This is a genomic window from Micromonospora halotolerans, from assembly GCF_032108445.1.
Lineage (GTDB): Bacteria > Actinomycetota > Actinomycetes > Mycobacteriales > Micromonosporaceae > Micromonospora > Micromonospora halotolerans.
On sequence record NZ_CP134876.1, the window covers coordinates 4,636,786 to 4,750,630 of the forward strand.

Genomic DNA, 113,845 nt, shown 5'->3' on the forward strand with positions numbered 1-113,845 from the left:
TCGACGGATTGCACAGCGCGGCGGCCTCGACCGCGTACTCGTGGCTGAAGTAGGCGCCGACCAGGAGACGGGTGGTGGGGGACAGGTCCCGGGCGGGGTCCGCCCGGTGCCGCACGAGGTCGTAGTGGTGCTGGAAGGTGCTGTCCAGGTCCCGGTGCCGGCCACCGAAGCGGTCGAAGGTGTCCCGCAGCAGCCGGCCGGTCTCCTCGTCGTCGAGGTGCGCCACGCGGTCGATGAGCGCGTGCGCGCGAGTGCGCACCAGGGCGGCGTCCTCTCCGGGGACGAAGAGCTTGACGATGACCCGGCGTGGATCCGGGGCGAGGGTGAGGTCCTGCCGGACGGCCAGGGCCTGGCTCACGACCACCGCCGGGCATGCTGCAGCGTGGAGATGAGCGCGAGGGTCGACTCGGCGCCCTGGTTGAGGTTGGGTCCGTGCGGGGTCAGGCCGTCGTAGCCGCCACCGGTCGCCGGATCCCACATCGGGGTACCCACGTCGTTGTCGCCGAGGAACCACCCGACCGCCTGACGCACCCCGACGTCCCAGACGGGGTCGCCGGTCACCGTGGCGGCCGTCGCGCAGGCGTCGGCGAGGGCGGCGACCTCGATCGGCTGCTGGTCGTGGCGCAGCCGCACCGCGCCACGTCGCCACCCGCCGGCCGGTACGACCGACAGCCGCCCGTCGAGGAGTTGGACGTGGCGCAGCCAGGCGAGCATCCGCAGACCGGTGCCGAGCAGTGGGCCGTCGTCACCCAGCTGACCGGCGGCAATGACGACCTCCGCCAGGGCGCCGTTCGCGTAGGTCAGGCGCTGTTGCGGCCAGGTCCACCGCGGGTTCGGATCGGGGATGCCGACGGCCTCGGCGGCGTCGGCGAGCAGCGCGGCCGCGGCGGCGTGCCCCGGGTGCCGGCGCAGCACCTCGGCGGCGCCGAGCCCGGCGAAGGCCATCGCGTGCGGCGCCGGGGAGCGCCGCGCGGCACCCGCGCCGAAGGCGACCAGCGCCTCCTCCCGGATCCAGGGTGCGGGACTGCGGCCGGCGGCGGTGCCCAGGCCCCACAGTGCCCGGCCCCACCAGTCACCGAGCCCGGGCCGGTCGGCCCAGCGCCGGTCGTGGCCGAGCCTGTTGTGGAAGGCGCCGCGGTCGTCCTGCGCGTGGGTCAGGAAGGCGAGGTAGCGCTCCGCGAGCCGGAGCACCGCCTCGGTCGGCTCCGGTTCCCGGCTCGTGACGACCAGGCCACGAGCGACGTCGTCGGTGCAGTAGCCGTGTTCCCGGCGGGCGATGGCGTGCCGGGCGTGCTCGAACAGGCCCGTGTCGTCGCTCAACCGGGCCAGGTGGGCGAAGCTCGGCAGCGGCGCGTTCCGGCGCGGACCGCTGGTCCGGCTGCCGGCCGTCCTGGTCGAACCGTCGGCGGTCGCGGTCACGCCGAGGCCACGCTGACCGCGGGCGAGCGGGCGGCGAGTAGCCGCCCCGCGAGGGCGTCGTAGCGGGCCGCCACCGCCGGCCAGTTCAGCTGCGCGGCCAGCGGCCGGACGTGGCCGGCCAACCGGGCGGCCAGACCTGGCTCGGTCAGGATCCGCCGGATCGCCGCGGCCAGGGCCGCCGGATCCTGATGAGGTACGACCAGACCGGGGCCGTCGGTGAGCAGTTCGACGGCGTGCGGGAACGGCGTGGCCACGACCGGAACCCCGGCGGCCACCGCCTCGATGAGAACGCCGGAGGTGACCTGTTCGCGGGAGTCGTACGGCAGCACGACCACGTCGGCGGAGCGGATCAGCGCGCTGAGCACCGACTGGTCGTGGTAGACCGCCTGGTAGTCCACGGCGTGCGCGACGCCCAGCTGCGCACCGAGCCGGTGCAGACCCGCCCGGTACGCCTCGCCCTGGTGCTCGATCACCTTCGGATGGGTCCGGCCCGCGACGGTGTAGGTGGGTGTGGGGTCGAGGTCCTGCAACCGGGCCAGCGCCCGCAGCGACCACTCGATGCCCTTGCCCGGGCCGAGCAGCCCCCAGGTGAGCAGGTGGGGGCGGGTGCGCCGCGGGACGGCCCCGCCGGCGTGGACGGCGGCACCGTGCGGGATGACCGTGACCTTCGCCGGGTCCACGGTGTAGCCCACGAGCAGCCGGTCGCGGGCCGTGTCGGTCATCGTGACCACCGCCCCGGCGGCGGCAACGATCTGCTCCAGCAGCGACTTCTGCCGGGCGGAGGGCTGACGGAGCACGGTGTGCAGGACCACGATGCTCGGCACGGCCAGCCGGCGCAGCAACGGCAGCACGTCCTCCCCGTCCCTACCGGGGTAGATGCCGTACTCGTGCTGGACGATGGCCACGTCGAAGGTGTTCAGGGCGGCGGCGGCGTCCCGCCAGCCGGTCGGCGTGCGCGCCGACCAGGTGTGCACGACCCCGGGCAGGGCGCGCTGGCCGTCACTCCCGTCGGTGACCCGCACGACGCCACCCCGGGTGCCGTCGGCGGTCAGGTGAGCGGCCAGCGCGGAGTTGAAGGTGGCCAGTCCGCACCGGGTCGGTGGGTGGGTGCTGAGGAAACCGTAGTGGGGCATGGGTGTGGGACCTTCCGGTTGTCGGCCGCGGGGGATTCGTCGGATGGTCAGCAGGTCCGGCGTTGCGGGCGGTGAATGAGGTCGTCGTAGACGGCCAGGTAGTCGGTGACCATCCGGTCGGCGCCGAAGCGCTGCCGCGCCCGGGCCCGGCAGCCGGCCCGGTCGAGGCCGCTGACCCGGGTCACCGCGTCGGCGGCCTGCTCGACGGTGTGCACGAGAAATCCCGTCACCCCCACGTCGATGACCTCCGGCATGGCCCCCCGGGCGTACGCCACGACCGGCGTGCCACAGGCCATCGCCTCCACCACCGACAGGCCGAACGGCTCGTCGAAGGCGATCGGGTGCAGCAGCGCGGTGCTGGCGCCCAGGATCTCCGCACGTCGGCGGGGACCCACCGCGCCGAGGAAGACGACCTGATCGCCGTCGATGTGCGGGGCCACCTGTTCGGTGAAGTACCGCTCGTCCTGCACGATGCCGCAGATGGTCAGGGGCCGGCCGGCGAGCCGCGCTATCTCGATGGCGGTGTGGGTGCCCTTGTCGGGATGGATCCGGCCGAAGGCGACCAGTCCCGGGCCGGCGTCCCGGGTGAACGGCAGCCCGGTGAGGTCGACGCCGTGGTGCACCGTGGCGGCGTAGTCGAGGCCGGCGGTCCGGTCGGCGTCGGAGATCGACACGTAGGACGAGCGGGCCCTGGTGTAGGCGGGAAGGATTCCCGCACCGGAGAAGCCGTGCACGGTGGTGAGCAGCGGAGCGTCGCAGTGCGCGGCGAAGGCCAGCGGCAGCCAGTCGAGGTGGTTGTGCACCAGGTCGAACTGCGCCGAGCGGGCCATCGCGTGCGAGACGTGCAGCGCCTCCCACACCCGGCCGTCCATGCTCGGATCGTCGGCGTACCCGCGGGGGCACACACCGTCGAGGGAGGCGGAGGTGACCGAGTCCAGCGTGGCGAAGAGTGTCACGTCGACACCGCGTGCGGTCAGCCCCTCCGCGAGCAGGCCGGTCACCTGCTCCCAGGGGCCGTAGTGGTAAGGGGGTGTCCGCCAGGCGACCGGCCCGAGCAGGGCCACCTTCACGGGGATGTGGCGTCGGCGAGGTCGGCCGGATCAAGACGCAGGGTCGCGAGCAGCCCGACGTGCTTGTCGGAGTCCACCCGCTCCGGCAACTCGCGCTCGACCCAGTCGGCCCTGGCCCGCTGGCCACGCTCCTGTAGCGCGGCAACGATCCTGTGCCTGGCGATCCTCATCGTCTGCTCCCTCGTGAAGCCGTTCCGGACGGTCATGGTCACCAGGTAGCGGTTGGAGGTGCTGGCAGATCCTCATCACCGGGACGCCGAGGTGTGCGGCGGGTCTCCGAGTTCTCACTGTGACCGGATGACCGGTCAGTTGAGCATCCCGGCCCTGAGCTGGGCCAGGGAGCGCTTCAGCAGCCGGGAGACGTGCATCTGCGACAACCCGACCCGGCCGGCGATCTCCGCCTGGGTCAGGTCGCCGTGGAAGCGCATGGCCAGGATCTGACGCTCTCGCGCGGAGAGCGCCGCGAGGACCAGCCGGAGCGTCATGTGGTCGTCCACGGCGGCGTACCCCGGATCGACGGCGCCGATGAGCGCGATGCGCTCGACGGCGTTGCTCCCGGGCTGCAGCTCGTTCAGCGACGGCAACCGGTAGACCTCCGAGGCGGCGAGGGCGGCCAGGAGTTCGGCGACGGTCACCTTCAGGTGGCCGGCGAGTTCTCCGTCCGTCGGTAGGCGACCGCGTCGCTGCCCGAACTCGCTCCGGGCGGCGGGCACCCGGTACGTCAGTTCCTGGGCTGCGCGCGGCACCCGGATCGCCCAGGCGGTGTCGCGGAAGTGCCGCCGCATGGCGCCGAGAATGGTCGGAATGGCGTAGCTGGCGAACGGCGTCCCCCGCTCGGTGTCGTATCCGTCGACGGCCCTGATCAGGGCGAGCGCGCCCACCTGTGCCAGGTCCTCGTAGGGCTCTCCGCGACCGGTGTAGCGGCGCGCCAGCCGACCGGCCAGCGGCAGGTTGGCCTCGATGATCCGGGCTCGCAGCCGCGCGCGGTCGGGATCGTCGGCAGTCAGGCTCGCACGACGACGCAGCAGCTGCTCGCTGTGGCCCGTTGCCGCGTGGTGAGGCGGAGGAGAGAGAACTGCCGTCGCTGTCGCGATGGGGGTGACCATTGTTCAACGCCCCTTACGGGCTGGTGGCGGCGAGACTGGCGGCCACCGGGGACCCGGGCGACACGCCCACCGTACGCCTCATCCCGCGGCTCGGCACCTCCGCCGGCAGCACTCCCGGGAACCGCCTGTTCAGCGGGCCGGCCCGGGGCCGTCAGTCGGGCCGCTCGACAGCCGTCCCGGCGCGAACCGTTCGGAACCGTCGACGATCGCCCGGGACAGTTCGGACAGTCGCCGGTTGCGGCTGCGTGCACCCTCGCGCAGCAGCGCGAAGGCCTCACCCACGTCCACCTGGAGGCGCTCGGCGAGGACCCCCTTGGCCTGCTCGATCAGGACTCGGCTGGTGAGCGCGGTCTGCAGCTGTTCGGTGAGGATGTCGCGGCGGTGGATGGCGCGTTGCTGGAGCAGCCCGATGGTGGCCACGTCGGCGAGCGCCTGTCCGATGCGGAGCCTGCCCTCGTCGAGGGCCCCCCGCCGGACGTCGAAGAGGGTCAGCGTGCCGATGACCTCGGAGCGCAGGCGCATGGGCAGGGCGTGCACCGCGGCGAAGCCGACCTCGGCCGCGGCGGCGGTGAACCTCGGCCAGCGGCCGGCGGTCGCCAGGTCGGCGACCGACACCGGCTGACCGGTACGGAAGCAGTCCACGGAGGGACCCTGGTCGGTCTGGAGCTGGAACAGCTCCAGCAGCCGGGTGCGTTCGGAGGAGGCGGCGACCACCCGCAGCGTGTCCCGCTGGTCGGTCAGGAGCAACCCGGCCGCCGACACACCCAGCAGTTCGACACATCGCCCGGCCAGCCCGTGCAGGAACTCGATCACGTCGAAGTCGTCGACGAGAGTGTCGGCCAGTTCCACGAACACGTCCGCCAGTTGACTCTCGCCCATGTGACTCACCCTCGTCGCACCCTAGTCCGCCGGCTCTCCGATGGGTACGAGGGTCCTGGTCCCCGCTGCCGGGCAGGCACACCGCCGGCTACGACCAGTGTGCCGGCCCTCCGGTTCCCAGCGCGTCGGCGAGTTCGGCAGCGAGGAGATCGTCGTAGGCGGCGCCGAGGGTCGGCGTGGGGCCGTCGATCTCGCGGAGCCGGTCCGTGGCCCGGCGAGCGGCGATGGCGGTCACCCAGGCGGTGCCGTCGAGCTGGCGGGAGGCGGGCATCGGCGCGAGCCGCCACACCTCGACGAACACCGCCCGGGTCACCGCCACGGCGAGGGCCGGGCTGCCGACGCTCTCACACACCTGCGCGAAGACGGCGCGGACGAGACGACGGTGGAAACGGCGGAAAGCGGCTCGGTCGCGGTCGGCGATCCGGTGGACGAGATCGTTGACGGACTCGGTGCGCGGCACGACGTAGACGTGTGGGACAGGCATCCGACGCTCCTGGTGGTGTGCCTGCGGTTGGGACACCGCCAGGGACCAGGGCAGTTGCTGCGTCCCTCACCCTACGCCACCGGTCAAACGACGGAACGCTCCGTCTAGGGAACGCAACGACCCAGGAACCCAAGCGCGCCAGGCCGAACAAGCGTACGATCGGGGCATCCCGGAATCGACGACATCCCATTTCTGAGGTGCCAGCCACACCGGCCCCACCCCGAGGGGATGTCATGTCCGGCAATCGCCCCCGAACGGCACCGGCGGACCCGGTCACCACCGCGCCGCCGCGGGCCCACCCTGGCTCCGATGATCCCGACCGCGAGGCGGACCGGGCCCTGATCCTGGGCCTCGACTCCGGCGGGCACCGCGCCTTCACGAACATCGACGATCGGAAGGGAACAGCCATGGCAACCATGGCCGAGCGCATCCGCATGTTCCTCCACAACCCGCAAGGACACCGGCTCACCCGGCAGACGCGTGAGCAGCTCGGCAAGCCCGACAACCAGCAGCGGCTGCGGAAGTTCGCGGAACGACTGCGGCGACGGGGGTGACCCCCGCCGGCTCCCGATCCGGCTGAGCGCGGGCAGTCGACGCGACACCGGTAGACGCCGAGGGCCCCTCCCCGCGATCGCGGGGAGGGGCCCTTTCCGGGGTACGACGTCAGCTGGCGATCATGCGGCGCAGCACGTACTGCAGGATGCCGCCGTGCCGGTAGTAGTCGGCCTCACCGGGGGTGTCGATGCGCACCACGGCGTCGAACTCCACACCGGTGTCGGTGGTGACCTTCACGGTGCGCGGGGTGTCGCCGTCGTTGAGGGCGGTGACGCCGCTGATCGAGAAGGTCTCCGTGCCGGTCAGGCCCAGCGACTCGGCGGTGGTGTCGACCGGGAACTGCAGCGGCAGGACGCCCATGCCGATGAGGTTCGAGCGGTGGATCCGCTCGTACGACTCGGCGATGACGGCCTTGACCCCGAGCAGCATGGTGCCCTTGGCCGCCCAGTCGCGGGACGAGCCGGAGCCGTACTCCTTGCCGGCCAGGATGACCAGCGGGACGCCCGCCTCCTGGTACGCCATCGAGGCGTCGTAGATCGAGGTCTGCTCGCCGGTCAGGTGGTTGACCGTGAAGCCGCCTTCAGGGAGCGCAGCTCCCGTAGCGGAACCGGCGCCCGGCATCCGCAACTGATTACGCAGCCGGATGTTGGCGAAGGTGCCCCGGATCATCACCTCGTGGTTGCCGCGGCGGGAGCCGTACGAGTTGAACTCGTGCCGGGCCACGCCGTGCTCGGCGAGGTACTTGCCGGCCGGCGAGTCCGCCTTGATCGAGCCGGCGGGGGAGATGTGGTCGGTGGTCACCGAGTCGCCCAGCTTGGCGAGCACCCGGGCGCCGGCGATGTCCTGCACCGGCTGCGGGTCGCGCTCCATGCCCTCGAAGTACGGGGGCTTGCGCACGTAGGTCGAGTCGCCGGCCCAGGCGAAGGTGTCGCCCGTCGGGGTGGGCAGCGACTGCCAGCGCTGGTCACCGGCGAACACGTCCGCGTACGCGGAGCTGAAGCCGGTGGCGCCGATCGCCGAGGCGATGACGTCCTGGATCTCGGCGCTGTTCGGCCAGATCTCCCGCAGGAACACCGGGTTGCCCTGGGAGTCCTCGCCGATCGGCTCGTTCGCCAGGTCGATGTCCATGGTGCCGGCGAGCGCGTACGCGACCACCAGCGGCGGGGACGCCAGGTAGTTCATCTTGACGTCCGGGTTGATCCGGCCCTCGAAGTTGCGGTTGCCGGACAGCACCGAGACGACGGCCAGATCGCCCTCGTTCACCGCGGCGGAGACCTCCTCCGGCAGCGGGCCGGAGTTGCCGATGCAGGTGGTGCAGCCGTAGCCGACCAGGTTGAAGCCGAGCTTCTCCAGGTAGGGCGTGAGGCCGGCGCGGTCGTAGTAGTCCATGACGACCTTGGAGCCCGGGGCCAGGGTGGTCTTCACCCACGGCTTGCGGTTCAGGCCCTTCTCCACGGCGTTCCGGGCCAGCAGCGCGGCACCGATCATGACCTGCGGGTTGGAGGTGTTGGTGCAGGAGGTGATCGCGGCGATCACCACGGCGCCATGGTCCAGCTCGTACTCGACGCCGTCGGTCCCGGTCACCCGGACCGGGTTGGTGGCGCGGCCACCGGCACCCACCGCGGCGGTCTCCAGGTCCCGCGGGGCGTCGGCCGGGTCGTTGACCCCGTTGGCCGGGGAGTCGCTGGCCGGGAAGGACTCGGCGCTCGCCTCGTCGGCCGGGCCGTCGGTGCCGAACGGCTTCTCCAGCTGCGGCACGCCCGGCTTGCGACCCGGGTCGCCCCCGGTCTCGTCGGCGGCCACGTAGTCGCTCAGCGCGGAGCGGAACAGCGTCTTGGCGCTGCCCAGCGGCACCCGGTCCTGCGGGCGCTTCGGGCCGGCCAGGGACGGCTCGATGGTGCCGAGGTCCAGCTCCAGGCGCTCCGAGTACTCCGGCTCGCGCTCCGGGTCGTGCCAGAGGCCCTGCTCCTTGGCGTACGCCTCGACGAGCGCGACCTGCTGCGGGTCGCGGCCGGTCAGCTCCAGGTAGCGGACGGTCTCGGCGTCGATCGGGAAGATCGCGACGGTGGAGCCGTACTCCGGGGACATGTTGCCGATGGTGGCCCGGTTGGCCAGCGGCACCGCGCTGACGCCGGGGCCGTAGAACTCGACGAACTTGCCGACGACGCCGTGCTTGCGCAGCATCTCGGTGATGGTGAGCACCAGGTCGGTGGCGGTGGTGCCGGCCGGCATCTCGCCGGAGAGCTTGAAGCCGACGACCCGGGGGATCAGCATGCTGACCGGCTGGCCGAGCATCGCGGCCTCGGCCTCGATGCCGCCGACGCCCCAGCCCAGCACGCCCAGGCCGTTGACCATCGTGGTGTGCGAGTCGGTGCCGACCACGGTGTCCGGGTACGCCTGGCCGTTGCGCTCCATGACCGTGCGGGCCAGGTACTCGATGTTCACCTGGTGCACGATGCCGGTGCCCGGCGGGACGACCTTGAACTCGTTGAACGCGGTCTGCCCCCACCGCAGGAACTGGTAGCGCTCCTTGTTGCGCTCGTACTCCAGCTCCACGTTGCGCTCGAAGGCGTCCTCGCGACCGAACAGGTCGGCGATGACCGAGTGGTCGATGACCAGCTCGGCCGGGGCGAGCGGGTTCACCTTGGTGGCGTCGCCGCCCAGGTCGCGCACGGCCTCACGCATGGTGGCCAGGTCGACGACGCAGGGCACGCCGGTGAAGTCCTGCATCAGCACCCGGGCCGGGGTGAACTGGATCTCCACGCTCGGGTCGGCGGTGGGGTCCCACGCGCCGAGCTGCTGGATGTGGTCGGCGGTGATGTTCGCGCCGTCCTCCGTCCGCAGCAGGTTCTCCAGCAGGATCTTCAAGCTGTAGGGCAGACGGTCGTGGCCCTCCACCTTGTCGATCCTGAAAATCTCGTAGCTCGCGTCTCCGACGCGTAGCTGGGTCTTCGCACCGAAGGTGTCGAGGCTCGCCACGTCGTACTCCTTCACACCAGCGACCGTGAGTAGTCCTGAGCAGTTTGTCGCACCGGCCGGGGCGCCGCCGTGCTTAGGCGACACTTACCTGCGTCGGTCTCAACAAAACCGTACGTCCGTCTTGCTATTCGCGCAACCTCCTGCCAGGGTTCGGGACGAGGAGGTGCCACCATGATCCATCACGTCCTGCTCGCCTGCCCACGCGGCTCCGAGGAAATCTCCCGGTCGTTCTACGCCGGCCTGCTCGGCCTGGTCGAGAAGGCGAAACCGCCGGCCCTCGCCGCCCGCGGCGGTTGCTGGTTCACCGGGTACGGCGTCGAGCTGCACCTGGGCGTCGAGGACGACTTCCGCCCCGCCCGCAAGGCCCACCCGGCACTGCTCCGCCCCGACCTGGACCGGCTCGCCGGCCGCCTCGACGCCGCGGGCCACCCCGTGACCTGGGGCGACGAGGAGATTCCCGGCATGCGGCGGTTCCACACGTACGACCCGCACGGCAACCGGCTGGAGTTCCTGGCACCCGCCGGCTGAGCCCGCGCGGGTAGGGTTCGGGGGTGGTCGACGTCCAGCACTGGCTCTCCGCGCTGCCCCCCGGCGTGCTCTATCTGATCGTCGCCGGGGTGATCGGCGTGGAGAGCATGGGCATCCCGCTTCCCGGCGAGATCGTGCTGGTCAGCTCCGCGCTGCTGGCCGCCGCCGGGGTGGTCGAGCCGGAGTGGGTGGCCACCGCCGCCGCGGTCGGCGCGATCGTGGGGGACTCCATCGGGTACGCCGTGGGCCGCCGCGGCGGGCGGCCGCTGCTCGAACGGCTGGGCCGGCGCTTCCCGAAACACCTCGGCCCGGCGCAACTCGCCCGCGCCGAGCAGAGCTTCGCCCGGCACGGTCTCTGGGCGGTCTTCTTCGGGCGGTTCGTCGCCCTGCTCCGCATCCTCGCCGGCCCGTTGGCCGGGGCGCTGCACGTGCCGTACCGCCGGTTCCTGGTGGCCAACGCGGCCGGCGGCCTGGTCTGGGCCTTCGGCACGACGTACCTGCTCTTCTCCGTGGGCCGCGCGGCCGAGCACTGGCTCAAGGACATCTCCTGGGCCGGCCTGGTCCTCGCCGTGCTGGCCGGCCTGGCCAGCACCTGGTGGCTGCGCCGCCGCGCCCGGCACCTGGAAGAGGTCGAGGCGACCGACGAGGCCGACGAGCCGGTGCACGCGGGCGACCGCTGACCAGACGCGAAAAGGGCCCGACCCCTCGGTGGGGTCGGGCCCTTTCGCGTGTTGGTGGTTGTCAGGAGGCCGAGTAGCCGCGGGTGGCGATCCAGTCGGCGAGGTTGTCGACGGTGATGCGGTAGGAGGCCATGTTCGGGTCGGCGCTGTCGGCGATGGTGACGGTGTGGCCGTTGTCGTGGTAGCCGACGACGCTGATGTAGTGGCCGCCTTCGAAGGAGTGGGTGTTGCCGTCGGTGTCGGTGGTGGTGCCGGCGATGTTGGCGACCACGGCGCGGCCGTCGTCGACGGTGCGCACGATGTCGGCGCGCAGGGTGTCGGTCTGCTTGTCGTCGGCCTTACCGTCGCGGATCTCCACCGACCGGTAGTGCTTGCCGGTCTCCTTGTTCAGCACCGGGGTGATGTCGTTGATGCTGTTGGTGCCGTTCTCGGTGGTGCCCATCTCCTTGGCCATGGCGTCGACGTCGATGTTCTTGCCGAGCACGCTGATGGCGTTACGGGCGGCGGCGGGGCCGCAGTAGTAGAAGTTGGGCTGGGCTTCGTAGCGGACGTTCAGCTCGCGCTCGCCGTGGCCCTTGCGGTCGGTGCTGACCTGGGTGGTCTTCTCGGCCGGGGCGGCGTGGGCGGCGATCGCGGGGCCGGCGATTCCACCGGCGGTGGCGGCGAAGCCGGCAGCGGTCAGGACGGTGTTCCGCAGCATGGTGTTGGTACGCATGATGAGATCAGCGCCTTCCGTTCGGGGGTGAGCGGCACCCACAGGGGGGTGCGGGGGTGCCGCCGCAAAAGGGGGGAAAGTCTGTGCGGTGCCCGGCGATCGGGGGTGACCTGCTCGGGCGGTCCGGGGGTGTAACCATCGGCGGTGGGGAAGCGATTCCCTCGACCTGATCCGATGTCCCGGGGGATGTAACCACCGGCGCCGCGGGATGATTCCCTGGCTGGCCGGCTCGGACCGGTGGTGCGCGGTCCAGGGGATGTAACGACCGGGGCCGAGATGTCATTCCCCGGCTCGACCGGCTCGGACCGGTGGTGCATGGTCCGGGGGATGTAACGACCGGGGCCGAGAGGTCATTCCCGCCGGCTCGACCGGCTCGAACCTGCACGGTCCGGGGGGTGTAACGACCGGCGGGGCCGGGTCATTCCGACCGGCGATCCGCCTCGCCCGAGGGGCGGGCTGCTGCGCGGTCTGCCATGTACAACGACCCCACCCCCGCCATGATTCCGCCGTGGCGGTGGCGCCGACCACCTGACAGCGAGGCCGAAACGCGGACACCCGCCCCATACGACCTGCCCGAAACCCGACATCCACCCCAGCCTGCGCAGCCAGCAACGAACCTCCGGTCTCCCGACATCAGCTCGACAGGGCACCGGCCGAGACAGGCCGACCCTGTCGCCGCGCCGATCCATTCACGTCATCAAGTTCGTAGCCGCCCATACAACCGACCCTTGGCCACCGGAGCGGGCGCAACGGGCGCAACGGGCGCGGCGAACCCGGCGAACCCGGCGAGCCCGGCGAGCCCGGCGAGCCCGGCGAGCCCGGCCACCCGACCCGCCGACGGTCACCCGGGTTGATCAAGAAGTTTGCGTCACGTTCGGGCCGAATCCCGACGCAAACTTCTTGATCAACGCGGGCGGGGGAGGGCGAGGCTGGATGCGGTCGGCGGTGGGTGGGACGCCGTGGAGGTCACCGGTGTGCGGATACCTCCATGGCGTTCCACTCGTGGCGAGGTTGACCCGCGCGGTCGTGACCTGCCGGGTTCCACTGTGGCCGTGCCACCATGTCGGGCATGGAGATCTGGAACAACCCGTCCTGCTCGAAGTGCGCCGCCGCCCGTGCTTCGTTGGACGAGGCGCGGGTGCCCTACCGGCTGCGGGCGTACCTCACCGAGCCGCCGAGTGCGGAAGAGATGACCGAGGTGCTGCGCCGGCTGGATGCCCGGGCCTGGGACATCTGCCGCACCGGCGAGCCGGCCGCGACCGCGCTGGGCATGGCGGACTGGCCGCGTGACGACGCGACGGAGCCGCGCTGGGTTGCCGCCATGGTCGCGCACCCCGAGCTGATCCAGCGCCCGATCCTGCTGCTGGACGACGGAGGCGCGCTGGTCGGTCGTACCCCGGAGGCCCTGGACGAGGCCGTGCGCCGCAGCGACCGGTGAGCCCGCGGTGGGTCAGGAGGCCCGGTCGCCGGCCTTCGCGTGCCGCTCGCGCAGCCGGTCCCGGATCTCCTCCGGGGTGTACGCCCGGCGCCGCCGCTCCGCCCGCGCCACGACCACACCGGTCGCCGCCACGCCGGCGAGGCCGGCCAGGCCGAGCAGCTTCCACCACCGCATCTGTTGCCGCTTCGGCATAGGGTGATCCTCCATGAGCATCAGCCTGGACGAGGCGGTGGAGCTGACCCGCACCGGCGACCTGTGGGTCTTCCGCGGGCGCAGCGTGCCGGACCGCGCCATCCAGCTCACTACCAACAGCCCAGTCAACCACGTCGGCATGGCCGTGGTGCTGGACGACATGCCGCCGCTGATGTGGCACGCCGAGCTGGGCCGCTCGCTGCCGGACATGTGGACCGGCACCCACCAGCGCGGCGTGCAGCTGCACGACCTGCGGGACGCCGTCTGCGTGTGGGCCAACCGGTACGGCCAGCGGGGCTGGCTGCGCCAGCTCGAACCGCCGGCGGACACCGCGATGGAGGAGGCGGTGCTGCGGACCGTGGCCCGCCTCGACGGCACCCCGTTCCCGTCCACCGCGCAGCTCGCCTGGCGCTGGGCCCGCGGCCGAGTGCCGAACCTGCGCCGCGGCCGACCATCCATCGCCGACGGTGGCGGCGTGCCGGTCCGCGACCGGGCGCTGGAGACCGCGTACTGCGCGGAGGTGGTCGCCGTGACCTACGAGGCGATGGGGCTGCTGCCCGCCGGTCGCCGGCCCAACTGGTACGACCCGGGGCGGTTCTGGAGCGGCGACGACCTCGACCTCACCGGCGGCGTCCAGCTCGGTTCCGAGATCGAGGTACGCATTCCACCCCGCTGACCAGGTTTGCCGGGCCCGCCGTCCGGCAAAGAGAGCGGCGTGACGGCTTCCACGGACCTCGACACGCTCGCCGACTTCTTCGACCGGTACGGCGTGGCGCTGACCACCGCCGACGTGCCCGCCATCGCCGGCTGCTACGCGCTGCCGGGGCTGGTGGTCGCCGACACCTACAGCTTCTCGTTCACCTCGCCGGCCGCCGTGGCCCTCAGCTTCGTCGGCGCGGCCCCCGACTACCAGGAGCGGGAACTGGTCGCCGCCCACGCGCTGATCGAGGACGTGCAGCAGGTCTCCGCCCTGCTCACCGAGGTGGCGGTGCGCTGGGAGTTCCTGGACAGCCAGGGCCGGGCGGTGCCCGGCGAGCGCTACCGCTACCTGCTGCGGGCCACCGACGGCGGCCCGGCCATCTGCACCGTCATCCGCACCGCCTGACGGTGGCGGTCCGCGCCGCCCGGCGCCGTGCCCCGGCGGCTCAGCGGACCAGTTCGCGACGGCGGCGGGGCAGCGCGTCGAGGCGGGTGCCGCCTGCCGCCACGTCGGCCACGAAGTCGTCGACGGCCTCCCTCGTGACGCCGGGCATGCAGATGAGGTGGCTGCGGCCGGCGCTGCTGGCCAGCACCCACTTCGCCGTCACGGTCGGGGCGGGGTCGGGAAGACCACGGTGAAGGCGTGCTCGTGCCGCCAGGCCGGCCAGCCCACCTCGTTGAGCCGCTGCACCGCGTACGCGGCCAGCTCGCGGGCCCGCTCGGCGCGCTCCCGCAGGCCGTCGTGGCCCAGGCTGCGGATCGCGTACCAGAGCAGCAGCGCCGGGTGGCCGCTGCGCGAGCCGCTGATGGTGGTGTCCACGGTGCCGGTGTAGTTGGCGGAACGGGCGAGCCGCTGCTGGAGGGTGCGGCGGGTCAGCACCACCCCGCACGGCACCGGCGTGCCGAGGAACTTGTAGCCGGAGATGGAGATGCTGTCGACGGTGGCGTCCAGCCGCAGCGTGGCCCGCCCGTCGGCGAGAGCGATGGGAACCCCGGCCAGCGCCCCGTCGACGTGCAGGTGGTGGCGGACGGGCGTGCGGGCGAGCAGCTCCCGGATCTGCGGCACGTCGTCGGCGGCCTCGGTCATCGTGGTGCCGCAGGTGGCCACGACGACGGCCGGCCGGTCCCGGTGCCGTTCGACCATCCGGGCCAGGTCGTCGTAGTCCATCTCGCCGCGCTCGTCGGCGCGGACCACCACCGAGTCCAGGCCGAGGATGTCGACGCACTTGGGCAGCGAGTAGTGCCGGGATCGAGCGGCGCGAAGCTCACCGACCCGCCGGCCGGGTGGGTGAACGAGGTGAGCACGAAGAGCAGGATCACCGCGACCTCGACGGCCAGCACCGCGCCGAGCAGGCCCACGCTGATCCGTGCCTTCAGCACGCCGACCAGGGCGACCCCGGCCCAGGCGAGCAGGGCCCAGGCCCACCAGGCGCTGCCGAGACTGTCGCTGACCACCGCGCCGAGCAGTCCGTAGAGGCAGATCTGGATGGCGTTGTAACCGAGCAGCACGACGGGCGCGGCGACCACGCCCCAGAACCGGCCGAAGCCGGCGGCCACGGCCGCGTAGCAGACGCCGGCGCTGGAGACGTAGCGGGCCATGGCCAGGTAGCCGACGGAGAAAAAGAGCAGGGCGGCGGCGATCACGAGGAAGCCGAGCGGCGTGCCGGTGATGCCGGTCGAGGCGTACGTGGCGACGATCGCGCCGGCGAGCACGGCCATGGGGGAGGAGGCGGTCGCGCTGAACACCAACAGGGCGCCGGTGCCGAGGGACTTGCGAATGAGCCCGGTTGGCGCGCCGGCAATCTGCATGGAGCCGCTCCGGGTGGGGGAGGTCGGGGATTGTCGGGGCGGGTGCCCGTCGAGCAGCGCTCCATGATGGACAGCGCGGGCGGATCGCGCGACCGTGCCCGATTCTGCGCCGTTGCGGAGTTCCCGTCGCCGAGCCCGGACAGCGCAGCCGACGACGCGCTGCGACGTGTCGCGTGCGGGCCGTGGCGACGGGCCGGCCCGACGGAGCCCGATCCGCCACCCATGATCACCCGTTCCGTGCGTCGCGGGTGCCCGGACGGTTGGAACGCTCCGCGCGCGCTACGCGCCCAGGTGCAGCCTGGCTACGCTGGCGCTTCGGCGACCACGAGAGGGGCATCTGATGAGCGGCGGGCCGGTCCGGCCGTCCGGCGCACCGGCGGCGCCGCGGATGCTCACCTCGGTGCCGTGGATCGTGCTGCTGCTCGGGGTCGGCCTGATCGTCGGCCTGCTGGTGGTCGTCCTGCTCTCCCTCCGCGGGGAGGAACGGGCGCCGGTGCCGGCGCCCGCGCCGCCGATGTACCTGCCGACGCTCGGGGTGGAGCCGACCGCCTCCGCGTCCCCGACCGGCGGGGCGACCGCGGCGCCCACCGTGTCGGTGACGCGCTCGCGGCGTGCGACCGCCTCGCCCACGGCCGGCGTGTCCCGGTCGGCCACGCCGCGGCCCAGCGCCTCGATCCGAGCGGCCACGGCGGGTGCGGTCACCGCCCGCTACGAGGCCACCGCGAGCGACCGGGACGGCTTCGAGGCCCGACTGACCGTGGTCAACGGCTCCGGAGGCGGGCAAGGCTGGGAGGTCGAGCTGTTCTTTACCGGCAACGTGAAGAGCATCCAGGCCTCGTCCACCTCGGGGCTGTCGGTCAGCACCCAGGGCAGCGGTGTGTTCGTGCTGCGCGGCACCGGGCCACTGCCGGCCGGGCAGAGCGCCACGGTGCGACTGCAGTTCGGCCGTACGGGTACCGGTGACCGGCCGGGCCGGTGCACGGTCAACGGCGCGGACTGCGTCATCGGCTGAGGCGCTACGCTCGCCCGACGGGACCGACAGGGGAGGGTCATGCCCGGCACGCGACGCGCACGGCCGTCACCCGGCGCGGCCATCACCTCGTCGCCCTGGATCGTCGTCTCGATCGGCGTGATCGTCATGGTGGTGCTGCTCGTCGTGGCGCTGGGTGCGGTGCGCGGGCGGCGCACGTTCGCCGAACCTCCGCCGCCCGACCCGACGATGTCGCTGCCCCAGGTGCCGGTCACCACGCCCACCGCGCCGGGCGGCACAACCCGCCCGCCCGCCTCCGCCGCCGGGCCGGTGGTGCCCGGGCTGTCGCCGCGGTCCACCGTGCTTCCCGCCCGGCCGACGCCGCGCCCGTCACCCAGCGCGGGCAGCCCCAGCAGCCGGCCGGCGCCACCGCCGCCCGCCCCGTCCCCGGTCACCGGCCGGTACGGCGTGGTGAGCAGCTTCGACGGCGGCTTCATCGGCGAGGTGCGGCTGGTCAACACCGCTGCCACGCCGCATGGCTGGACGGTGCGGCTGGCCTTCCCCCAGGGCCGTCTCGTGACCGCCTGGGTGAGCGGCGCCGAACAGGGCAGCGGACGCTTCAGCGACGGCGTCTTCACCTACCGCAGCGGTGCCGACCTGGCGCCCGGGGCGTCGGTGGCGCTGCAGTTCCACTTCGAGCGGACGGGGACGACCCGGCCGTCGAGCTGCACGGTCGACGGCGCCGCCTGCTCCGGCGTCTGATCCACCACCCTCGGGCCGCCCGCGCGGCGGCGCCTGCTCTGCCGTGTTTCGCAAGACGGCTGCTTTGTTGCGACTTGGTTTGCAAGGTATTGCAGAATGTTTCGACGAGGGCTAGCGTGCGGGCGAATCAGCGACCAGAGAAAGGCCGTCGATGAAACCCCCGCCGATATCCCGCAAGGCCCTGGCCGCTCTGGCCACCTCCCTCGTGCTCACCCTCGTCGGCGTGCCGGTGGCCCTCCACCAGGTGGGTGCCGACGGCAGCCAGCGGCCCACCACCCCGGACGTGCTGGCCGCCGCGGGCGCCGCGCAGTGGAACCGGGAGCCGTCCGCCGAGGCGCTGCTCAAGGCCGGCAACAGCGGCGCGAAGGCCGAGCAGTTCTACTTCGTCCTGCCGGACCGCTTCGCCAACGGCGACAAGCGCAACGACACCGGCGGGCTCACCGGTGACCGGCTCAGCACCGGCCTCGACCCGGCGGACAAGGGCTTCTACCACGGCGGTGACCTCAAGGGGGTCATCGACCGGATGGACTACATCCAGGGCCTCGGCACCACCGCCATCTGGCTCGCCCCGATCTTCAAGAACCGGCCCGTGCAGGGCACCGGCGCGGACGCCTCCGCCGGCTACCACGGCTACTGGATCACCGACTTCACCCAGGTCGACCCGCACTTCGGCACCAACGCCGAGCTGAAGAGGCTCGTCGGCCTCGCCCACCAGCGGGGCATCAAGGTCTACCTGGACATCATCGTCAACCACACCGCGGACGTCATCCGCTACGCCGAGGACAGGTACGGCTACGTCGACAAGAAGACGAGCCCCTACACCGACGCGCAGGGGCGGGCCTTCGAGGACCGCAACTACGCCGACGGCACCCGGGCGTTCCCGCGGGTCGACAGCACCTCGTTCCCGTACACCCCGACCTTCGCCACCCCGGCGGACGCCAAGGCCAAGGTGCCGGCCTGGCTGAACGACCCGACCATGTACCACAACCGGGGTGACTCCACCTTCGCCGGTGAGAACAGCGAGTACGGCGACTTCTTCGGCCTCGACGACCTCTGGACCGAGCGCCCCGAGGTGGTCCGCGGCATGACCGACATCTACGCGCAGTGGATCGGCAGGGCCGGCGTCGACGGCTTCCGCCTCGACACGGTCAAGCACGCCAACCTCGACTTCTGGCCGCAGTTCACCCGCGGCATCGACGCCGCCGCCGCCAAGGCCGGCAAGCCGGACTTCTTCATGTTCGGCGAGGTCTACAGCGCCGACCAGGAGGTCGAGTCGACCTACGTGCGGCAGGGCGGCCTGCCGGCCACCCTCGACTTCTCCTTCCAGGAGGCCGCGCGGGGCTACGCCGCCGCCGACGGCTCGGCCCGGGCGCTGGCGGACGTGTACGCCAAGGACGACCTCTACGCCGCGCGCGACACCGACGCCAACCGGCTGACCACCTTCCTGGGCAACCACGACATGGGCCGGATCGGCTCGTTCGTCGCGGCCGGCGGCGGTGACGACGCCAGCCAGCTCCGCCGCGACCAGCTCGCCCACCAGCTGATGTTCCTCACCCGCGGCCAGCCGGTCGTCTACTCCGGTGACGAGCAGGGCTTCACCGGCCCCGGCGGGGACAAGGACGCCCGGCAGGACATGTTCGCCAGCCGGACGGCGGACTACCTCGACGACGACCTGATCGGCACCACCCGCACCCACGCGAGCGACCAGTACGACACCACCCACCCGCTCTACCGGACCATCGCCGAGCTGGGCCGGCTGCGGCAGGCCCACCCCGCGCTGCGGGACGGCATCCAGGTCACCCGCTACGCGGCGGACGGCCCGGGCGTCTTCGCCTTCTCCCGCGTCCTGCCGAAGGACCGCACCGAGTACGTCGTGGCCGTGAACAACGCCGCGACCGCGCAGACTGTCACCGTGGACACCTGGTCGGCCGGCGCCACCTTCACGGGCGTCTACGGCGGCGCGGCCACGGCGGCGGCCGGCGCCGACGGCAAGCTGGGCGTCACCGTGCCGGCGATGTCGGCCGCGGTGCTCCAGGCCGACCGGGCGATCCCGCACGCCGGAAGCGCCCCGACGATCACCCTCACCGCGCCGGGCGACGCCCCGGTCGCCACCCGGGCCACCGTCACCGCGCAGGTCACCGGCGACCCCCTGGCCACGGTCACCTTCGCGGCCCGCGTGCCCGGTGGCAGGTGGACCCTGCTGGGCAGCGCGCACAAGGCCCCGTACACCGTCCACCACGACCTGACCGGCCTGGCCGGCGGGACGAAGGTCGAGTACAAGGCCGTGGTCCGCGACGGCAAGGGCCGCGTGGCCGCGGCGCGCACCACCGGCGTGGTCGGCACCCCGGCGCAGAGCGCGTCCCGGGACTGGGCGGTCGTGCACTACCAGCGCCCCGCCGGAGGGTACGCCGACTGGGGCCTCTACGCCTGGGGCGACATCGACCCGGCGTACCAGACCGAGTGGCCCACGGGGCAGCCGTTCGCGGGTGAGGACTCCTACGGCCGGTTCGCCTGGGTCAAGCTGAAGCCGGGCGCGAAGTCGGTCGGCTTCCTCGTGGTCGACAAGGACGGGAACAAGGACGTCGCCAACGACCGCACCATCGACGTGACGCAGACCGGCGAGGTCTGGGTCAAGCAGGGCGACCCCGCCCTCTACCCGACCCGGCAGGCCGCCACCGGCGAGCCCGACCCGCCCGTCGACCAGAACACCGCGGTCATCCACTGGCGCAAGGCGGACGGGAACTACGACGGCTGGGGGCTGCACCTCTGGGACGGCGCCGCCAACCCGACCGACTGGGGCAACCCGCTGAAGCCGGAGCGGATCGACGCGTACGGCGCGGTCTTCCGGGTGCCGCTCGCGGCCGGCGCCACCGGGCTGAACTACATCGTGCACTCCGGCGACGTGAAGGACCAGCCCGACGACCAGCGGCTGGACCTCACCACCACCGGCCACGAGATCTGGCTGCTGGCCGGGGTCAAGGGCCGGTTGCTGCCGCCGACCTCGTCGGGCGTCGCGAAGGACCTCGACATCACGAAGCAGAAGGCGCAGTGGATCGACCGGTCCACCGTGGCCTGGCAGACCGGGCCGACCGACGGCAAGCGGTACGCCCTGGTGGCCGCCCCGGCCGGCGGGCTCGCGGTCGCCGACGGCGAGCTGACCGGGACGTACACCACGCTGCCGCTGCGGGCGGCGCGCAACGGGCTGACCGAGGCCCAGCGGCAGGCGTACCCGCAGCTCTGGGCCCACCGGGCGTTCACGCTGTACCGCACCGACCTGGCCAAGGTGCCCGCGGCGCTGCGCGGCCAGCTCGTGGTGACCGAGCGGGACGCCGAGGGCCACCTGCTCGGCGCCACCGGGGTGCAGATCCCCGGCGTGCTCGACGACGTCTACCGGGCCGCGACCGGCGCGAAGCTCGGCCCGACGTTCGCCGGCAAGGTGCCCACCCTGGCCGTGTGGGCGCCGACCGCCCGGAAGGTCGCGCTCCAGCTCTTCGACTCGCCGGCGGCCCAGCCGACGACGGTGTCGATGAGCCGCGACGACACCACCGGCGTCTGGTCGGTGCGCGGCACCAGGGCGTGGAACGGAAAGTACTACCGCTACCAGGTCGAGGCGTGGCAGCCGGCCGCGCAGAAGATGGTCACCGCCGCGGTGACCGACCCGTACTCGCTGGCCCTCGCGCCGGACTCGACGCACAGCCAGATCGTCGATCTGGCCGACCCGGCGCTGGCCCCGGCCGGCTGGGCCGATCTGCGCAAACCGGCGGCCGTGCCGTCGGCCAGGGCGCAGATCCAGGAGGTGTCGGTCCGGGACTTCTCCATCGCCGACGGGAGCGTGCCGGCCGAGCGGCGGGGCACCTACCTCGCCTTCACCGACCCGAGCACGACCGGGATGAAGCACCTGAAGGCGCTCGGCGACGCCGGGGTCAACTACCTGCACCTGCTGCCCGCGTTCGACTTCGCCACCATCCCGGAGAAGCGGGCCGACCAGGCCCAGCCCGGCTGCGACCTGGCCGCGCTGCCACCGGACTCCGACGAGCAGCAGAAGTGCGTCGCCGCGGTGGCCGAGAAGGACGGCTACAACTGGGGGTACGACCCGCTGCACTACACCGTGCCCGAGGGCGGTTACGCCGTCGACCCGGCCGGGGCGAAGCGGACCACCGAGTTCCGGCAGATGGTCGCCGGCATCAACAAGGCCGGCCTGCGGGTCGTGATGGACGTCGTCTACAACCACACCTCGGCCGCCGGCACCGACGCGAAGTCGGTGCTCGACCAGGTGGTGCCGGGCTACTACCAGCGGCTGCTCGACGACGGCACGGTCGCCAACTCGACCTGCTGCGCCAACACCGCCCCGGAGCACGCCATGATGGGCAAGCTCGTGGTGGATTCCCTGGTCACCTGGGCGAAGGCGTACAAGGTGGACGGGTTCCGCTTCGACCTCATGGGCCACCACCCGAAGGCGAACATCCTTGCCGTCCGCGCGGCGCTGGACCGGCTGACCCCGGCCCGCGACGGGGTGGACGGGAAGAAGATCCTGCTCTACGGCGAGGGCTGGAACTTCGGCGAGGTCGCCAATGACGCCCGGTTCGTGCAGGCCACCCAGGCCAACATGGCCGGCACCGGTATCGGCACCTTCAACGACCGGCTCCGCGACGCCGTGCGGGGCGGCGGCCCCTTCGACGGCAACCCCCGGATGCAGGGCTTCGCGTCCGGGCTCTTCACCGACCCGAACGGCGACGACGTCAACGGTACGGCCGCCGAGCAGAAGGCCCGGCTGCTGCACCAGCAGGACCTGATCAAGGTGGGGCTGACCGGCAACCTGCGCGGCTACCGGTTCACCGACTCGTCCGGTCGGCCCGTCACCGGCGCGCAGGTGGACTACAACGGCTCGCCGGCCGGCTACACGGCGGCCCCGGGCGAGGCGGTCACCTACGTCGACGCGCACGACAACGAGATCCTCTACGACGCGCTGGCGTACAAGCTGCCGCAGGGCACCTCGGCGCAGGACCGCGCCCGGATGCAGGTGCTCGCCCTGAGCACCGTGGTGATGGGCCAGGGGACCGGGTTCGTGACGGCCGGCTCGGAGCGGCTGCGCTCCAAGTCGCTGGACCGCAACTCGTTCAACTCCGGTGACTGGTTCAACCAGATCCGCTGGGACTGCGCCCAGGGCAACGGCTTCGGCGCCGGCCTGCCACCCGAGCAGGACAACAAGGACAAGTGGCCGTACGCCAGGCCGCTGCTGGCCGACCCGAAGCTGGTGCCGGACTGCGCCGCGATCGACCTGGCCGACGCCCGGTACGCGGAACTGCTGACCATCCGGCGCTCCTCGCCGGTCTTCGGGCTGACCACCGCCGACCAGGTGCAGAAGCGGGTCGCCTTCCCGCTCTCCGGCGACCGGGAGACCCCGGGCGTGCTCACCATGACCCTGGACGCCCGCGGGCTCGGCGGGAAGTGGAAGTCGGTCACCGTGGTCTTCAACGGCACCCCGGACACGGCCACGCAGACCGTCACCGGCCTGCGCGGGGCGGACGTGACGCTGCACCCGGTGCTGAGGAACTCCGCCGACCCGGTGCTCCGGACGGCTTCGTTCGACCGGGCCGGCGGAACGTTCACCGTGCCGGCCCGTAGCGTGGCGGTCTTCGTCCAGAACTGACACCGACGACGGTCCGGCCCCCTGCCACGAAGTGGCAGGGGGCCGGACCCGTTGCGTCGATCCGTACGCCGACCGTTGCTCAGTTGAAGCAGTCTTCGACGGTGTTGGCGCAGTTGGTGGGGTCGTTGTTGGTGACGGTGGACTTGTCGTCGAGCTTGACCTTGCCCTCGTTGTTGAGGATGCCGCCGGCGACGCGGTGGAGCTTGGCGGTGTCGGTGGCGGTGTTCTTGGTGACGTGGGTCTTGGTCAGGGTGACCTTGCCCTTGTTGTTGAAGATGCCGCCGCCGTTGAGGGCGGTGTTGTTCTTGATTTCGGTGTCGCGCAGGGTGAGGGTGGCGTTGTCGTCCTTCTGGTCGCGGCGTTCGGTGAAGCCGTCTTCGACCTTGACGAGCCATTCGCCGTTGAAGATGCCGCCGCCGAAGCGGTTGGCGGTGTTGTCGACGATGGTGCTGTCGGAGATGGTGGCGGTGGCGTCCTGCTTGTCGTTGGGGTAGCCCCAGTGCTTGCCGCCGGTGTTGACGATGCCGCCGCCGTTGCCGTCGGCGTGGTTCTTGGCGACGAGGACGTGGTCGAGCTTGAGAACGGTGTTCTCGGCGTAGATGCCGCCGCCGTTCTCGCAGGCGGTGTTGCCGGTGATGGCGGTGAAAGTGATGGTGACGAAGCCGCCGGAGCTGAACAGGCCGCCGCCGTTCTTGCCGGCGCGGTTGTCCGACAGGGTGCTGCGGACGGCGTCCTTGCCGTGGTCGGAGCCGATGATTTCGACGGTGCCGGCCTCGTCGTCGTGCTTGAAGTCCTTGTCCTTGTTCTTGTCGTAGCTGTTGCTGTCGTAGCTGTTCTGTTCGGTGCTGTTCTGGCCGTACGGGTCGTGCTTGGTGTTGTCGCCCTTGCCGTTGGCGATGCCGCCGCCGTTGCCGCCGGCGGTGTTGTTGTCGACGTGGGATTCCACGACCTTGAGTACGCCGCGGTTGAAGATGCCTCCGCCGTCCTCCTGGGCGTGGTTGTCGGTGACCTTGCTGTCTTCGAGGTGGACGCGGCCGAAGTTGGCGATGGCGCCGCCGTTCTTCTCGGCGTTGTTGTCGGTCAGCTTGACCTTGAACAGGTTGGCGCTGCCGCCACGCTCGACCAGCAGCGCACCACCGTCACCCTCGCCCTGCTTGTCCTTGTCCTTGTCCTTGTCCTTGTCCTTGTCCCACGACCCCGACCCCTGCGGACCGGAGTCCTGCCCGACCGGCCCCGCCACCGGCGCGCCCTGGGCGACCGGCGCGGCCTGGGCCACCGGTGCGGCCTGGACGGCCGGCGCGGCCGGCGCGGTCAGGGCGGCGGGCGCCATCGGCGCGCCGTTGCCCGGAGCGCCACCCGGAGCGCCGTTGCCCGGAGCGCCACCCGGAGCGCCGTTGCCGGGCGCGGAGGGGACCTGCGGCCCGCCGGGAACCTGGGGTCCGCCGCCGCCGTACTTGAACTCGGTGGCGTTGCCGCCCTTGACCGTGAGGTCCTTCAGGGTCAGGTCACCACCGTCGGCGACCCGGAAGATCCGGAAGGTGTCCTCGGCGTCCCGCTTGATCGTCGAGCCGTTGCCCTTGATCGTGATGTCCTGCTTGATCTCCGGCAGGGCCGCGCCGAACTTGCGGTCCTTCTCGCCCAGCTCGTACGTGCAGTTCTCGGCCAGCTTCAGCGTGCCGCCGTGATCCCGGTTCGCCAGATCGAGCGCCTCGACCAGCTCGTCGTCGTCACACGGCACCTCCCGGACCTTCCCGTGATCCGCCCCGTCCGCGTCCCACTCACCACGGTCGCGGGCGTCCTTGTCCTTGTCCTTGCCGTCCCGGCCGTGCTCGTCGTCCCGGGCCTCCGAGCCCTCGGCGTCGTCACTGGTGAGCTGGGCGGTCGACCACTTCACGTCGGCGAGCCGGTGCGGGCCCGTGACCCCGGTGGTCGCGTAGGCCACGCCCGCGAGGCTGACCGCTCCGGTCAGGCCCACGACGCCGGTGGCGAGCCACAGCCGGCGGCGCCGGAGCGGGGAGGTCGTCTCACGGGAGGCGTCATCGTTATTGCGAAGGTAGTTGGACATCGGAGCTCTTTGCCCTCTCCTTGTACCCGACAAGGTCGCTTCGCCACAGCGAGGCGGCCTCCGCTACAAATCGGTTGTAGCTGCTGAAGACCAACGTATGAGAAGGTTCTTCACCTCGTGCCCATATACGAAAAAAACCCGCAAACGGGGTGGGCCGGGCGGCGGGACCCAGAGGGAACCGCAGGCGCGTGAGGGCATCCGGTCGGCGAAGGGGGTTCGGCGGAGGCGTAAGGCCGCCGGACGCTACTGAGGGCCCGTACGGGACGGGAGCACGACGAACCACCCGGTGGTGACCTCGGGGGCAGGGGAGTCCCTCCCCGCCGTGGCGCGGCGGAAAGGGACTCCCCGGGTTATGTGGTGGTTCAGTTGAAGCAGTCTTCGACGGTGTTGGCGCAGTTGGTGGGGTCGTTGTTGGTGACGGTGGACTTGTCGTCGAGCTTGACCTTGCCCTCGTTGTTGAGGATGCCGCCGGCGACGCGGTGGAGCTTGGCGGTGTCGGTGGCGGTGTTCTTGGTGACGTGGGTCTTGGTCAGGGTGACCTTGCCCTTGTTGTTGAAGATGCCGCCGCCGTTGAGGGCGGTGTTGTTCTTGATTTCGGTGTCGCGCAGGGTGAGGGTGGCGTTGTCGTCCTTCTGGTCGCGGCGTTCGGTGAAGCCGTCTTCGACCTTGACGAGCCATTCGCCGTTGAAGATGCCGCCGCCGAAGCGGTTGGCGGTGTTGTCGACGATCGTGCTGTCGGAGATGGTCGCGGTGGCGTCCGACTCCTTGTTGTCGCGCTCCCGGTTGTCGCGCTCCTTGCTGTCGCCACCGTTGGAGGACCAGTCCTTCTCCTTCTCCTTGTCCTTGCCGCCGGTGTTGACGATGCCGCCGCCGTTGCCGTCGGCGTGGTTCTTGGCGACGAGGACCTTGTCGAGCTTGAGGGCGGTGTTCTCGGCGTAGATGCCGCCGCCGTTCTCGCAGGCGGTGTTGCCGGTGATGGCGGTGAAGGTGATGGTGACGAAGCCGCCGGAGCTGAACAGGCCGCCGCCGTTCTTTCCGGCCTTGTTGTCGGACAGGGTGCTCTGGACGCTGTCCTTGCCCTTGGCGGAGCCGACGATCTCGACGGTGCCGGCTTCGTCGTCGTGCTTGAAGTCCTTGTCCTTGTTCCTGTCGTAGCTGTTGCTGTCGTAGCTGTTCTGGCCGTAGTTGTTCTGGCCGTTGTTGTTCTGGCCGTAGTTGTGCGGGTCGTGGTTGTTCTTGTCGTTCCTGCCGTTGCCGTTGGCGATGCCGCCGCCGTTGCCGCCGGCCGTGTTGTCGTCGATGTGGGATTCCTCGACCTTGAGCACGCCGCGGTTGAAGATGCCGCCGCCGTCCTGGCGGGCGTGGTTGTTCTCGACCTTGCTGTCTTCGAGGTGGACGCGGCCGAAGTTGGCGATGGCGCCGCCGTTCTCCTCGGCGTTGTTGTCGGTGAGCTTGACCTTGACCAGGTGGGCGCTGCCGCCGCGCTCGACCAGCAGCGCACCGCCGTCGCCCTCACCCTTCTTCTCGTCGCGCTTGTCCCCGTCACGCGAGTCCGAGCCCTGCGACCCCGAACCCTGCGACCCCGAACCCTGCGACCCCGAACCCTGCGAGCCGGAGCCCTGCGAACCGGAGCCCACGGCGACCGGCGCGGCCTGGACCGGCGCGGCGCCCATGACGGCGGGTGCCATCGGACCGCCGTTGCCCGGTCCGCCCGGGATCTGCGGTCCGCCGCCGCCGTACTTGAAGGCGGTGGCGTTGCCGCCCTTGACCGTGAGGTCCTTCAGGGTCAGGTCGCCGCCGTCGACGACCCGGAAGATCCGGAACGTGTCCTCGGCGTCCCGCTTGATCGTCGAGCCGTTGCCCTTGATCGTGATGTCCTGCTTGATCTCCGGCAGGGCCGCACCGAACTTGCGGTCCTTCTCGCCCAGCTCGTACGTGCAGTCCTCGGCCAGCTTCAACGTGCCACCGTGATCCCGGTTCGCCAGATCGAGCGCCTCGACCAGCTCGTCGTCATCACACGGCACCTCACGGACCTTCCCGTGGTCCCCGCCGTCCGCGTCCCACTCACCGCGGTCCCGGCCCTCGTCCGACCGGCCCTTGTCCCCGTCCTTGCCGTCCTTGCCGTCCTCGTGGTCGCCCTTGTCGGCGTCCGAGGCGTGCTGCGGCGCGGCCGCGCGGTTCTCGGCCACGCGGTTCGGGGTGCCGGACTTGTCGTTGTCCCGGGCCGCGAGGCCACCGAGTGCGGCCAGCCCGACGACGCCGGTCAGTCCGGCCACGCCGGTGGCGACCAGGAGGGCCCGCCGCCTGTTCGTCGACGGGGTCATCGGGGCCCCGCCGTCGCTGTTCGTTACGTCGTTGGACATCAGAGCCTTCCGCCCTTTCGGTCTACCTAAAGGGGTCGCACCGCCCCAGGTCGAGCGACCAGCTACAAATCGGTTGCAGCCTCTGATTGCCACCGTATGAGAAGGATCCTCGCGACGCGGACGGATCCGAAGAAATCGCGCATTTGACTCACATCCCGCCGGGCGGCGTCAGCCGGGGGCGTAGCGACACCGGGTGGCCGTGGGCAGCGCAAACGACGACGGGCCCGGCACCGGCGTCGTTACCGCGAGAAACCTCGCAGACGCCGGCGGCGGGCCCGCCGGGGGTCGTGCCTGTCGGTCAGCCGGGCAGGCGGGGGCCGGCCTCGCGCTGCTCGGCCAGCCAGGTCTCCACCTCGTCGGAGCGGCGCGGCAGGCCGGCCGAGAGGTTCACCGGGCCGTCGGCGGTGACCAGGATGTCGTCCTCGATGCGTACGCCGATGCCGCGCAGCTCCTCGGGGACCAGCTCGTCCTCGGGCTGGAAGTAGAGCCCCGGCTCGACGGTGAGCACGTAGCCCTCGCCGAGCGGCCCGTCCCGGTAGGTCTCCTTGCGGGCGTTGGCGCAGTCGTGCACGTCGATGCCGAGCATGTGGCTGGTGCCGTGCAGCGTCCAGCGGCGGTAGACCGTCGACGCCGGGTCCATGGCCTCGTCGACGCTGACCGGCAGCAGGCCGAGGTCCTTCAGCGCCTCGGCGAGCACCCGCATGGCGGTGAGGTGCACCTCGCGGAACGCCACGCCCGGCTTGATCACGTCGATGCCGGCCTGCTGGGCGGCGTAGACGGCGTCGTAGACCTGGCGCTGGAGCGGGGTGAACCGGCCGTCGACCGGGAACACCCGGGTGACGTCGGCGGTGTAGAGGTTGCGGTTCTCCACGCCCATGTCCATGAGCAGCAGCTCACCGGGGCGGGTCGCGCCGTGGTTGTGCACCCAGTGCAGGATCGTGGCGTGCTCGCCGGCGCCGACGATCGAGCCGTAGCCCACGTCGTTGCCGTCATGGCGGGCGCGCAGCGCGAAGACGCCCTCGAGGAGCCGCTCGGAGACCGCCCGGTCGGCCGGGAGCGCCCGGGCCACGTCCTCGAAGCCGCGGACGGTGGCGTCGCACGCCTCCTGGAGCTGGGCGATCTCCCACTCGTCCTTGACCAGTTTCAGCTCGGAGATCGCGATGGCGAGCTCGCGGTCGCGGCCCGGCTGCCCCTCGGCCCGCGCCCCGTCGTACGGCCGCACCGCGGCGTCCACCCGGGCGTCGAAGCCGCGCAGCACCCGCGTGCGGCCCGGCGCCAGCTCAGCCAGCGCCGCGTCCAGCTCGGTCAGGTCGGCCGTCGGCAGGCCCAGCTCGGTCGACTTCTCCTTCAGCGTCGGCCGCCGCCCCACCCACAGCTCGCCGTGCCGGCTGCGGAAGAACTCGTCGGTCGCGCGGGACGACCGGGGCCGCATGAACAGGGTGGCCTCGCCGCCCGGCCGGAGCACGAGCACGCTGTCCGGCTCCAGGTCGCCGGTCAGGTACGCGAAGTCGCTGCCCGGCCGGAACCGGTGGTCGGTGTCGTTGGCGCGTACCTTCTCGGTGCCGGTCGGGATGACCAGCGTCTCGCCCGGGAAGGCCTCGGCCAGCGCGGCCCGCCGCTTGGCGTGGTTGGGCACCTCCGGCCGGGGACCGACCGGCAGCTCCGTGTCCCGCCAGCCCTGCCGCATGAAGGACAGGAACGCCTCCGGGAAGTCCGGGTCGTGCGATTCGGTGCCGTCCGCCGGCTTGCCCTGCTGCTGTGCCCGCTCCTCGGCCATGCTCGCCTCCTTGCGCCTCGTCGCTGGTCCAGACCGTACCGCGCGGGCGGGAACGGGGAGTGCCTGCGGTGCCGCGACGGCGGCTTCCGGCGCGTGGAAAGATGGCGACCATGTGCGGACTCCTGGCCTTTTTCAGCGCGCGCGGTGACGCCGCCGCTCACCGCGACCACATCGCCGGAGCACTGGAGTGCCTGCACCACCGCGGCCCGGACGAGACCGGGGTCGAGGTGGTCGGCGACGCCTCCGGCCGGTACGCGGACGGGGTGTTCGCGCACAAGCGGCTGGCGATCATCGACGTGGCGCTCAGCCACGAGCCGCTGCCCTACGCGAACGAGCGCTACCTGCTCACGTTCAACGGCGAGATCTACAACTACATCGAGCTGCGGGACGAGCTGATCCGCGACCACGGCGCGCAGTTCGCCACCAACGGCGACGGCGAGGTGATCGTCGCCGGCTACCACTACTGGGGTGAGCAGGTGCTCACCAGGCTGCGCGGCATGTTCGCCTTCGTGATCTGGGACCGGCAGGAGCGGCGGGCCTTCGGCGCGCGGGACTACTTCGGCATCAAGCCGCTGCACTACCTGGAGACCCAGGACGGGCTCTACCTGGCCTCGGAGAAGAAGGCGCTGCTGCCCTTCGCGCACTCGGCGTACCAGGGCGACGCGGGCATCGACGCCGCCAACCTGAGCCACTACCTGACCCTGCAGTACGTCCCGGAGCCGGGCACGCTGCACAAGGGGATCAGCCGGATCGGGTCGGGGGAGTACCTGACCTGGACGCCGGGTGGCCGGATCGAGGTGCGCCGCTGGTACCGGCCGGTGTTCCGGCCGGCCCCGGTCTCCGACGAGCAGAAGCTCTACCACGAGATCCGGGAGACGCTGCGGGAGAGCGTCCGGATGCACATGCGCTCCGACGTGCCGGTCGGCTCGTTCCTCTCCAGCGGCATCGACTCGACCGCCGTGGTGGCCCTGGCCCGGGAGTTCAACCCGAACATCCTCACCTTCACGGTCGGCTACGACGTGCCGGGCTACTCCGAGATCGACGTGGCGCAGGACTCGGCCCGGCACCTCGACGTGACCACGATCCCGACCAAGATCGGGCCGCAGGACATGATCGACGCGCTGCCGAAGATCGTCTGGCACCTGGACGACCCGGTGGCCGACCCGGCCCTGGTGCCGCTCTACTTCGTGGCGAAGAAGGCCGCCGAGCACGTCACCGTGGTGCTGTCCGGCGAAGGCGCGGACGAGTTCTTCGGCGGCTACACGATCTACCGGGAGCCGCTGTCGCTCAACGCGGTGAACAGCCTGCCGGGCGGGGTGCAGAAGGGCCTGCGGGCGGTCTCCAAGGCCATCCCGCAGGGCGTGAAGGGCAAGAGCTTCCTGGAGCGGGGCACCACCCCGATCGAGGAGCGCTACTACGGCAACGCCCGGATGTTCACCGAGGAGGAGAAGCAGCACCTGCTGCGCCGCTACGACCCCTCGGTCCGCTACACCGACGTCACGGCGCCGATCTACGCCGAGGCCACCGAGCTGGACGACGTCACCAAGATGCAGTACGTCGACCTCTACACCTGGCTGCGCGGCGACATCCTGGTCAAGGCCGACCGGATCTCGATGGCGCACTCGCTGGAGGTCCGGGTGCCCTTCCTCGACCGCGAGGTGTTCAACGTGGCGGCGGGCATCCCGGTCGACCTGAAGCTGCCGCCCCGCTCCGAGGCGACCAAGTACGCGATGCGCCAGGCGCTGCAGGGCGTGGTGCCGCCGGCCATCGTCAACCGCAAGAAGCTGGGCTTCCCGACCCCGACCCGGGTGTGGCTGCGCGGCGAGATGTACGAGTGGGCCCGGCACGTGCTGGCCACCTCCGGCGCGGGCGACCTCATCGACCTGTCGTACGCCATGCGGCTGCTGGAGGAGCACAAGCGGGAGGAGGCGGACCACTCCCGCAAGGTGTGGACCGTGCTGATCTTCTGCATCTGGCACGCCATCTTCGTGGCGAAGACGCTCGACCCGGGCATCCAGCGCAACCAGTCCGCCCTGCTCACCAAGCCGGTGGTCGGCAGCATGGTCCGCTGACGCGGCGGTGCCGGCAGGGCCCCCGGGGACGGATCCCCGGGGGCCCTGCTCAGTTCCGGGTCACCGGCCGGTGCAGGTGACCGTGGGCAGGGTGTTCGTGCCGGAGAAGTTCGCGGTGAAGCCGAACGTGGTGGTGCCCTCCGGTGGGACGCTCCCGTTGTACGCGGCGTTGGTGACCGTCACCGCGGCCCCGCTGCTGCTCACCGTGCCGTTCCAGAGCTGGGTGATGCTCTGGCCGCTGGGCCAGGTCCAGTTCGCGGTCCAGCCGGCGTAGGTCCGGGTGCTGTGGTTCATGATCGTGACCTCGCCCTGGAAGCCGCCCTGCCAGGCGCTGACCACCTTGTACACCGCCATGCAGGTGCCGGACGGCATGGTCGGGGTGGGCGTCGGGCTCGTCGGGGTCGGGCTCGGCGAGGTCGGGGTGGGCGTCGGGCTGGTCGGCCCCGGCGTGGGCGTGGTGGGGTTCGGCGACGGCGTGCCGCCGGAGCCGATCCCGGTCACCTCGCCGTTGCCGCCGTCGAAGGTCACGTCCGAGCAGCCGAAGAAGTTCTCCTGGCTGTCCGAGCGGACCCAGCGGGAGTAGATGATGTGCCGGCCGCTCTTGTTGGCCGGCAGCGAACCGGTGAAGTAGTAGTGCCCGTCGTTGGTGCCCACCGAGCCGCGCTGCGGCGGGTTGGTCACCTGGAGGAACGGCTGCTCCTCCAGGTCGCTCCAGGCCAGCGGCCGGGTCGGGCTCCAGCTGTCCTTCGTGACGTAGAAGTAGAAGGTGCCCGGGTGGTGGGCCCAGTTGCTGTAGCGGAACTCCATGCTCCGCCCGGCCGTCAGGTGGGTGACCGGCCAGTCGGTGCGGGCCAGGTCGTAGCCGCTGAAGTTCGGGTTGCCGCCGCTGCACAGCTTGCCGTCCGGGATGAACCCGACGGTCCGGCCGCCCGCGTCGGAGCGCAGCACGCTGAACCAGTTGTAGAGCGAGTTGGTGCCGCTCTGGGCCACCGCCGCCGAGCAGGCGGGGTTGCTCGGCCTGATCTCCCCGGTCGGGGTGAGGCCGTCCTTCCAGCACAGGTAGGTCCGGGCGCCCGGGGTCATCGCCGCGCCGTGCGCGGCGGCCGGGTCGGAGCCGGTGGCCAGGGCGAACGCGCCCAGGGCCAGGGTGGCGGCCGCGGTGAGCAGCGCGGCCGTACGGGATCGGTGCACGGGATCTCCTGACTCGCGGGACGCGACCCGCACGGCCGGCCCCGCTGCGACGAGCGGATGCGACGATCGCGGTGCCACGCCCGGCGGTCGGAGTGCGGCCGGGGCCGTCGGGGGGACGCGCACCGCCTCGGTCCGTGCCACGGACCGTCAGTGCCCTCGCGTCGGCTCGACCCGGTGGCGCGGCAGCCCCCGCGCCCTCCCGGCACGGCAATCCCATCACGTCCGGTCTGCCCGCGCAATAGCCGTCCGTCGATGCGGGAGTCTCGTCGCGCCGGGACCCCGCCATACGCCAGGATCGGAGGTACACCGACGGAGGGAGCCAGGATGGGGTACGCGGTGGTGCTCGGCGAGGCGCTGGTCGACCTGCTCGACGCCGAGCACGACGGGGAGCCCGTCTTCCGGCAGGCGATCGGCGGGGGGCCGTTGAACGTGGCCGTGGCGGTGGCCCGGCTCGGCGGTGACGTCCAGTTCGTCGGCTCGCTCGGCGACGACCCGCTCGCGGGGCGGATCCGCGCCTTCCTGGGCGCCGCCGGCGTGGGGCTGGACGGGGCGGTCACCGTGCCGGCGCCCACGGCGCTCGCGGTGGCCACCTTCGCCGGCCCGGAACCGGACTTCCGCTTCTACGGCGAACCCCGGTCGTATGCGCTGCTCACCGCCGACGACCTGGACGTCGCCGTGGTCGAGGGCGCGCAGGTGCTCTACTGCGGCTCGATCGTGCTGCTCGACCCGCCGGTGCTGGCCGCCGCCCGCCGGGCCTGGGCGATGGCCGGTGCGCTGCGGGTGTTCGACCCGAACGTGCGCCCGAGCCTGCTCGCCGGCCCGGACGCGCTGGACGACCTGCGCGCCGTGGTCGCCGAGTTCGCGGCGAGCGCCCACCTGGTCAAGCTGAGCGCCGCCGACGCCCGCCACCTCTACCCGCGTGAGCCGGTCGAGGGCGTCGCCGCGTACCTGCGGGAGCTGGGCGCGGGGACCGTGGTGGTCACCCTGGGCGCGGACGGCGCGCTGGTCGCCGCCGCCGACGACGTGGTACGCGTCCCCGCGCCGAAGGTCGACGCGGTGGACGCCACGGGCGCGGGCGACTCGGTGATGGGCGCGCTCGTCGCCGACCTGCTGCACGCCGGTGAGCCGGTGGACCCGACCGGCTGGCGCGACCGGGTGGCCTTCGCCCTCCGGGTGGCCGGCCTGGTCTGCGAGTCGCCCGGCGGGGCCACCGCCATGCCCACCCGGGAGGCGGTGGCCAACCGGTTCCGCTGATCCGCGCGGGTCAGCGCGGGCGGGCGAGGGTGAGCACGGCGGTGAGGGAGAGCGCGGCGGCGGCGGCCAGCACGATCGCCATCGGCGTGGCGCTGCCCTCGCCGCCCAGGCCGACCAGGGGCGCCGCGAGCGCGCCGATCACCGACTGCACGCCGCCCATCAGCGCGGCGGCGGTGCCGGCGTGCCGGGCGTGCGCGTCCAGCGCCAGCGCGGTGCTGTTCGGCATCACCATGCCCAGCGAGCCGACGAAGGCGAACAGCGCCACCGCGACCACGGCGAGGCTCCCGGCGAGCGCCCCGGTGAGCACCCCGGTCGCGGCCACCACGCCGACCACGAGCGTGGTGACCAGCAGCCCGCGCGGGCTGAACCGGTCGAGCAGCCGGGCGTTCGCCTGCCCCATGGCGACCAGGGCGAGCGCGTTGAGGCCGAAGATCAGGCTGAACGCCACGGCGGAGACGCCGAACACGTCCTGGAACACGAACGACGACCCGGAGATGTACGCGAACAGCCCGGCGAAGGCGAAGCCCTGGGTCAGCGCGTACCCGAGGTAGACCCGGTCGGCGACCAGCGACCGCATGGTCCGGGCGGTGGCGGCCAGGCCGCCGGTGCTGCGGCGCTCGGCCGGCAGCGTCTCGGGCAGGCGCAGGGCGACCGCGACGGACAGCAGCAGCCCGATGGCGGCCAGGGTGAGGAAGACCGCCCGCCAGTCGCCCCACCGCAGCACCAGGCTGCCCACGCTCGGCGCGGCCACCGGCGCGACGCCGAATACCAGGGTGAGCCGGGAGAAGTACTTCGCGGCCGCGCGGCCGGAGTAGAGGTCGCGGACCACCGCCCGGGCGACCACCACCCCCATGCCGCCGGCCAGGCCCTGGACGAACCGCGCGGCGGCCAGCAGCGGCGCGTTCGGCGCCAGGGTGCAGACGAGCGCGAGCACGGTGTACGCGACGACGCCGATCAGCACCGGCCGGCGCCGCCCCCACCGGTCGCTGAGCGGGCCGGTGACGAACTGGCCGACCGCGAGGCCGATCAGGCAGGTGGTCAGCGAGAGCTGGATGCCGGCCTGGTCGGCGCCGAGGTCGCGGGTCATCGCCGGGAACGCCGGGAGGTACATGTCCAGCGAGAGCGGGCCGATCGCGGTGAGCGTGCCGAGCAGCACCAGCAGGGTGGCGCCGCCCCGTGCGGGCCGCGGGTCGATGGTCGGGCGCGCGGCGGTCCGCACGGTCTGGCTCACGGAGGTTCCCCCTGAAATGGACGATTCCGGGTAACCTTAGCTCTGTATCCAGAACTATTGCGATGTGAAGAAGGTGACTCCGTGCCGAGCGACGAGGCCGTCGCGCGCTTCGGGGCCGTGCTGGGGGAACTGCACCGGCTGCTCCGCCGCAAGGTCGTCGCCCGGGCCAACCGGGACGCCCTTCCCGAGGCGCAGGTGGAGGTGCTGCACCTGGTCCGGGCCGAGCCGGGGATCAGCGGCAAGGAGGTCGCGCGCCGGCTGGGCACCGCGCCGAACACGGTCAGCACCCTGGTCCGCGACCTCACCGACGCCGGGCTGCTGGCGCGCGACCGCGACCCGGAGGACCGGCGGGTGGTGCGGCTCGCCCTCACCGAGGCCGCCCGCACCCGGATGGCCGACTACGCGGTCCACCGCAGCGCCCTGCTCACCGAGGCCCTGGCCACCCTCGACCCGCCGGCCCGCGACGCGATCCTCGCCGCCGCCCCGCACCTGGACGCCCTGCTGACCGCCCTGCGCGCCCGCCCCTGACCCGCAGAGGAGCGGTCAGGCGGCGCCGTCGAGCTCGGCGTAGCCGCGGCGGGCCGCGATGAGACCGGGGCGGGCGCCGAACGGCGACTCGGCGGCCACCCGCTCGGGCGGGGCGTTGCCGGTGTGGCCGGCCCGGATCAGCCAGGCCTGCCGGGCGAGCTGGGCGTGCTGAGCCCGGACGAACTCCACGTCGACCGGCTCGCCGTGCCCCGGCACCACCAGCGTGGCCGGCGTGGTCAGCCGGAGCAGCCCGGCCACCGCGTCCGGCCACTGCACCGGGTACGACTCCTCGAAGGCCGGCGGCCCGCTCTGCTCCACCAGGTCGCCGGCGACCAGCACGTCCGCGTCCGGAACGTGCACCACCAGGTCGGCGTCGGTGTGCCCGTGCCCGGGATGGTGCAGCACCACCCGCCGGCCGCCCACGTCGAGCTCCGCCTCCGCGTGCACCGGGTGGGTCGGGGCCAGCAGCTCGGTGCGGGCCAGCTCGGCGGCGAGTTCCGGCTGCTCCGCGCGCATCTCCTCGGACGCGGCCCGGCGCAGCTCGTCCGGATGGTCGCGGAGCACCGCGGCGGCCTGGGCGTGCGCGTAGACCGGGCGGGGCGGGTCGGCGGCCAGGGCGGCGTTGCCGAAGCAGTGGTCGAAATGGTGATGGGTGTTGACGATCGTCCACGGGTGCGGGGTGACCGCGCGGGCCGCCTCCGCCAGCTCCCGCGCCTGCCCGGCGGTGGAGAGGGTGTCCACGATCAGCGCCGCGCCGTCGCCCACCACCAGCGTCACGTTGACGTGCAGCAGCGGGTCGCGCAGCACGTGCACGCCGTCGGCGACCTCGACGAACCGGGCGGTCATGACGCCCGCACGGCGCGCTCGACGAAGCGCTGCCGGTCGACCAGGGCCCGCTCGACCCGCCCGGTGGCCACCACCTCGTTGCCGTCGGTCACGATCACCTCGAAGGCCAGCCGCCGGCCGTCGACCTTGACCAGCTCCGCCCGGGCGGCCACCGTCCGCCCGACCGGCGTGGCCGCGCGATGTTCCAGCTCGAGGCGGGTGCCGACCGTCGTCGACCCGGACGGCAGCCGGGTGGCGACCGCCGCCACGGTGGCCGCCTCGGCCAGCGCGAGCACCCGGGGCGTGCCGAGCACCGGCACGTCGCCCGAGCCCACCGCCAGCGCGGTGTCCGTGTCGGTGACGGTCAGCTCGACCCGGGCGGTCAGGCCCGGGGCGAAGGGCGACTCCGGCTGCTCCTGCATGGGCCGAGCCTAGTGCAGCGGCCCCGGGGCCCGGGCGGCGTCCGGACCGCCGCCCCGGCCCCCTCGCCGGAGACCGGACGGGGGCGACCGGCCCCGGTGGCGGGCGGTCGGCGTCGGCGGTCCCGTCGCACGCCGTTAACCTTGTCCGCGATGGCCGTGCTGACTGACCCCCCGCCCCCCGCCCCCGCCGGACCGACCGCGTCCCCCGACGGCGGGCGCCGTCGCGTGGTGGCGATGGCGATCTGGGGAATCGCCTTCGTGGCGGCCTGGCTCGCCATCGGCCTGCCGACCGACCCGGCGTACGCGTTCCTCTGGATCTGGGCGGGCACCATCGCCTGGCACTCGTCCCGCCCGTGGCGCAGCCACCTGCGCTTCGCCCGGGACTGGATCCCGGTGGTGCTGCTGCTGGCCGCGTACAACCTCTCCCGCGGGTTCGCCGACAACGGCGCGACGCCGCACGCCATGGAGCTGATCGTCGCCGACCGGTTCCTGACCGGCTGGGCCACCGGCGGGGAGGTACCCACGATCTGGCTCCAGCAGCACCTCTACCGGCCCGACCAGGTGCACTGGTGGGACGTGGCGGTCAGCTGGATCTACTTCTCGCACTTCGTGGCGACGCTCGCCGCCGCCGCGGTGCTCTGGCTGCGGAACCGCGCCCGCTGGGGCGCGTACATGCGGCGGTGGGGCTTCCTCTGCGCGGCCGGGCTGGCCACCTACTTCCTCTACCCGGCCGCCCCGCCGTGGTGGGCGGCCCAGAACGGGCTGCTCTCCGACGTCGCGCGGATCTCCACCCGGGGCTGGAAGGAGATCGGCATGCACGGCGCGGGCAACCTGCTCAACGCCGGCCAGATCGCCTCCAACCCGGTGGCCGCCATGCCGTCGCTGCACACCGCGTTCGCCCTGTTCGTGGTCCTGTTCTTCCTACGCGCGACCCGGAAGCGCTGGTGGCCGCTCCTGCTGGCGTATCCGCTGGCGATGACCTTCACGCTGATCTACAGCGGCGAGCACTACCTGATCGACGTGCTGGTCGGCTGGGCGTACGTCGGCCTGACCTTCCTGGTGGTCGGGCTGGCCGAGCGCTGGTGGGCGGCCCGCCGGGCCCGCCGCGCCTTGCTCGCCCCGGCCACGCAGGCGGCCCCCACGGCCGACCCGGCCCGGCCGGCGGACGCCGAGCAGACCCGGCTGGCCGACGCCGACCCGGCCCGGCCGGCGGACGCCGATCCGGCCACCGTGCCGGCGGAGCGCTGACCGTCCGCCCGCTCGGAACGGCTCGGCCCGCGCCACGGTGGCGGCGGAGCGCTGACCGTCCGGCTCAGCCCGGCCGGCCCGGGCCGCTCCGCCGGGCGGCGTGCGCCCGCGCGGTCAGCTCCGCCGCCAGCTCCCACGCCTCGGCCAGGTCCCGGTCCAGCGCCGCCGCGCCCGAGCCGCCGGCGGTGTCCGCGTGCACGGTGGCCAGCCGCAGCCGCCGCTGCGCCGGGCCCTGGGTCACCCGCACGCTCTGGATCCGGGCGTACGGCACCAGCGCCAACCGGCGGGTCAGCAGCCCGGACCGGGCCACGAAGACCCGCTCGTCGAGGCCGGCACCGACCCTCGTCCGGCTCAGCGGGCGCAGCCAGCGGGCCCGCCGGGGCGGCAGCGTGGCGGGCAGCGCCGCCAGCCGGACGCCGGGAAGCACCTCCGCGACGACCAGCTCGCCGGTGGGCGCGTCGCCGACCGGCAGCAGCCGGTCCGGGCGGTTGCGGTCGTCCGGCTCGGCACCCGAGTAGCCGGCCACCTCCAGCCGCAGCCGCAGCCAGCCCTTCATCCGCCAGAGCAGCGGCCAGGTCACCCCGACGGTCTGCACCCGGTGCAGCGGCACGGTCTGCACCCGGGTCTCCAGCAGGCCGTTGCGTACCCGCAGCGTGTCGCCGTCCCGGTCGAGCCGGAAGCTCCAGTCGTCGAGCACCCGGCGGACCGGTTGCAGCAGCACGCCGGCCATGGCGGTCAGCGTGCTGGCCACCGCGATGAACGACCAGGACCCCTCGGAGACGAACTGCGCCACCACGAACGCCACGCCGAACGGGAGCAGGAACGCCTGCGGGGTGAGCAGCTGGCTCACCAGCAGGTCGCGGTTGCGGACGTGGTGCAGCAGCCGCCCGGCCGGGGCGGGCGCGGGCGGCGTGCCGGCGGCGGGCGGGGCGGCCTCGGGGGCGCGGCCGGCCACCGCGAGCAGCCGGTGCCGCAACGCGCTCGCCTCGGCCACGCTCAGGTACGCCAGCGGCGCCTCCGTCTTGCCGCCGCCGACCACCTCCAGCCGCAGCTCGGCCAGCCCGGTGAGCTGTGCGAGCAGCGGCCGGACCACCTCCACGGCCTGCAGCCGCTCCAGCGGGATCGCCCGGGTACGCCGCCAGAGCAGCCCCTCGTGGACCCGCAGCTCCCGCCCCACCACGTGGTAGCCGGTGTTCCACCAGCTGATCACCGACAGCACGGTGGCGCCGAGGACGAAGACCGCGACCAGTACGGCGAACCAGCCGAAGCCGACCCGGGACAGCGTCGACCAGGAGAGACCGGCGATCACCACGACCAGCGACTTCGCGCCGTGCAACGCCGGGCTCAGCGGGTGCAGCCGCTGCCGCGGCTCCTCCCCGGTCGGCTGCGGCGCCCCCGGCGGGTTCGTCGCGGGCGGCCCCCACGGGCCGGCCCCGGGCGGCCCGGGATGTCCCGCGCTCGGCCAGGGCGGCGCGGGCGGTCCGTAGCCGGGCGGCGGCGCGGGATGCCCCGCACCCGGCCAGGGCGGCGCAGGTGGACCGTACCCGGGTGGGGGCGCGGGTGGCCCGTACCCGGGTGGGGGCGCGGGTGGCCCGTACCCGGGTGGGGGCGCCGGGTGGGCGTACCCCGTTTGCGGTGGCCAGGGGTGGCCGTTCCGGGGTGCCTCGGCGGCGGCCGGCGGCGGTGCGGCGGCGGGCGGGTGCGGCGGCGGGGCGCCGGGCTCCGGCTCGGCCGGGCCGTCGCTCACAGCCCCTCCGCCCGGTCCTCGCCCAGCGTGGTGAGCCGGTCCCGCAGCCGGGACGCCTCGGCCGGTCGCAGGCCGGGCACCCGGGCGTCGCTCGCCGCCGCGGCGGTGTGCAGCTGCACGGTGGCCAGGTCGAAGGCGCGCTCCAGCGGCCCCGCGCTCACGTCGACGAACTGCATCCGGGAGTACGGCACGATGGACAGCCGCCGCACCAGCAGGCCGTGCCGGACCAGCAGGTCGTCGGCCCGCTCGGCGTAGCCCCAGGCGCGCACCGCGCGGACGATGGTGACCGCCCGCCAGGCGGCCAGCAGCAGCGCCAGGCCCAGGGCGGCACCGAGCAGCCAGTGGCCGGCGACCGCCCAGGCCACGCCGAGCACCACCAGCGCCACGGCCAGGCCGATGCCGAGCCGGATCAGCTCCACCCAGATCAGGTCACGGGAGATCGGCTGCCACCGGACGGTGTCCGGCCAGGGCTCCAGAGGTCCGGTCGGGGCCGGCGGCCGGCCGGCGAGGTCGTCACCGTTCACCGGCTGATCCCGCTGCGCTCGCTCACGATCCGAGCGTAGGCGATCCGGGCACCGGTACGACCTCGCGCAGGAAGCCGCGTGCGTCGAGGAAGTCGCCCAGCGACCCGCGATGTGCGGGGCAGGCCAGCCAGGTCTTGCGCCGCTCGGGCGGGTGCAGGCGGGGATTGTTCCAGCGCAGCTCCCACACGGCGGGCGCGCGACACCCCCGCGCCGAGCAGACGAGCGTGTCGTCGGGGGGAGTGGGAGTGGTCACCGGGGCGAGTCTAGAGGCCGCGCGCCGGGAGCTTTAGCGCCGGGCGGCCACGGGGGGAGCCGCCCGGCGACGGGGTGAATCGTACACACGCCGGACCCCTTGTTGTCCACCCGTGTTCAGGGTTTTCCGTGCCGGGGGACGGCGCGGCGAAAATCGTCCCTCTCCCACCCTCGCCTCTCAGCAAGGCATGACAGTCTTGATACGCACCACGCCCGACGACGACCATGCTGTGGAGGACCGGTGGCCCAGCCGACCACGCCCGACGCCCCGATTCCGACCGAGGCCGCGCCGGACGCGCCGCCCCCGGCGACCACCACCCCGGCGCAGGACGCCACGCTGCTGGAGCGGGCGCTGTTCGAGATCAAGCGGGTGATCGTCGGTCAGGACCGGATGGTCGAGCGGATGTTCGTGGCCCTGCTCGCCCGGGGCCACTGCCTGCTGGAGGGGGTGCCCGGGGTCGCCAAGACGCTGGCCGTGGAGACCCTGGCCAAGGTGGTCGGCGGATCGTTCGCCCGGGTCCAGTTCACTCCCGACCTGGTGCCGGCCGACATCATGGGCACCCGGATCTACCGGCAGTCCAGCGAGAAGTTCGACGTCGAGCTGGGCCCGGTCTTCGTCAACTTCCTGCTCGCCGACGAGATCAACCGCGCTCCGGCCAAGGTGCAGTCGGCGCTGCTGGAGGTGATGAGCGAGCGGCAGGTGTCCATCGGCGGCGAGACCCACCGGGTGCCCGACCCGTTCCTGGTGATGGCCACCCAGAACCCGATCGAGCAGGAGGGCGTCTACCCGCTGCCGGAGGCGCAGCGGGACCGGTTCCTCATGAAGATCGTGGTGGGCTACCCGACCGACGCGGAGGAACGGGAGATCGTCTACCGGATGGGCGTCGCCCCGCCCGAGCCGGCCCGGGTCTTCGACACCCCGGACCTGATCGCGCTCCAGCACAAGGCCGACCAGGTCTTCGTGCACAACGCGCTGGTCGACTACGCGGTCCGGCTGGTCCTGGCCACCCGCGCCCCCGCCGAGCACGGCATGCCCGACGTGGCGCAGCTCATCCAGTACGGCGCGAGCCCGCGCGCCTCGCTCGGCCTGGTCCGGGCCACCCGGGCGCTGGCCCTGCTGCGCGGCCGCGACTACGCCCTGCCGCAGGACGTGCAGGACATCGCCCCGGACATCCTGCGGCACCGGCTCGTGCTCAGCTACGACGCGCTCGCCGACGACGTGCCGGCCGACCACATCGTGCACCGGGTGATGTCGACCATCCCGCTGCCCGCGGTCGCGCCCCGCCAGCAGGCCACGCCGCCCCCACCGGCCGTCCCGCACGGCGGCTGGCCCGGGCAGCGGCCGTGACCCCACCCACCCGGCTGCCGGCCAGCGGCGAGCGTTCCGGCGCCGTCCTCGCCCGGCTGCAGCTCATGGTCACCCGCAAGCTCGACGGGCTGCTCCAGGGCGACTACGCCGGGCTGCTGCCCGGCCCGGGCAGCGAGGCGGGGGAGTCCCGCGAGTACCGCCCCGGCGACGACGTGCGCCGCATGGACTGGCCGGTCACCGCCCGCACCACCATGCCGCACGTCCGGCGTACGGTGGCCGACCGCGAGCTGGAGACCTGGCTGGCGGTCGACCTCTCGGCCAGCCTGGACTTCGGCACCGGGCAGTGGCTCAAGCGGGACGTGGTGGTCGCCGCGGCGGCCGCCCTGGCCCACCTGACCGTCCGGGGCGGCAACCGGATCGGCGCGGTGGTCGGCACGGGCACGCCGGCGCCGGCGGGCCGGTGGCGGGGCGGCTCCCCGCCGGCCGGGCCGGGGACGCTGCGGCGGCTGCCCGCCCGGGCCGGGCGCAAGGAGGCGCAGGGGCTGCTGCGGGCCATCGCCGACACCGAGATCCGGCCCGGTCGCAGTGATCTCGGCGCCCTCGTCGACATGCTCAACCGCCCGCCGCGCCGGCGGGGTGTCGCCGTGGTGATCTCCGACTTCCTCGCGCCGCCGCAGCAGTGGGGCCGGCCGGTCCGTAAGCTGCGGGTCCGGCACGACGTGCTGGCCGTCGAGGTGGTCGACCCGCGCGAGCTGGAACTGCCCGACGTGGGGGTGCTGCCGGTGGTCGACCCGGAGACCGGGGAGCTGCACGAGGTGCAGACCGCCGACCCGCGGCTGCGCAAGCGGTACGCCGAGTCGGCGGCCGCCCAGCGCGCGGCGATCGCCGCCGAGCTGCGCAGTGCCGGCGCGGCCCACCTGCGCCTGCTTACCGACCGAGACTGGCTGCTGGACATGGTGCGTTTCGTGGCCGCGCAGCGGCACGCCCGTACCCGAGGGACGACTCGATGATCCGTTTTCTGCAACCGTGGTGGCTGCTGGCCGTGCTGCCGGTGCTCGCCCTGGCCGCCGCGTACGTCTGGCGGCAGCTGCACCGCCGGCAGTACGCCATGCGGTTCACCAATGTGGACCTGCTGCGCACCCTGGCGCCCAAGGGGCTGGGCTGGCGGCGGCACGCGGCCGCCACCGCGTTCCTGCTCTGCCTGCTGGTGCTCGCCACCGGGCTGGCCCGGCCGGCGATCGACACCAAGGAGCCCCTCGAACGGGCGACCGTGATGCTCGCCATCGACGTGTCACTGTCCATGCAGGCCGACGACGTGGCTCCGAACCGCCTGGAGGCGGCACAGGAGGCGGCCAAGCAGTTCGTCGGCGAGCTGCCGGGGAGCTACAACCTCGGGCTGGTCTCGTTCGCGAAGTCGGCGAACGTGCTGGTGCCGCCCACGAAGGACCGGGGCGCGGTGACCAGCGCGATCGACGGGCTGGTGCTGGCCGAGGCGACCGCCACGGGCGAGGCGGTCTTCACCTGCCTGGAGGCGATCCGCTCGGTGCCGGCGGACGGCGCGGCCGGCATCCCGCCGGCCCGGATCGTGCTGCTGTCCGACGGCTACCGCACCTCGGGCCGCTCGGTGGAGGAGGCGGCCGCCGCGGCACAGGCGGCCAACGTGCCGGTGTCGACCATCGCGTTCGGCACCGACTCCGGGCAGGTGGACATCGGCGGCCAGCTCCAGCGGGTGCCGGTGGACCGGATGGCGCTGTCGCAGCTCGCGGAGACCACGCAGGGCTACTTCTACGAGGCCGCGTCGGTCAGCGAGCTGAAGCAGGTCTACCAGGACATGGGCAGCTCGATCGGTTTCCGGACCGAGCCGCGGGAGATCACCCAGTGGTACGCGGGGGTCGCGCTGCTCCTCGCGCTCTGCGCGGGAGGGCTGAGCCTGCTCTGGTCGTCCCGCCTGATCTGAGGCGGGCGGCCGGTGCCCGGCCGGCGGTGGTCAGTGACCGCCGCCGGCCAGGACGAAGAGGACGGCCACCCAGACGGCGGCGAGGGTGAAGCCCAGCGGGGCGACGTAACGGCTCATGGGACTGCTCCGTGGCGACGGACGGTCCGGCGGGCGGACCGCGGGGGTGGATCAGGGCGTACGCACACGAAGTCGTGACCGGGGTGCTCCGCCGGCCGCGCGCCACGGCCGCCCCGGCGGACGGCCGGGGAGACGGAGTGGTGCGGCGGGGCGGGGGAGCGGGGTCAGCCGCGCCGACTGAGTCGTGGCTCAGCGGGACTGACGGTCGGCCCGGCCACGACTGGGAGGATCGCTATCTCGCACAGCGATCACCTCCTGCGGTCGGCGGGGCTCGACGATGCGGGCGATCCACTGCCCGCAAACGTCGATCATCGTACACCCGGCGCACCGGCGGCACGCACTCGGCCGACCGGTGCACCGGCCTCGCCCGACCGGCCGCCGGACCGCCCGCCGACGTGGCGCGGGTTAGCGCTTACCCCTCGGTAACGCCTAGGCTCGCCAGCGATTGGGAGATCAGCTGAGCAGAGGGGGAACCCGTGGCCCGTACCGTGCTGGTGACCGGCGGAAACCGGGGAATCGGCCTGGCCATCGCGCAGGCCTTCGCCAAGCAGGGCGACCGGGTGGCGGTGACCCACCGCAGCGGCGAGGCCCCGGAGGGGCTGTTCGGCGTGCGGTGTGACGTGACCGACGCCGAGGCGGTGGACGCGGCGTTCGCCGCCGTCGAGGCCGAACTCGGCCCGGTCGAGGTGCTGGTGGCCAACGCCGGCATCACCGACGACACGCTGCTCCTGCGGATGTCCGAGGAACAGTTCACCCGGGTGCTCGACACCAACCTGACCGGCGCGTTCCGGGTCGCCAAGCGGGCCTCGACGAAGATGCTCCGGGCCCGGTGGGGTCGGATGATCTTCATCTCCTCGGTCGTCGGCCTCGCCGGCGGCGCGGGGCAGGTCAACTACGCGGCCAGCAAGGCCGGCCTGGTCGGGGTGGCCCGGTCGATCACCCGCGAGCTGGGCAGCCGCAACATCACGGCGAACGTGGTGGCGCCCGGCTTCATCGACACCGACATGACCGCCGGCCTCCCCGAGGAGCGCAAGGCGGAGATCCGCAAGTCGATCCCGGCGGGCCGGATGGCCAGCCCGGAGGAGGTCGCGGCGGCCGTCACCTGGCTCGCCTCGGACGCCGCCGCGTACATCTCCGGCGCCGTCATCCCGGTCGACGGCGGCCTGGGCATGGGTCACTGAGAAAGTACGGAGGGAACTGCACAATGTCCGGACTCCTGGCCGGTAAGCGGCTGCTGGTCACCGGCGTCATCACCGACGCCTCGATCGCCTTCTCGGTGGCGAAGCTCGCCCAGGAGAACGGCGCGCAGGTCGTGCTCACCGGCTACGGCCGGCTCTCCCTGGTCGAGCGGATCGCCAAGCGGCTGCCCGAACCGGCGCCGGTGATCGAGCTGGACGTCACCAGCACCGAGCACCTGGCCGGCCTGGCCGACAAGGTGCGCGAGCACGTCGACGGCCTCGACGGGGTGGTGCACTCGATCGGCTTCGCCCCGCAGAGCTGCCTCGGCGGCGGCTTCCTCGACGCGCCGTGGGAGGACGTGGCGACCGCCCTCCAGGTCTCCACCTACTCGTACAAGTCCCTGGCCATGGCGGCGCTGCCGCTCATGTCGGCGGGCGGCGCCGTGGTGGGGCTCACCTTCGACGCCACCAAGGCGTGGCCGGTCTACGACTGGATGGGCGTGGCCAAGGCCGGGCTGGAGTCCGCCTCCCGCTACCTGGCCCTGCACCTCGGCAAGCAGGGCATCCGCAGCAACCTGGTCGCCGCCGGTCCGCTGCGCACCATCGCCGCCAAGTCCATCCCCGGCTTCGACCAGTTCGAGGACGCCTGGGCCGAGCGGGCCCCGCTGGGCTGGGACCTCACCGACCAGGAGCCGGCCGCCCGGGCCTGCCTGGCGCTGCTGTCCGACTGGTTCCCGGCCACCACCGGCGAGATCGTCCACGTCGACGGCGGCTACCACGCGATCGGCGCCTGAAGCGCAAGGAGGGGCCCCTTCTTAACGCCTCCGGTAGAGCAGGGGCCCCTTATTAACACCCGCACCCCGGGGTAGCCGCCGGACCGTCCCGGCCGTCGGGGGAGAATGGGGCCATGGCGTACGACGCGTTGGTGCTGGTCTCCTTCGGCGGCCCGGAGCGGCCCGAGGACGTGCTGCCCTTCCTGCAGAACGTGACCCGGGGGCGGGGCGTGCCGCCCGAGCGGCTCGCCGAGGTCGCCGAGCACTACCTGCACTTCGGCGGGGTGTCCCCGATCAACCAGCAGTGCCGCGACCTGCTCGCGGCGATCCGCGAGGACTTCGCCGCCAACGGCGTCGACCTGCCGGTCTACTGGGGAAACCGGAACTGGGACCCGATGCTCGCCGACACGGTGGCGCAGATGCGCGACGACGGCGTCCAGCGGGCCCTGGCCTTCGTCACCAGCGCCTACGGCGGCTACTCGTCCTGCCGGCAGTACCAGGAGGACATCGCCGCCGCCCGGGCCGCGGTCGGCCCGGACGCCCCGCTCATCGAGAAGCTGCGCCAGTTCTGGGACCACCCGGGCTTCGTCGAGCCGCACGCCGACGCGGTGCGGGCCGCGCTCGCGCAGCTCGACCCCGCCCGGCGGGACAGCACCCGGCTCGTGTTCACCGCGCACTCCGTCCCGGTGTCGGCGGCCGCCACCGCCGGCCCGCACGGCGGCCGGTACACCGCCCAGCTCGCCGAGACCGCCCGGCTCGTGCACGCCGCCGCCGCGCCCGACCTGCCGTACGACCTGGTCTGGCAGAGCCGCTCCGGGCCGCCGCAGGTGCCGTGGCTGGAGCCGGACATCAACGACCACCTGGCCGCGCTGGCCGGCGAGGGCGTGACCGGCGTGGTGGTCAGCCCGATCGGGTTCGTCTCCGACCACCTCGAGGTGGTCTGGGACCTGGACACCGAGGCCCTCGACACGGCCAAGCAGCTCGGTCTGGACTTCGTCCGCGCCGGCACGCCGGGCACCGACCCGCGGTTCGTGGCGATGGTCCGCGAGCTGGTGCAGGAACGGAACGCCCCGGACGGCCAGCGCTACTTCCGCCGCCTCGGCGAACTGCCCACCTGGGACACCTGCCCGGCGCTGTGCTGCGTGCCTCCCTCCCGCCGGCCCTGAGCCCGGCCACCTTCGACAACCCGTGGGGACGACACATGCATGACCGCAAGCCGGTGCAGAGCTGGCTCACCGACATGGACGGCGTGCTGGTGCACGAGGGCCAGCCGGTGCCCGGCGCGCCGGAGTTCGTCAAGAAGCTGCGCGCCTCCGGCAAGCCGTTCCTGGTGCTCACCAACAACTCCATCTACACGCCCCGGGACCTGCGGGCCCGGCTGGCCCGGATGGGGCTGGACGTGCCGGAGGAGGCGATCTGGTCGTCCGCGCTGGCCACCGCCCAGTTCCTGGCCGACCAGCGGCCGGGCGGCACCGCGTACGTGATCGGCGAGGCCGGTCTCACCACGGCCCTGCACGCGGTGGGCTACGTGCTCAGCGACTTCGCCCCCGACTACGTGGTGCTGGGGGAGACCCGCACCTACAGCTTCGAGGCGATCACCAAGGCGATCCGGCTGATCAACGACGGGGCCCGGTTCATCTGCACCAACCCGGACGCGACCGGCCCGTCGGTGGAGGGCGCGCTGCCGGCCGCCGGCTCGGTGGCCGCGATGATCTCCAAGGCGACCGGGGTGGAGCCGTACTTCGTGGGCAAGCCGAACCCGATGATGATGCGCTCGGCGTTGAACACCATCGACGCGCACTCCGAGTCGACCGCCATGATCGGTGACCGGATGGACACCGACATCCTCTGCGGCCTGGAGGCCGGGCTGGAGACGATCCTGGTGCTCACCGGGATCAGCAGCCGGGCCGAGGCCGAGCGCTACCCCTACCGGCCGTCCCGCGTCGTCGGCTCGGTGGCCGACCTGATCGACGAGGTCTGAGCCCGGCTCAGGGGCGCAGCGGGGCGTTGCAGGCGGCCACCAGGGCCTGCCGGCAGGCGGTGGTCAACGGCCGCAGCGCCGCGTCCCGCTGCTGCGCCTCGAAGGTGTTCACGGCCCCGCCGGGGGCGCTCTCCCCGGCCAGGGCGAGCACCCGGTCCAGCACGGCCGCCCGCGCGAACAGCCGGCGGGACCGCGGGTCGAAGCCGGGCGGCAGGTCCGTCCCGCCGTCCGGGCGGCGCAGCGCGGCGAGCGCGCCGGCCAGCTCGGGCCGCCACTGCGCCACGTCGAGCCGGGTCAGCGCGGCGGTCGTCTCGGCCAGCGCGGCGGCCAGTTCCGCCTCCGCCTCGGCGGCGCCCGGCGCGGTGAGGGACGCCCTCGGCGCGTCGGCCGGCAGCGGGTGGACCCGCCAGAGCACCGTCTCCCAGGTCATCCCCGAGCCCGAGGTGTGCGTCCGCACCTCCGGGACGAACCCGAGCCCGCTGGCCACCACGGCCTCGCCGGCCAGCAGCGCCGCCCCCGCGAAGTCACCGGGGCCGGGCAGCCCGCGCGGGTCACCCGGGGCGGGCAGCACCAGGCGGATCTCGTCCGGGGAGAGCTTGGCCAGGCTGGGCAGCGCATCCCGCAGGGACACGTCGGTCCAGGTGCCGGGGGCGTCGGCGACCAGGTGCTCCTCGTCGCCGGCGATCTCGTCGGCGACCTCGTCGAAGGGCACCAGGCCGGCGCGCCAGGCGCGTACCCAGGCGACGAACCGGCTCGACCGGCGCGGAGCCAGCGTGGCCGCGCCCGTTGCGGGGGAGGACATGCCGAAAGGGTACGTGCTCGCCGCCGTCGCTGTCTCGGCTGCCGCTCCGGCGGCGTGACCTGCCCCCAAGTACCCCCTTCGCCCCTTTCTGTGCCGCCGGTGGGGCACCTGGTCGGCGCGTCGCCGGGCGACGCGCCGGGCCGGTGGCTAGCGTGATCCACATGGCGGGGCGATACGACGGCGACGTGCTGGCGGGCGACTGGCGGCGGCGGAAGGTGATCCCGGAGGTCGACGCCGAACCGGACCTGGTGGTCGAGGACGCGGACTCCGGCTTCTGCGGCGCGGTGGTCGGGTTCGAGTCCGGCGCGGTGGTGCTGGAGGACCGGCACGGCCGGCGGCGGAACTTCTCGCTGCTGCCCGCCGCGTTCCTGCTCGACGGCCGGCCGGTCACCCTGCGCCGGCCGGCCCGCGCCCCGGTGCCCGCCGCCCGGCGGCGCACCGCCTCGGGCTCGATCGCGGTCGACAACGTCCGGGCGCAGGTCGCCAAGGCCAGCCGGATCTGGGTCGAGGGCGTGCACGACGCGGCGCTGGTCGAGCGGATCTGGGGCGACGACCTGCGGATCGAGGGCGTCGTGGTGGAACCCCTCGACGGCATCGACGAACTCGCCGCCGAGGTGCGCGCCTTCGACCCCGGCCCGGGCCGCCGGCTCGGCGTGCTGGTCGACCACCTGGTGCCCGGCTCGAAGGAGAGCCGGATCGTCGCGCGGGTCACCTCGCCGCACGTGCTGGTCACCGGGCACCCGTACGTCGACGTGTGGCAGGCGGTGAAGCCCCGGGCGCTCGGCATCCCGGCCTGGCCGGTGGTGCCGCCGGGGCGGCCCTGGAAAGAAGGCGTCTGCGCGGCGCTCGGGGTGGCCGAGCCGGCGGACATGTGGCGGCACATCCTGTCCCGGGTGGACAGTTTCGCCGACGTGGAGACGCCGCTGATCAACGCCATGGAGCGGTTGATCGACTTCGTCACCGCGCCTTAGTGGTGGTGGTTCAGGCGACCGTGCCCCGCTCCGGGCGGATGCTCCTATGGTCTGTCAAGTGGTGAGTAGGACGTAGATTTCGCGGGCGATGTAGCGCTTGAGGCATCGGATGGCTTCGGTGGTGCTGAGGCCTTGCTTGATGCGGCGGTCGCGGTAGGCGCGGGTGCGGGGGTCGCGGGCGAGGCGGGTCAGGGCGATGCGGGTCACGGCGATGCGGTAGAGGGCGCAGTTGGCTTGGCGGTCGCCGCCGCGGTTGAGTCGGTGGCGGTGGGTTTTGCCGCTGCTGGCGGGTAGGGGTGCGACGCCGCAGAGCATGGCGAAGGCGGCTTCGGTGCGTAGGCGGTGGGGGTTGTCGCCGGCGGTGACCAGGAGTTGTCCGGCGACTTCGGGTCCGACGCCGTAGGCGGCGGACAGAGCCGGGTTGATTGCTTTGACCAGCGGGTTGATCAGTTGGTCGAGTTCGGTGATGTCGGTGGTCAGTTGCTGGTGGCGGCGGGCGAGGCTGCGCAGCGCGATCTTGGTTGCGGTGTCGGGGTTGCTGGCGTGGGCAGGGTCGGGGCGTAGCGCGGCGCATGTGCGGACCAGCTGTGTGGGGCTGAGGTCACGCAGTTTGCCGCGTAGTGCTTCGCCGGCGGTGAGGGTCAGTGAGTGCAGACGTTGCTGCACGTCGGCGCGGTGCCGGATCGCGCAGGTACGGGCGATCCGGAGTTGGCGCAGGGCTTCCACGCATCCGTCGCGTTGTTTCGGGATGCCGGTGGCGCGTCCGGTCAGAGCAGCGCGGGCGGCGGCTTCGGCATCGACCGGATCACTCTTGCCGTGGTGACGGCGGGTGGTGCGGTCGGGTCGGTCGACCTCGACCACGGTGATGTCCTGCGTGTGCAGGTAGCGGGTGAGACCGGCGCCGTAGGCGCCGGTGCCCTCGACACCGATGACGGTGACGCTGCCGTGTTGCTTCAGCCAGGTCAGCAGTTGCCGGTGCCCTGCTGGTGTGGCTGCGAACTGCGCGGTTCCCAGGAGCCGGCCCGTGTCGTCGAGCGCGGCGGCGGTGTGGGTGTCTTTATGCGTATCGACACCTGCGGTGACCTGGACGGTGGGATGTGTCATGGTGGGCATTGCTGTCCTGTCGTCGACTGGTCAGGGCGGCACGCACCAGCCGGGCAGGATCGGACAAGACAGTGATGGGGCCTCTGGCCAGGCTCCTATGAGGTCACGACACCCGTCCGGTGAGTGCACGAGCAGCTCTCTCCGGCCGGGTCGGCAGATCCGGTTGAAGACTCAAGGTCAGCCAGGCTTAGGGTCAGACCAGGCCGGAGAGAGCTCCTTCCCATGATCCTCACTGTCAGGCTTGATCCCTCCGCCGGGAACCGTCGCCCCCGGCCCGTCGTATGTCAGGTCCGCGGGTCGGTGCCGCCGGTCGGTGGGGTGGGACCTTGGGGGCGCTACGAACTTGATGACGTGAACGGATCGCGGGGTGAGCGGCCGTCCTCGTGGAGCGCCGGGTGAGTCATCCACGTCATCAAGTTCATAGCGGCTGGAACGGCACTGGTGGTCCGGATCTGGTGCCCGGGCGGGGTCGGTCAGGGTTCCTGGTCGGGGGTCCGGGTGAAGACGAACGTGGCGATGTCGAGGGCGACGGCCCGGCCCGCCTCGTCGCGGATCACGGTGAGGATCTCCCCGTCCTGCGAGCCGGAGCGGCCGCGCCAGCGGTCGGGGGCCTCCGGGGTGAAGCGGAGCTGCGGGTTGCCCACCAGGCCGCCCAGCAGGTCACCGGCGGGGTCCACGCGGAACTCGTACTCGTTGCCCATCCACCACCAGCGGCCGGTCAGCTCCAGCAGGTCGGCGGCGGGCGGTGCCCCGGCCGGACGCCACGGGGCGGGCACGGCCGGCTCGGCGTCGAGCACCCGGGTGAGCACCTCCCGGGCCAGGCCGACGATGTGGTGGCCGCGCAGCCCGTACGAGTTGGCGAAGTCGACCACGGCGGTGCGGGTGGGGCGGTGCACGGCCAGGCCGGCGACGTAGCCGGGCATCGAGCCGCCGTGGCCCACGTACACGCGGTCGCCGACCCGGTAGAGTTCCACGCCCAGTCCGTGCCCGCCGGTCCAGGCGTCCAGGTCGCTGATCACCACGGGCGCGCACATCTCGGTGAGCGTCGCCGGGGCGAGCAGGTCTGGGGCCGGGTCGGCCAGGAAGGCGGCCCAGCGGGCCAGGTCCTCGACGGTCGACCAGAGCTGGCCGGCCGGCGCCATCGCCCCGGTGTCGGTGCGAGGCTCCTCCCGCAGGGTGTCGTGCCAGGGGTGCACCACGTAGCCGCGGGCGTACGGCTCGGTCGGGTGGTAGGTGGTGCGGCGCATGCCCAGCGGTTCGAACAGCCGCTCGCGCAGCAGGTCGGCCCAGGGCGTGCCGGTGAGCCGCTCCAGGACCCCGCCGAGCAGCCCGTACGCGAGGTTCGAGTAGTGGTAGACGCGGTGCGGCGGGTGGGCGATCTTCGCCGGGGTGAGCCCGGCGAGCAGGGTTGCCAGGTCGCTGCCCGCGGTCCGCTCCCACCACTGCCCGTCCGGCTCCCGCTGCAGGCCGCTGGCGTGCCCGAGCAGCTGGCGCACGGTGAGCGCGCCGACCGGGGTGCCGGGGAGATGCCGGTCCAGCGGGTCGTCCAGGTCCAACCGGCCGGCGTCGCGCTGCTGCAGCACCAGCACGGCGGTCATGGTCTTGCTGATCGAGCCGATCCGGTACTGGAGGTCGGCGTCGGGGCGGGGCTGCTCGCCGGCGAGCGCGACGTGCGCCAGGTCGCCGTCCCGGACCACGCCGAGGGCGAGCGAGGGGCCGCGCCCCTCTGATTGGGCCCGCGCGACCAGCAGGTCCACCTGTCGGGCGGTCTCGGGCAGCAGGGCCATGTGATCCTCCTCGGCGCTCGTCGGCGCGGTGCCGAGCTTAGGTGATCATGCGGGTCGTTGTTGTGTGCGTCGGCGTGTCACGATCTAAGGGTGGACGCCGTGTTCTGGATCGTGCTGGGTGTGCTGCTGGCGGTCGCCGAGATCTTCACGACGACGCTCTTCCTGATCATGTTCGCGGCCGGGGCCTTCGCCGCCGCGGGGGCCGCCGCACTGGGCGCGCCCGTCGCGCTCCAGGCGCTGGTCTTCGCGGTGGTCTCCGCGCTGTCGGCGGCCCTGGTGCGGCCGGTCATCAAGCGGCACGCCATGCCGGCGCTGCAGAGCGGCGACCAGCCGTTCGGGGTCGAGGCGATCGAGGGGTCCAGCGCGGTGGTGCTGGAGCCGGTCGACGCCGACCGGGGCCTGGTCAAGATCGACGGTGAGCTGTGGACGGCCCGGTCGTACGACGCGACGCGCAGCTACGCGGCGGGCGAGCGGGTGCAGGTGATAAAGGTCCGGGGCGCGACCGCCCTGGTCTGGCAGGACGAGATTTCCACCCCGGGCGGACTGCCCGAAGGGAAAAGGTGAAGATATGGAGTTTGCAGCGATCGTCTTGATCGCCGTCGCCGTGATCGTCGTGGTGACGCTGGTGAAGGCGGTGCGGATCGTGCCGCAGCAGCGCCAGGACGTGGTGGAGCGGCTGGGCAAGTACAAGCGGACCTTGAACCCGGGCCTGAACCTGCTGGTGCCGTACATCGACGCGGTGCGGACCAAGGTCGACATGCGCGAGCAGGTGGTCAGCTTCCCGCCGCAGCCGGTGATCACCTCGGACAACCTCGTCGTCTCGATCGACACGGTGCTCTACTTCAAGGTGGTCGACTCGGTCCGCGCCACCTACGAGATCTCCAACTTCCTCCAGGCCATCGAGCAGCTCACCGTCACCACCCTGCGTAACGTGATCGGCTCGCTCGACCTGGAGCGCGCGCTGACCAGCCGCGAGGAGATCAACCGGCACCTCTCCGGGGTGCTGGACGAGACCACCGGCCGGTGGGGCATCAAGGTGACCCGGGTCGAGATCAAGGCGATCGAGCCGCCGCCGAGCATCCGCGACTCGATGGAGAAGCAGATGCGCGCCGAGCGGGACCGCCGCGCCGCCATCCTCAACGCCGAGGGCCACAAGCAGTCGCAGATCCTCACGGCCGAGGGCGAGAAGCAGGCCGCCGTGCTGCGTGCCGACGGTGACCGGCAGGCCCGGATCCTCCAGGCGGAGGGCCAGGCCAAGGCGATCCGGACGGTCTTCGACGCGATCCACCAGGCCAACCCGAGCCAGAAGGTGCTCGCCTACCAGTACCTCCAGGCCCTGCCGCAGATCGCCAACGGCACCGCCAACAAGGTCTGGATCGTCCCGACCGAGCTGACCAAGGCCCTGGAGGGCATGGGCGGCGCGCTCGGCGGGCTGGCCAACATGGTCGGCGACGTCCCGTCGCCGGAGGCCACCAAGAGCGCCAGCGAGGTGGAGCGCGAGGCCGCCGAGGCCGCGCGCGCCGCCGCCACGGCGGCTCAGGAGATCCACAACGAGGTACGCGTCGCCGAGGCCCAGGCCACCGGCGGCAACGCCCCGCAGGGGCTCCCGGCGCCCGAGCCGGTCTCCCCGCAGAGCCTGCTCAACGACCCGTCGGACCAGCGCGAACGGGGCTGAACCAGGGCCGTCGGCAAATCCGAGAATCGCTCATACGGCGCCCCGGCGCCTGCCACCATCGGTCTGAGGACGGGTGGTGACCAGGACCGGGGCGCCGTTGCGCGTCCCGCGCCGCCCGCACAGTGAGCGAGGTGGCGCATGAAGGATCCGGCGAACCGGCTGTTCTCCAGGACCCCCGTCCCGGGCGCGCACGATCCGGCCGGGCCGCTCGGCAGCCGGCGTACCGGAGGCGGGTTCGGGGTGCTGCCGTTCGTCTCCGAGCCCGGGCCTGCCGCCCCGGCCACGGACGCGAGCTGGGCCTGGTCGATCCGCCGGTTCGCCCGCGCGGCGGTCTGGCTGCTGCCCGCGTACGCGGTCCTCTACGGCCTGGTGGCGATGGCCAGCGACGGCGGGGTGGGCAACGACCCGTACCCGGCGGAGGGCCAGCCGGTCTACCTCGTGGGCTGGGTGGCCGCGGTCTGGCTCGGGCTGCTCGCCCTGCTGGCGCTGGCCGGCCTGCTCGCCGCCACCCGGTGCCGGCGGATCGCCCTCGTCGGGCTGCTGGCCAGCATCGGCGGGATGGTCCTGATGCTGCCCTTCGCCGGGCTGGCCGAGCAGGCGCCGGTCTTCGGCACCACCGCGCGCACCCTGGTCCTGGTGGGCGCCACCTTCTACAGCCTGGGCTGGTTCCTCACCGGCTGGTCGGTCGCCCGCTCCGGGATGTTCTCGTACGGGGACGGCGTCATGCTGATGATCGCCGCCCCGCTGCTGGGCCTGGGCGGCGCGCTGATCGGCTCGCTGCAGACCTTCGGCGCGATCTTCGTGCTGGTCGCCGGGATCGGCATCGGCTACCGATCCGGCCGCCTCGTCCCGGCCACGATCGCCCGCGACACCGTCGCGGCCAGCGTCGCGGCCACCCCCGCCCCACCCCCCAACGGCCCCCTGGCCGCCGGCTGACGGGTCCCACCACCCCGCTCGGTCGATCATGGGGTTGGCGGCACTCCAGGAGATCCACATCGCCGTCAACCTCATGATCGGCGGGTCACGGCGAGCTGGGAGGTTGCCGTGAGGTAACTGACAGTTGCCTGGCGGGGTGGCCGGTTGGTGGCATTCGCGGCAATCCTGGTGTCCATGCCGTCTCCCCGGTCGCCGCTGTCGCGGCTCTTCACGGTGCTCCTCGCCGGCGTGCTCGCCGGGCTCGTCCTCGCGGTCGCCGCACTTCCCGGCGGGCTGCTCGGCGGGCTCGCGGCCCAGGCCGGCCTGGGGGCGTACGCGGAGTTGCCCGACGCGCTGCGCACCCCCGCGCAGCCGCAGCGCTCCTACCTCTACGCCAACGACGGCAAGACCCTGATCACCACGTTCTACGACGTCAACCGCAGCGACGTCCCCCTCGCCGAGATCGCCCCGGTGATGCGGCAGGCGATCATCGCGGCCGAGGACCGCCGCTTCTACTCGCACGGCGGCGCCGACCTGCGCGGCATCGCCCGCGCCCTGGTGGCCAACGTCAAGGGCGGCGGCACCGAGCAGGGCGGCTCGACGCTGACCATGCAGTACGTCCGCAACGTGCTCAAGACCGACCCGACCCGCACCGCCGAGGAGCGGCAGGCCGCCACCGAGCAGACCGTCGGGCGCAAGCTCCAGGAGATCCGGTACGCGAACGCGCTGGAGAAGACGCTCAGCAAGGACGAGATCCTCAACCGCTACCTCAACATCGCGTACTTCGGCTCCGGCGCGTACGGCGTCGCGGCGGCCAGCCAGCGCTACTTCGGCAAGGCCCCGGCCGACCTGACCCTGGGCGAGGCGGCGCTGCTCGCCGGCCTGGTCCAGTCGCCCGACGAGTACAGCCCGATCGACGGCGACAAGGAGCAGGCGCTCGCCCGGCGGGGGTACGTCCTCGACTCGATGGCCGAGACCGGCGCGATCACCGCGCAGCAGGCCGCCGCGGCCGCGGCCGAGCCGCTGACCCTGCACCCGACCGCCCAGTCGAACGGCTGCACCGCGGTCGCCCAGGGCCACGACGACTGGGGCTTCTTCTGCGACTACCTGCGCCAGTGGTGGCTCGCCCAGCCGGCCTTCGGTAACACCGTCAAGGAGCGCGAGCAGGCGCTGCGCCGGGGCGGCTACCAGGTGGTCACCACGCTCGACCCGAAGATCCAGCAGACCGCCCAGAAGCAGGCCACCGCCGTCTACGGCTACGGCAACAAGCGCGCCCTGCCGATCGCCGCGGTCGAGCCGGGCACCGGCCGGGTGCTCGCCATGGCGGTCAACCGGCACTACAGCCTCGCCGACAACCCGGCCGGACAGGCCAACCACCCGAACACCGTCAACCCGCTGATCTCCGGCGGCGCCAGCGTCGACGGCTACCAGGCCGGCTCGACGTTCAAGCTGTTCACCATGCTCGCCGCCCTGGAGGCCGGCAAGCCGCTGGCCACCGGCTTCGACGCCCCGGCCAAGCTGCCCACCCGCTACGCCTCCGACGACGAGGGCAACTGCGCCGGCAGGTGGTGCCCGGCCAACGCCAACCCGGACTGGATGGACGGCTACCGGATGATGTGGGACGGCTTCGGCCGCTCCGTGAACACCTACTTCGTCTGGCTGGCCGAGCAGGTCGGCGAGGACAAGGTGGTGGAGATGGCGCAGCGGCTCGGCATCACCTTCCGGGCCGACTCCGACGCCGCCTTCGCCAAGGAGAACGCGGAGAACTGGGGCGCGTTCACCCTGGGCGTCGCGGCCACCACCCCGCTCGACCTGGCCAACGCGTACGCCACGGTGGCCGCCGAGGGCACCTACTGCACTCCGCTGCCGGTGGTGTCGGTGGCCGCGGCCAACGGCGAGAAGGTCGACGTCGGCCAGCCCTCCTGCCGGAAGGTGCTCGACGCCGACGTGGCCCGCGCGGCCACCGACGCGGCCCGGTGCCCAGTCGGCCAGCAGTCGGCGTACGGGCAGTGCAACGGCGGCACCGCCACCTCCGTGAACGGGATCGTCGACCGCCCGGTGGCCGGCAAGACCGGTAGCTCCGAGCAGAACGCCACCGAGACCTTCGTAGGGTTCACCCCGCAGGTGGCCGTGGCCGGCATCGCGGCCAATCCCGACGACGCCACCGACCTGGTCGGCTCGGCCGTGCAGGCCAAGGTGATCGACGCGGTCGCCCGGGTGATCCGGACGGCGGTGGACGGCAAGCCGGTCAAGGACTTCACGGCGCCGAGCCGCGAGCTGGCCGGCGACCCGCAGCGCCCGCAGCCGCGCCCCACCCCGCGTCCCGAGCAGCGCCGGCAGGACCGCGACAACCTTCCCTCGGACCTCCTCCGCTGGCTCCAGGGCCGCAACCGCGGCTGACCGGCAAGGAAGGGCTTCCTGCCAACGCCGCCGCTCCGGGCGACTTTTCCGAAAAAGTTCTCGGCCGCCGGTCGGATCCGGTCGGTCGGCTCCGACCCACCGGTGAGCGCGCCCGCCCGGGCGCCACCGGAAGCGGAGGACAGCATGCGCAAGCTCGTCTACTGGGTGCACCAGTCGGTCGACGGCTTCATCGAGGGGCCGAACGGGGAGTTCGACTGGGCGGACATGGGGCCGGAGCTGTCGGCGTACTCCATGGAGCTGACCGACCGGGCCGACGCCTTCCTCTACGGCCGCAAGGTGTGGGAGTTGATGTCCTGGTACTGGCCGCGCGCCGAGCAGATCTCCCAGGACCCCCACGACGTGGCGTTCGCTCCCGTCTGGGCCCGCACCCCGAAGATCGTCGTCTCGCGGACCCTGGAGAGCGCCGAGTACGGCGCCCGGGTCATCGGCCGCGACCTGGCCGCCGAGGTCGCCGAGCTGAAGGCGCAGCCGGGCCGGGACCTGCTGCTCACCGGCGGCTCCGGCGCGGCGGCCGCGCTGGGCGAGCTGGGGCTGGTCGACGAGTACCAGGTGGTGGTGCACCCGGTCGTGCTGGGCGGGGGCAGCCCCGTCTTCCCTGGCAAGGAGCGCCTCGGCCTGCGGCTGACCGGCACCCGGGCCTTCGACGGCCGGTCGGTGCTGCTGCGCTACGAGCGGGCGTGACTCCTCACCGTCCCCGGCGGCGGGGACGGTACGTGGCCAGGACCGAGGGCAGGCCGCGCCGGATGATCTCCGTCCGGTCGCTGTCCCCGCGCAGCACCGCGGCGGCCGTCTTGCGGGCCTGCTCGGCGGTGAAGTGCGGGGGCAGCATCAGCTCCGCCGGGTCGACGACCGCGTTCACCACCACCGGCCGGTCGGCGGTGAGCGCCCGCTGCCACAGGTCGGGCACCTGGTCGGGGGAGTCGACCAGCACCCCGTCGAGCCCCAGCACCTCGGCCCACCGGTGGTACGCCACGTCCGGCAGGTCCTGGCTCGCCGGGAACATCGGCGTCCCCTCGCCGGAGCGCTGCTCCCAGCTCACGAAGGACAGGTCGCGGTTGTTGAGCACCAGCACCACGAACCGCGGGTCCGCCCACTCCCGCCAGTACTTCGCCACGGTGATCAGCTCGTTGACCCCGTTCATCTGCATGGCACCGTCGCCGATCAGCGCGATCAGCGGGCGGTCCGGGTGGGCGAACTTCGCGCTGATGGCGTACGGCATCGCGCCGCCCATCGAGAGCAGGGTGCCGGAGAGGCTGGCCAGCATGCCGGGGCGGACCCGGATGTGGCGGGCGTACCAGGCGGTCGCCGTGCCGCAGTCCACCGCCAGCATGGCGTCGTCCGGCAGGGCGTCGTCCAGGGTCGCGAAGAGCAGCTGCGGGTTCACCGGGTCGGCCGCCTGCTCGGCCACCTCCCGCTGGGACTGCCGCCACTTCGCGGTGGCGTCGGCCAGGGTGGCCCGCCAGGCGGTCGGCACCGGCCCGGTGCCCAGCTCCCGCAGCAGCGCCCGCAGGGTCGGTGCGGCGTCCCCGGTCAGGTTCACCTCGGTCGGGTAGCGCAGCCCCATCCGGCTGCCGTCCAGGTCGATCTGCACGGCCCGGGCCGTGCCCTGCGGCGGATAGAACTCCGAGTACGGCATGTTGCTGCCCACGATCAGCAGCCGGTCGCACTCCTGCATGAGCTGCCAGCTCGGGCGGCTGCCCAGCAGGCCGATCGCGCCGGTCACCCAGGGCTCCCGGTGGTCGACTGCGGCGAAGCCGAGCAGGGCCGTGGCCACCCCGGCGCCGAGCCGGTCGGCGACCCGGCGGACCTCGTCCTCCGCGCCGAGGGCGCCCTGCCCGACCAGCATGGCGACCTTCTCGCCGCCGCGCAGCACCTCGGCCGCCCGGCGCACCTCCCCCTCCGGCGGCACGGTCGGCATGCTGCTGGGCACCGCGCTGGTGTGGTAGTAGCCGTGCGCGTGCGGCGGCTCCGGCACCGCCGGCTCGTCCTGCACGTCCGAGGGGAGCACCAGGGCGGTGACCGTACGCCGGGCCAGGGCGGTCCGGCAGGCCCGGTCGACCAGATGCCGCGCCTGCGACGGGTCGTCGAGCTGGGCCAGGAAGGCCGACGCCACGTCCTTGTAGAGGGCGAGCAGGTCGACCTCCTGGTAGTACCCGCCGCCCTCGGCGGGCAGCGCCGTGTGCCCGAGCAGGGCCACCACCGGCTGGTGGTCGAGCTTGGCGTCGTACAGGCCGTTGAGCACGTGGATCGCCCCGGGGCCGCTGGTCACCACCACGCACCCGAGCGGACCGCCGCCGTACTTGACGTGGGCGCTGGCCGCGAAGCCCGCCGTCTCCTCGTGCCGCACCTGGATGAACTCGGCGCGGCCGGCGGCGCGTTGCAGCGCCGAGGTCATGCCGTTGATGCCGTCTCCGGGGTAGCCGTAGTAGCGGTGCACGCCCCACTCGGCCAGCCGGGCCACGATGTAGTCGGCGACCGTGGCGTCCCGGGGCAGCCGGCCGTCGCCGGTGGGGTCCGCGCTCATCGTGGTGATCCCTTCGTCGCTGTCCGCTTTCCCCGGGCTCCGTTCCCCGCCCGGTACGGCGGAAACCCGGGCCGTGCCGGACCGGACGGGCCGACCAGGCAGAATCGTCCGGTGCCCGTCCACGAGATCACCGACCCCGACGACGACCGGATCGCCGACTACCGCGCGCTGACCGACGTGGAGCTGCGCACCCGCTGGGAGCCCCCGCACGGGCTGTTCATCGCCGAGGGGGAGCTGGTGCTGCGGCGGGCGCTGCGGGCCGGCTACCCGGCCCGGTCGTACCTGGTCGACGCCAAGCGGGTGGACCAGCTCGCCGACCTGGACACGGGCGACACCCCCGTCTACGCGGCCACCCAGGAGGTGCTGCAGCGGGCCACCGGCTTCCACGTGCACCGGGGCGTGCTCGCCTCGTTCCGCCGCAAGCCGCTGCCGTCCGCCGCCGAGGTGCTGGCCACCGCCCGCCGGGTGGTGATCCTGGAGGACGTCAACAACCACACCAACCTGGGCGCGATCTTCCGGGCCGTGGCGGCGCTCGGGGTGGACGCCGTGCTGCTCTCGCCGACCTGCGCCGACCCGCTCTACCGGCGCAGCGTCCGGGTCAGCATGGGCGAGGTCTTCGCCATCCCGTACGCGAAGCTGGAGCCCTGGCCGGACGCGCTCGGCCAGGTCCGGGCGGCGGGTTTCACGGTGCTGGCCATGACGCCCGCCCCGGACGCGGTGCCGATCCAGCGGCTGGACGCCGGGCAGCGGGCCCGCGCGGCCCTGCTCATGGGGGCCGAGGGCGCCGGCCTGACCGCGGCCGCCATGGGCGCCAGCGACGTGCGGGTGGTGATCCCCATGCGGCGCGGGGTGGACTCGCTCAACGTGGCCGCCGCCACCGCGGTCGCCTGCTGGGAGCTGGGCCGCGACGACCCGCTGTGAACGCCGGGGCCGCCCGGCACGCTCGGCATCGGCGGTGACGCAGGGTAGCGTGTCGCCCGTGTTCCCTACCGTCCGTGAGGTGCTCGCCCTGGTGCCGGTGCGCCACGGCGCGCCGCGCCTGGTCGCCGGGGACGCGGGCCTGGACCGGCCGGTGCGCTGGGTGCACGTGGCCGAGGTGCCGGACATCGCCACCCTGCTCGGCGGCGGCGAGCTGGTGCTCACCACCGGGATCGGGCTGCCCGCCGACGACGCCGGTCTGCGCGCGTTCATCGGCGACCTGGCCGACGTCGGGGTCTCCGGGCTGGTCGTGGAGCTGGGCCGGCGCTACGTCAGCGCGGTGCCCCGGGTGATGGCGGCCGCCGCCGAGCGGCGCGGGCTGCCCCTGGTCGAGCTGCGCCGGGCCACCCCGTTCGTGCGGATCACCGAGGCGGTGCACGCGCTGATCGTGGACGCCCAGCTCACCGAGCTGCGCGCCACCGAGGAGATCCACCAGCGGTTCACCGAGCTCTCCGTGGAGGGCGCCGAGCCGGCCGAGGTGGTCCGGCAGGCCGCCGAGCTGGCCGGCTGCCCGGTGGTGCTGGAGAACCTGTCCCGGCAGGTGCTCGCGTACGACCCGGCGGGAGAGAGCGCCGAGCTGCTGCTGGACGGCTGGGAGCAGCACTCCCGGGGGATCCGGCCGGCCGGGCGGACCGCGTACGACCCGGACAGCGGGTGGCTGGTGACCACCGTCGGCGCCCGGGGCCAGGACTGGGGACGGCTGCTGCTGCGCTGGCCGGCCGGCGTCGAGCTGACCACCCGCGGGCCGGCCCCGACGCGGGCCGGGGCGCACCGGGAACCGGTGGACACCGCCGGGGCGACCGACCTCACGACAGATTCCACCGGCGGCACCCCCGTTGACGGCGGGCCGGCACCGCACCGGGGTCCCGGGACGGACGTCACCCCGCCCACCCGGATCACCATCCTGATCGAGCGGGCCGCCTCCACCCTGGCCCTGGGCCGGCTGATCCGGCGCGACGCCGAGGGGCTGGAACGGCAGATCCACCGCACCCTGCTCACCGCCCTGATCGACCACTCCCGTCCGGTGGACGAGGTGGCGCTGCGCGCCAAGGCGCTCGGCGTGACCCTGGACCGCCGGCACCTGGTCGGCGTGGTGGTGCGGCACCGGGCCGACGACCCGGCCGAGGGCGGCGGGCCGGGCCCGGACACCGGCCCGGACGCCGGCCAGGCCCGGCTGCGCGACCTCGCCGAGGCGGTCGGCCAGGCGCTGCGCGAGGCCAAGCTCACCGCGCTGACCAGCGCCGTCGACGACCAGGCGGTCGGCGCGCTGCTGGCGCTGCCCGACCCGGCCGCCGAGGAGAAGGCGCTCGCCGCGTTCGCCGCCGCGCTGCGCCGGGTACGCCTCGACGCCGACCCGCCCCGGCCACCGGCGCCCCGCTCCGGCCGCCCCGGCGAACCGGCCGCCCGCGCGGTTCCCGGCGCCGCCGTGCGCGCCACCGACCCGGCGTCCCGCCCGCGCCCGGCCGGCCCGGCGTTGATCGTGGCGGCCGGTTCGGGGGTGGGCAGCCTGCGGGAGGCCCGCCGCTCGCTGGTGGAGGCCCGGCAGCTCGCCGAGGCGGCCCGCCGGGACCGGCGCGACCTGCCCTACTTCCGGCTGCCGCACGTCGGGCTGGCCGGCCTGCTGCACCTGCTCCGGGACGAGCCGCGCCTGCAGACCTTCGTCGAACGCGAACTGGGCGGTCTGCTGGCGTACGACGCCCAGCACCCGAGGGAGCAGCTGCTCGGCACCCTCCGGGCGTACCTGGAACAGGGCCGCAACAAGTCCGCGGCGGCCGCCGCGGCGCACCTGTCCCGGCCGGCCTTCTACGAGCGGCTGGCCCGCATCGGCCGCATCCTCGAGGTCGACCTCGACTCGGTGGAGGCCTGCCTCTCGCTCCACGTGGCCCTGCTGGCCCTCGACGCCGTCCGCACCCCCTGACGGCGCAGGGGTCAGGTCAGGGCCGTGAGGGCCTTGGCGTAGGGGGCCGGGACGTAGGTGGGGCCGCCGGGGGTGAAGACGTCCGAGGTGGCTGCCGTCGACCACGCCGTGGGCGGCACCGCGTCGACCAGGGCGCGGACCACCGGGGCGTCGCGCCACTGCTCCTGCTCGGCGAGCAGGCTCAGCGCGACCACCGACTCCTCCACCTCGCCGACGCACTCGAACGGCTTGTGCCCGTCGACGCCCAGCAGCTCCCGGTAGCCGGGAATCTGCGACTCGTCGGCCAGCAGGTCGCCGCCGAAGATCGCGGTGATCCGTTCCCGGGACATGAACGGGGCCATGGCCAGGAAGACGAACCGGCACTTCGGGCAGTCGCGGCACCAGCGCTCGCTCGGGTCGCGCAGCTTGAACGCGGCGTTGCAGCTGGTCACCACGGCGTCGTAGCGCTCGGTCTCGGCGAAGAGCCGGGCGATGTGCAGCTCGGACAGCGACCGCAGCAGCGAGAAGTACGGCTCGGTGAGCCCAACGTGCTCGGCCAGCGCGACCCGCAGCAGCCCCTCCGCCTCGACGCCCTTGGACCACTGGTGGTTGATCTCGTGGCCGTGCCAGACGAGGTTCGGGTCGGACGCCGAGCGCTCGTTGGACATCACCACCGGCCCGAGCCCGTGCAGCACGGCCGTGGCGACCGCGATGAGCGAGTTGATGGCGGTGACCGGGATGTGTCCGTTCAACGCGCCGGCCGCGTTGAGGTCGAACAGCACCGGGTCGATCCGCCGGCGCGCGGCGAGCGGCACCAGGTCGGACGCCTCGTTGACCGAGACGATGACGTGGTTCGGGTTGACCGAGAAGGGCACCGGGTCGAAGCCTGCCCGGCGCAACGCCTCCAGCGTGACGATGGAGTCCTTGCCACCGCCGACGGCCGACAGCGGCCGGCGGTCCGAGTCGTCGTACACCCGGGGCGGGGCGACCTCACCGGCCGGCACCTCGGGGCGCAGCTCCAGCACGTGCGGCAGCTGGTTGCGGTACGCGTACTCGGCGAGGCCCTTCGTGTAGACGGCGGTGACGAGGTCGGCGGCGGCCGCGCCCAGCGGCGCCGGCAGCACCAGCCGGGGCGGCGCGGCGGTCTTGTAGTAGCTGACCCCGGCGACCACGTGCAGCAGTTCGAGGACCCGGGCGAGGGTGGCCGCCGTCTCGTCGGACGCCGGCTCCGCCGGCAGGGGCAGGGTGACCACCTCGGTGAACCGCTGCTCACCGTCGGGGCCGGTCAGGGCGTAGTCGAACAACACCTCGCCCGTGGCGAAGTCGATCGAGTAGGACGGGAAGGTGAAGGCGTCCATCCGCCGCAGCTGCTCGTTGGGCACACGCCATACTAGGCCCTGGTTCGTCCGGCCGTGTCCGGCTGTGCCGGACCGCACCCGCCCACCCGCCGACCCGATCCCCGAGGAGAGCCCGTGCGCCTGTCTGATCTGCGCGGACGTCATGTCGCCGTCTGGGGCGCCGGCCGTGAGGGCCGGGCCGCGGTGATCGCGATCGCCGCGCACGGCCCGGCCGACCTGGTGGCCGTCGACGACAGCGCGAACTTCCTCACCCTGCCCTGGGAGGGCCCACTCGCCGCGGCCGCGCCGCTGGTCACCGGGGAGGACGGCTTCGCCCGGCTGGCCGCCGCCGACGTCGTGGTCCGCTCGCCGGGGGTGCCGAACACCCACCGGTGGATGGTGGAGCTGCGCCGCCGCGCCGTGCCGGTGACCCAGGGCAGTGCGCTCTGGATGGCCGACCACGCGGACCGGACCGTCGGGGTGACCGGCAGCAAGGGCAAGAGCACCACCTCCAGCCTGATCAGCCACCTGCTCACCGCGATGGACCGGCCGAACGTGTTCGGCGGCAACATCGGGGTGCCGCTGCTCGACCTGCCCGAGGCGGAGCTGTACGTGCTGGAGCTCTCCAGCTACCAGTGCGCCGACCTGACCGACTCGCCCCGGGTGGCGGTGGTGACCGCGCTGTTCCCCGAGCACCTCGACGCGCACGGCGGCGAGCGGGAGTACTACCGGGACAAGCTCAACCTGCTGGCGCACGGCCCGCACACCGTGGTGGTCAACGGCGCCGACCCGCGCCTGGCGCTCGAACTGGGCGACCGGGCGGCGGTCCGGGCCGGCTCGCCGGACGCCACCCACGTGGCCAGCGGCCCGGACGGCGCACCCTGGTTCCACCTGCGGGACACCCCGCTCTTCCCGCGCGCCGTGCTGCCCCTGGTCGGCCGGCACAACGAGGGCAACCTCTGCGTCGCCCTGGCGGTGCTCGACGCGCTCGGCGTCGACGTGGCGGCCCGCAAGGACAGCCTCGCCGTCGCGGTCGCCGGGTTCCAGGGCCTCGCCCACCGGCTCACCGAGATTCCCGACCCGTCCGGGCTCACCTTCGTCGACGACACGCTGGCCACCAGCCCGTACGCGGCCATGCACGCCATCGACGCGTACGAGGGGCGGCCGTTGACCGTCATCGTCGGCGGGACGGACCGGGGGTTGGACTACACCCCGCTGCGCGACCATCTGGCCGAGCGGGACCTCACCGTCATCGGCATCCCGGACAGCGGCCCCCGGATCGTCGAGGTCCTGGCCGGGCTGCCGGCGGTGCGCACCGAGATCGCCGAGGACCTGGTCGCCGCGGTGGGGCTGGCCCGCAAGCTGACCCCGGCGGGCGGGGTGGTGCTGCTGTCGCCGGCCGCGCCAAGCTACGGCCGGTTCCGCAACTTCGAGCACCGCTCGGAGGTGTTCGCGCAGGCGGTCGCCGACACCGTCCGCTGAGTCGGGCCGGCCGGGGCCTGGTCGGCGCCGGTCCACCGGACTAACGTCGTGATCATGGCGGTGACGGTGGACGTGGACCCGGAGCGGCTGGTGGTCCGGCTCAGCGGGGCCGACCGGTTCTGGGCGCTGACGGCGGGGGTCGCGGTGCCCACCGAGGCGGTCACGTCGGTCCGCCCGGTGTCCCGCGCGGAGGCGTACCGGCGGGGCTCCGGCTTCCGGTTGCCGGGCGCCTACTGGCCGGGGCTGATCATGGCGGGCCGCTACGTGTCCCGGTCCACCGGGCGGTCGTTCTGGTGCGTGCACCGCGCCGACGAGGTGCTGCTGGTGGAGCTGGCGGGGCAGACGTACGACCGGCTGGTCCTGGAGGTGGACGAGCCGGCGGAGGTGTCCCGGGCGATCGCCCGGGCCCGCTTCCGCTGACTCAGCCGTACCGGGCCACCAACCAGGTGCTGACCAAGTCCTCCGGGCCCAGCCTCTGCTTCGGCACGGCGTGCTTCTCCCCGACGTACTCGCCGGTGCGGGACACCAGCAGGACCGGCAGCCCCGCCGTCCACGTCAACTGACCACCCGGCCCCGCCGTGTGCCGGTCAGCCGGACGCGAGCGCCGCGTGCAGGGCGCGCATCGACCGGACCGCCGAGCGGACCTCCTGGAGGTAGCGCCCCGCCGTGATGGTGGGCTCCGGCACCGGGACCGGCGCGGCGAGCGCCGGGTCCACCCCGACCGTGTCGATCCCGCAGCCGAACGGCAGGGCGAGGGTGCGCAGCGCGTCGCAGTGCTGGAACGGGACGTAGATCGGTGCGGTCACCATGAGCACCGGGTCGCCGACCCGCAGCCGGACGTGCTCGGCCCAGAACCGCTGGGTGTCGGCGGTGTGCGCCCGGCGGAGGTCCGGCTCGCCGGAGGGGGCCGCCAGCACTCGGACCGGGGGCAGCCCGGCCGGCCGGTAGGTGCGCGAGGACCAGGCCCGGTGCGGGTGGTCCGCGGCCTCGCCGGTCTCCTCGCTCGGCGCGTCCACCCCGAACGCCAGGCGCACCCCGGCGTCCAGCACGTCGACCTCCGTGGCGCAGCCGGGCACCCCGACGTCGGCGAGCAGGCGGGACTCGGCCGGGGAGAGGGCCCGGAAGCTGCCCAGCACCGCCACCTCGCCGGACACCGCGGCGGCCGTCCGGGCCAGGTGTGCGGCGTACGCGGTGCGCCGCAGGCAGGCGTGCGCCAGGCCGCCGAGGACCAGCAGGTGCGCGTACCGGGGCAGGGTGGGCGGGAGGGACCGGACCAGGCCCAGCGCGGTCGCCGCGTCGTGCACGAGCCCGACCGTGACCGGGTCGAATGCCGGCTCCCGGGCGTCGGGGCGTTCCCGCCCGCCCCGGAAGTCCCAGTGCCGGGCGGAGAAGTCGTCCAGCCCGGCCAGCACCGCGCCCACGTCGCCGGCCGGCCAGTCGCCGCCGAAGTGCCCGACCAGGGCCCGCAGCGGGGGCGAGCCCACCCAGGCGCCGATGCCCGCCGCGAGTTCCGCCCGGGTCGTCCCCGCCGCGCCGGCCGGCAGCGCCACCTCCGTCGTCCGCACCCGGCGGATGCTACCGGCGGCGAGCGCGCGCCGACCGACCGTTGTGGATCGTGGCTACCCTGAGCGCACCGAGTGACCGGGGGTGGCCGATGGCGGGTGAGGCGACGCGACGGGCGCGGGGTCGGGCCGGCTCGGCGGAGAACCTGGTGCGGCTGGTCACGCACGCCGACCCGGTGGCCCTGGTGGGCATCACCCTGTCCATCCTGCTCTCCGTGACGCTCGACCTGACCAACGCGGCCACCGGGGTCGAGTCGCTGCTGGCCGGGCTGATGGGCATCACCATCTCGCTGGTGCTCGACTCGCTGGCCCGGGCCGAGCGCCGGTTCCACCTGCGGACGCTGCTGGACGGGCCGCCCTGGCTGGTCGGCGCCACCCCGCAGCTCGCCGGCGCGCTGCGCGAGGCGGCCGAGCGGCACGCCGGGACCCGGGTGGCGGCCGAGGCGCAGCGCCGCTTCGCGGCGTTCCGCCGGGAGGCCGAGCAGCTCGCCGCGGGCCGCATCGTCCGGCCCGGCGACGACGCCGAGGACCTGATCGGCGCCACCCGGGACTGCGTCCGGGAGCTGGTCGCGCTGACCAACGTGATGCCCCGGGTCAGCGGCGAGCTGAGCTGGTGGCGCGGTGACGTGGGCCGGCGCTACCGGGAGGCGAACCTCGCCGCCCTGGCCCGGGGCGTACGGATCACCCGGATCTTCACCTACGCCACCCTGACTCCCGAGCTGTCCGAGCTGGTCGAGACGCACCGGCGGGCCGGCGTGCGGGTGGGGCTGCTGCCGCTCGGCGGGGTCGGCGCGCACCTGCATGTCAACCTCGTGGTCTGGGACGGGTCGAGCTGCTGGGAGGGGAAGATGACCGCGCACGGCGAGATCAGCGAGCACGAGTTCTCCGTCCACCCGGCCGACGTGGAGCGGCTGACCCGGATCTTCCGGCTCTGCGCCGACACCGCCACGTTCCCGGGCTGACCGCCGTGACGTGGACCGCGGTGCTGCTGGTGACCGCCGTGGTCTGGGCGGTCAGCGTGATCCGCTCGGTCCGGGTACGCGCCTTCGTCTACAGCCTGCCGCTGCCGATGACCCTGGCCCTGGTCACCACCGGGCACCGGGTGGACGGGCCGCAGCTGCTCGGCGTGGTCGGCCTCAACCTCTTCTTCGTCACGGTGGCGGTCACCCACGGCCGGCTGCGCTGGCCGATCCTCCCGGCCGACCTGGCCGGCGTCGCGGTCTACGTGGCGCTCAGCGCCGGTGTGCTGGCGGTGCCGGTGCCGTTCGAGGCGGCGCTGGCCGGCACCGTGGCGCTCTGGGTGCTGACCCAGGTGCTGCTGCGCCGCCGGGCCGCCGGGGCGCCGGCCACAGAGCCGGCGGACGTCCGGCGCGACGGTCTCGCCGCGCCGGTCAAGCTGCTGGTGATCTTCGTCGGCGCGCTGTTCACCGGGCTGCTCGGCGGGCTGCTGCGCGGCATGGTGGTCACCTTCCCGTACTCCGGAGTGCTGGTCGCCGTCGAGGCCCGCCGGCAGCTCGCCGAGTTCAGCCGCCACTTCGCCCGCAACAGCCTGGCCCTGGTCGGCTTCCTCACCGCCCACCACTACCTGGAGGACACGTCGCCGGCCCTCGCCCTGGCCGCCGGCTGGGCCGCCTTCGCGCTGGTCGCCGCCGCCCTGCACCTGCCCCGCGCGGGTGCGCTGCTGCGGATCGAGTGGCCGAGGGACCGCCTGACCAGCGGAAAGGCGGGCAACGGCCGGATTTCGCTCCGGAAACCGCAGCGGAATGGTTGACGTGGTGTCAGGTGGACAGCCCCGCTGCGCTACACAGTGACAGTTGTCCCTGCCTCCGCGTGATGAGAGCGTGCGGGGACCAACCGCCGCTGAAGGGTGCGCCGATGACCTCCGACGACCTGCTGGCCCGGCACCGGGCCGTGCTCCCGTCCTGGATGCCGCTCTACTACGCCGAACCGCTCGAGCTGGTCTCCGGCTCCGGCCGCCGGGTGACCGACGCGGCCGGCCGCAGCTACCTGGACTTCTTCGGCGGCGTCCTGACCAACATGATCGGCTACGACATCCCGGAGATCCGGGAGGCGGTCGAACGGCAGCTGCGCACCGGCATCGTGCACAGCTCGACGCTCTACCTGATCCGGCAGCAGGTCGAGCTGGCCGAGAAGGTCGCCCGGCTCTCCGGCATCCCCGACGCCCGGGTCTTCTTCACCAACTCCGGCACCGAGGCCAACGAGGCGGCCCTGCTGGTCGCCACCAACCACCGCCGCTCGCACCAGATCCTCGCCGTGCGCAACAGCTACCACGGCCGGTCGTACGCGGCCATGGGCGCCACCGGCAACCGGGCCTGGTCCGCCAGCGCGCTCAACCCGCTCCAGGTGGCCTGGCTGCACTCCGGCGAGCGGCTGCGCGGCCTGCTGGCCCGGCTCGACGAGGGCGACCGGATCGACGCCGCGGTGGAGGACCTGCGCGAGGTGCTCGAAACCCAGACCGCCGGGGACGTGGCCTGCCTCATCGCCGAGCCGATCCAGGGCGTCGGCGGCTTCGTGCACGGCCCGGACGGGCTCTTCGCGGCCTGGAAGAAGGTGCTCGACGAGCACGGCATCCTGCTCATCTCCGACGAGGTGCAGACCGGCTGGGGCCGCACCGGCGAGCACTTCTGGGGCTACGAGGCGCACGGCGTCACCCCGGACCTGCTCACCTTCGCCAAGGGCATCGGCAACGGATTCGCGCTGGCCGGCGTGGTCGGCCGGGCCGACGTGCTGGAGGCGGTGCCGGCGATCAGCTTCTCCACCTTCGGCGGCAACCCGGTCTCCACGGCGGCCGGCAACGCCGTCCTGGACTACCTGCTCGACCACGACCTCCAGGCCAACGCGGCGCGGGTCGGCGCGATCCTCGGCGACGGCCTGCGCGCCGCCACCGCCGACCTGGACGCCGTCGCCGAGGTCCGCGGCAAGGGCCTCATGCTCGGCGTCGAGTTCGTCCGGCCGGGCACCACCGAGCCGGACCCGGCGCTCACCACCCGGGTCTTCGAGGCCTGTCGGGAGGGCGGCCTGCTCGTCGGCAAGGGCGGCCTGCACGGCAACGTGGTGCGGATGGGACCACCGCTGACCCTCACCGAGGACGAGGCCCGCGAGGGCCTGGCCATCCTGGTCGAGGCCATCCGCTCGTCGGTCGCCGCGGAGGTGACCGCATGACGCTCATCGGGCACTTCGTCGACGGGAAGCGGATCAGCGGGGACTCCGAGCGGCGCGGGGACGTCTTCGACCCGGCCACCGGGCGGCGTACCGGGCAGGTGGCGCTCGCGTCCGCCGCCGACGTGGCCGGCGCCGTCGAGGCCGCCGAGCGGGCCGCCCGGACCTGGCGGGACACCTCGCTGGCCAAGCGGACGGCCGTCATGTTCGCCTTCCGCGAGCTGGTCAACGCCCGGCGCGACCGGCTCGCCGAGGTGATCACCGCCGAGCACGGCAAGGTGCTCGCGGACGCCGCGGGCGAGGTGCAGCGCGGCCTGGAGGTGATCGAGTACGCCTGCGGCATTCCCTCCGCGCTGCGCGGCGGCTTCAGCGAGAACGTCTCCACCGAGGTCGACTCGTACAGCCTGCGGCAGCCGCTGGGCGTGGTGGCGGTGATCTCCCCGTTCAACTTCCCGGTGATGGTGCCGCTCTGGTTCGTGCCGGTCGCCGTCGCCTGCGGCAACGCCGTGGTGCTCAAGCCCAGCGAGAAGGACCCGAGCGCGGCGCTGCTGCTGGCCGAATGGTTCACCGAGGCCGGGCTGCCGGACGGCGTGCTGAACGTCGTCAACGGCGACAAGGAGGCGGTCGACGCCCTGCTCGACCACCCCGGCGTCAAGGCCGTGTCGTTCGTCGGCTCCACCCCGGTGGCCCGGTACGTGCACCAGCGCGGCTCGCTGGCCGGCAAGCGGGTGCAGGCGCTGGGCGGGGCGAAGAACCACATGGTGGTGCTCCCCGACGCCGACCTGGACCTGGCCGCCGACGCGGCGGTCAACGCCGGGTTCGGCTCGGCGGGGGAGCGGTGCATGGCGATCTCCGCCCTGGTCGCGGTCGAGCCGGTGGCCGACGCCCTGGTCGCCCGCATCGCCGAGCGGATGGGCCGGCTGCGCACCGGGGACGGCCGGCGCGGCTGCGACATGGGCCCGCTGGTCACCGCCGCGCACGCGCAGCGGGTCCGCTCCTACGTGGAGTCCGGCGTCGCGGCCGGCGCCGTGCCGGTGGTGGACGGGCGGGAGGTCACCCCGGACGGGGACGCCGACGGGTTCTGGCTGGGCCCGACCCTCTTCGACCACGTCACCCCGGAGATGTCGATCTACACCGACGAGATCTTCGGCCCGGTGCTCAGCGTGGTCCGGGTCGGCTCGTACGACGAGGCGGTCGAGCTGGTCAACGCCAACCCGTACGGCAACGGCACGGCGATCTTCACCAACGACGGCGGGGCCGCCCGGCGCTACCAGCACGAGGTGGAGGTCGGCATGGTCGGCGTCAACGTGCCGATCCCGGTGCCGATGGCCTACTACTCCTTCGGCGGCTGGAAGGCATCCCTCTTCGGTGACCTGCACGCGCACGGCGCCGACGGCGTCGCCTTCTTCACCCGGGGCAAGGTGGTCACCAGCCGCTGGCTCGACCCGCGCCACGGCGGGGTCAACCTCGGCTTCCCCACCCAGACCTGAGCAGCCGCAGCAGCCCCGCCCCGGCCAGGTACGCCACCAGCGCCGGGGCGGGCAGCCCCAGCGGCTCCGGCGCGGTCTTGCGGATGAGGCTGTTCAGGAGCAGCCCGGCGACGAGCCCCGCGTACCCGAGGACGGCCAGCGCGGTGCGGAGCCGGCGGGCGCCCTCGCGGGCCGGCCCGGTCGCGGGCGGGCGGCGGGTGCGGGCCTCGACCGGGCCGAACACGGCGACCAGCGCGGCCAGCACCACGGCGAGGGCGAGCAGCCAGGGGATCCGCCAGCCCCACCAGGCGGCCGAACCGACCGGGGGAGTGGGCAGCGCGCCGAGCGCGTCGAGCAGCCCGACCAGCAGCACGGCCCCGGTCAGGTGCCAGAGGAAGACGGTGAGCACCACGGCGTTCACCGCGATCACGGCCTGCCAGGGGCCGGACCGGCGCAGCCAGCGTCCGGCCGGCTCCCGCAGCAGCACGATCAGCCCGAGCTGGGCGGTGGCCACGGCCAGCAGAGCGAGGCTGGGAGGCGCCAGGTTGTCCAGGCGCTCGCCGGGCACGTTCAACATCGCCACCGGGTACGGCCCGACCACCGTGAGCAGGACCAGCGCGACCAGCCCGCCGGTGAGCAGGGCCGCCCCGGCGGTGCGGGAGAGCGGCAGCCGGCGCCGCCGCAGGCCGCGCGGCCCGGCGCCGGCCCGCCCCTGGGTGCGGGTGTCGTACCAGGCGAAGCCGAGCTGATGGACGGCCAGCCAGCCGAACAGGTAGTTCCCCGTCGCCAGCCCCGCCGGGCCCCAGATGCGGCCCAGGTCGCCAAGCGCCACCAGGCCGGCCAGCACGACGGGCACGGCGAGCCCGAAGCGGCGGTGCAGCGCGTACAGGGGCGGGGTCAGCGGCACCACCACCAGGTAGGCCACCAGGAACCACAGCGGGATGGTGGCGAACCAGACGACGGTGCGGACCTGCGTGGGGTCGGCGCCGCGCAGCGTGGCGACCGCGGCGCCGGCCGCCAGCACCACCAGCAGCGCGGTGGTCGGCCGGACCAGCCGGGCGCTCCGGTCGACCAGCCACCCCGTGGCGGTGCCCGCCCGCTGCCGGCGGGCGGCCAGGGAGGCGGCGTTGGCGTAGCCGCCGACCAGGAAGAACACCGGCATGACCTGGGCCACCCAGGTCAGCGGCCAGGCCCAGGGCAGGTCACCGAGGGCGGAGTGGCCGGTGGGGCGGCCGGCCCGGTCGTACCCGATGGCGGTCACGCCCCAGTGGCCGAGCACGACCATGGTGATGGCGAGTGCCCGGAGCAGGTCGACGTAGCGTTCCCGGGTGGCCGGCGTGCGCTCGGCGAGCTGCCGCAGGCGGCGCATGGGTCCAGGCTATGCCAGCGGCCACCGACCGGTATGGATAACGGTTCGGTCCTGAGGTCTTGTGATCCGCGCCGCGCTGCCGTAGAAATTCTTCAGCAACATCAAGTTAAGTGAAGACAAGCGACAGCTGACACCCAGAGCCTCGACGTCGCGGCCGCCGTTCCCCCAGACTTCGGCGGGCCGCGCGCACCCGAACCGAGGAGATGCGATGAACAGGCGTGAGATCCTCCAGCGCACCGCCGCCGCCGGACTGCTGGCCACCCCCGCCGCCGGCCTGCTCGCCGGCTGCGCCACCTCCGGTGGCGACGACGACAAGGGCAACTCCGGTGCCTACAAGGGCACCAAGAGCGAGCAGAACCCGCTCGGCGTCAAGGAGGACGCCCCGCTCGAGGTGGTGATCTTCAACGGCGGCTTCGGCGAGGAGTACGCCAAGGCCCACGAGGCCATGTACAAGGAGAAGTACCCGAAGGCGAAGATCAATCACTCGGCCACGCAGGAGATCAACAAGACTCTCCAGCCGCGCTTCGTCGACGGCACCCCACCGGACGTCGTGAACAACTCCGGCGCCGGCCAGATCGACTTCAACGGCCTGGTCAGCCAGAGCGCCATCGCCGACCTGGGCGACCTGCTCACCGCGCCCAGCCTGGACATCCCCGGCAAGTCGGTGAAGGACACCCTGCTCCCCGGCGCCGTCGAGGTCGGCTCGTACGACGGGAAGTTCCTGGTCCTCAACTACACGTACACCGCCTACGGCATCTGGTACTCCACCAAGACCTTCGCCGAGCGCAACTGGCAGTACGCGAAGACCTGGGACGAGCACATCGCCCTCTGCAAGCAGATCAAGGCCGCCGGCATCGCCCCCTGGACGTACGCGGGCAAGCACCCCCGCTACATGAGCTGGCCGCTGATCGCCACGGCGATCAAGTTCGGCGGGCCGTCGGTGGCGATGGCGATCGACAACCTCGAACCCAACGCCTGGAAGTCCGACGCCATGAAGGCGGCGGCCGACGCCTGGTACCAGATCGTCAAGGACAAGTACATCCTGGACGGTTCGCCGGGCCTGGACCACATCCAGTCGCAGACCGCCTGGTGCCAGGGCAAGGCCGCCTTCATCTCCTGCGGCTCCTGGCTGGAGAACGAGCAGGCGAAGGTGACCCCGGCCGGCTTCAACATGACCATCGCGCCGACCCCGAGCCTGGGCAGCGGGGACAAGCTGCCGTTCGAGGCGATCCGGGGCACCGCGGGCGAGCCGTTCATGGTGCCGTCGAAGGCGAAGAACGTCGCCGGTGGCCTGGAGTACTTCCGGATGATGCTCTCCAAGAAGGGCGCGCAGGACTTCACCAAGAAGGTCTCCAGCCTGACCGTGGTGGCCGGCGCGACCGACGGGGTCGAACTGCCGTTCGGCCTGACCACCGTGGTCAAGGCGCTGGAGGCGTCCGGCAGCAACGGCTTCAACTGGGTCTACAACAACTACTACCGCAAGCTCGAGCGCGAGCTGGTCGACGCCGCGTGCGGCGAGTTCTTCAGCGGCCGGAGCACGCCGGCCGAGTTCCTCGACCAGTGCCAGAAGGGCGCCGACTCGATCGCCCAGGACAGCTCGATCAAGAAGTACAAGCGGGCCGCGTGACATCCGGCCGGTGGGGGCGGCCCGTCCGTCCCCACCGGCCTGCCGCTGGGAAGTAGGTCCATCTCGTGAAACATGGCAAGTACCCGCTGATCATCACCTTCCTGGTGCCACCGCTGCTGCTCTACGGCGTCTTCGTGCTGTCGCCGTACCTGCAGGCGTTCCAGATCTCCACCACCAACTGGCTCGGCTACTCCGCGCACGCCGACCCGGTCGGGATGGCCAACTTCCGGACGCTGCTGCACGACGGCCAGGTGTGGAACGCGATCAAGAACAACGCGATCATGCTCGCCGTGGTGCCGGTGCTCACCATCGGCCTCGGACTGTTCTTCGCCACCATGCTCAACATGGGCGGCCGCAAGGGACGGGCCGGGGTCACCGGCGTCCGGGGCACCTCCGTCTACCGGATGGTCTACTTCTTCCCGCAGGTGCTCTCGGTGGTGATCATCGCCCTCCTCTGGAAGGAGGTCTACCACCCCAACAACGGCCTGCTCAACGGCGCGCTGCGGGCGTTGGGCCTGCCGGCGCCGACCTGGCTCGGTGACCCGCGTACCGCCTTCTGGTGCGTGCTGGCGGTGATGGTCTGGAGCAACGTGGGGTTCTACGTGGTGCTCTTCGGCGCCGCCATGTCCGCCGTCCCGCGGGACATCTACGAGGCGGTGATGCTCGACGGGGCGTCCCGCTGGACCACCCTGCGCCGGATCACCGTGCCGCTGCTCTGGGACACCGTGCAGGTGGCCTGGATCTACCTGGCCATCGCCGCGCTGGACGGTTTCATCCTGGTCCAGCAGATGACCAACGGCGGACCCAACTTCTCGTCCGACGTGATCGGCCTGCGGATGTACGAGACGGCGTTCGGCAGCGAGAGCAAGTTCGGGTACGCCTCCGCCATCGGCGTGGTGATGCTGTTCCTGACCCTGTCGGTCGCGGTGCTGGCGCTGCGTACCGCCCGTCGCGATCGGATCGAATACTCGTGACCACGCTGGATCGGCCCACCACGACGGCGGCGGAGGAGCCCGGGGCCGCCCGCGGCCAGGATCGGCGGCTGCGCCGCGAACTGGGCGTCGCCAACCTCTTCTCGCACGGTTTCCTGCTGCTCTGGGCCGCGCTGACCGCGCTGCCGCTGCTGTGGATGTTCATCAGCTCGTTCAAGAGCGACGGTGAGATCCTCTCCGACCCCTGGGGGCTGCCGGGGGCGCTGCGCTTCGAGAACTGGTCCCGGGCCTGGACCGAGGCGCACATCGGCCGGTACTTCCTGAACAGCGGCATCGTGGTGGCCGGCTCGCTCACCCTCACCATGCTGCTCGGCGCCACGGCGGCGTACGTCTTCGCCCGGTACGAGTTCCGGGGGCGGCAGGTCGTCTACTACCTGTTCGTCGGCGGGATGATGTTCCCGGTGTTCCTCGCCCTCGTGCCGCTCTTCTTCGTGGTGCGCAACGCCGGCCTGTTCGGCAGTTGGACCGGCCTGATCCTGGTCTACGCCGCCTACTCGCTGCCCTTCACGGTCTTCTTCCTGACCGCCTTCTTCCGGACGCTCCCGACGTCCATCGCCGAGGCCGCGCTCATCGACGGCTGCGGGCACTTCCGGCTCTTCTTCCGGGTGATGCTGCCGATGGCGCGACCAGGATTGATCAGCGTGGCGATCTTCAACTTCCTCAGCCACTGGAACCAGTTCATCCTGCCGCAGGTGCTGATGCAGGGCGACGACTCCAAGTGGGTGCTGGCGCAGGGCCTCACCGCGCTCGCGGTCAGTCAGGGCTACCAGGGCGACTTCAGCGGCCTGTTCGCCGGACTGACCATCGCCACCCTGCCGGTGCTGGCGGTGTACGTCGCGTTCCAGCGGCAGATCCAGACCGGCCTCACGGCCGGGCAGCTCAAGTGAGGTGCCGGCGGCCCGTCCGGTGGTGGTTGCCACAGGCAACGGGGCAGCGCGACCGCTAAGGGCTCCTCTATCGTGGGCCGGCACCTTCACCGATTGACAGGAATCACATGTTCTTCCTCATCTACGACCTCCTGCTGCTGCTCGGCGGCATCGCGATGGTCGCCATCGGCATCGCCATCAAGGAGCAGGGCACCGGAGCCCGGATCCTCAACGTGGTCGTCGGCCTGGCCTTCTTCGCCTACGGCTTCTACCTGATGTTCCTCTTCGATGGCGACTCCTACCGGGTCTTCATCTACGTCTTCATCCTGCCGATCCTGCTGATCGTGCGCGCCGTGAAGGGCCGCAAGGAGGCCCGCGAGCAGGCCGCGGCGCACCAGTTCGCCGGCGCGCCCCAGCCCGGCCAGTTCGCCCCGTCCGCCCCGGGCCAGCCGGGCCAGGGCTGGCCGGCCCCCCAGGGCCAGCCCGCCCCCTACGGCCAGGCCCCGCACCAGCCCGGCCAGCCGGCGCCGCAGGCGCCCTACGGCCAGCCGGCCCCCCAGGGCCAGTACGGCCAGCCCCAGGCTCAGTACGGCCAGCCCCAGGCTCAGTACGGCCAGCCGCAGGGCCAGTACGGCCAGCCCCAGGGCCAGTACGGCCAGCCGCAGGCGCAGCCGGGCTACCCGAACGCCTGAACCTCGCACCGCGGCAGCGGGCCGGTCGACGCGCTGTCGACCGGCCCGCTGTTTCGTTCGGCTCCCGCCCAGCGCGCCAAGTTGGCGCGAGCCGGCGGGTCCGGCTCACGTAAGCTGACCGATTCTGACCATCGATTCGCAGAGCTTTCACGTCGCGGTCGCGGGCATCGCGTTCCCTCATCCCGGCCAAGCGCCCCGCGCCTTCCCACCGTCCGGTGGTCCCTGCGCTGCGCGCGGTCGAGCTGAGTCGTGCGTGATGTCACCGGCCGACAACGTCCCCGCGGCCATCGCGACACGGGCCGGCGGACGGTCCGGCCCGCCGCCCGCCGCCCGCCAGATCTTGGCGACTTACAGCAGCGAGCAGCAACTCGCCAAGATTCGGCGGACCTCGACGCCCGAGACGTGATTCGCGGCGTCCGAGGCGGGTCGGGCATAGCTCACGAGCCGCTAGGAACTTGATGAGGTGGGTGACTCACCTGACCTGACGACGCGGATGACTGACCGTGCCCGCCCAGGCGGCGCTGGGATGAGTCACTTAGGGCATCAAGTTGCTAGGTGCTGAGTAGAAGGCGGCCGACGGGCACGGGCCTCTCGCGCGCCATTGAGCAGAGATCGGCAACGACGCGGGTGCGCTGGTCGGGCGCGCCCAGCAGGAGCTTCCTCGTGCCGGATCATCGATGGGATGATCTCCGGTCGCCGCCCTGGTGGGCATTGGATCGGGCTCCCGCGGTCGCGGCGGGACGCTCGGGCGGTTCCCCCAGGCGCGTCACTGCCGCCGAGTAGCGGCGGAGGCCGCCGGGTGCGGGTGCAGGGCCGGGGATGAAGTGCGGGCCCAGGGGTCAGGGCGGCGGGCCCAGGGGTCAGGGCGGCGGGCCCAGGGGTCAGGGCGGCGGGACAAGGGATCAGGGCGGCGGGACAAGGGATCAGGGCGGCGGGGCCAGGGGTCTAAGGCGGCGGGGCCAGGGGGTCTAAGGCGGCGGGGCCAGGGGGCTAGGCCTGCGGGCTGACGGGAGGTCAGGCCGGCGGGACGAGCAGGGTGTGCAGGGTCGCTGGGTCGGTGACCTCGGGCAGGTCGCGGGCGGCGAGCCAGGCGGCCGCGGCGGCCCCGTCGCCGGCGCTGCGCAGTGGGGCGTCCGGCCACCGGCGGGCGAGTTCCAGGCGGACTGCGGCGGCCAGCGGGGTGTCGCCGGTGAGCAGGCCGCCGCCGAGCACCACGGGGTCGGTGGCGCCGGGCGGCCGGATGCGGGAGACGCTCTCGGCCAGCAGCGCGGCTGCCTCCGCGACCAGGGCCAGGCCGGTCGGTTCGCCGTCGCGGGCCGCCGTGGCGACCAGCGGCGCGAGCCGGGCCAGTTCCACCGGCGGTCGGCGGGTCACCGCCTGCACGACCGCGTCCGCGGTCGCGCGGGGGCGGGCGGCGACCTCGGTGGTGCCGGTCAGTTCGGCGAGGACCTGGCGGGCCAGGTCGCCGGGCGGCTGGGCCCGGTCCAGGTCGGTGAGCAGGCGGCGGACCGCCTCCCGGCCCAGCCAGAACCCCGAGCCGGCGTCGCCGAGCAGCCAGCCGTGGCCGTCGGCGGTGCGGTCGAGGCGCAGGTCGCGTACCTGGGCGGCAATGGCGCCGGTGCCGGCGATGAGCACGGTGCCATCGGGGGCCGCCGTGCCCGAGGCGTACGCCACGAGGGCGTCGCCGTGGACGGCGTAGGGGCAGCGCAGGCCGGCGTCGGCCCAGGCCCGGTCGAAGGCGGCCCGGCCCTGTGGGTCGGCGAGGAGCCGGCCGGCCCCGGCCAGCCCGATGACGCCGGCACGGACCCGGGTCGGGTCGACGTCGGCGAGCGCGGCGCGCAGCGCGGCGAGGAGTTCGGCGGCGGCCCGTTCGGCGCCGTGGCTGGTCGGGTTGCCCCCGCCGGCGCGGCCCACGCCGAGGCGTACCCCGTCGAGGGTGAGGGCGGCGGCGCGGGTGGACGTACCCCCGACGTCGAGGCCGACCACGGCGGTGTCCGACATCCCCTCATGCTGGTCGGCCGGGCTCCGGGGCGCAAGATCCGGGCTGTGCGCCAGGTAACAGTTTGAAAACTTCGCCCACGCCCTTGACACGGAGGGGCCTTCAGTAAGAACTTTTACCACTAACAGTTAACACTCTTTTCGGAAAGGCGTCCCATGGTTGATCACGAGGTGGACACCCCCGCGGGGACCGCGGTGGTCGACGCCGACGCGGTCGACCGGCGGGGTGCGGTGGCCGTCTCCTCCGATGGCGTACTGGCCCGGGTCCGGGCTGGTGCGGGGGAGCTGACGGGGGCGTTGCGCCGGGTCGCCGAGCACGTGCTCAGTGACCCGGAGGCAGCGGCCCGGGCCACCATCGTCGAGTTGGCCGAGCGTAGCGGCACCTCGCCGGCCACGATCACCCGGTTCTGCCGGGCCATGGGCTTCGAGGGCTACGCCGACCTGCGGCTCGGCATCGCGGCGGAGACCGGCCGGGCCCGCTCGGCGGGCTGGACGGTCGACATCGGCCGGGAGATCCAGCCCAGTGACCCGCTGTCCCGGGTGCTCGACCAGATCATGGCCGCCGACACCCGGGCCATGCACGACACCGCTGCGCTGCTCGACCTCGCGGAGGTGGAGCGGGCGGCCGTGGCCATCGCCGGGGCCAGCCGGGTGAACATCTTCGGCGCCAGCGGCAGTGCCCTGGTCGGCGAGGAGATGCAGTTCAGCCTGCACCGCATCGGGGTGGCCGCCTGGGCCTGGAGCGACGTGCACGAGGGGCTCGCCAGCGCCGCGCTGCTCGGCGTCGGCGACGTCGCGCTCGGCATCTCGCACACCGGGCAGACCCGGGAGACCATCGAGATGCTCGCGGAGGCGGGCAGCCGGGGGGCGACCACTGTCGCGCTGACCGGCTTCCCCCGCTCGCCGCTGGCCGAGCTGGCCGACATCGTGCTGGTCACCGCCAGCCAGGCCACCACCTTCCGGCCCGACGCGCTCTCCGCGCGGCACCCCCAGCTCGTCGTGCTCGACCTGCTCTACATCGCGGTGGCGCAGCGCACCCACGACCGCGCCCACGCGGCCTTCCGGCGTACCGCCCAGGCCGTCGACGGGCACAAGGCCGAGAAGGGGGCCACCTCATGATCAGTGCCCAGCGGTACGCGGACGCCGTCCGCCCGGTGCTCGACCGGCTGGTCGACACCCAGGCGGAGGCGGTCGACCGGGCGGCCGACGTGATCGCCGGCGGCCTGCGTGCCGGCGGGGTGCTCCAGGCGTTCGGCGCCGGCCACTCCGAGGCGTTCGCCGCCGAGTTGGTGGCCCGGGCCGGCGGCCTGGTCCCGACCAACCGACTCTCCCTGCACGACCTCGTGCTGCACGGCGACGCGCCCCGCGACGTGCTCGCCGACCCCAAGCTGGAACGCGACCCGGCCGTGGCGCACCAGCTCTACGCCCTGGCGGCGCCGCAGCCGGAGGACGTCTTCGTGGTCGCCTCCCAGTCCGGCATCAACGGCTCGGTGGTCGAGCTGGCGACGCTGGTCCGGGAACACGGCCACCCCCTGATCGCGGTCACCTCGGTCGAGCACACCGCACGGGTCGCCCCGCGGCACCCGTCCGGCCACCGGCTCGCCGACCTCGCCGACGTCGTGCTGGACAACGGCGCGCCGTACGGTGACGCACTGCTGCCGCTCGAGGGCGGCGGCGCGGTCTGTGCGGTCTCGTCGGTCACCGCGGCGCTGCTGGCGCAGCTGCTGACCGCCGAGGTCGTGCGACGGTTCCACCAGGCCGGAGAGGTACCCCCTATCTACCTCTCCGCCAACGTCCCCGGTGGGGACGAGCACAACCTCGCCCTCGAGTCGCGGTACGCCGGGCGCCTCCGGCGGACCGCCTGACCCGACACCACAAGGAGAGACAAAGATGTCGGTTACCCCCGAGAATCTCGGCGACCTCAGCCGCCGGACCCTGCTCCAGCGTGCCGCCGCGGCGGGCCTCCTCGCCGTCCCGGCGATGGGCGTGCTCAGCGCCTGCGCCGGCAGCGAGCCGGAGAAGTCCGACACCGGCGGCGGTGCCAAGAGCAAGGACAACCCGTTCGGTGTGAAGGACGGCAGCGCCGTCAAGGTGGTCGTCTTCAACGGCGGTCTGGGCGACCAGTGGGCCAAGGAAGACAAGGTCATCTTCAGCGCCAAGCACCCGAACGTCACGGTCAACATGTCTTCGACCCAGAAGATCAAGACCGAAGAGCAGCCGAAGATGGCGACGCAGCCGAGTGACCTGGTCATGAACTCGGGCGCCGACATGATGGACCGCAGCACGCTGATCAACGAGGGCGCCATCGAGCCGCTCGACGACCTGCTCACCGCGCCCGCCTGGGACAGCGAGGGCACCGTGGCGGACTCGCTGCTGCCGGGCACGGTCACCGACGGCACCCAGAACGGCAAGTTCTACGTCGTGAACGTGGCGTACACGGTGTGGGGCAACTGGTACAACGCGGCGCTGTTCAAGAAGGAGGGTTGGCAGGCGCCGACCACCTGGGAGGAGTTCTTCGCGCTGGCGCCGAAGATCAAGAACAAGGGTATGGCGCCGTACGTGCACGACGCCGTGCACGGCTACTACCCGCGCTGGGCGCTCATGGCGAGCATCTGGAAGACCGCCGGCAAGCAGGTCGTCGTCGACATCGACAACCTGAAGGAGAACGCCTGGAAGGCCGACGGCGTGGTCAAGGCGCTGGAGCCGTGGGAGAAGCTGGTCAAGGACAAGCTGCTCCTCCCGGGCAAGCTCGACCACACCCAGTCGCAGCAGGCGTTCCTCGACGGCAAGGCGGCGTTCATCCAGGTCGGCACGTGGCTGAAGAACGAGATGGCCGCCACCATCCCGCCGGGCTTCGAGCTGACCCTGTCCGACTACTGGCACAACGCGGACGACAAGACGCCGAAGGACGTGTTCGCCTCGTCCGGTGAGGGCTTCGTCGTGCCGAGCAAGGCCCCGAACAAGGAGGCCGCGAAGGAGTTCCTGCGGGCGATGCTGTCCAAGGCCGGCTCGGCCAAGTTCGCCGAGCTGACCAAGTCGCTGGCCTCCACCAAGGGCTCCGGCGACAACGTGCAGGACACCGCGCTGGCCAGCGCCAACGCCCTCATGAAGAACGGCGGCAGCGAGCTCATCTCGGTCAAGTTCCAGGACTTCTACGCGGACCTGGACAAGGAGAGCCAGAACCTCTCCGAGGAGCTGATGGCCGGCCGGCTCACCGCGCAGCAGTTCGTCGACAAGATGCAGGCGGCCGCCGACAAGGTCGCCAAGGACTCGTCGATCAAGAAGCAGACCCGCACCGCCTGATCCGACGGAGAGAGTGAGTCCTATGCGGCACGGAGTCGCGCGTTTCGTCACGGGCTTCCTGGCCCTGCCCGTCGCGCTGTACCTGTTCTACGTGGTGTGGCCGTTCGTGCAGGCGGCGGGATATTCGCTGACCGACTGGGGTGGGTACTCGAACTCCCAGCGCTTCGTCGGGCTGGACAACTACGTCCGGCTGCTCTCCGACGAACTGATCCGGAAGGCGTTCTGGCACAACGTTTTCTTCCTGGTCACCGTGCCGCTGTTCACCATCGCGCTGGCCCTGTTCCTCGCGTTCCTGCTCAACGTGGGCGGACGCGAGGACAGGGCCGGCATCCGCGGGGTGTTCGGCTCCGCCCTCTACAAGGTCATCTTCTTCTTCCCGCAGGTGCTGTCGCTGGTGGTCATCGCCGTCATGTGGCAGCAGATCTACCGGACCGACAGCCAGGGCCTGATCAACGGCCTGCTCATCAAGATCGGGCTGGTCGACGCCGACAACCCGATCGCCTTCACCGCCGACCCGGAGCCGTTCCTCGGCATCCCCGCGGTGCTGTGGTGGCTGCTGCTCATCGCGGTGTGGAGCGGCGCCGGCTTCTACATGGTGCTCTTCTCCGCGGCCATGCAGTCGATCCCGAAGGACATCTACGAGGCGGCGATCCTGGACGGGGCGGGCCGTTTCGACACGTTCTTCCGGGTCACCCTGCCGCTGCTCCGGGACACCATCTCGGTGGCCTGGGTCTACCTGGGCTTCATCGCCCTGGACATGTACGCCCTGGTCTTCGTCATGACGCCGAGCCAGGGCGGCCCGAACCACGCGAGCGAGATCTTCGCTTCGGTGATCCAGTTCAACGCGTTCCAGAAGGGCCAGTTCGGCTACGCCTGCGCGATCGCCGTGGCGCTGGCCATCTTCACCATCCTGCTGGCCGCCGTCCAGCTGAGGATCACCCGTCGTGAGCGGATCGAGTTCTGAGGAGGCCTGGACGATGAGCACGGTGACCCACACCTCCGACCAGAAGCGACCCGGCGCGGCGCCGCCGGCCGGTCCGGCAGCGGACCGCCGGGAGCGAGCCGCGGGCGGCATCGGCGGCCGGATATTCAACGGCTTCTCACACCTGTTCCTGGTGGTGTGGGCCGTGATGGTGATCTACCCGCTGCTGTGGGTGGTGATGTCCGCGCTGAAGACCGACTCGGAGGTGATCCGCGAGCCGCTGTCGCTGCTCCCCGAGTCGCTGCAGTGGGACAACTTCGCCCGGGCCTGGTCGGCCGGGATCGACAGCTTCTTCCTGAACACGCTGCTCGTGCTCGTGTTCAGCGTGACCCTGACGATGCTGCTGGGCTCGATGGCGGCGTACGCGCTGGCCCGCTACGAGTTCCGGGGCAACCGGCTCATCTACTGGATGTTCCTGTCCGGGCTGACCCTGCCGATCTACCTCGCCGCGGTGCCGCTGTTCAAGGGCGTCTACAACATGAACGTGGTGTTCCCGTTGCTGGGCCCGAACAAGCACCTCACGCTGATCCTGGTCTACGTGGCCTGGTCGCTGTCGTTCACGGTCTTCTTCATGCACTCGTTCTTCCGGACGCTGCCCGATTCGATCGCCGAGGCGGCCATGGTCGACGGCGCCTCGCACACCCGGACGTTCTTCAGCGTGATGCTGCCGATGGCCAAGCCCGGCCTGATCAGCATCGGCATCTTCAACGTGCTCGGCCAGTGGAACCAGTGGTACCTGCCGACCCTGCTCATGCAGTCGGTGTCCGGTGAGCCGAAGCACCAGGTGATCGCCCAGGGGCTGATCGAGCTGTCGGTCAACCAGGGCTACAAGTCCGACTGGTCCGGCCTGTTCGCCGGGGTCACCATGGCGATGCTGCCGGTCCTGATCGTGTACATCGTGTTCCAGCGCCAGGTGCAGTCCGGCCTGACGGCGGGCGTCAGCAAGTAACCCACCCGGGTTAGGAAGGGCCCCTTCTTATACGCCAGGCGTTAAGAAGGGGCCCTTCCTTGCGCCCGGGGTGTCGGTGGGGGCGGGCAGAATCGCGTCCGTGCCGGTGGCGGTGGTGGCGGACGAGCGGGGCGGCGGTGTGCTGCAACCGCTCGACGACGCTGGGCGCCCGACCGGCCCGGCCGAGCCGGTGGCCGACCTGGCCGCCGCGGTGGCCGCCCGGGAGGCCGCCGACCGGCCCCGCTGGGTGTGGGCCACCGGCGCGACGCTCTACCCGGCGCTGCTGCGCGCCGGCGTCCGGCTGGACCGGTGCCACGACGTCGAGCTGACCGAGGCGCTGCTGCTGGGCCACGCCGGCCGCTGGGGCGAGCCGCGGTCGCTCGCCGCGGCGTGGGCGCGGCTCACCGGGGCGCCGGTCCCGCCGGACCCGGCGCCCCGCCCGCCGGAGCCGCCCGGCCACGGCCAGGGTGCGCTCTTCGACGCGCCGTCCGGCCCGCCCGGTCCGGGCATCGCGGCGTTGACCAGGGTGTACGCGGACCAGCTCGCCCGGGTCGCGCGGACCGGGCACCCCGGCCGGTTCCGGCTGCTGGTGGCCGCCGAGTCGGCGGGCGCGCTGATCGCCGCCGAGATGGGGGTGGCCGGCCTGCCCTGGCGCGCCGACGTGCACGACGCGATCCTGGCCGACCTGCTGGGCGAGGCGTCCCCGGTCGGCGGGCCGCCCCGCCGGCTGGCCGAGCTGGCCGCGCGGATCGCCGAGGCGTTCGGCGTCCGCCAGCTGCACGCCGACTCCCCGGCCGAGCTGCTGAAGGCGTTCGCGCGGGCCGGCGTGGAGCTGCCGAACACCCGGGCCTGGTCGCTGCGCGGGGTGGAGCACCCGGCGGTGCCGCTGGTCCTGGAATACAAGGAGCTCTACCGGATCTGGACGGCGCACGGCTGGGCCTGGCGCGACGCCTGGGTCTCCGGCGGCCGCTTCCACCCGGAGTACGTGCCCGGCGGCGTGGTCTCCGGCCGCTGGGCCACGCGGGGCGGCGGGGCGTTGCAGATCCCGAAGGTGATCCGGCGTGCCGTGGTGGCCGACCCGGGCTGGACGTTCGTGGTGGCCGACGCGGGCCAGCTCGAACCGCGGGTGCTCGCCGCGGTCTCCGGCGACGAGCGGCTGGCCGCCGCCGGCGGCGCCGGTGACCTCTACGCGGCGCTCGCCCGGGACGCGTTCGCCGGTGACCGGGCCCGGGCCAAGGTGGCCCTGCTCGGCGCCATGTACGGGCAGACCGGCGGCGCCGCGCTGCCCGCCCTGGCGGTGCTGAAGAAGAACTACCCGACCGCGTTCGGCCACGTCGAGGCGGCGGCCCGCACCGGCGAGGCGGGCGGGCTGGTCCGGTCGTGGCTGGGGCGCACCTGCCCCCCGGCCGGGTCGGTCGGCTTCGGCGACGGCGACGAGGCGGTGGTCGACGCCGGGGCGGATCCGCAGAGCCCCCGGGCCCGGGCGGCCCGCTCGCGGGGGCGGTTCACCCGCAACTTCGTCATCCAGGCCACCGCCGCCGAGTGGGCGTCCACGCTGCTGGCCACGCTCCGCACCGAGCTGGCCGGCACCCGGGCCGAGCTGGTCTTCTTTCAGCATGACGAGGTGATCGTGCACTGCCCGGCCGAGACGGCCGAGGCGGTCGTCGCGGCGGTCACCGAGGCCGGTGCGCGGGCCACCCGGCTGCTCTTCGGCGAGACCCCGGTCCGCTTCCCGCTCGACCTCTCCGTCGTGAACTGCTACGCCGACGCGGCATAGACAGGCAATTTTCCGATTTGCCCCGCTACCCGGTCCCCGGCACGCTCGTTGGGCCCGGTGTGCGTACGACGGGACGGACCGGGCGCTGCTGCCTCCGGCCCGTCCCCCAGGTCGAGGGGGCACCGCTGAACCGGATCGCAGGAATGATCATCGCCGCTGGTGGGGGCCGCCGGATCGGCGGACCCGAGGCGCTGCTGCACCAGGGGGAGAAGCCCCTGGTCAGCCGAATGATCGACACGCTGGCCGAGGCGGGCTGCGTGGAGGTCGTCGTCGTGCTGGGCGCGGCAGCGGACCAGGTGCGGCAGACCACCGACCTGGCCGCGGCCACGGTCGTGGTCAACCGGGCCTGGGGGACCGGGGTCGGCTCCTCGATCCGGGCCGGGCTGGCCGCGTTGACCGACGAGACCATCGAGGCCGTCGTCGTGGTGCCCGTGGACATGCCCGGGCTCACGGCCGCGGCGGTCCGCCGGGTCGCCGCCCTGCCGTACCCGGACGTGCTGGTCTGCGCCACCTACGACGGGCTGCGCGGCTACCCGATGCTGTTCGGCCGCCGGCACTGGTCCGGCATCGCCACCCTGGCCAGCGCCGACGTGGGCGCCCGGCCGTACCTGCTGGCGCACAAGGACCAGATCGTCGACATCGCCTGCGACTCGGTGGCCGACGGCAGCCGGATCGACAGCCCGGAACTGATGGCCCTCTACGGCCTCAACATCCCGGAACAGCGGGTCGCGTCCGAGGTGGGCTGAGTATCCGTACGGATGTGCCGGGTGGGCGGCGCGACCAGACTCGGGGCCATGCGTCGATTCGCCACCGCCCTGCTGTGCCTGGCCGTGCTCGTCGGCTGCGCCAGGCCGGGCCAGCTGCCCGCGTCGGACGGCGGCCCCGCCCCCGACACCGGCTGGACCACGTACCAGGCTGACGTCACCGCCGTCCGGGTCGGTGCCGACCCGCGCTCGCTCACGCTGACCGTGGCGCTCCTCGCGGACGCAGACGGGTGCTCCCGGAATCCGCGGATCACCTACCTGACCGAGGAGAACAATCGCGTCTACGCCAACGTGGTGCAGGACTCGCGCCTGTCGGGGGTGGTCGGCGGCTGCCCCACCCACACGCCGGGTGAGGTGACGTTGACGACGCCGGGGCCGATCGCCGACCGGATCGTCGTGCTGAACCAGGAGCCGTGGAAGCGCGACGGCGCGGAGTACCGCCGCTGCGACGCGACCTTCGGCTGCGATCCGATGCCGACGGACCACTGTGACCCGGCCTGGATCAGCGTCGCGGTCCGGGGGATGGACGTGTCCCGGCACTCCGTCGGCTCGCCGGAACGCTGCGACGGCACGTGGCTGGTCATGACGGTGCCGTTCGATCCGGTGCCGTGCGGGGCCGAGGCGCGGCCGGGCTGCGACGCCTCGGTCACCGTGCGCCGCTACTTCCTGCGGTGGGCCGGCGAACGCGGCTGGGCCACGATCGCCACCTCGACCGAGGCCGGCTGCGGCCGGGTCCGCACGGCCGAGCCGGCCTTCCCGAGGAAGCTCTGCGCCGACCTGCCCACGCCGTGACCGCCGGCGGAGCTTCGCCCGATCTGTCCGTCCGGGTGGTCCACCGAGCTCCGCCGGGTGCCAGGATGCGGGAATGCCGTATGACGAGGACCTCGCGAACCGGGTACGGGAACTGCTCGGGCGGGAGCCCGGGCTCGCCGAGAAGCGCATGTTCGGCGGCCTGGCGATGATGGTGAACGGCAACATGGCGGTGGTCGTCCGCGGTGCCGGCGGCCTCATGGTCCGCGTGGACCCGGCGGAGTCCGAACGGCTGGAGGCGGAGCCCGGCGCCCAGGCGACGGAAATGCGGGGGTGGCCGATGCGGGGCTGGATCACGGTGGATCCCTCGGCCTGCGCAGGTGACGCCGACCTGGCCCGGTGGGTCGATCGCGGCGTCCGCTTCGCGGGAACCCTGCCGGCGAAGTAGGCCGCGCCTAGGGCCGGCCGCCGGACGGCCGCTCGAGACCGAGCCGGTCGGCGAGGTCGCCCGCCACCGCCGCCAGCGCCGCCGGCACCGGTCGCCGGGTGACCAGGAAAAGGGTGAAGCGGCCCGGCACCGGCGCCGGAGCGACCTGCTCGTCCGGGGCCGCGTACGCGAGCGCGAGCCCACGCGGCAGGACGACCGGGCAGCCGAGCAGCCGGCCCATCCGGACCGCCGTCTCGCCCGTGGCCGCCGGCTTCGGGCGGGCGCCCAGTGCGGAGAGCCGCCGGTGCAGGGCGTCCGCGGACGCGTCGTAGCTGTGCGCCACCACGTCGAGGCCGGCGAACGGCCGGCGCCCGGGTCCGAGCCGTACCCCGGGCGGGGTGAGCAGGGCCAGCCGGTCGGCGGCCACGGGCGCCGCGACGGCCGTGGCCGGCAGCCGCATCTGGTTGGCGACCGTGACGAAGGCGGCGTCGAGCGAGCCCTCGCCGACCCACTCGACCAGGCGGTCACCGTGGTCGGTGACCTGGTGCACCGTCGCGCCCCGGAGCAGGTCCACGAGGGCGGGGAACAGCCACGCGGCCAGGCTCGGGAAGGTGCCGGCGCTCAGCACCTCCCCGCGCGCCGCCGCGCGGGTCCGGTCGAAGATGCCCTCCAGGTGATCCAGCACGTGGGCCGCCTCCGCGGCCAGCGCCCGGCCGGCCGGGGTCGGTCGCGCCCCGGTGGTGTCCCGGTCGAAGAGCCGCTCGCCGATCCGCCGCTCCAGCGCTGCCAGCCGGCTGCTCGCGGCCGGCTGGCTGATCCGCATCTCGCGGCCCGCCGCGCCCAGGGAGCCGTGCCGCGCCAGCGCCGCCACGAGCCGCAGGTCCTCGACCGTGGGTAGGGAGCTCATAGGCCCAGATTATGAGCCGAGCCGCCCTTTCACCAGCTACCGGCGGCCGGGACGGGGCCACATCATCGAACCCGTGGACATCCGCCGGGACATCGCCGCCATGCTCACCGCCACCTTCGTCACCTGGCTGGGCCAGCGCACCACCGCCGTCGCGCTGCCCCTGGTCGCGCTCGCCGAGACCGGTTCCGCCTGGACCACCGGCCTGGTCGGCGGTGCGGTCGGGTTGCCGATGCTCACCTCGGCGTGGTGGGCGCGCGGCCTCCGCCAGCGGCTGACCACCGGGCGGGCCCTCGCCGGGGTGCTCGCGATCCAGGTGCTCGGCCTGCTCGTGATCCCGGTCGGCGCGATGGTCGGCACGGTCGGTCCGCTGCACCTGACCGCCGCCGGGCTGATCACCGGGGCCGCCACCACGCTGAGCGGCCCGGGCCAGCGGGCGCTGCTCGCCGACATCTGCGAGGGCGCCGACGTCGCCACGCGCATGCTGGCCTGGCAGGACTTCGCGCACCGCAGCACGATGATCCTCGCGCCGCCGCTGGCCGGCTGGGCGGTCACCGTCGGCGGGCCGCTGCGGCTGCTCTGGGCGGAGGCGGCCGGCGTCGCCCTCGGCGCGATCCTGCTGCTGGCCGTCCGCGGCAGCGCCGCGCCCGCCGCCGAGGGCACCGCCGGGGCACCAGCCCTGCGGCACGTGCTGGCCCGACACCCCGAGGTACGCCGTGCCGTGACCATGGCCGGCGTCGGCGGCCTCACCTGGTTCGCCTTCACCCTCGGGCTCGCCATCCTCGGCGCCGAGACGGGCCGGCCCGGGCTGCTCGTCTCGGCCGGCATGACCGGCTACGGCGCCGGCTCGCTCGCCGGTGCGCTGGTCGCGCCCGCGCTCGTACCCCGGCTGCCGCCGCTGGCCACGATGGCGGCCGGCTGGATCGCGCTCGGCGCGACCTTCGCGGCGCTGCCCCTGGTCACCGCGTCGCTCCCGCTCATCGCGGTCGTGGCCGCCGTGGGCGGCCTGGCCATGCCGCTGGGCATCGGCGCCGTCAACCGCCTGATCACCACCCGCACCGAGGGCGCGGAACGACGGGCCGCCTTCGCCGTGGAGAGCCTGGTGCACGACGGCGCCGTCTCGATCGGCCTGCTCGGCGGCGGGGCGGTGATCGGCCTGGCCGGCGCCGGCCCGACGCTGGTCGTGGCGGGCGCCGCCCAGGTCGCCGTCGGGCTCCTCGCCGGGCCCTGGCTGCTCCCGGTCTCCGCTCCGGCCCGCCCCCCGGCCCGATCCCTCGACCGGGCGCCCGGCTGACCCCGCTCTGCTCCGCGCCTCGTCAGGGGCGGGTGCTGTCCCGGCGGACGACGGACCACGAGGCCCGCCGGGGGTCCGGTTCCCGCCCGAGCGCCACCTGCGCGCACGCCGCGCCCTGCTCGCGCAGTGACTGCGCGACCGTCGTCAGCCGCAGCTGTGCCGCGACCGCGGCGTCATCCCACCCGGTCACCGCCACCTCGTCGGGGACGACCCGACCGGCCGCGCGGGCCGCCCGGATCACGCCGGCAGCCTGCTGGTCGCTCATCGCCGCGATCGCGTCGGGCGGCTCGGGGGAGGCCAGCAGGGTCGCGGCGATCCGCTCGGCCTCGCCCGCGTCGTTGCGGGCGCACACCCCGACGACGACGTCGCCCCAGGCGATGCCGGCGTCCTCGGCCGCCTGCCGGTAGCCCTCCAGCCGCTCGCGGGTCACCGGAAACAGGACGTCGCGGATGTCCCCGCCACCGGTGATCGTGCTGACCCGGTCCCGGGACAGCGGGAAGCTCACCAGCGCCGGACGCCTCGCGCCCGCGAACGCCACCGCGCCCACCGCACGCGCGGCCGCGCGGTTGTCGATGCTCACCAGTCCCAGCCCGCGCACCGCAGGTCCACCGTGGACCACCGCGGGGCGCTTGGTCGCGCGGACGGCCGCCAGGATCGGATCATCGTCGGCGGTGGTCCAGACGATGAACCCGTCGACGGCGGCGTCCGTGATGCGGGGGAGGTCGTCGGCGGCGCCCGTGACCGGCAGGATGGTCATGCCGTAACCGCGGCCCGCGCAGACGTCGGCGATCCCCGCCAGGAAGGACGCCGCCTCCGGATCCTCGAACGCGTAACTCAGGTGCTCGCCCATCACCACGCCGACCGTGCGGGTGCTGCCGCGGCGCAGCGACCGGGCGCTCGGGTCGGGCCCGGCGTATCCCAGCGCGTCCGCGGCGGCGAGCACCTTCGACCGGGCCCGCTGCGACACCCGCTCCGGTCGGTTGTACGTGTAGGAGGCGGTCATGACCGACACGCCGGCCAGTTCGGCCACCTGCGCGAGGGTCACCCGCTTCGAGCCGCCGGGCGCTTCCACGATGCCACCCTAACCGGCCGCGTGTATCGTTACACAACATGACGCGGACACCGGTCGCCTCGCCACGACGTCTCACCGTCTCGGCATACGTGGCGTTCGCCGCCTTCGGCTCGTTCTGGGGAGTCTGGGGCGCCTCCGTGCCGCGGATCCAGCAGCAGGCCGGCATCGGGGCGGGCCAGCTCGGCTTCGCGCTGCTGTTCGTGGGCGCCGGCGCCCTCCCGGCCATGCTGCTGGCGGGCAGGGCGCTCGATCGATGGGGCCTGCGGGTCGCGGCCGTGCTCATCGGCGCCCTCGGCGGTGTCGGCGCCGGGTTGGCCCTGACCGCAGTGAACCTGACGAGTCTCTGCGCCGGGTTGGCCCTCGTCGGCGCCACCAGCGGAGCGGCCGACGTGTCGATGAACGCGGTCGCCGGTCGGGCCGAGAAGATCGCGGGCCGGCCCGTCATCACCCGCGCCCACGGCGTCTTCTCCAGCCTGGTGGTTCTCGCCAGCCTGGCCACCGGCCTGGCGTCCGGCGCGTCGCTGCCGCTCGGGCTCCCGTTCCTCGCCGTCGCCGCGCTCGCGCTGGCGGCCGGCGCCGCCCTGTTCACCACGCTGCCCGCCGGGGCCGTGGCCGAGGCGCGCGATTCCGTGGGGGCGGCGGACCCCGCCCCGAGCGGTCGGTGGAGGGTGCTGCCGTTCCTGCTCATCGGGGTGCTGGGCGCGCTCGCGTTCGCCAGCGAGAACGCGCACCAGAGTTGGAGCGCGGTCTTCGTCCACGACGAACTCCAGGCAGGTGTGGGGCTGAGCGCCGTCGCACCCGCCCTCTTCGCCGGCACGGTCGCGATCACGCGGTTCGCCGCCGGAGGCCTCAAGGCCGCCCACGCTCCCGCCGTTCTGCTCGTCGGCGCCTCGGCCGCCGCGGCCGGCACCGCGCTCGTCGCCGCCGCGCCCACTCTGGTCGTCGCCGGGCTGGGGCTGGCGTCAGCCGCCGCCGGGACCGCGGTGCTGTTCCCGACCCTCATCGGGCTCGTGTCGCGCCACGTCGACGAGTCCCACCGGGGCCGCGCGACGGCCGTCGTCACGACCGTGTCCTACCTCGGGTTCCTCGTCGGTCCCGGGTACGTCGGACTCTGGGCCGAAGCGGTGGGACTGCGCGGCGCCATGGCCGCCGTCGCGGGCCTCGCGGCCGGCCTGTTCCTCCTGACGCCGGCAGTGCTGCGCCTCAGCGGCATGGGCCGACCCGCGCGACCCCGTGTGGTGAAGGACGCCGAGCAGGCGGCGGCCCGGCAGCCGTCGGCGCGGGGAGCGTGACCGCCTCCGTCGAGGGGTTCAGCCCAGGCCGAACAGGGCGGCCGCGTTGCCCCAGCAGACCGCCCGCAGCCAGTCGTCGCCCAGGTCGAGCCGGGCCAGCGCGTCGAGCTGCTCCGCGTACGGGTAGGGGATGTTCGGGAAGTCGCTGCCGAGCAGCACCTTGCCGGCCAGCCCCAGCTCCCGCAGCCGCGGCAGCTCCGCCGCCGGGAACGGCACGAACCGGTCGAAGAACGAGGTGAACGCCATCGTCGTGTCCAACCGCACGTGCCGGTACCGCTCGGCCAGGTCCAGGAAGGCCGCATAGTCCGGCGCGCCGAGGTGGGCCACGACCGCGGCCAGCCCGGGGTGCCGGGCCAGCAGCGCGGCGAACGACGCCGGACCGGTGTGCGCCGTGCCGACCGGGGCGTGCCCGGCGTGCACCACCACCGGCACGCCGGCCTCGGCCAGCAGCCCCCACACGTCGTCCAGCGCCGGGTCGGTCGGCGCGAAGCCGCCCACCTGGACGTGCACCTTGAACACCCGGGCGCCGGCCGCGAGGGCGTCCGCCACGTAGCGCGCGGCCGCCGCCTCCGGGAAGAAGGTCGCCGAGGGCAGACAACCCGGGGTACGCGCCGCGAAGTCCAACGTCCAGCTGTTCAGCGACTCGGCCATGCCGGGCCGGTGCGGGTACGCCAGCGCGCTGAACACCCGCACGCCGAGCCGGCGCAGGTGCGCCACCCGCGCCTCGTCGTCCCACCGGTACCGGATCGGCCACTCGGTGCCGACTAGCGGCCCGGCCGCGTCGAAGTACGCCCACACCTTGCGCAGCATCCGGGGCGGCAGGAAGTGGGTGTGCACGTCGGCGAGCCCGGGCAACCCGAGCCGCCCCCAGAACTCCGGCACCGCCGCGTCCTGCGCCGGCGGCCGGCTGTGGTCCGCCGGCCCCGTGCCATCGTCAAGCAGGTCCGTCACACCTCGATGTTGAAGCGGTGCAGCACCGAGGGCGCGACCAGCCCCACCGCGGCCAGCACGGAGAGCACGGTCAGCGCCGCGCGCAGCACGATCGTCTCGGCCTTGCTGCCGGTGCGCAGCGCGATGCCGTTGGGCAGCCCGACCATCGTCCACATCCGCCGCTTGATCGGGATGGGCCAGAGGATCGGCACCCCCGCCTTGGTGATCATGTCGCCGAGGATGTGCACGAAGCAGCCCACCCCGACCGCCGTGCCGATGAGGGGATAACCACGGTCGCCGGGCAGGTTGGCGAAGGTGAACCAGGCTGCGGCCGCCGACAACAGGGTGACGACCACCCAGCCGGCCCGCTCGGCCCACTCGTCGAAGAGCCCGCGCAGCGCCAGACCGATCATGAAGAAGAGGATGCTGACCACCGCCCACTTGCCGTACGCGGCGCAGAGCGCGGTGGTGCCCCAACCGACCAGCAGCGTGAACGGGATGGTGTGGGTCAGCGTCCGGTGCCCGTTGTTGCGGCGCGGGTCCCTGCTCAGCTTGGTCGTGTAGTAGACGCCCAGCGAGATCTTCTCCATCACCTCGGCGATGAAGAGGCTGAACACGCCGAAGGTCCGGGCCACCGTGGCGCCACCCTGGTTGCGGGTCACCTTGCCGGACAGGTCGAGGTCGGGGAAGAGCGCCCCGCCCGCGCAGACCGCGGTGCCGACCGCCAGTGCGAGCGGCGTCTGGTGGTAGTCGGCGAACTGGTCCAGCGCCCAGGAGCCGGTCAGCCACACCGCCGCGCCGGACAGCGCGTGGGATGGTCCCATCATCTCGGCTCGCCCTCCCCAGAGATCTTGATCGACAAAACTACGCCACTGTAGTTAGCCATCGGGTCGCGGGGCATCACCCGGACGGTCCACTGGGGAGAGGGTCCCGGGACGGCCGGCGGGCGCCGCCGGATCACCAGGAAGTATGTCGTTCCGGCCGCGCGGGGCCGGGGCATCTGTCGGTGATGAGACGTCGGGGTTGTCAGCCGGCCGCGTGGGTGGCCCGGCCCGACCGGAAGCTGTCCCGGATCAGCGCGAGCTGCCCGGCCGCGGCGGACCAGTCGGCGTCGGAGGTGGTCCACCCGAGCGTCCATCCGCCGGCGTCGCCGGGCAGCACCCGCAGCGTGTGCATCCGCTCCCCGTACGGGGCGGCCCAGCGGCACTCCCATTCTGCGCCGCCGCCGGCGGCCATCAGCCGCACCCTCTGGTAGCCGGGCAGCCGGCCGTCGGTGGTCAGCTCCCGCTCGGCCGTCCGCAACTGGCCCAGCGGATCACCACCCGGGTAGGGCTCGACGCCGAGGATCCGCCGGGTGGCGGGGTCTTGGAAGCACGTGGTGCTGCCGGACCTCAGCTCAAGCCAACCGGCCGGTACCGCGACCCGGAAGCCGGCGGAGTCGGCGTACCAGATCCAGCCGGCCGGGAGGTTGAGCGCCGCGTCGGCGGGCGGCGAGCCGGCCCGCACGGGGTTGCCCGCGGCGTCGGGCCGGATGCACGGGAACGGCGGCGGGGGAACGCCGGGCGGCGGGCCGGGAGGGTGCCCCCACGGTTCGCCCGGCGCCTCGCCGCGTGGGTTGCCGGTCTGCGGCCCGTCGTGGTCGTCGGTGACCGCGAGTGCGGTGCCGATCCCCGTCGCCACGGCGAGCGCGGCGGCCGCCGCCGCCAGGGCCCCGCGCCGCATCGCCGCCCGGCGCCGCCGGCTCGGGTACTTCCCGCTCCCGCCCGGGGCTGGCGCGCCGTCCACCGCGTCGCCGCCGGCGGGGGTGCCGCCCGCACCGCCGGTGGGGCCGGGCGTGCCGGTCGCCCCGCCGGTGTGCGCCGGCTCGCCGGGCGCGCCCGCGCCGGGCCGTGCCGGGCTGTCCGGGGAGCCGAGGTGGCGCGCGGCCAGCGGCAGCGTGTCGCCGCCGTGCGGTCCGGCCGGCGGCGCCCACTCGCTGCGGCGCGCGGCCCGGCTCCACTCGCGGGCGGCGGCGGCCGGCGGCATCACGTCCGGGTAGCCGCGCTCCGGCGGTGGCACGGCGGTCGCGCCGCCGCTGTCCCAGCCCGGCCCGGCGGCCGTGCGGGACGTGCCGTCGCCGGCCCGGCCCGGTCCGCGGGCGGGTGGTGCGGGCGCGGCGCCGGCGACCGGCCAGCCGGGCACGTCGACGGTCGGCGCGGTGGCGGCGGCCAGCAGGCGGGCCGCGTCGTCGGGGCCGAGCCGGTGCCGAGGATCGCGGCGCAGCAGACCGACCAGCACCGGCGCCAGCGGGCCGGCGTGCGGCGCCGGGTCCGGTGGCTGGCTGGCCAGCGCGGCCAGCGTGGCCATGGCGGTGCTGCGGGCGTACGGGGACCGGCCCTCCACGGCCGCGTGCAGGGTGGCGCCCAGCGACCAGAGGTCGGCCTCGACGCTGGACACTCCCTCGGCGGCCCGCTCCTGGGCCACGTACTGGGGTGAGCCGAGGACCAAGCCGGGGCGAGTCATCATCCCGTCGCCGCCGTCGAAGACCGCCAGCCCGAAGTCGGTGAGCAGCACCCGGCCGTCACTGGCCAGCAGCACGTTGGCGGGCTTCACGTCCCGGTGCAGCACGCCCGCCTCGTGCGCGGCGCGCAGCGCGGCCAGCACCGCCAGCCCGATCCCGGCGGCCCGGCGCGGGTCCACCGGCCCGTCCGAGTCGATGATCTCCTGCAGCGACCGGGACGGGACGTACTCCATCACCAGCCACGGGTCGCCGTCGACCCGGACCACGTCATAGACCCGGACCACGTTGGGGTGGCTGAGCCGGGCGGTCGCGCGCGCCTCGCGCAGGGTCCGGCCGCGCACCTCGTCGCGTTCGTGCGCGGCGAGCCAGCCCGGTGGCACCACCTGCTTCACCGCCACCTCGCGGTGCAGCATCTCGTCCCGGGCCCGCCAGACCCGACCCATCCCGCCGCGTCCGACCAGGTCGAGCAGGCGGTACCGGCCGGCGATCACTACCTGCTGCACCGCACTCCTCACCGCTGGTCGATGTCCACAATAACCAACGGATCGGACAACACCTATCCCCGGAGGGCGGCCCGCTCAGCTCGCGGCGCCGGCCAGCAGATTCCCCTCCGGGATGGCGATGGCGGGGCGACCACCGGCCAGCAGCGCCGACGCCCGGCGGGCCTGGAACGCGCCGTGTTCCCGCCGGGCGGCGGCGTAGCTGCCGGCGGTCCGGGCGGCGATGGCGGACCAGGCGTAGCGTTCGCCGACCACGGTGCGGGCCCGGCGGGCCACCCGGCGGGCGAAGACCTCGTCGCCGAGCAGCCGGTCGACCGCGCCGGCCAGCGCGTCCGGGTCGCCGTGCGGGAAGGTCACCCCGGTCACCCCGGGTTCGACGATCTCGGCCAGGCCGCCGGTCTCCGCCACCGCGAGGGGCGCGCCCGCGGCGGCCGCCTCCAGGGCGATCATGCCGAACGGCTCGTAGAGGCTGGGGACGACCGTCGCGTCGGTGGCGGCCAGGACGGCCGGGAGCTGGGTGGCGTCCAGGAAACCGGCGAACCGGACCGTCTCGGCGAGGTGCAGCCGGTGCGCCTGGTCGACCAGCTCGTCCCGGTACGGGCCGTCGCCGGCGATCACCACCCGCAGGCCGGGGTGCCGGTCCCGCAGGTACGGCACGGCGTGCACCAGGTGCTGGACGCCCTTCTCGTACACCAGCCGGCCGGCGTACCCGACCAGCGGACCGTCGGCGGCGAACCGGGCGCGGGCGGCGGACACGGCCCGGGGGCGGGCGTGCCAGGCCCGGTCGTCCACCCCGTTGGGGACCACTTCGATCCGCCCGGCCGGCACGTCGAACAGCCGCCCCACCTGGTCGCGCATGTAGCCGGAGCAGGCGATCACCCGGGTCGAGGCGTTGCTCAGCCAGTGCTCGACGCCGTGGATGGTGCGGTTCATCTCCTCGGGCAGCCAGCCCTGGTGCCGGCCGGCCTCGGTGGCGTGGATGGTGGTGACCAGCGGCAGGTCCAGGTGCTCGGCCAGGGTGACGGCGGTGTGCGCGACCAGCCAGTCGTGGGCGTGGATGACGTCGTAGTCGCCGGACTCGGCGGCGCGCAGCGCGGCCCGGGTGAGGGTGTGGTTGAACGCCATGGTCCAGGCCAAAAGCGATCCGGTGGCCAGCGGGAACCGGACCGGGTCCTCGGCGGCCCGCAGGACGCGCACGCCCTCGGCGTACTCCTCCAGGGGGGCGCCCTCGGCGTGCCGGGTGACGACGGTGACCTCGTGGCCGGCGGCGGCCAGGGCGACGGAGAGCGCGTGCACGTGGCGGCCGAGGCCACCGACGAGCACGGGTGGGTACTCCCAGGAGAGGATCAGCACCCGCTGGCGCCGGGCGGGCTGGATGTCGATCACGTCGGCGTCAGCGGACATGCGGCCCCCTTTGAGTTGTGGTTCCCGCACCCGCCCGAGCGCACCGCGTCGGGCGCGTCGTGGGGTCGCAGCCCATCCTGCCCAGCGGTCGATAACCAGCGGCGACGCGCCGGTTGCCGGTGTGTAAAGCGTCAGCCGCGAAGGCGCCGGACGCGCAGCAGCTCGGCCACCGACCACGCCTGGAACGGGCAGCCCGTGGCGGCGTGCGGGGCGAGCCCGTCGGCGGTCTCGCTCACCGAGCCCAGGCCGTACTCGGTCAGGTGGCCCTCCAGGCCCACCAGCAGGTCGTCGGTGGGCAGGCCGGCCCGGCGGTACGCGTCGACGAACGGCCCGACCAGCCAGGGCCAGACCGTGCCCTGGTGGTAGCCGGAGTCCCGCTCGGCCGGGCCGCCCCGGTGCCGGCCCACGAAGCCGGGGGAGTCGGGGGCGAGGCTGCGTGGCCCGAGCGGGGTGAACAGCCCCTCGGTGACCCGGCGCAGGGTGGCCTCGTCCGGTTCGAGGGGCGCGTACGGCAGCGACCAGGCGAGCAGCTGGTTGGGGCGGAGCAGGTCGTCGTCGTGGTGCGGCGCCCCGCCGAGCGGGTACGCGGGCGCCGGCGCGTCGACCACGTCGTGCAGCCAGCCGGCCGGCGTGGGGAAGCGCTCCCGGAACGCGGCGGCGGCCCGCGCGTGGTGCGCCCGGAGCGCCCCGGCGTCCCGGCCGGTCAGCTCGGCCAGCTCGGCGAGACCGGCCAGTCCGTTCACCCAGAGCGCGTTGACCTCGACCGGCTTGCCGGTGCGCGGGGTGACCGGCACCCCGTAGACGCGGGCGTCCATCCAGGTGAGCGCGACGTCCGGCGGCCCGCCCTGGGTGAGCAGCCCGTCGGCCGGATCGACACCGATGCCGTAGCGGGTGCCCGCCACGTGCGCGGCCACCACGGCCTCCAGCGCCGGCAGCAGCTCCACGGCGAGGTCGGTGTCCCCGGTGAGGGTGACGTGCCGGTGCACCGCGTGCAGGAACCACAGCGTCGCGTCGACGGTGTTGTGCTCCACCCGCCCGGTGTCGGCGGTGTTGGCGAGCATCCCCTCCGACAGCGTGGCCGCGTACGCCCGCAGCAGCTCCCGACCCTCGTCGCCGCGGTTGGTGCGGAGGAAGAGCCCCTCGTAGGAGGTCATCGTGTCCCGCGACCAGGCCCCGAACCAGGGATAGCCGGCCACCACGTCCGGGCCGGTGGCGGTGTGCACCACGAAGGCGTCGGCGGCCAGCGCGAGGGTCGCCTCGACGTCGTCGTCCGGCTTCGCGGCGGCCACCACGGCACGGTGGCGCCGCCGGGCCGCCTCGACCAGCGCGGTGGGCGGCGGGGGCTCCTCGGCCAGGTCGTCCGCCCAGGCCAGCACGGACACCTCGGCGCCCGGCTCGTCGAGGGCGCCGGAGAAGCGGCCCGCGTACCAGAGGTCCTCGTCGGGGTGCAGCCCGCGCGCCGCCTCCTCCCGGTGGCGCACGCCGAGCCACCACTGCCCCTCGGGGGTCCAGCCCGGCCCGGCCAGCCGGTACGCGCCCTCCACCACGGCGCCGCCGGCCACCTCCTCCAGCCGCGGGGTCGGGCCGTCGGCCCGCCGCTCGCCGTGCGCGTCGCGCCAGGTGCACGCCGCCGCCAGGTCCAGCCGGACCGGGCCGCCGGACACCAGCCGGTGGACCACCGCCACGCAGGACCGGCCGTACGCCATGGCGATCTCCCGCTCGATCACCACGTCGCCGATCCGCCAGCGCCAGCGGGGCACCCCGTCGGTCAGGTCGAAGCGCTCCAGCAGCTCGAAGCCGCGCGGGTCGACCACACCCGAGGACCACTCGTGCGCGCCGAGCCGCACCTGCCGCCCGGACGGCAGGGTCACCGCCGGGTCGAGGCTGACCAGGCCGACCTTGCGGGCGGCCGGCGTCTCCCCGGCCACCACGAGCAGCCCGTGGTAGCGCCGGGTGCGCAGCCCGGCGACCGTGCCCATGGCGTAGCCGCCCCGCCCGTCGGTGACCAGCCACTCCCGCGTCGACGAGGTGGACAGCTCCCCGCAGACCTGCGGACCGAAGCGAATCTCGATCAACTTTCCTCCACCACCGGCGGGGTGTCACCCGCCACGACGACAATGGCCCCTGTGGTCAAGTACCCCGGCGGCGTCGAAGATGTGCAGGTGATCACCGACCGTCCGAACTCCGCGACCCCCGACCCCGAGCGGCACCGGCTCGCCCAGGCCGACGCCGGGGAGCAGGACTGGCGCGCATGGGGTCCCTATCTGTCCGAGCGGGCGTGGGGGACGGTACGGGAGGACTACAGCGAACACGGCACGGCCTGGGACTACTTCCCCCACGATCACGCGCGGTCCCGAGCCTACCGGTGGAACGAGGACGGCATGGCGGGCGTCTGCGACGACCGGCAGACGTTCTGCTTCGCGCTCGCCCTGTGGAACGGGCGGGACCCGATCCTCAAGGAGCGGATGTTCGGCCTCGGCGGTGACGGCGGCAACCACGGGGAGGACGTGAAGGAGTACTGGTGGTACGAGGACTCCACGCCCACCCACTCGTGGATGCGCTGGCGTTACCACTATCCGCAGGCCGCCTTCCCCTACGACGAGCTGGTCGCCGTGAACGCGCTGCGCGGCCGGGACGACACGGAGTACGAGCTGGTCGACACGGGGATCTTCGACGACGACCGGTACTGGGCGGTCACCGTCGACTACGCCAAGGCGTCCCCGACCGACCTGTGCGTGCTGATCACGGTGGCCAACCGGGGGGACACCGACGAGACCCTGCACGTGCTGCCCACCCTCTGGTTCCGCAACACCTGGGCCTGGGGGCTGCCCGGCGGCGACCGGGTGCCCAGGCTGACCGGTGCCGGCTCGCGGCTGGTGGGGGAGCACTGGGTGCTCGGCCAGCTCCTGCTGGAGGGCGACGGCGCGCCCACGCCGCTGCTCTGTGACAACGACACCAACGCCGAGCGGCTGTGGGGGCTGCCCGGGCGGTCGGCGTACCCGAAGGACGGGATCAACGACCACGTGGTCGCCGGCGCGGCCACCGTCAACCCGGACCGGGAGGGCACCAAGGGCGCGCTGCACTACGTGCTGGACGTGCCGGCCGGCGGGCAGCGGCAGATCCGGCTGCGCCTGACCCGCACCGCACCGCCCCCGGCGGGCGACCCGCCGCCCCCGGCCGACCTGGGCGACGGGTTCGACACGGTGCTCTGGGCGCGGCGCGCCGAGGCGAACCGGTTCTTCGACAGCGTCATCCCGGCCGCCGCGACCGCCGACGAGGCGCTGGTCGCCCGGCAGGCCATCGCCGGGCTGATGTGGGGCAAGCAGTTCTACCACTTCGACGTGAAGCGGTGGCTGGAGGGCGATCCGGGCTCCACACCACCGCCGGCCGGCCGCCGGCACGGGCGCAACAGCGCCTGGTGGCACATGAACAGCTTCGACGTGATCTCCATGCCGGATCCGTGGGAATACCCCTGGTACGCCGCCTGGGACCTGGCCTTCCACTGCGTCACGATCGCCCGGGTCGACCCGGGCTTCGCCAAGGAGCAGCTGCTGCTCCTGCTCCGCGAGTGGTACCTGCACCCGAACGGGCAGATCCCGGCGTACGAGTGGGCGTTCGGGGACGTGAACCCGCCGGTGCACGCCTGGGCGGCGCTCAAGGTGTTCGAGATCGACGGCTCCCGCGACCACGAGTTCCTGGCCCGGGTGATGCACAAGCTGCTGCTCAACTTCACCTGGTGGGTCAACCGGAAGGACACCGGCGGCAACAACGTCTTCGAGGGCGGCTTCCTCGGGCTGGACAACGTCGGCCCGTTCGACCGCTCCGCCGCGCTGCCGGTGGCCGGCGTGCTGGAGCAGTCCGACGGCACCGGCTGGATGGCCATGTACGCGCTCAACCTGCTCGATATGGCCGTCGTGCTGGCCGAGCACGACCGGGCGTACGTGGACACCGCGACGAAGTTCTTCGAGCATTTCGCGTACATCGCCGCGGCCGCGTACGACCAGGGGCTCTGGGACGACGAGGACGCGTTCTTCTACGACGTGCTGCGGCAGGCCGACGGCACGAAGGTGCCGCTGAAGGTCCGCTCGGTGGTGGGGCTGCTGCCGCTGGCCGCGGTCACCCGGCTCACCGCGCGTACCCTGCGCCGGCTGCCCGAGCTGGGCGCGCGGCTGCGCTGGTTCCTCACCAACCGCCCCGAGTACGCCGAGGTGATCGGCGCCCGCCGGCTCGGCCCGGACGGCCGGCAGCAGCGGCTGCTGTCCATGGTCGGCCCCGACCAGGTGGTGCGCCTGCTCGCCCGGATGCTCGACACCGACGAGTTCCTCTCCGAGTACGGGTTGCGCACGCTATCCCGCGCCCACCTGGACAAGCCGTTCACGGTCACCCTCGGCGGCCAGGAGTTCAGCGTCGGCTACGAGCCGGCCGAGTCGACGAGCGGCCTGTTCGGGGGCAACTCCAACTGGCGCGGCCCGATCTGGATGCCGACCAACTTCCTGCTGATCAGCGCGCTGCGCGACTACGCCGCCTTCTTCGGCGACGACCTCCAGGTGGAATACCCGACCCGGTCCGGGGTGAAGCGCAGCCTCGACGAGATCGCCGACGACCTGTCCGCGCGGCTCATCTCGCTGTTCACCCGGGACGGCTGGGGCCGGCGGCCGATCTACGGCGCGGCGCAGCTCTTCCAGACCCACCCGGACTGGCGGGATCTGATCTGCTTCCCGGAGTATTTCCACGGCGACAACGGCGCCGGCCTGGGCGCCTGGCACCAGACCGGGTGGACCGCCCTGGTCGCCGACCTGATCCTCACCCTGCGCCGCTGACGGTGGGGCGCGGCGACGAGCGCCGCGCCCCACCGCCTCAGGGTGCCGTCGGTGTTCGCGACCGCGAGGCCCGCAAACCCGGCGCACTCCTCGCGCTCACGGCAGCGGGAGGAACGCCACCCGGGCGTGGTACTCGCCGGCCACCGTGACGGTGTCGCTGCCGACCCAGAGACCCTGCTCGGTGGCGTACAGCTCCTGGGTGCCGACGCCCCGGTCCTTGGTCGGGTTCCAGGGCAGCGCCTTGCCGGTGGTCGGGTGGATGGCCCCGATCCCCGGCCGGGACACCGCGCCGGGGCCGGCCGAGTCGCGCCCGAGCGGGTTGTCCAGCCAGCGCTGGTGGCCGCCCACGTAGACCGCCGCACCGGTGATCGCCACCGAGAGCAGCGTGTCGCCGCCGGTGTAGTTCGCCCAGGTCGGCTGCTTGCCGCCGGTCTCGGTGCCGAACTCGAAGCGGGACGCCGTGTCGCAGAGCGTGCCCGGGAACGCGGCCCCGGTGGTGACCGCCACGAACCAGGTGCCGTCCGGGGAGATGTCGACCCCGCGCAGGTAGGTGGGCATGGTCTTGGCGCACTGCGGTTGATAGCGGTCGGTCGACCAGCCCGAGAGGGTGGCGCCGGTGGCGGTCAGGTTGGCCACCGCGAGCTGGTGCCTCGTCGCGCCGGCGACCGAGCTGAAGTTGCCGACGAACACGAGCCGCCGGCCGTCAGCGGAGACGTCCAGCGCCTCGATCTTGACCGGCGCGGTGGCTCCGGAGGAGGTCTTCCGGGGGCCCTCAACCCGCAGGTTGACCGACGCGTCGGCGGCGCCGGTGGTCGCGTTCAACGCGGCCAGGGCCCGTCGCGTCACCCCGCCCACGGTCTGGAACGCGCCGCCGACGATCAGCCGGTTGCCGACCAGGCGCATGTCGTTGACCTGGTTGTTGAGCGCGGCCGGGGCGAAACCGGCGACGCGGGCGCCGGTGGCCGCGTCGACCCGGGCCACCCGGGGCGCGGCCACGCCGTTGACCGTCGTGAACGCGCCACCGAGGTAGAGCGATCGGCCGTCGGGCGCGGCGGCGAGCGCCTTCACGGTGCCGTTGACCACGGGCCGGAACGTGGTGTCGATCCGGCCGGTGGTGGCGTCGACGGCCACCAGCCGCGGCATCGCCAGCTGGGCGGTCTGCCCGGCGTTGCGGACCTTCGTGAACGAGCCGGCCAGGTACACCCGGTTGCCGATCTGGAGGATCCGGTACACGGTGCCGTCGAGCGCGTGCGGCGTCCAGTCCACCGGATTGGCACCGACCACCGTGGAGTGCGTGGCGTTGACCGCGAGGGCCGGGGACGGGGGAAGCGCGCCGCCCGCGGCGGCGAGCGCGGCCACGACGGCGGTGGCCGCCCTCCGGCGACGCCGGCGCCGGGCCGGGGTCGCGCGGGGCTGATCGCGTGAGGTCGTCATCGCCGAAGCATGCCGCTCCGACCCGGTTCGGCGCAGTCGGGTTCCCGCCGCTGGTCGCGCGGCGTTCGGCCAGTCTGGACGGTCCGTCCGGTCGGCCTGGGATGATCTTGTTGGTCGATCCGGACCCGCCCGGCGCGCCGAAAACCCGGCTGCCGGGGCGATCCGGAGGCAGTACCGTGTCCCGGTCCGGCACACGGGAGGAGTTCGCGATGCCACAGCGCCGGGAGGCCGCGGTGCTGGTCTTCGACGCCGACGACACGCTCTGGGAGAACAACGTCCTCTTCGAGCGGGTGATCGACGACTTCCTCATCTGGCTGGACCACCCGACGCTGGACCGGACGGAGATCCGGACGGTGCTCGACGACATCGAACGGGCCAACGCGGTCGCGCACGGCTACGGCAGCAAGGTCTTCCTGCGCAGCCTGGGGGAATGCCTGGAGAAGCTGCGCGCGCGCCCGGCGACCGACCGGGAGCGCGCCGAGATCGACGACCTGGCGGCGGCGCTGGTCGGCCACCAGGTCGAGCTGATGCCCGGCGTGGCGGAGACGCTCGACGACCTGGCCACCCGGCACGAGCTGCTGCTGCTCACCAAGGGGGAGCGCGAGGAACAGCAGCGCAAGCTCGACGCCTGCGGCCTGCTGCACCACTTCCGTGCCGCGCACATCGTGCCGGAGAAGGACGTCGACACCTACCGCTGGCTGGCCCGGGAACACGCCTTCGACCCGGCCGCCGCCTGGATGGTCGGCAACTCCCCGCGCTCGGACATCCTGCCCGCCCGGGCCGCCGGCCTGAACGCGGTCTTCATCCCCAACGAGAACACCTGGGTGCTGGAACACGACGAGCTGGACCCGACCGACCCCGGGGTGATCCGGCTGGCCGCCTTCCCCGACCTGGTCCGGCACTTCTGATCCGGCGGGTAACGTCCCAGGCGTGCCGCTGACCTTCCCCTCGCACCTGGCGCCGGTGCTGCCGCTGAAGCTCTGGCGGCCGCACTGGTTCGACGGGGTGGCGCTGGCCACCGGCGCGGTCGCGCCGGACGTCGGCTACCTGTTCACCGGCACCGGGCTCGCCCTCGGGCTGCGGACGCACACCCTCGGCGGGCTCCTCTGGTGGTGCCTGCCGATCGCCCTCGCCTACGCCTGGATCGTCCGCCGGGTGATCGCCGGGATCGCCGTGCACCTGCCCGGCCAGCGGCTGTTCGGTTGGCCCGACCACGCCGCGCTGGCCGGCGTCCGCCACCCCTGGCAGATCACCGTCTGCTCGGCGCTGATCGGCGCGTTCAGCCACGTCGCCTGGGACCGGGTCACCCACAGCGGGCGGTGGCCGCGCCTGCTCGGCGTCGCCGACTTCCACGCCCTGACGGGGCTGTACTGGTGGCAGGTGGCGGACGTGATGGGCACCGTCGGTGGCGGGCTGCTGGTCGCCGTCCTGGCGGTGCGCGCCGCCCGGCGGGGCGAGATCTTCGACGGCATCCGCCCGCCGGCGCCGCCGGCCCGGCCGGGGATGTTCTGGGGGGTGGCCCTGGCGGTCACCGGACTCGGGACGATCCTGCTGCCGGGCCTGCCGGCGGCCACCGTCCCGGCGCCGGCCGGGGTGCGCCTGCTGCACCTCGCGGCGGTCGCGCTGATCGCCGGGGCGGCCGCGGCCGGGGCCCTGACCGGGTCCCCGCCCGACGTCGCGCGCAGCCCTCGCCTCGAAAACCAACAGCGCTGGTCCGGCTGACCCTGTTACGCCGACATGCCGTATTTCAACGTTGGTATCAATCACATTCTCCCAGGCCCGCCCGACCTTGTTCCACCTGCGAGAACCTGCCTAACCTGAGCCCGCGCCCACGCCTCTTCGGGGTGAGTCGGGGGCGCGCCGAAGTCCGGTAGTTGGGCACCGTGGAGCTGAGTGCAGGCGGGCCGGCTCGCCGTATTGAGCCCGGCGTTGGCGGCGTGCCACGCCCGCCGTGCTGCAGACGGCGAAGACCGCTACCACGCCGGACGGCTGGGGTCAGGACCGGGGAGTTGCGGACCCGGTCCTGACCCGTCCGGCCACCTCCACCACCCGGGCGACCGACCGGACCGGGGCGGTGCGCCGACCGACTCCGTGCGAGGATCCGGCAGCGGAAACTTCCCCCCGCCCCCCACCAGCCAGGACCGCATCCGCATGGACATGACCAGCACCGGCCAGCCGCCCGCCGAGAACGCCGCCAGCACCTGCTACCGGCACCCGAAGCGGGAGACGCTGCTGCGCTGCAGCCGCTGCGACCGCCACATCTGCCCCGACTGCATGCGCGAGGCGCCAGTCGGCCACCGCTGCCCGGAGTGCGTCCGGGCGGACAACCGCACCGTCCGCCAGGCCCGGACCGTCTTCGGCGGCCGACCGGTCACCCGCCCGCTGGTGACGTACGCGCTGATCGCCCTCATCGTGCTGGCGTACCTGGTCGAGCTGGTCCACCCGGCCGTGCTCGACCAGTTCGACAGCCTGGGCACCGGGCTGGTCGACGACGCCGGCCAGCGCTACGTCGACGACGGCGTGGCCCGCCCCGGGTACGAGCCGGTCGGGATCGCGCACGGCGAGTGGTACCGCCTCATCACCTCGTCGTTCCTGCACCTGCTGCCCACCCAGGGCGTCCTCGGCTTCCTGCACATCACGTTCAACCTGTGGTGGTTGTGGGTGCTCGGCCGGGTGGTCGAGGACCGGCTGGGGCACGCCCGATACCTGGCCGTCTACCTGCTCTCCGCGCTGGGCGGCGGGGTCCTGGGCTTCCTGGTCTCCCCGGACCAGTCGGCGGTCGGCGCCTCCGGCGCGGTCTACGGCCTGGCCGGCTGCTACGTGGTGCTCGCCCGGCGGCTGCACCACCATCCGATCGAGCCGCAACGGGTGCTCGTCCCGTTCGTGATCTGGATGGTGCTCTCCGCCGGCTGGACCTCCTGGGAGGGGCACCTGGGCGGCCTGCTGGCCGGCGGCCTGGTCGGCATCGGGTTCGCGTACGCCCCGCCCGGGCGGCGGACCGCCGTGCAGATGGCGGTCGCCACGGCGGTCGCCGTGCTGCTCGTCGCGCTGGTCGTCGTGAAGTCGCTCGCCCTCACCGGCTGACCCGCCGAGCGCCCGCCGGCCCGGGCGGACGAACGGCTCTGGTGGACGGGGGCCGGCCGGCGCGACACTGAGCCATGGAACCTCAGCGCGTACCACTGCTCGCCGGCCTGGTCGTGCTGCTCGCGGCGGCCTGCACGGCGACCGACCACGACGGCGCGACCCCGACGACCGCGCCGGCACCGGCCGCCGCCACCACCGCCGCCGCGACCACGCCCGCCGCCACCCCGCCCGCGCCCACCAGCGCGGCGTCCGTCGAGGGCGCCTGGCGGGTGACCTACGACTGGGCGATGCCCGGCACGCCCGCCCGGGTGACGCACCAGGTCCGGGTGCCGGTCACCCCGGCGCCCGGGGCGCCGCTGCCGGTCCTGGTCGAGGTGCGGGTCGGGGACCATCCGACCGAGGGGTTCAGCCGGATCACGTTCGCCTTCCGCGGCCCGACGCCGTCCTACCAGGTCGGCTACGTCCCGCAGGTGTGGACGGAGGGCCGCGGGGCGCCCGTCGAACTGCCCGGCACGGCGTACCTGTCGGTGCGCTTCGACCCGGCGCAGGCGCACGACGCCCGCGGCGCCGGCACGGCCGTCCTGCCGCCGGCACGGATCGGCTATCCGACCCTGCGCGGCTGGGCCGCGGCCGGCGACTTCGAGGGTCACCTCAGCTTCGGACTCGGGCTCCGGCCCCCGGCCGGCGGGACGCTGCCGGTGCGGCTGGGCGAGGCGACCCGCACCGACGGCACCCACGTCGTGGCGGTCGACGTGCGACGCGGCTGACGCGCGCGGTCCGGCCGCGCCGGCCCGGTGGCCGGCGCGGTCGGGGGCACGTGGGTCAGCCGACCTCGCCGCGGACGATGGCCACCGCGACGCGGCAGAACTCGTCCATGTCCGGGTTGAACCCGGCGGCGATGTCCGGGTGCAGCCCGGCGCGGGTCTCGTCGAGCAGCCGGCGGCAGACCTCCTCCACGGGCTCATCCGCGTAGTCGGCGCGGACCCGGTCGGCGGCCGCCTGCAGGGCCGAGGTCAGCTGTTCCTCCAACGGGCCGCGCAGCTTCTGCTGCACAGGATCGAGCCCGCTCGGGTCGAGCGTGACATGTGGCTCCGGCATCGGCGCTCCCTTCGTCGGCGACCGCGGTACCCCACCGCGGTCGTCGGTCAAACCATCGTCGGTACGGCCGCCACCCGGACCTGGTACGAGAAGTCCTCGGCGGGCTCCTCGACGTAGGACAGCCGGCGGATCTGCCGGTCGTCCGACCACAGGGCGACGTCGACCAGCACCCCGAGGTGGGCCAGGCCGATGTTCGCCACCCGCTTCTTGTCCTGGAGCACCGCGCAGACCCCGCCCACCAGCGTGCTGGCGTCGGAGGTGCGGTGCCCGGGCGGGCAGCGCAGGGTCACGTCCACCTCGACCGGACCGGTGAGCGGGGTCCACCCCGTGCGCTGGGCCGCCGTGCAGGCGGCCTGGAGCAGGGCGCGGACCCTCGTCGCCTGCCGGTGCCCGGCGGCGAAGATGGACAGGGCCTCGGTCTTGACCGGGGGCAGGCCGCTCACCTCGAACGTCAGGGCGAGAGCGCGGGTGTCCTGCACGACGGCACCTCCTCGTGGGGATCCTGCCCAATCGGTGGAGCCGCAGAAGGGAGTTCGCGCGAGAACCAACCGATCGGACGGGCTGGGGGTCGGCCGGAGGCGTATCGACTTCGACGGCGACGCGCTGGCTGCGGAGCTACCGAAACGCTAGTCCACCGGGCGCACGCCGGGTAGCTCGCCGCTCACGGAGTGGGACGGGTCGGGAAGGCGCAGAACTCGTTCCCCTCCGGGTCGGCCAGCACCCACCAGGCCGTCGCCGGGGTGGGCTCGCGCAGCAGGGTCGCCCCGGCCGCGATGAGCGCGGTCACCTCCGGACCGGTCAGCTGGACGTCCCAGTGGACCCGGTTCTTCACCCGCTTGCGCTCCGGCACCGGGTCGAAGACCCAGTGGTCCCAGGGGAAGCCCGCCGCGCCGACCACCGAAGCGGCGCCCTCGGCGGTGGTCTCCACCCGGCCGCCGGTCACCCGCGCCCACCAGTTGGCCTGGGCCACCGGGTCGGCGCTGTCCACCACCAGCTCGAACACGCCCGGCCGGGCGCCCTCCCGCGGCGCGAACGCGCAGAACTGGTTGCCCTCCGGGTCGGCCAGCACCCACCAGCTGATCTCCGCGTCCGGCTCACGGACCAGGCGTGCACCGGCCGCCAGCAGCGCGGCCGGCTCCGGATCGGCCAGCCGCAGATCGAGGTGGACCCGCGTCTTCCCGGTGCGCGGCTCGGGCACCGTGTTGACCCAGATCGACTCGGCGTCGGACGCGGCGCCGCGGGGATCGATCCGGGTGTCGCCGTCGCCCGTGTCGACCAACTCCCCGTCGAGGATGCCGGCCCAGAAGCCGCCGAGGCGGTGGGCGTCGGCCGCGTCCATGCAGACGTCCTTGAAGCTCGCGATCATCCGGCCATTCTGCCGCCCGGGTCGGACATCCACGGGAGCGCCGCGGCCCGTGAGCCGTCCCACCGTGCCCACTGTCGTGTCCGTCTCGTGACCGTCAGGTTTCGCAGCGTCGCAGGCCGGGCACTGTCCGGCCCACGAAACGTCCCGGGACGCCCGCCCGACCACGGTGCCCCGACGTCTCGCCGTGCGCCGGGGCACGGGTGACTCCCCGGTTCTTCGCCGAAGAAAGGGGGAGGGCGATGACGGCAGACCCCGACACGGCCCCACGGAGGCGTCCGGCCCGGCGTGCGGCGGCGGCAGCCGCCGCACTCGCGTTGGTGGCCCCGCTGGCCGCCTGCGGTTCGGACGGCGGGGGCGGCACACCCACCATCAACCTGTACTACCCGCCCGAGCAGAACCTGCAGAAGGTCGTCGACGACTGCAACGCCCAGGCCCAGGGGCGCTACCGGATCGCCTACCGGGTGCTGCCGCGGCAGGCCGACGAACAGCGGGTGCAGATGGTGCGCCGGCTCGCGGCGCGGGACAGCGGGATGGACCTGCTGGGCCTCGACGTCACCTGGACCCAGGAGTTCGCCAGCGCCAAGTGGATCCGGGAGTGGATCGGCCAGGACAAGTCCGAGGTCGAGCGGGGCACCCTCAACGGCCCGCTGGACACCGCCCGCTATGAGGGCAGGCTCTACGCCGCGCCGAAGAACACCAACGTGCAGCTGCTCTGGTACCGCAGTGACCTGGTGCCGGAGCCGCCGAAGAGCTGGGACGAGATGATCTCCGCCGCCCAGCAGCTCAAGCAGCAGGGCAAGCCCTACCAGGTGCTCACCATGGGGGCCCAGTACGAGGGCCTGGTCGTCCTCTACAACACCCTGGCGGAGAGCGCGGGCGGGAAGGTCCTCAGCGACGACGGCAAGAAGGCCGTGATGGACGAGGGCACGGTGCGGGCGCTCGACCAGTTGAAGAAGTTCGCCACCTCGGGCGTGACCTCGCCGTCGTTCACCAACGCCACCGAGGACCCGGTCCGGCTGGAGTTCCAGTCCGGCTCCGGCGCCTTCCAGGTCAACTGGCCGTTCGTGTATCCGGCCATGCAGGAGGCCAACCCGGAGCTGGCGCAGAAGGTGAAGTGGGCGCGGGTGCCAGGCATCGACGCGAACACCCCGAGCAAGGTCACCATCGGCGGGGTGAACATGGCGGTCAGCTCCTACTCGAAGCACCCGACGGAGTCCTTCGAGGCGGCGAAGTGCATCCGCGACGCCGAGCACCAGAAGTTCTCCGCGGTCAACGACGGGGTGCCGCCCACCATCGAGGCGGTCTACGCCGACCCGGAGATGGACAAGGCGTACCCGATGAAGGAGACCATCCTGGAGGAGCTGAAGGAGCCGGCGGTCCGGCCGCTGACCCCGGCGTACCAGAGCATCTCCACGGTCATGTCGGCGATCCTGTCGCCGCCGTCGGCGATCCGGCCCGAGCAGACCGCGAACGAGCTGCGCGACGCCATCGCCGACGCGCTCGAATCGAAGGGGGTCCTGCCATGAGCGTCAACGCCACGCCCGCCGGCGCGGACGTCGCGGCGGACGCCGAGCGGTCCGCCGGCCGGCACGCCGCCGTGCCCGCCCAGCGGGCCCACCGCCGGACGAAGCCGCCGCTGAGTGAGAACAAGCGCGCCGAGCGGCGCCTCGGCTGGCTGCTGTGCGCGCCGGCCGCGCTGGTCATGGTGCTGGTCACCGCCTACCCGATCCTCTACTCGGTCTGGCTGTCGCTGCAGCGCTTCGACCTGCGCTTCCCCGACGAGCGCGAGTTCGTCGGGCTGGAGAACTACGTCACCGTGCTGACCAACCAGTTCTGGTGGACGGCGTTCGGGGTGACCGCCCTGATCACCGTGGTGACCGTGGTGGTCGAGCTGGTGCTCGGCATGGGCCTGGCGCTGATCATGCACCGGACGCTGGTCGGCCGGGGCATCGTCCGCACCGCGGCGCTGATCCCGTACGGCATCGTCACGGTGGTCGCGGCCTTCTCCTGGCGGTACGCCTGGACGCCCGGCACCGGCTACCTGGCCAACCTGTTCGACGGCAGCGCCCCGCTGACCGAGCGGGCCAGCTCGCTGGCGATCATCATGCTGGCCGAGATCTGGAAGACCACCCCGTTCATGGCGCTGCTGCTCATGGCCGGGCTGGCGCTGGTGCCGGAGGACCTGCTCAAGGCCGCCTCCACCGACGGCGCGACGGCCTGGCAGCGGTTCACCAAGGTGATGCTGCCGGTGATGAAGCCGGCCATCCTGGTCGCCCTGCTGTTCCGCACCCTGGACGCGTTCCGGGTGTTCGACAACATCTTCGTGCTCACCGCCGGCGGCAACGAGACCTCGTCGGTGTCGATGCTCGCCTACAACAACCTGATCCGGGGGTTGAACCTCGGCATCGGCTCCACCATGTCGGTGCTGATCTTCCTCACCGTGGCGATCATCGCGTTCGTGTTCGTGAAGCTGTTCGGCACCGCTGCCCCGGGCAGCGACGACGGGGAGAGGCGCTGAGAAGATGGCCGTCGAAACCACCCCACGGGCGAAGGTGCGCTGGGGCCTGCTGGACCTCATCGTGGTCGTCTTCGCGCTGGTGCCGGTGCTCTGGATCGCCTCGCTGTCGTTCAAGACCCCGGCCACCCTCACCGACGGGAAGTTCTGGCCCCGGGAGTGGACGCTGGACAACTACCGGACGATCTTCGACACCGACCAGTTCGTCCGGGCCCTGGTCAACTCCATCGGCATCGCGCTGATCGCCACCCTGATCGCGGTGGTGCTGGGCGCGATGGCCGCGTACGCGATCTCCCGGCTGGACTTCCCCGGCAAGAAGCTGCTGGTCGGGGTGTCCCTGCTGATCGCCATGTTCCCGCAGGTGTCGCTGGTGTCGCCGCTGTTCGAGATCGAGCGCCAGCTCGGCCTCTTCGACACCTGGCCGGGGCTGATCCTGCCGTACATCACCTTCGCCCTGCCGCTGGCGATCTACACGCTCTCGGCGTTCTTCAAGCAGATCCCGTGGGACCTGGAGAAGGCGGCGAAGATGGACGGCGCCACCCAGGGCCAGGCGTTCCGGCGGGTGATCGCCCCGCTGGCCGCGCCGGGGCTGTTCACCACGGCCATCCTGGTCTTCATCTTCTGCTGGAACGACTTCCTGTTCGCCATCACGCTCACCTCGACCGAGCGGTCCCGCACGGTCCCGGTGGCCCTGCAGTTCTTCACCGGCGAGTCGCAGTTCGAGGACCCCACCGGGGCGATCTGCGCCGCCGCCGTGGTGATCACCATTCCGATCATCCTGTTCGTGCTCTTCTTCCAGCGCCGCATCGTCTCCGGTCTGACCTCCGGCGCAGTCAAGGGATAGGTGGTGTTGTCATGGCCGACATCGTGCTGGACAAGGTGAGCAAGCGGTTCCCGGACGGGACCACCGCCGTGCGGGACGTCGACCTGGAGATCGCCGACGGCGAGTTCGTGATCCTGGTCGGGCCCTCCGGCTGCGGGAAGTCCACCACGCTGAACATGATCGCCGGGCTGGAGGACATCAGCTCCGGGGAGCTGCGCATCGCGGGGGAGCGGGTCAACGACAAGGCGCCCCGGGACCGGGACATCGCCATGGTCTTCCAGTCCTACGCCCTCTACCCGAACATGACCGTCCGGGAGAACATGGCCT

The 113,845-nt window shown here is 73.2% G+C and carries 102 protein-coding genes (2 of these 102 running past the window's edge); 58 read left to right on the forward strand and 44 right to left on the reverse strand.

Annotation, left to right across the window (positions count from 1 at the left end):
• The 8 genes from RMN56_RS21955 to RMN56_RS21990 all read right to left on the reverse strand — a co-directional run.
• On the reverse strand, positions 1-364 hold the start of the coding sequence (locus tag RMN56_RS21955) for a glycoside hydrolase family 130 protein (protein WP_313719402.1). 1,127 nt of this gene lie to the left of the window's left edge; the window shows 364 of its 1,491 coding nt (coding positions 1-364); it begins with the start codon at positions 362-364; its stop codon lies off the left edge, out of view.
• Positions 355-1,419, reverse strand: coding sequence for a glycosyltransferase (locus RMN56_RS21960; RefSeq protein WP_376787219.1), 1,065 nt, complete (start codon positions 1,417-1,419; stop codon positions 355-357). Before RMN56_RS21960 ends, RMN56_RS21955 begins: the two co-directional genes overlap by 10 nt.
• The gene (locus tag RMN56_RS21965) at positions 1,416-2,552 is read right to left on the reverse strand and encodes a glycosyltransferase (RefSeq protein WP_313719404.1); all 1,137 of its coding nucleotides are present in this window, start codon (positions 2,550-2,552) and stop codon (positions 1,416-1,418) included. Before RMN56_RS21965 ends, RMN56_RS21960 begins: the two co-directional genes overlap by 4 nt.
• A gap of 47 nt (positions 2,553-2,599) precedes the next feature.
• Complete coding sequence (locus tag RMN56_RS21970) at positions 2,600-3,622, reverse strand: glycosyltransferase family 4 protein (RefSeq protein WP_313719405.1); 1,023 nt, start codon at positions 3,620-3,622, stop codon at positions 2,600-2,602.
• Complete coding sequence (locus tag RMN56_RS21975) at positions 3,619-3,828, reverse strand: hypothetical protein (protein ID WP_313724828.1); 210 nt, start codon at positions 3,826-3,828, stop codon at positions 3,619-3,621. Before RMN56_RS21975 ends, RMN56_RS21970 begins: the two co-directional genes overlap by 4 nt.
• Before the next feature lie 99 nt (positions 3,829-3,927).
• Positions 3,928-4,728, reverse strand: a complete 801-nt coding sequence (locus RMN56_RS21980) for a SigB/SigF/SigG family RNA polymerase sigma factor (protein ID WP_313719406.1) — start codon at positions 4,726-4,728, stop codon at positions 3,928-3,930.
• A 129-nt stretch (positions 4,729-4,857) separates the two neighbouring features.
• A complete protein-coding gene (locus RMN56_RS21985; protein WP_313719407.1) occupies positions 4,858-5,607 on the reverse strand; it encodes a GAF and ANTAR domain-containing protein in 750 nt (249 codons plus the stop codon).
• Between the two features lie 88 nt (positions 5,608-5,695).
• Entirely contained in the window at positions 5,696-6,091 is a 396-nt protein-coding gene (locus RMN56_RS21990) for a sigma-70 family RNA polymerase sigma factor (RefSeq protein ID WP_313719408.1), read from the reverse strand.
• Between the two features lie 233 nt (positions 6,092-6,324).
• On the opposite strand from RMN56_RS21990, the gene RMN56_RS21995 reads away from it, so the two are divergent.
• On the forward strand, positions 6,325-6,645 hold the full coding sequence (locus RMN56_RS21995) for a hypothetical protein (RefSeq protein WP_313719409.1): 321 nt from the start codon (positions 6,325-6,327) through the stop codon (positions 6,643-6,645).
• A gap of 109 nt (positions 6,646-6,754) precedes the next feature.
• Here RMN56_RS21995 and RMN56_RS22000 read toward each other — a convergent pair whose 3' ends face one another.
• On the reverse strand, positions 6,755-9,640 hold the full coding sequence (locus tag RMN56_RS22000; protein WP_313719410.1) for an aconitate hydratase: 2,886 nt from the start codon (positions 9,638-9,640) through the stop codon (positions 6,755-6,757).
• 156 nt (positions 9,641-9,796) lie between these two features.
• Between RMN56_RS22000 and RMN56_RS22005 the strand changes: the two genes are divergently transcribed.
• Positions 9,797-10,153 carry a VOC family protein gene (locus tag RMN56_RS22005; protein WP_313719411.1) on the forward strand — a complete coding sequence of 119 codons (357 nt, stop codon included), beginning with the start codon at positions 9,797-9,799 and terminating at the stop codon, positions 10,151-10,153.
• 23 nt (positions 10,154-10,176) lie between these two features.
• Positions 10,177-10,833, forward strand: coding sequence for a DedA family protein (locus tag RMN56_RS22010; RefSeq protein ID WP_313719412.1), 657 nt, complete (start codon positions 10,177-10,179; stop codon positions 10,831-10,833).
• Between the two features lie 61 nt (positions 10,834-10,894).
• Here the strand turns inward: RMN56_RS22010 and RMN56_RS22015 are convergent, their stop codons facing one another.
• Positions 10,895-11,548: a C39 family peptidase gene (locus RMN56_RS22015; protein ID WP_313719413.1), complete on the reverse strand. Its 654-nt coding sequence runs from the start codon at positions 11,546-11,548 to the stop codon at positions 10,895-10,897.
• A 1,069-nt stretch (positions 11,549-12,617) separates the two neighbouring features.
• Between RMN56_RS22015 and RMN56_RS22020 the strand changes: the two genes are divergently transcribed.
• A complete protein-coding gene (locus RMN56_RS22020; protein ID WP_313719414.1) occupies positions 12,618-12,986 on the forward strand; it encodes an ArsC/Spx/MgsR family protein in 369 nt (122 codons plus the stop codon).
• 12 nt (positions 12,987-12,998) lie between these two features.
• Here RMN56_RS22020 and RMN56_RS22025 read toward each other — a convergent pair whose 3' ends face one another.
• A complete protein-coding gene (locus RMN56_RS22025) occupies positions 12,999-13,178 on the reverse strand; it encodes a hypothetical protein (RefSeq protein WP_313719415.1) in 180 nt (59 codons plus the stop codon).
• Between the two features lie 13 nt (positions 13,179-13,191).
• Here RMN56_RS22025 and RMN56_RS22030 point away from each other — a divergent pair, with 13 nt between their 5' ends.
• The gene (locus RMN56_RS22030) at positions 13,192-13,854 is read left to right on the forward strand and encodes a hypothetical protein (RefSeq protein ID WP_313719416.1); all 663 of its coding nucleotides are present in this window, start codon (positions 13,192-13,194) and stop codon (positions 13,852-13,854) included.
• Between the two features lie 39 nt (positions 13,855-13,893).
• Positions 13,894-14,283, forward strand: a complete 390-nt coding sequence (locus tag RMN56_RS22035; protein ID WP_313719417.1) for a DUF6841 family protein — start codon at positions 13,894-13,896, stop codon at positions 14,281-14,283.
• A 40-nt stretch (positions 14,284-14,323) separates the two neighbouring features.
• Here RMN56_RS22035 and RMN56_RS22040 read toward each other — a convergent pair whose 3' ends face one another.
• The 3 genes from RMN56_RS22040 to RMN56_RS22050 are packed head-to-tail and all read right to left on the reverse strand — an operon-like array spanning position 14,324 to position 15,686.
• A complete protein-coding gene (locus RMN56_RS22040) occupies positions 14,324-14,485 on the reverse strand; it encodes a hypothetical protein (RefSeq protein ID WP_313719418.1) in 162 nt (53 codons plus the stop codon).
• On the reverse strand, positions 14,482-15,075 hold the full coding sequence (locus RMN56_RS22045) for a pyridoxal-dependent decarboxylase (RefSeq protein ID WP_313719419.1): 594 nt from the start codon (positions 15,073-15,075) through the stop codon (positions 14,482-14,484). The genes RMN56_RS22040 and RMN56_RS22045 overlap by 4 nt, the downstream gene beginning before the upstream one ends.
• On the reverse strand, positions 14,961-15,686 hold the full coding sequence (locus tag RMN56_RS22050) for an APC family permease (protein WP_313719420.1): 726 nt from the start codon (positions 15,684-15,686) through the stop codon (positions 14,961-14,963). Before RMN56_RS22050 ends, RMN56_RS22045 begins: the two co-directional genes overlap by 115 nt.
• A gap of 340 nt (positions 15,687-16,026) precedes the next feature.
• Here RMN56_RS22050 and RMN56_RS22055 point away from each other — a divergent pair, with 340 nt between their 5' ends.
• From RMN56_RS22055 to pulA, 3 genes are all read left to right on the forward strand, one after another.
• The gene (locus RMN56_RS22055; protein ID WP_313719421.1) at positions 16,027-16,698 is read left to right on the forward strand and encodes a cellulose binding domain-containing protein; all 672 of its coding nucleotides are present in this window, start codon (positions 16,027-16,029) and stop codon (positions 16,696-16,698) included.
• 39 nt (positions 16,699-16,737) lie between these two features.
• The gene (locus RMN56_RS22060; protein ID WP_313719422.1) at positions 16,738-17,418 is read left to right on the forward strand and encodes a cellulose binding domain-containing protein; all 681 of its coding nucleotides are present in this window, start codon (positions 16,738-16,740) and stop codon (positions 17,416-17,418) included.
• Between the two features lie 151 nt (positions 17,419-17,569).
• The gene (gene pulA, locus RMN56_RS22065; RefSeq protein ID WP_313719423.1) at positions 17,570-23,068 is read left to right on the forward strand and encodes a pullulanase-type alpha-1,6-glucosidase; all 5,499 of its coding nucleotides are present in this window, start codon (positions 17,570-17,572) and stop codon (positions 23,066-23,068) included.
• Between the two features lie 79 nt (positions 23,069-23,147).
• Here pulA and RMN56_RS22070 read toward each other — a convergent pair whose 3' ends face one another.
• From RMN56_RS22070 to RMN56_RS22080, 3 genes are all read right to left on the reverse strand, one after another.
• The gene (locus RMN56_RS22070) at positions 23,148-25,133 is read right to left on the reverse strand and encodes a hypothetical protein (RefSeq protein ID WP_313719424.1); all 1,986 of its coding nucleotides are present in this window, start codon (positions 25,131-25,133) and stop codon (positions 23,148-23,150) included.
• Positions 25,134-25,495: 362 nt separating this feature from the next.
• Complete coding sequence (locus tag RMN56_RS22075) at positions 25,496-27,496, reverse strand: hypothetical protein (RefSeq protein WP_313719425.1); 2,001 nt, start codon at positions 27,494-27,496, stop codon at positions 25,496-25,498.
• A gap of 298 nt (positions 27,497-27,794) precedes the next feature.
• The gene (locus tag RMN56_RS22080; RefSeq protein ID WP_313719426.1) at positions 27,795-29,273 is read right to left on the reverse strand and encodes an aminopeptidase P family protein; all 1,479 of its coding nucleotides are present in this window, start codon (positions 29,271-29,273) and stop codon (positions 27,795-27,797) included.
• A 110-nt stretch (positions 29,274-29,383) separates the two neighbouring features.
• On the opposite strand from RMN56_RS22080, the gene asnB reads away from it, so the two are divergent.
• Positions 29,384-31,345: an asparagine synthase (glutamine-hydrolyzing) gene (gene asnB / locus RMN56_RS22085; protein ID WP_262286204.1), complete on the forward strand. Its 1,962-nt coding sequence runs from the start codon at positions 29,384-29,386 to the stop codon at positions 31,343-31,345.
• A gap of 60 nt (positions 31,346-31,405) precedes the next feature.
• Here asnB and RMN56_RS22090 read toward each other — a convergent pair whose 3' ends face one another.
• Positions 31,406-32,536, reverse strand: coding sequence for a lytic polysaccharide monooxygenase (locus RMN56_RS22090; RefSeq protein WP_313719427.1), 1,131 nt, complete (start codon positions 32,534-32,536; stop codon positions 31,406-31,408).
• A 324-nt stretch (positions 32,537-32,860) separates the two neighbouring features.
• Here RMN56_RS22090 and RMN56_RS22095 point away from each other — a divergent pair, with 324 nt between their 5' ends.
• Positions 32,861-33,790: a carbohydrate kinase family protein gene (locus RMN56_RS22095; RefSeq protein ID WP_313719428.1), complete on the forward strand. Its 930-nt coding sequence runs from the start codon at positions 32,861-32,863 to the stop codon at positions 33,788-33,790.
• A 10-nt stretch (positions 33,791-33,800) separates the two neighbouring features.
• Here RMN56_RS22095 and RMN56_RS22100 read toward each other — a convergent pair whose 3' ends face one another.
• The gene (locus tag RMN56_RS22100) at positions 33,801-35,021 is read right to left on the reverse strand and encodes a multidrug effflux MFS transporter (protein ID WP_313719429.1); all 1,221 of its coding nucleotides are present in this window, start codon (positions 35,019-35,021) and stop codon (positions 33,801-33,803) included.
• Between the two features lie 81 nt (positions 35,022-35,102).
• On the opposite strand from RMN56_RS22100, the gene RMN56_RS22105 reads away from it, so the two are divergent.
• Complete coding sequence (locus tag RMN56_RS22105; RefSeq protein WP_313719430.1) at positions 35,103-35,549, forward strand: MarR family winged helix-turn-helix transcriptional regulator; 447 nt, start codon at positions 35,103-35,105, stop codon at positions 35,547-35,549.
• Positions 35,550-35,564: 15 nt separating this feature from the next.
• Here the strand turns inward: RMN56_RS22105 and RMN56_RS22110 are convergent, their stop codons facing one another.
• Both RMN56_RS22110 and RMN56_RS22115 read right to left on the reverse strand, forming a co-directional pair.
• Positions 35,565-36,395 (reverse strand): MBL fold metallo-hydrolase, encoded by an 831-nt coding sequence (locus RMN56_RS22110; protein WP_313719431.1) that lies wholly within the window; start codon positions 36,393-36,395, stop codon positions 35,565-35,567.
• On the reverse strand, positions 36,392-36,796 hold the full coding sequence (locus RMN56_RS22115; RefSeq protein ID WP_313719432.1) for a thioesterase family protein: 405 nt from the start codon (positions 36,794-36,796) through the stop codon (positions 36,392-36,394). The genes RMN56_RS22110 and RMN56_RS22115 overlap by 4 nt, the downstream gene beginning before the upstream one ends.
• 150 nt (positions 36,797-36,946) lie before the next feature.
• Here RMN56_RS22115 and RMN56_RS22120 point away from each other — a divergent pair, with 150 nt between their 5' ends.
• A complete protein-coding gene (locus RMN56_RS22120; protein ID WP_313719433.1) occupies positions 36,947-38,044 on the forward strand; it encodes a phosphatase PAP2 family protein in 1,098 nt (365 codons plus the stop codon).
• A 64-nt stretch (positions 38,045-38,108) separates the two neighbouring features.
• Here RMN56_RS22120 and RMN56_RS22125 read toward each other — a convergent pair whose 3' ends face one another.
• The 3 genes from RMN56_RS22125 to RMN56_RS22135 all read right to left on the reverse strand — a co-directional run bounded on the left by RMN56_RS22125 (position 38,109) and on the right by RMN56_RS22135 (position 40,568).
• The gene (locus RMN56_RS22125) at positions 38,109-39,401 is read right to left on the reverse strand and encodes a PH domain-containing protein (protein WP_313724829.1); all 1,293 of its coding nucleotides are present in this window, start codon (positions 39,399-39,401) and stop codon (positions 38,109-38,111) included.
• Positions 39,402-39,787: 386 nt separating this feature from the next.
• A complete protein-coding gene (locus RMN56_RS22130) occupies positions 39,788-40,315 on the reverse strand; it encodes a PH domain-containing protein (RefSeq protein ID WP_313719434.1) in 528 nt (175 codons plus the stop codon).
• Between the two features lie 22 nt (positions 40,316-40,337).
• Positions 40,338-40,568 (reverse strand): hypothetical protein, encoded by a 231-nt coding sequence (locus RMN56_RS22135; protein WP_313719435.1) that lies wholly within the window; start codon positions 40,566-40,568, stop codon positions 40,338-40,340.
• A gap of 240 nt (positions 40,569-40,808) precedes the next feature.
• On the opposite strand from RMN56_RS22135, the gene RMN56_RS22140 reads away from it, so the two are divergent.
• The 7 genes from RMN56_RS22140 to RMN56_RS22170 all read left to right on the forward strand — a co-directional run bounded on the left by RMN56_RS22140 (position 40,809) and on the right by RMN56_RS22170 (position 47,882).
• Entirely contained in the window at positions 40,809-41,915 is a 1,107-nt protein-coding gene (locus tag RMN56_RS22140) for an AAA family ATPase (protein WP_313719436.1), read from the forward strand.
• On the forward strand, positions 41,894-42,886 hold the full coding sequence (locus tag RMN56_RS22145) for a DUF58 domain-containing protein (RefSeq protein ID WP_313724830.1): 993 nt from the start codon (positions 41,894-41,896) through the stop codon (positions 42,884-42,886). The genes RMN56_RS22140 and RMN56_RS22145 overlap by 22 nt, the downstream gene beginning before the upstream one ends.
• On the forward strand, positions 42,883-43,833 hold the full coding sequence (locus tag RMN56_RS22150; RefSeq protein WP_313719437.1) for a VWA domain-containing protein: 951 nt from the start codon (positions 42,883-42,885) through the stop codon (positions 43,831-43,833). Before RMN56_RS22145 ends, RMN56_RS22150 begins: the two co-directional genes overlap by 4 nt.
• A gap of 593 nt (positions 43,834-44,426) precedes the next feature.
• Positions 44,427-45,131, forward strand: coding sequence for a 3-oxoacyl-ACP reductase FabG (gene fabG / locus RMN56_RS22155; protein WP_313719438.1), 705 nt, complete (start codon positions 44,427-44,429; stop codon positions 45,129-45,131).
• A gap of 23 nt (positions 45,132-45,154) precedes the next feature.
• Positions 45,155-45,922 (forward strand): enoyl-ACP reductase FabI, encoded by a 768-nt coding sequence (fabI, locus tag RMN56_RS22160; protein ID WP_262286192.1) that lies wholly within the window; start codon positions 45,155-45,157, stop codon positions 45,920-45,922.
• 113 nt (positions 45,923-46,035) lie between these two features.
• Entirely contained in the window at positions 46,036-47,067 is a 1,032-nt protein-coding gene (locus RMN56_RS22165; RefSeq protein WP_313719439.1) for a ferrochelatase, read from the forward strand.
• A complete protein-coding gene (locus tag RMN56_RS22170; RefSeq protein WP_313724831.1) occupies positions 47,016-47,882 on the forward strand; it encodes an HAD-IIA family hydrolase in 867 nt (288 codons plus the stop codon). Before RMN56_RS22165 ends, RMN56_RS22170 begins: the two co-directional genes overlap by 52 nt.
• 7 nt (positions 47,883-47,889) lie before the next feature.
• Here RMN56_RS22170 and RMN56_RS22175 read toward each other — a convergent pair whose 3' ends face one another.
• Positions 47,890-48,684 carry an Rv1486c family protein gene (locus RMN56_RS22175; protein WP_313719440.1) on the reverse strand — a complete coding sequence of 265 codons (795 nt, stop codon included), beginning with the start codon at positions 48,682-48,684 and terminating at the stop codon, positions 47,890-47,892.
• A gap of 161 nt (positions 48,685-48,845) precedes the next feature.
• On the opposite strand from RMN56_RS22175, the gene RMN56_RS22180 reads away from it, so the two are divergent.
• Positions 48,846-49,655, forward strand: a complete 810-nt coding sequence (locus RMN56_RS22180; protein WP_313719441.1) for a DUF3097 domain-containing protein — start codon at positions 48,846-48,848, stop codon at positions 49,653-49,655.
• A 54-nt stretch (positions 49,656-49,709) separates the two neighbouring features.
• On the opposite strand, the gene RMN56_RS22185 is transcribed toward RMN56_RS22180, so the two are convergent.
• Together RMN56_RS22185 and RMN56_RS22190 are read right to left on the reverse strand one after the other, a co-directional pair.
• Positions 49,710-50,759: an IS110 family RNA-guided transposase gene (locus RMN56_RS22185; protein ID WP_313719442.1), complete on the reverse strand. Its 1,050-nt coding sequence runs from the start codon at positions 50,757-50,759 to the stop codon at positions 49,710-49,712.
• A gap of 473 nt (positions 50,760-51,232) precedes the next feature.
• Positions 51,233-52,546, reverse strand: coding sequence for a serine hydrolase domain-containing protein (locus RMN56_RS22190; RefSeq protein WP_313719443.1), 1,314 nt, complete (start codon positions 52,544-52,546; stop codon positions 51,233-51,235).
• Between the two features lie 90 nt (positions 52,547-52,636).
• Here RMN56_RS22190 and RMN56_RS22195 point away from each other — a divergent pair, with 90 nt between their 5' ends.
• The 5 genes from RMN56_RS22195 (at position 52,637) to RMN56_RS22215 (ending at position 58,238) form a co-directional block, all read left to right on the forward strand.
• Entirely contained in the window at positions 52,637-53,110 is a 474-nt protein-coding gene (locus RMN56_RS22195; protein WP_313719444.1) for an NfeD family protein, read from the forward strand.
• A gap of 4 nt (positions 53,111-53,114) precedes the next feature.
• Positions 53,115-54,221 (forward strand): SPFH domain-containing protein, encoded by a 1,107-nt coding sequence (locus RMN56_RS22200; protein ID WP_313719445.1) that lies wholly within the window; start codon positions 53,115-53,117, stop codon positions 54,219-54,221.
• A 138-nt stretch (positions 54,222-54,359) separates the two neighbouring features.
• Positions 54,360-55,157 (forward strand): hypothetical protein, encoded by a 798-nt coding sequence (locus RMN56_RS22205; RefSeq protein WP_313719446.1) that lies wholly within the window; start codon positions 54,360-54,362, stop codon positions 55,155-55,157.
• A 174-nt stretch (positions 55,158-55,331) separates the two neighbouring features.
• Positions 55,332-57,536, forward strand: a complete 2,205-nt coding sequence (locus tag RMN56_RS22210) for a transglycosylase domain-containing protein (RefSeq protein WP_313719447.1) — start codon at positions 55,332-55,334, stop codon at positions 57,534-57,536.
• Between the two features lie 144 nt (positions 57,537-57,680).
• Complete coding sequence (locus tag RMN56_RS22215) at positions 57,681-58,238, forward strand: dihydrofolate reductase family protein (protein WP_313719448.1); 558 nt, start codon at positions 57,681-57,683, stop codon at positions 58,236-58,238.
• Between the two features lie 4 nt (positions 58,239-58,242).
• Here RMN56_RS22215 and RMN56_RS22220 read toward each other — a convergent pair whose 3' ends face one another.
• Positions 58,243-60,081, reverse strand: a complete 1,839-nt coding sequence (locus tag RMN56_RS22220; protein WP_313719449.1) for a thiamine pyrophosphate-requiring protein — start codon at positions 60,079-60,081, stop codon at positions 58,243-58,245.
• Positions 60,082-60,192: 111 nt separating this feature from the next.
• Between RMN56_RS22220 and RMN56_RS22225 the strand changes: the two genes are divergently transcribed.
• Both RMN56_RS22225 and RMN56_RS22230 read left to right on the forward strand, forming a co-directional pair.
• The gene (locus tag RMN56_RS22225; RefSeq protein WP_313719450.1) at positions 60,193-61,002 is read left to right on the forward strand and encodes a TrmH family RNA methyltransferase; all 810 of its coding nucleotides are present in this window, start codon (positions 60,193-60,195) and stop codon (positions 61,000-61,002) included.
• Positions 61,003-61,060: 58 nt separating this feature from the next.
• Complete coding sequence (locus RMN56_RS22230) at positions 61,061-62,977, forward strand: PucR family transcriptional regulator (protein WP_446685804.1); 1,917 nt, start codon at positions 61,061-61,063, stop codon at positions 62,975-62,977.
• 11 nt (positions 62,978-62,988) lie between these two features.
• Here RMN56_RS22230 and RMN56_RS22235 read toward each other — a convergent pair whose 3' ends face one another.
• Positions 62,989-64,338 carry a MurL-like N-terminal domain-containing gene (locus RMN56_RS22235; RefSeq protein WP_313719452.1) on the reverse strand — a complete coding sequence of 450 codons (1,350 nt, stop codon included), beginning with the start codon at positions 64,336-64,338 and terminating at the stop codon, positions 62,989-62,991.
• Positions 64,339-64,428: 90 nt separating this feature from the next.
• Here RMN56_RS22235 and murD point away from each other — a divergent pair, with 90 nt between their 5' ends.
• Positions 64,429-65,775 (forward strand): UDP-N-acetylmuramoyl-L-alanine--D-glutamate ligase, encoded by a 1,347-nt coding sequence (murD, locus tag RMN56_RS22240; RefSeq protein WP_313719453.1) that lies wholly within the window; start codon positions 64,429-64,431, stop codon positions 65,773-65,775.
• Between the two features lie 54 nt (positions 65,776-65,829).
• Positions 65,830-66,195 carry a hypothetical protein gene (locus tag RMN56_RS22245; protein WP_313719454.1) on the forward strand — a complete coding sequence of 122 codons (366 nt, stop codon included), beginning with the start codon at positions 65,830-65,832 and terminating at the stop codon, positions 66,193-66,195.
• A gap of 1 nt (position 66,196) precedes the next feature.
• Here the strand turns inward: RMN56_RS22245 and RMN56_RS22250 are convergent, their stop codons facing one another.
• Together RMN56_RS22250 and RMN56_RS22255 are read right to left on the reverse strand one after the other, a co-directional pair.
• A complete protein-coding gene (locus tag RMN56_RS22250; protein ID WP_313719455.1) occupies positions 66,197-66,334 on the reverse strand; it encodes a hypothetical protein in 138 nt (45 codons plus the stop codon).
• Positions 66,335-66,362: 28 nt separating this feature from the next.
• Positions 66,363-67,340, reverse strand: a complete 978-nt coding sequence (locus tag RMN56_RS22255; protein WP_313719456.1) for a hypothetical protein — start codon at positions 67,338-67,340, stop codon at positions 66,363-66,365.
• Between the two features lie 89 nt (positions 67,341-67,429).
• Here RMN56_RS22255 and RMN56_RS22260 point away from each other — a divergent pair, with 89 nt between their 5' ends.
• The 4 genes from RMN56_RS22260 (at position 67,430) to RMN56_RS22275 (ending at position 72,007) form a co-directional block, all read left to right on the forward strand.
• Positions 67,430-68,299, forward strand: a complete 870-nt coding sequence (locus RMN56_RS22260; RefSeq protein ID WP_313719457.1) for a hypothetical protein — start codon at positions 67,430-67,432, stop codon at positions 68,297-68,299.
• A 5-nt stretch (positions 68,300-68,304) separates the two neighbouring features.
• Positions 68,305-69,108 (forward strand): hypothetical protein, encoded by an 804-nt coding sequence (locus tag RMN56_RS22265; RefSeq protein WP_313719458.1) that lies wholly within the window; start codon positions 68,305-68,307, stop codon positions 69,106-69,108.
• Positions 69,109-69,212: 104 nt separating this feature from the next.
• The gene (locus RMN56_RS22270; RefSeq protein ID WP_313719459.1) at positions 69,213-70,520 is read left to right on the forward strand and encodes an aspartate aminotransferase family protein; all 1,308 of its coding nucleotides are present in this window, start codon (positions 69,213-69,215) and stop codon (positions 70,518-70,520) included.
• On the forward strand, positions 70,517-72,007 hold the full coding sequence (locus RMN56_RS22275; RefSeq protein ID WP_313719460.1) for a CoA-acylating methylmalonate-semialdehyde dehydrogenase: 1,491 nt from the start codon (positions 70,517-70,519) through the stop codon (positions 72,005-72,007). Before RMN56_RS22270 ends, RMN56_RS22275 begins: the two co-directional genes overlap by 4 nt.
• Here RMN56_RS22275 and RMN56_RS22280 read toward each other — a convergent pair.
• On the reverse strand, positions 71,979-73,355 hold the full coding sequence (locus tag RMN56_RS22280; RefSeq protein ID WP_313719461.1) for an acyltransferase family protein: 1,377 nt from the start codon (positions 73,353-73,355) through the stop codon (positions 71,979-71,981). The two genes, RMN56_RS22275 and RMN56_RS22280, sit on opposite strands and share 29 nt — an antisense overlap.
• A gap of 208 nt (positions 73,356-73,563) precedes the next feature.
• Between RMN56_RS22280 and ngcE (RMN56_RS22285) the strand changes: the two genes are divergently transcribed.
• The 4 genes from ngcE (RMN56_RS22285) to RMN56_RS22300 all read left to right on the forward strand — a co-directional run bounded on the left by ngcE (RMN56_RS22285) (position 73,564) and on the right by RMN56_RS22300 (position 77,532).
• A complete protein-coding gene (ngcE, locus tag RMN56_RS22285; RefSeq protein WP_313719462.1) occupies positions 73,564-74,982 on the forward strand; it encodes an N-acetylglucosamine/diacetylchitobiose ABC transporter substrate-binding protein in 1,419 nt (472 codons plus the stop codon).
• Between the two features lie 65 nt (positions 74,983-75,047).
• Positions 75,048-75,956, forward strand: coding sequence for a carbohydrate ABC transporter permease (locus RMN56_RS22290; protein WP_313719463.1), 909 nt, complete (start codon positions 75,048-75,050; stop codon positions 75,954-75,956).
• Positions 75,953-76,861 (forward strand): carbohydrate ABC transporter permease, encoded by a 909-nt coding sequence (locus RMN56_RS22295; protein WP_313719464.1) that lies wholly within the window; start codon positions 75,953-75,955, stop codon positions 76,859-76,861. The genes RMN56_RS22290 and RMN56_RS22295 overlap by 4 nt, the downstream gene beginning before the upstream one ends.
• A 107-nt stretch (positions 76,862-76,968) precedes the next feature.
• A complete protein-coding gene (locus RMN56_RS22300) occupies positions 76,969-77,532 on the forward strand; it encodes a hypothetical protein (protein WP_313719466.1) in 564 nt (187 codons plus the stop codon).
• Between the two features lie 1,014 nt (positions 77,533-78,546).
• Here the strand turns inward: RMN56_RS22300 and RMN56_RS22305 are convergent.
• Complete coding sequence (locus tag RMN56_RS22305) at positions 78,547-79,533, reverse strand: N-acetylglucosamine kinase (RefSeq protein ID WP_313719468.1); 987 nt, start codon at positions 79,531-79,533, stop codon at positions 78,547-78,549.
• 153 nt (positions 79,534-79,686) lie between these two features.
• Between RMN56_RS22305 and RMN56_RS22310 the strand changes: the two genes are divergently transcribed.
• From RMN56_RS22310 to RMN56_RS22350, 9 genes are all read left to right on the forward strand, one after another.
• Entirely contained in the window at positions 79,687-80,649 is a 963-nt protein-coding gene (locus RMN56_RS22310) for a MurR/RpiR family transcriptional regulator (protein ID WP_313719470.1), read from the forward strand.
• Positions 80,646-81,395: a sugar isomerase domain-containing protein gene (locus tag RMN56_RS22315; RefSeq protein WP_313719472.1), complete on the forward strand. Its 750-nt coding sequence runs from the start codon at positions 80,646-80,648 to the stop codon at positions 81,393-81,395. The genes RMN56_RS22310 and RMN56_RS22315 overlap by 4 nt, the downstream gene beginning before the upstream one ends.
• 25 nt (positions 81,396-81,420) lie before the next feature.
• Positions 81,421-82,833, forward strand: a complete 1,413-nt coding sequence (ngcE, locus tag RMN56_RS22320; RefSeq protein WP_313719473.1) for an N-acetylglucosamine/diacetylchitobiose ABC transporter substrate-binding protein — start codon at positions 81,421-81,423, stop codon at positions 82,831-82,833.
• 22 nt (positions 82,834-82,855) lie between these two features.
• A complete protein-coding gene (locus RMN56_RS22325; protein WP_313719474.1) occupies positions 82,856-83,797 on the forward strand; it encodes a carbohydrate ABC transporter permease in 942 nt (313 codons plus the stop codon).
• Positions 83,798-83,963: 166 nt separating this feature from the next.
• Positions 83,964-84,764: a carbohydrate ABC transporter permease gene (locus RMN56_RS22330; protein WP_313724832.1), complete on the forward strand. Its 801-nt coding sequence runs from the start codon at positions 83,964-83,966 to the stop codon at positions 84,762-84,764.
• A gap of 70 nt (positions 84,765-84,834) precedes the next feature.
• On the forward strand, positions 84,835-86,541 hold the full coding sequence (locus RMN56_RS22335; protein WP_313719475.1) for a bifunctional 3'-5' exonuclease/DNA polymerase: 1,707 nt from the start codon (positions 84,835-84,837) through the stop codon (positions 86,539-86,541).
• 143 nt (positions 86,542-86,684) lie between these two features.
• The gene (locus tag RMN56_RS22340; RefSeq protein ID WP_313719476.1) at positions 86,685-87,287 is read left to right on the forward strand and encodes a nucleotidyltransferase family protein; all 603 of its coding nucleotides are present in this window, start codon (positions 86,685-86,687) and stop codon (positions 87,285-87,287) included.
• A gap of 48 nt (positions 87,288-87,335) precedes the next feature.
• Positions 87,336-88,097 (forward strand): hypothetical protein, encoded by a 762-nt coding sequence (locus tag RMN56_RS22345; RefSeq protein WP_313719477.1) that lies wholly within the window; start codon positions 87,336-87,338, stop codon positions 88,095-88,097.
• Positions 88,098-88,170: 73 nt separating this feature from the next.
• Positions 88,171-88,503 carry a TfoX/Sxy family protein gene (locus RMN56_RS22350; RefSeq protein ID WP_313719478.1) on the forward strand — a complete coding sequence of 111 codons (333 nt, stop codon included), beginning with the start codon at positions 88,171-88,173 and terminating at the stop codon, positions 88,501-88,503.
• Between the two features lie 7 nt (positions 88,504-88,510).
• On the opposite strand, the gene RMN56_RS22355 is transcribed toward RMN56_RS22350, so the two are convergent.
• Positions 88,511-89,389 carry a LysR family transcriptional regulator gene (locus RMN56_RS22355; RefSeq protein WP_313719479.1) on the reverse strand — a complete coding sequence of 293 codons (879 nt, stop codon included), beginning with the start codon at positions 89,387-89,389 and terminating at the stop codon, positions 88,511-88,513.
• Between the two features lie 73 nt (positions 89,390-89,462).
• On the opposite strand from RMN56_RS22355, the gene RMN56_RS22360 reads away from it, so the two are divergent.
• Positions 89,463-90,680 carry an MFS transporter gene (locus RMN56_RS22360; protein WP_313719480.1) on the forward strand — a complete coding sequence of 406 codons (1,218 nt, stop codon included), beginning with the start codon at positions 89,463-89,465 and terminating at the stop codon, positions 90,678-90,680.
• A gap of 22 nt (positions 90,681-90,702) precedes the next feature.
• On the opposite strand, the gene RMN56_RS22365 is transcribed toward RMN56_RS22360, so the two are convergent.
• Positions 90,703-91,752 (reverse strand): LacI family DNA-binding transcriptional regulator, encoded by a 1,050-nt coding sequence (locus tag RMN56_RS22365; RefSeq protein WP_313719481.1) that lies wholly within the window; start codon positions 91,750-91,752, stop codon positions 90,703-90,705.
• Positions 91,753-91,790: 38 nt separating this feature from the next.
• On the opposite strand from RMN56_RS22365, the gene RMN56_RS22370 reads away from it, so the two are divergent.
• Complete coding sequence (locus RMN56_RS22370) at positions 91,791-93,044, forward strand: MFS transporter (RefSeq protein WP_313719482.1); 1,254 nt, start codon at positions 91,791-91,793, stop codon at positions 93,042-93,044.
• 18 nt (positions 93,045-93,062) lie between these two features.
• Here RMN56_RS22370 and RMN56_RS22375 read toward each other — a convergent pair whose 3' ends face one another.
• The 5 genes from RMN56_RS22375 to RMN56_RS22395 form a co-directional block, all read right to left on the reverse strand.
• The gene (locus RMN56_RS22375) at positions 93,063-93,986 is read right to left on the reverse strand and encodes an amidohydrolase family protein (protein ID WP_313724833.1); all 924 of its coding nucleotides are present in this window, start codon (positions 93,984-93,986) and stop codon (positions 93,063-93,065) included.
• 5 nt (positions 93,987-93,991) lie between these two features.
• Positions 93,992-94,801: a metal-dependent hydrolase gene (locus RMN56_RS22380; RefSeq protein ID WP_313719483.1), complete on the reverse strand. Its 810-nt coding sequence runs from the start codon at positions 94,799-94,801 to the stop codon at positions 93,992-93,994.
• 199 nt (positions 94,802-95,000) lie between these two features.
• Entirely contained in the window at positions 95,001-96,977 is a 1,977-nt protein-coding gene (locus tag RMN56_RS22385) for a serine/threonine-protein kinase (protein WP_313719484.1), read from the reverse strand.
• Positions 96,978-97,052: 75 nt separating this feature from the next.
• Positions 97,053-98,378, reverse strand: a complete 1,326-nt coding sequence (locus RMN56_RS22390) for a glycosyltransferase family 4 protein (protein WP_313719485.1) — start codon at positions 98,376-98,378, stop codon at positions 97,053-97,055.
• Positions 98,379-98,509: 131 nt separating this feature from the next.
• Positions 98,510-100,453, reverse strand: coding sequence for an amylo-alpha-1,6-glucosidase (locus RMN56_RS22395; RefSeq protein WP_313719486.1), 1,944 nt, complete (start codon positions 100,451-100,453; stop codon positions 98,510-98,512).
• 42 nt (positions 100,454-100,495) lie between these two features.
• Here RMN56_RS22395 and RMN56_RS22400 point away from each other — a divergent pair, with 42 nt between their 5' ends.
• Entirely contained in the window at positions 100,496-103,198 is a 2,703-nt protein-coding gene (locus RMN56_RS22400; protein ID WP_313719487.1) for an MGH1-like glycoside hydrolase domain-containing protein, read from the forward strand.
• Between the two features lie 96 nt (positions 103,199-103,294).
• Here RMN56_RS22400 and RMN56_RS22405 read toward each other — a convergent pair whose 3' ends face one another.
• Complete coding sequence (locus RMN56_RS22405; protein ID WP_313719488.1) at positions 103,295-104,632, reverse strand: hypothetical protein; 1,338 nt, start codon at positions 104,630-104,632, stop codon at positions 103,295-103,297.
• A 209-nt stretch (positions 104,633-104,841) separates the two neighbouring features.
• Between RMN56_RS22405 and RMN56_RS22410 the strand changes: the two genes are divergently transcribed.
• The 4 genes from RMN56_RS22410 to RMN56_RS22425 all read left to right on the forward strand — a co-directional run bounded on the left by RMN56_RS22410 (position 104,842) and on the right by RMN56_RS22425 (position 108,483).
• Positions 104,842-105,540 carry an HAD family hydrolase gene (locus tag RMN56_RS22410; protein ID WP_313719489.1) on the forward strand — a complete coding sequence of 233 codons (699 nt, stop codon included), beginning with the start codon at positions 104,842-104,844 and terminating at the stop codon, positions 105,538-105,540.
• 22 nt (positions 105,541-105,562) lie between these two features.
• Positions 105,563-106,354, forward strand: coding sequence for a DUF4184 family protein (locus tag RMN56_RS22415; protein ID WP_313719490.1), 792 nt, complete (start codon positions 105,563-105,565; stop codon positions 106,352-106,354).
• Between the two features lie 429 nt (positions 106,355-106,783).
• On the forward strand, positions 106,784-107,716 hold the full coding sequence (locus RMN56_RS22420) for a rhomboid family intramembrane serine protease (protein WP_313719491.1): 933 nt from the start codon (positions 106,784-106,786) through the stop codon (positions 107,714-107,716).
• Positions 107,717-107,790: 74 nt separating this feature from the next.
• Entirely contained in the window at positions 107,791-108,483 is a 693-nt protein-coding gene (locus RMN56_RS22425) for an AMIN-like domain-containing (lipo)protein (protein ID WP_313719492.1), read from the forward strand.
• Between the two features lie 55 nt (positions 108,484-108,538).
• On the opposite strand, the gene RMN56_RS22430 is transcribed toward RMN56_RS22425, so the two are convergent.
• The 3 genes from RMN56_RS22430 to RMN56_RS22440 all read right to left on the reverse strand — a co-directional run bounded on the left by RMN56_RS22430 (position 108,539) and on the right by RMN56_RS22440 (position 110,180).
• Positions 108,539-108,814 (reverse strand): hypothetical protein, encoded by a 276-nt coding sequence (locus RMN56_RS22430; RefSeq protein ID WP_313719493.1) that lies wholly within the window; start codon positions 108,812-108,814, stop codon positions 108,539-108,541.
• Positions 108,815-108,861: 47 nt separating this feature from the next.
• Positions 108,862-109,293 carry a RusA family crossover junction endodeoxyribonuclease gene (locus RMN56_RS22435; RefSeq protein WP_262285993.1) on the reverse strand — a complete coding sequence of 144 codons (432 nt, stop codon included), beginning with the start codon at positions 109,291-109,293 and terminating at the stop codon, positions 108,862-108,864.
• Between the two features lie 182 nt (positions 109,294-109,475).
• Positions 109,476-110,180 (reverse strand): VOC family protein, encoded by a 705-nt coding sequence (locus RMN56_RS22440; protein WP_313719494.1) that lies wholly within the window; start codon positions 110,178-110,180, stop codon positions 109,476-109,478.
• A 239-nt stretch (positions 110,181-110,419) separates the two neighbouring features.
• On the opposite strand from RMN56_RS22440, the gene RMN56_RS22445 reads away from it, so the two are divergent.
• The 4 genes in view from RMN56_RS22445 to RMN56_RS22460 are tightly spaced (at most 11 nt apart) and all read left to right on the forward strand, a layout consistent with a single transcriptional unit that may run on beyond the window.
• Positions 110,420-111,706 (forward strand): ABC transporter substrate-binding protein, encoded by a 1,287-nt coding sequence (locus tag RMN56_RS22445; protein ID WP_313719495.1) that lies wholly within the window; start codon positions 110,420-110,422, stop codon positions 111,704-111,706.
• The gene (locus RMN56_RS22450) at positions 111,703-112,698 is read left to right on the forward strand and encodes a carbohydrate ABC transporter permease (protein ID WP_313719496.1); all 996 of its coding nucleotides are present in this window, start codon (positions 111,703-111,705) and stop codon (positions 112,696-112,698) included. The genes RMN56_RS22445 and RMN56_RS22450 overlap by 4 nt, the downstream gene beginning before the upstream one ends.
• Before the next feature lie 4 nt (positions 112,699-112,702).
• Positions 112,703-113,539, forward strand: coding sequence for a carbohydrate ABC transporter permease (locus RMN56_RS22455; protein WP_313719497.1), 837 nt, complete (start codon positions 112,703-112,705; stop codon positions 113,537-113,539).
• Positions 113,540-113,550: 11 nt separating this feature from the next.
• Positions 113,551-113,845, forward strand: the beginning of a protein-coding gene (locus RMN56_RS22460) for an ABC transporter ATP-binding protein (RefSeq protein ID WP_313719498.1). Its footprint extends 914 nt past the window's final position; 295 of the gene's 1,209 nt are visible here — the first part of the coding sequence; it begins with the start codon at positions 113,551-113,553; the stop codon falls past the right edge of the window.

Bases quoted from the DNA above. Each gene is read 5' to 3' on its own strand.
- RMN56_RS21965 (WP_313719404.1), bottom strand. From the start codon at position 2,552: ATGCCCCACTACGGTTTCCTCAGCACCCACCCACCGACCCGGTGCGGA.
- RMN56_RS21975 (WP_313724828.1), bottom strand. From the start codon at position 3,828: ATGACCGTCCGGAACGGCTTCACGAGGGAGCAGACGATGAGGATCGCC.
- RMN56_RS21980 (WP_313719406.1), bottom strand. From the start codon at position 4,728: ATGGTCACCCCCATCGCGACAGCGACGGCAGTTCTCTCTCCTCCGCCT.
- RMN56_RS21985 (WP_313719407.1), bottom strand. From the start codon at position 5,607: ATGGGCGAGAGTCAACTGGCGGACGTGTTCGTGGAACTGGCCGACACT.
- RMN56_RS21990 (WP_313719408.1), bottom strand. From the start codon at position 6,091: ATGCCTGTCCCACACGTCTACGTCGTGCCGCGCACCGAGTCCGTCAAC.
- RMN56_RS21995 (WP_313719409.1), top strand. From the start codon at position 6,325: ATGTCCGGCAATCGCCCCCGAACGGCACCGGCGGACCCGGTCACCACC.
- RMN56_RS22005 (WP_313719411.1), top strand. From the start codon at position 9,797: ATGATCCATCACGTCCTGCTCGCCTGCCCACGCGGCTCCGAGGAAATC.
- RMN56_RS22015 (WP_313719413.1), bottom strand. From the start codon at position 11,548: ATGCGTACCAACACCATGCTGCGGAACACCGTCCTGACCGCTGCCGGC.
- RMN56_RS22020 (WP_313719414.1), top strand. From the start codon at position 12,618: ATGGAGATCTGGAACAACCCGTCCTGCTCGAAGTGCGCCGCCGCCCGT.
- RMN56_RS22025 (WP_313719415.1), bottom strand. From the start codon at position 13,178: ATGCCGAAGCGGCAACAGATGCGGTGGTGGAAGCTGCTCGGCCTGGCC.
- RMN56_RS22030 (WP_313719416.1), top strand. From the start codon at position 13,192: ATGAGCATCAGCCTGGACGAGGCGGTGGAGCTGACCCGCACCGGCGAC.
- RMN56_RS22050 (WP_313719420.1), bottom strand. From the start codon at position 15,686: ATGCAGATTGCCGGCGCGCCAACCGGGCTCATTCGCAAGTCCCTCGGC.
- RMN56_RS22055 (WP_313719421.1), top strand. From the start codon at position 16,027: ATGAGCGGCGGGCCGGTCCGGCCGTCCGGCGCACCGGCGGCGCCGCGG.
- RMN56_RS22060 (WP_313719422.1), top strand. From the start codon at position 16,738: ATGCCCGGCACGCGACGCGCACGGCCGTCACCCGGCGCGGCCATCACC.
- pulA (WP_313719423.1), top strand. From the start codon at position 17,570: ATGAAACCCCCGCCGATATCCCGCAAGGCCCTGGCCGCTCTGGCCACC.
- RMN56_RS22070 (WP_313719424.1), bottom strand. From the start codon at position 25,133: ATGTCCAACTACCTTCGCAATAACGATGACGCCTCCCGTGAGACGACC.
- RMN56_RS22075 (WP_313719425.1), bottom strand. From the start codon at position 27,496: ATGTCCAACGACGTAACGAACAGCGACGGCGGGGCCCCGATGACCCCG.
- RMN56_RS22080 (WP_313719426.1), bottom strand. From the start codon at position 29,273: ATGGCCGAGGAGCGGGCACAGCAGCAGGGCAAGCCGGCGGACGGCACC.
- asnB (WP_262286204.1), top strand. From the start codon at position 29,384: ATGTGCGGACTCCTGGCCTTTTTCAGCGCGCGCGGTGACGCCGCCGCT.
- RMN56_RS22095 (WP_313719428.1), top strand. From the start codon at position 32,861: ATGGGGTACGCGGTGGTGCTCGGCGAGGCGCTGGTCGACCTGCTCGAC.
- RMN56_RS22110 (WP_313719431.1), bottom strand. From the start codon at position 36,395: ATGACCGCCCGGTTCGTCGAGGTCGCCGACGGCGTGCACGTGCTGCGC.
- RMN56_RS22115 (WP_313719432.1), bottom strand. From the start codon at position 36,796: ATGCAGGAGCAGCCGGAGTCGCCCTTCGCCCCGGGCCTGACCGCCCGG.
- RMN56_RS22120 (WP_313719433.1), top strand. From the start codon at position 36,947: ATGGCCGTGCTGACTGACCCCCCGCCCCCCGCCCCCGCCGGACCGACC.
- RMN56_RS22150 (WP_313719437.1), top strand. From the start codon at position 42,883: ATGATCCGTTTTCTGCAACCGTGGTGGCTGCTGGCCGTGCTGCCGGTG.
- fabI (WP_262286192.1), top strand. From the start codon at position 45,155: ATGTCCGGACTCCTGGCCGGTAAGCGGCTGCTGGTCACCGGCGTCATC.
- RMN56_RS22165 (WP_313719439.1), top strand. From the start codon at position 46,036: ATGGCGTACGACGCGTTGGTGCTGGTCTCCTTCGGCGGCCCGGAGCGG.
- RMN56_RS22175 (WP_313719440.1), bottom strand. From the start codon at position 48,684: ATGTCCTCCCCCGCAACGGGCGCGGCCACGCTGGCTCCGCGCCGGTCG.
- RMN56_RS22180 (WP_313719441.1), top strand. From the start codon at position 48,846: ATGGCGGGGCGATACGACGGCGACGTGCTGGCGGGCGACTGGCGGCGG.
- RMN56_RS22185 (WP_313719442.1), bottom strand. From the start codon at position 50,759: ATGACACATCCCACCGTCCAGGTCACCGCAGGTGTCGATACGCATAAA.
- RMN56_RS22190 (WP_313719443.1), bottom strand. From the start codon at position 52,546: ATGGCCCTGCTGCCCGAGACCGCCCGACAGGTGGACCTGCTGGTCGCG.
- RMN56_RS22200 (WP_313719445.1), top strand. From the start codon at position 53,115: ATGGAGTTTGCAGCGATCGTCTTGATCGCCGTCGCCGTGATCGTCGTG.
- RMN56_RS22205 (WP_313719446.1), top strand. From the start codon at position 54,360: ATGAAGGATCCGGCGAACCGGCTGTTCTCCAGGACCCCCGTCCCGGGC.
- RMN56_RS22210 (WP_313719447.1), top strand. From the start codon at position 55,332: ATGCCGTCTCCCCGGTCGCCGCTGTCGCGGCTCTTCACGGTGCTCCTC.
- RMN56_RS22215 (WP_313719448.1), top strand. From the start codon at position 57,681: ATGCGCAAGCTCGTCTACTGGGTGCACCAGTCGGTCGACGGCTTCATC.
- RMN56_RS22220 (WP_313719449.1), bottom strand. From the start codon at position 60,081: ATGAGCGCGGACCCCACCGGCGACGGCCGGCTGCCCCGGGACGCCACG.
- RMN56_RS22245 (WP_313719454.1), top strand. From the start codon at position 65,830: ATGGCGGTGACGGTGGACGTGGACCCGGAGCGGCTGGTGGTCCGGCTC.
- RMN56_RS22260 (WP_313719457.1), top strand. From the start codon at position 67,430: ATGGCGGGTGAGGCGACGCGACGGGCGCGGGGTCGGGCCGGCTCGGCG.
- RMN56_RS22270 (WP_313719459.1), top strand. From the start codon at position 69,213: ATGACCTCCGACGACCTGCTGGCCCGGCACCGGGCCGTGCTCCCGTCC.
- RMN56_RS22275 (WP_313719460.1), top strand. From the start codon at position 70,517: ATGACGCTCATCGGGCACTTCGTCGACGGGAAGCGGATCAGCGGGGAC.
- RMN56_RS22280 (WP_313719461.1), bottom strand. From the start codon at position 73,355: ATGCGCCGCCTGCGGCAGCTCGCCGAGCGCACGCCGGCCACCCGGGAA.
- ngcE (WP_313719462.1), top strand. From the start codon at position 73,564: ATGAACAGGCGTGAGATCCTCCAGCGCACCGCCGCCGCCGGACTGCTG.
- RMN56_RS22300 (WP_313719466.1), top strand. From the start codon at position 76,969: ATGTTCTTCCTCATCTACGACCTCCTGCTGCTGCTCGGCGGCATCGCG.
- RMN56_RS22305 (WP_313719468.1), bottom strand. From the start codon at position 79,533: ATGTCGGACACCGCCGTGGTCGGCCTCGACGTCGGGGGTACGTCCACC.
- RMN56_RS22310 (WP_313719470.1), top strand. From the start codon at position 79,687: ATGGTTGATCACGAGGTGGACACCCCCGCGGGGACCGCGGTGGTCGAC.
- RMN56_RS22315 (WP_313719472.1), top strand. From the start codon at position 80,646: ATGATCAGTGCCCAGCGGTACGCGGACGCCGTCCGCCCGGTGCTCGAC.
- ngcE (WP_313719473.1), top strand. From the start codon at position 81,421: ATGTCGGTTACCCCCGAGAATCTCGGCGACCTCAGCCGCCGGACCCTG.
- RMN56_RS22325 (WP_313719474.1), top strand. From the start codon at position 82,856: ATGCGGCACGGAGTCGCGCGTTTCGTCACGGGCTTCCTGGCCCTGCCC.
- RMN56_RS22330 (WP_313724832.1), top strand. From the start codon at position 83,964: ATGGTGATCTACCCGCTGCTGTGGGTGGTGATGTCCGCGCTGAAGACC.
- RMN56_RS22340 (WP_313719476.1), top strand. From the start codon at position 86,685: ATGATCATCGCCGCTGGTGGGGGCCGCCGGATCGGCGGACCCGAGGCG.
- RMN56_RS22345 (WP_313719477.1), top strand. From the start codon at position 87,336: ATGCGTCGATTCGCCACCGCCCTGCTGTGCCTGGCCGTGCTCGTCGGC.
- RMN56_RS22350 (WP_313719478.1), top strand. From the start codon at position 88,171: ATGCCGTATGACGAGGACCTCGCGAACCGGGTACGGGAACTGCTCGGG.
- RMN56_RS22355 (WP_313719479.1), bottom strand. From the start codon at position 89,389: ATGAGCTCCCTACCCACGGTCGAGGACCTGCGGCTCGTGGCGGCGCTG.
- RMN56_RS22370 (WP_313719482.1), top strand. From the start codon at position 91,791: ATGACGCGGACACCGGTCGCCTCGCCACGACGTCTCACCGTCTCGGCA.
- RMN56_RS22380 (WP_313719483.1), bottom strand. From the start codon at position 94,801: ATGATGGGACCATCCCACGCGCTGTCCGGCGCGGCGGTGTGGCTGACC.
- RMN56_RS22390 (WP_313719485.1), bottom strand. From the start codon at position 98,378: ATGTCCGCTGACGCCGACGTGATCGACATCCAGCCCGCCCGGCGCCAG.
- RMN56_RS22400 (WP_313719487.1), top strand. From the start codon at position 100,496: ATGGCCCCTGTGGTCAAGTACCCCGGCGGCGTCGAAGATGTGCAGGTG.
- RMN56_RS22405 (WP_313719488.1), bottom strand. From the start codon at position 104,632: ATGACGACCTCACGCGATCAGCCCCGCGCGACCCCGGCCCGGCGCCGG.
- RMN56_RS22410 (WP_313719489.1), top strand. From the start codon at position 104,842: ATGCCACAGCGCCGGGAGGCCGCGGTGCTGGTCTTCGACGCCGACGAC.
- RMN56_RS22420 (WP_313719491.1), top strand. From the start codon at position 106,784: ATGGACATGACCAGCACCGGCCAGCCGCCCGCCGAGAACGCCGCCAGC.
- RMN56_RS22425 (WP_313719492.1), top strand. From the start codon at position 107,791: ATGGAACCTCAGCGCGTACCACTGCTCGCCGGCCTGGTCGTGCTGCTC.
- RMN56_RS22430 (WP_313719493.1), bottom strand. From the start codon at position 108,814: ATGCCGGAGCCACATGTCACGCTCGACCCGAGCGGGCTCGATCCTGTG.
- RMN56_RS22440 (WP_313719494.1), bottom strand. From the start codon at position 110,180: ATGATCGCGAGCTTCAAGGACGTCTGCATGGACGCGGCCGACGCCCAC.
- RMN56_RS22445 (WP_313719495.1), top strand. From the start codon at position 110,420: ATGACGGCAGACCCCGACACGGCCCCACGGAGGCGTCCGGCCCGGCGT.
- RMN56_RS22450 (WP_313719496.1), top strand. From the start codon at position 111,703: ATGAGCGTCAACGCCACGCCCGCCGGCGCGGACGTCGCGGCGGACGCC.
- RMN56_RS22455 (WP_313719497.1), top strand. From the start codon at position 112,703: ATGGCCGTCGAAACCACCCCACGGGCGAAGGTGCGCTGGGGCCTGCTG.